Source organism: Aequorivita echinoideorum (assembly GCF_018476645.1).
Taxonomy (GTDB): Bacteria; Bacteroidota; Bacteroidia; order Flavobacteriales; family Flavobacteriaceae; genus Aequorivita; species Aequorivita echinoideorum.
Genome location: NZ_JAHCTB010000004.1, coordinates 1 through 115,343, shown reverse-complemented (window position 1 = coordinate 115,343; position 115,343 = coordinate 1). Strand labels below are relative to the sequence as shown.

The 115,343-nt window shown below is 38.6% G+C and carries 112 protein-coding genes and 1 tRNA gene (1 of these 113 running past the window's edge); 52 read left to right on the top strand and 61 right to left on the bottom strand.

Annotated features, from left to right (window positions below; genetic code table 11):
* The 7 genes from KIV10_RS09770 to KIV10_RS09740 all read right to left on the bottom strand — a co-directional run.
* Positions 1-661 carry the 5' portion of a glycosyltransferase family 2 protein gene (locus KIV10_RS09770; protein ID WP_214113331.1) on the bottom strand. It extends 332 nt beyond the left edge of the window, so only the first 661 of its 993 coding nucleotides appear in the window; its start codon is at positions 659-661; the stop codon falls past the left edge of the window.
* A 1-nt stretch (position 662) separates the two neighbouring features.
* Entirely contained in the window at positions 663-2,213 is a 1,551-nt protein-coding gene (locus tag KIV10_RS09765; protein WP_214113330.1) for a glycosyltransferase family 2 protein, read from the bottom strand.
* Positions 2,213-3,349: a glycosyltransferase family 4 protein gene (locus KIV10_RS09760; protein ID WP_214113329.1), complete on the bottom strand. Its 1,137-nt coding sequence runs from the start codon at positions 3,347-3,349 to the stop codon at positions 2,213-2,215. The genes KIV10_RS09765 and KIV10_RS09760 overlap by 1 nt, the downstream gene beginning before the upstream one ends.
* On the bottom strand, positions 3,346-4,428 hold the full coding sequence (locus KIV10_RS09755) for a glycosyltransferase family 4 protein (protein WP_246516262.1): 1,083 nt from the start codon (positions 4,426-4,428) through the stop codon (positions 3,346-3,348). Before KIV10_RS09755 ends, KIV10_RS09760 begins: the two co-directional genes overlap by 4 nt.
* Complete coding sequence (locus KIV10_RS09750; RefSeq protein ID WP_214113328.1) at positions 4,419-5,813, bottom strand: glycosyltransferase family protein; 1,395 nt, start codon at positions 5,811-5,813, stop codon at positions 4,419-4,421. Before KIV10_RS09750 ends, KIV10_RS09755 begins: the two co-directional genes overlap by 10 nt.
* Entirely contained in the window at positions 5,810-6,928 is a 1,119-nt protein-coding gene (gene neuC / locus KIV10_RS09745) for a UDP-N-acetylglucosamine 2-epimerase (RefSeq protein WP_214113327.1), read from the bottom strand. The genes KIV10_RS09750 and neuC overlap by 4 nt, the downstream gene beginning before the upstream one ends.
* Positions 6,929-7,060: 132 nt before the next feature.
* Complete coding sequence (locus KIV10_RS09740) at positions 7,061-8,110, bottom strand: N-acetylneuraminate synthase family protein (protein ID WP_246516261.1); 1,050 nt, start codon at positions 8,108-8,110, stop codon at positions 7,061-7,063.
* Between the two features lie 1,788 nt (positions 8,111-9,898).
* Here KIV10_RS09740 and KIV10_RS09735 point away from each other — a divergent pair.
* The gene (locus tag KIV10_RS09735) at positions 9,899-10,189 is read left to right on the top strand and encodes a GIY-YIG nuclease family protein (RefSeq protein WP_214113326.1); all 291 of its coding nucleotides are present in this window, start codon (positions 9,899-9,901) and stop codon (positions 10,187-10,189) included.
* Between the two features lie 619 nt (positions 10,190-10,808).
* Here KIV10_RS09735 and KIV10_RS09730 read toward each other — a convergent pair.
* The 20 genes from KIV10_RS09730 to KIV10_RS09635 all read right to left on the bottom strand — a co-directional run bounded on the left by KIV10_RS09730 (position 10,809) and on the right by KIV10_RS09635 (position 28,950).
* Positions 10,809-11,495 (bottom strand): acylneuraminate cytidylyltransferase family protein, encoded by a 687-nt coding sequence (locus KIV10_RS09730; protein ID WP_214113325.1) that lies wholly within the window; start codon positions 11,493-11,495, stop codon positions 10,809-10,811.
* On the bottom strand, positions 11,488-12,372 hold the full coding sequence (locus KIV10_RS09725; RefSeq protein ID WP_214113324.1) for a glycosyltransferase family 2 protein: 885 nt from the start codon (positions 12,370-12,372) through the stop codon (positions 11,488-11,490). Before KIV10_RS09725 ends, KIV10_RS09730 begins: the two co-directional genes overlap by 8 nt.
* The gene (locus KIV10_RS09720; protein ID WP_214113323.1) at positions 12,372-13,619 is read right to left on the bottom strand and encodes a glycosyltransferase family protein; all 1,248 of its coding nucleotides are present in this window, start codon (positions 13,617-13,619) and stop codon (positions 12,372-12,374) included. Before KIV10_RS09720 ends, KIV10_RS09725 begins: the two co-directional genes overlap by 1 nt.
* A 1-nt stretch (position 13,620) precedes the next feature.
* On the bottom strand, positions 13,621-14,601 hold the full coding sequence (locus tag KIV10_RS09715) for a glycosyltransferase family A protein (protein WP_214113322.1): 981 nt from the start codon (positions 14,599-14,601) through the stop codon (positions 13,621-13,623).
* A gap of 4 nt (positions 14,602-14,605) precedes the next feature.
* Positions 14,606-15,466: a glycosyltransferase family protein gene (locus KIV10_RS09710; protein WP_214113321.1), complete on the bottom strand. Its 861-nt coding sequence runs from the start codon at positions 15,464-15,466 to the stop codon at positions 14,606-14,608.
* Positions 15,459-16,418 carry a glycosyltransferase family 2 protein gene (locus KIV10_RS09705; RefSeq protein WP_214113320.1) on the bottom strand — a complete coding sequence of 320 codons (960 nt, stop codon included), beginning with the start codon at positions 16,416-16,418 and terminating at the stop codon, positions 15,459-15,461. Before KIV10_RS09705 ends, KIV10_RS09710 begins: the two co-directional genes overlap by 8 nt.
* A gap of 2 nt (positions 16,419-16,420) precedes the next feature.
* Positions 16,421-17,428, bottom strand: a complete 1,008-nt coding sequence (locus tag KIV10_RS09700; protein WP_214113319.1) for a glycosyltransferase family 2 protein — start codon at positions 17,426-17,428, stop codon at positions 16,421-16,423.
* The gene (locus KIV10_RS09695; RefSeq protein WP_214113318.1) at positions 17,429-18,346 is read right to left on the bottom strand and encodes a glycosyltransferase family 2 protein; all 918 of its coding nucleotides are present in this window, start codon (positions 18,344-18,346) and stop codon (positions 17,429-17,431) included. It lies immediately after the preceding gene.
* Complete coding sequence (locus KIV10_RS09690) at positions 18,325-19,284, bottom strand: glycosyltransferase family 2 protein (protein ID WP_214113317.1); 960 nt, start codon at positions 19,282-19,284, stop codon at positions 18,325-18,327. Before KIV10_RS09690 ends, KIV10_RS09695 begins: the two co-directional genes overlap by 22 nt.
* 29 nt (positions 19,285-19,313) lie before the next feature.
* Positions 19,314-20,204 (bottom strand): glycosyltransferase family 2 protein, encoded by an 891-nt coding sequence (locus KIV10_RS09685; RefSeq protein WP_214113316.1) that lies wholly within the window; start codon positions 20,202-20,204, stop codon positions 19,314-19,316.
* Positions 20,205-21,149 carry a glycosyltransferase family 2 protein gene (locus KIV10_RS09680; protein ID WP_214113315.1) on the bottom strand — a complete coding sequence of 315 codons (945 nt, stop codon included), beginning with the start codon at positions 21,147-21,149 and terminating at the stop codon, positions 20,205-20,207. It lies immediately after the preceding gene.
* 15 nt (positions 21,150-21,164) lie between these two features.
* Positions 21,165-21,551: an HU family DNA-binding protein gene (locus KIV10_RS09675; RefSeq protein WP_214113314.1), complete on the bottom strand. Its 387-nt coding sequence runs from the start codon at positions 21,549-21,551 to the stop codon at positions 21,165-21,167.
* A gap of 216 nt (positions 21,552-21,767) precedes the next feature.
* Positions 21,768-22,874, bottom strand: a complete 1,107-nt coding sequence (locus KIV10_RS09670) for a glycosyltransferase (RefSeq protein ID WP_214113313.1) — start codon at positions 22,872-22,874, stop codon at positions 21,768-21,770.
* A 5-nt stretch (positions 22,875-22,879) separates the two neighbouring features.
* Entirely contained in the window at positions 22,880-23,788 is a 909-nt protein-coding gene (locus tag KIV10_RS09665) for a glycosyltransferase family 2 protein (protein ID WP_214113312.1), read from the bottom strand.
* A gap of 5 nt (positions 23,789-23,793) precedes the next feature.
* Positions 23,794-24,483, bottom strand: a complete 690-nt coding sequence (locus tag KIV10_RS09660) for a sulfotransferase family 2 domain-containing protein (RefSeq protein ID WP_214113311.1) — start codon at positions 24,481-24,483, stop codon at positions 23,794-23,796.
* Between the two features lie 8 nt (positions 24,484-24,491).
* On the bottom strand, positions 24,492-25,370 hold the full coding sequence (locus KIV10_RS09655) for a class I SAM-dependent methyltransferase (RefSeq protein WP_214113310.1): 879 nt from the start codon (positions 25,368-25,370) through the stop codon (positions 24,492-24,494).
* Positions 25,363-26,808 carry an ABC transporter ATP-binding protein gene (locus tag KIV10_RS09650; protein WP_317194719.1) on the bottom strand — a complete coding sequence of 482 codons (1,446 nt, stop codon included), beginning with the start codon at positions 26,806-26,808 and terminating at the stop codon, positions 25,363-25,365. Before KIV10_RS09650 ends, KIV10_RS09655 begins: the two co-directional genes overlap by 8 nt.
* Positions 26,809-26,847: 39 nt before the next feature.
* Complete coding sequence (locus KIV10_RS09645) at positions 26,848-27,210, bottom strand: four helix bundle protein (RefSeq protein ID WP_214113309.1); 363 nt, start codon at positions 27,208-27,210, stop codon at positions 26,848-26,850.
* 335 nt (positions 27,211-27,545) lie between these two features.
* Positions 27,546-28,388, bottom strand: a complete 843-nt coding sequence (locus tag KIV10_RS09640; protein WP_214113308.1) for an ABC transporter permease — start codon at positions 28,386-28,388, stop codon at positions 27,546-27,548.
* Between the two features lie 424 nt (positions 28,389-28,812).
* Positions 28,813-28,950 (bottom strand): hypothetical protein, encoded by a 138-nt coding sequence (locus tag KIV10_RS09635; protein ID WP_214113307.1) that lies wholly within the window; start codon positions 28,948-28,950, stop codon positions 28,813-28,815.
* A 10-nt stretch (positions 28,951-28,960) separates the two neighbouring features.
* Between KIV10_RS09635 and KIV10_RS09630 the strand changes: the two genes are divergently transcribed.
* The gene (locus KIV10_RS09630; protein ID WP_214113306.1) at positions 28,961-30,394 is read left to right on the top strand and encodes a phage tail sheath family protein; all 1,434 of its coding nucleotides are present in this window, start codon (positions 28,961-28,963) and stop codon (positions 30,392-30,394) included.
* A 105-nt stretch (positions 30,395-30,499) separates the two neighbouring features.
* Here the strand turns inward: KIV10_RS09630 and KIV10_RS09625 are convergent, their stop codons facing one another.
* The 12 genes from KIV10_RS09625 to KIV10_RS09570 form a co-directional block, all read right to left on the bottom strand.
* Positions 30,500-31,627, bottom strand: a complete 1,128-nt coding sequence (locus KIV10_RS09625) for a DUF2891 domain-containing protein (protein WP_214113305.1) — start codon at positions 31,625-31,627, stop codon at positions 30,500-30,502.
* 97 nt (positions 31,628-31,724) lie between these two features.
* Positions 31,725-33,266 (bottom strand): YifB family Mg chelatase-like AAA ATPase, encoded by a 1,542-nt coding sequence (locus KIV10_RS09620; RefSeq protein WP_214113304.1) that lies wholly within the window; start codon positions 33,264-33,266, stop codon positions 31,725-31,727.
* A 91-nt stretch (positions 33,267-33,357) separates the two neighbouring features.
* Positions 33,358-34,929, bottom strand: coding sequence for a glucose-6-phosphate isomerase (gene pgi / locus KIV10_RS09615; protein ID WP_214113303.1), 1,572 nt, complete (start codon positions 34,927-34,929; stop codon positions 33,358-33,360).
* Positions 34,930-35,006: 77 nt separating this feature from the next.
* The gene (locus KIV10_RS09610; protein ID WP_214113302.1) at positions 35,007-35,870 is read right to left on the bottom strand and encodes a BadF/BadG/BcrA/BcrD ATPase family protein; all 864 of its coding nucleotides are present in this window, start codon (positions 35,868-35,870) and stop codon (positions 35,007-35,009) included.
* Between the two features lie 3 nt (positions 35,871-35,873).
* Positions 35,874-36,869, bottom strand: coding sequence for a type I glyceraldehyde-3-phosphate dehydrogenase (gene gap, locus KIV10_RS09605; RefSeq protein WP_214113301.1), 996 nt, complete (start codon positions 36,867-36,869; stop codon positions 35,874-35,876).
* A 48-nt stretch (positions 36,870-36,917) separates the two neighbouring features.
* A complete protein-coding gene (gene pfkA / locus KIV10_RS09600; protein WP_214113300.1) occupies positions 36,918-37,904 on the bottom strand; it encodes a 6-phosphofructokinase in 987 nt (328 codons plus the stop codon).
* Positions 37,905-38,473: 569 nt separating this feature from the next.
* Complete coding sequence (locus KIV10_RS09595; RefSeq protein WP_214113299.1) at positions 38,474-40,315, bottom strand: CocE/NonD family hydrolase; 1,842 nt, start codon at positions 40,313-40,315, stop codon at positions 38,474-38,476.
* Positions 40,315-41,640: a tRNA lysidine(34) synthetase TilS gene (gene tilS / locus KIV10_RS09590; protein WP_214113298.1), complete on the bottom strand. Its 1,326-nt coding sequence runs from the start codon at positions 41,638-41,640 to the stop codon at positions 40,315-40,317. The genes KIV10_RS09595 and tilS overlap by 1 nt, the downstream gene beginning before the upstream one ends.
* Positions 41,641-41,649: 9 nt before the next feature.
* The gene (locus KIV10_RS09585) at positions 41,650-42,354 is read right to left on the bottom strand and encodes a DUF3307 domain-containing protein (RefSeq protein WP_214113297.1); all 705 of its coding nucleotides are present in this window, start codon (positions 42,352-42,354) and stop codon (positions 41,650-41,652) included.
* Complete coding sequence (locus KIV10_RS09580) at positions 42,354-43,046, bottom strand: fumarate hydratase (RefSeq protein WP_214113296.1); 693 nt, start codon at positions 43,044-43,046, stop codon at positions 42,354-42,356. Before KIV10_RS09580 ends, KIV10_RS09585 begins: the two co-directional genes overlap by 1 nt.
* Positions 43,047-43,170: 124 nt before the next feature.
* Positions 43,171-44,475, bottom strand: a complete 1,305-nt coding sequence (pabB, locus tag KIV10_RS09575) for an aminodeoxychorismate synthase component I (RefSeq protein ID WP_214113295.1) — start codon at positions 44,473-44,475, stop codon at positions 43,171-43,173.
* A complete protein-coding gene (locus tag KIV10_RS09570; RefSeq protein ID WP_214113294.1) occupies positions 44,475-45,017 on the bottom strand; it encodes an NADPH-dependent FMN reductase in 543 nt (180 codons plus the stop codon). Before KIV10_RS09570 ends, pabB begins: the two co-directional genes overlap by 1 nt.
* 121 nt (positions 45,018-45,138) lie before the next feature.
* Here KIV10_RS09570 and KIV10_RS09565 point away from each other — a divergent pair, with 121 nt between their 5' ends.
* Positions 45,139-45,672 carry an RNA polymerase sigma factor gene (locus tag KIV10_RS09565; protein WP_214113293.1) on the top strand — a complete coding sequence of 178 codons (534 nt, stop codon included), beginning with the start codon at positions 45,139-45,141 and terminating at the stop codon, positions 45,670-45,672.
* A gap of 3 nt (positions 45,673-45,675) precedes the next feature.
* The gene (locus KIV10_RS09560) at positions 45,676-46,473 is read left to right on the top strand and encodes an anti-sigma factor (protein WP_214113292.1); all 798 of its coding nucleotides are present in this window, start codon (positions 45,676-45,678) and stop codon (positions 46,471-46,473) included.
* A gap of 226 nt (positions 46,474-46,699) precedes the next feature.
* Here the strand turns inward: KIV10_RS09560 and KIV10_RS09555 are convergent, their stop codons facing one another.
* Positions 46,700-47,338, bottom strand: coding sequence for a DUF4331 family protein (locus tag KIV10_RS09555; RefSeq protein ID WP_214113291.1), 639 nt, complete (start codon positions 47,336-47,338; stop codon positions 46,700-46,702).
* Positions 47,339-47,355: 17 nt separating this feature from the next.
* Positions 47,356-48,048, bottom strand: a complete 693-nt coding sequence (locus KIV10_RS09550) for a DUF4331 family protein (protein WP_214113290.1) — start codon at positions 48,046-48,048, stop codon at positions 47,356-47,358.
* 143 nt (positions 48,049-48,191) lie between these two features.
* Between KIV10_RS09550 and KIV10_RS09545 the strand changes: the two genes are divergently transcribed.
* The gene (locus tag KIV10_RS09545) at positions 48,192-49,391 is read left to right on the top strand and encodes an LETM1-related biofilm-associated protein (RefSeq protein WP_214113289.1); all 1,200 of its coding nucleotides are present in this window, start codon (positions 48,192-48,194) and stop codon (positions 49,389-49,391) included.
* Between the two features lie 20 nt (positions 49,392-49,411).
* Here KIV10_RS09545 and KIV10_RS09540 read toward each other — a convergent pair whose 3' ends face one another.
* The 4 genes from KIV10_RS09540 to KIV10_RS09525 form a co-directional block, all read right to left on the bottom strand.
* Entirely contained in the window at positions 49,412-50,167 is a 756-nt protein-coding gene (locus KIV10_RS09540; protein ID WP_214113288.1) for a LytR/AlgR family response regulator transcription factor, read from the bottom strand.
* A gap of 51 nt (positions 50,168-50,218) precedes the next feature.
* The gene (locus KIV10_RS09535; protein ID WP_246516260.1) at positions 50,219-50,527 is read right to left on the bottom strand and encodes a 2TM domain-containing protein; all 309 of its coding nucleotides are present in this window, start codon (positions 50,525-50,527) and stop codon (positions 50,219-50,221) included.
* Positions 50,528-50,537: 10 nt separating this feature from the next.
* The gene (locus tag KIV10_RS09530; RefSeq protein WP_214113286.1) at positions 50,538-50,846 is read right to left on the bottom strand and encodes a 2TM domain-containing protein; all 309 of its coding nucleotides are present in this window, start codon (positions 50,844-50,846) and stop codon (positions 50,538-50,540) included.
* 96 nt (positions 50,847-50,942) lie between these two features.
* On the bottom strand, positions 50,943-52,271 hold the full coding sequence (locus KIV10_RS09525) for a 2TM domain-containing protein (RefSeq protein WP_214113285.1): 1,329 nt from the start codon (positions 52,269-52,271) through the stop codon (positions 50,943-50,945).
* A 202-nt stretch (positions 52,272-52,473) separates the two neighbouring features.
* Between KIV10_RS09525 and KIV10_RS09520 the strand changes: the two genes are divergently transcribed.
* From KIV10_RS09520 to KIV10_RS09510, 3 genes are read left to right on the top strand one after another with little or no spacing between them, the layout of a single operon-like run.
* Positions 52,474-53,094 (top strand): YdeI/OmpD-associated family protein, encoded by a 621-nt coding sequence (locus tag KIV10_RS09520; RefSeq protein ID WP_246516259.1) that lies wholly within the window; start codon positions 52,474-52,476, stop codon positions 53,092-53,094.
* On the top strand, positions 53,094-54,212 hold the full coding sequence (locus KIV10_RS09515; RefSeq protein ID WP_214113284.1) for an adenylate/guanylate cyclase domain-containing protein: 1,119 nt from the start codon (positions 53,094-53,096) through the stop codon (positions 54,210-54,212). Before KIV10_RS09520 ends, KIV10_RS09515 begins: the two co-directional genes overlap by 1 nt.
* 27 nt (positions 54,213-54,239) lie before the next feature.
* On the top strand, positions 54,240-54,596 hold the full coding sequence (locus KIV10_RS09510; RefSeq protein WP_214113283.1) for a hypothetical protein: 357 nt from the start codon (positions 54,240-54,242) through the stop codon (positions 54,594-54,596).
* Between the two features lie 76 nt (positions 54,597-54,672).
* Here KIV10_RS09510 and KIV10_RS09505 read toward each other — a convergent pair whose 3' ends face one another.
* Complete coding sequence (locus tag KIV10_RS09505; RefSeq protein WP_214113282.1) at positions 54,673-55,950, bottom strand: NAD(P)/FAD-dependent oxidoreductase; 1,278 nt, start codon at positions 55,948-55,950, stop codon at positions 54,673-54,675.
* Between the two features lie 114 nt (positions 55,951-56,064).
* Here KIV10_RS09505 and KIV10_RS09500 point away from each other — a divergent pair, with 114 nt between their 5' ends.
* Positions 56,065-56,559, top strand: a complete 495-nt coding sequence (locus KIV10_RS09500) for an RNA polymerase sigma factor (protein ID WP_214113281.1) — start codon at positions 56,065-56,067, stop codon at positions 56,557-56,559.
* A 6-nt stretch (positions 56,560-56,565) separates the two neighbouring features.
* Positions 56,566-57,213, top strand: coding sequence for a hypothetical protein (locus tag KIV10_RS09495; RefSeq protein WP_214113280.1), 648 nt, complete (start codon positions 56,566-56,568; stop codon positions 57,211-57,213).
* A 9-nt stretch (positions 57,214-57,222) separates the two neighbouring features.
* Here KIV10_RS09495 and KIV10_RS09490 read toward each other — a convergent pair whose 3' ends face one another.
* Complete coding sequence (locus KIV10_RS09490) at positions 57,223-58,026, bottom strand: lysophospholipid acyltransferase family protein (RefSeq protein WP_214113279.1); 804 nt, start codon at positions 58,024-58,026, stop codon at positions 57,223-57,225.
* A gap of 67 nt (positions 58,027-58,093) precedes the next feature.
* Positions 58,094-58,735 carry an NUDIX hydrolase gene (locus KIV10_RS09485; RefSeq protein WP_214113278.1) on the bottom strand — a complete coding sequence of 214 codons (642 nt, stop codon included), beginning with the start codon at positions 58,733-58,735 and terminating at the stop codon, positions 58,094-58,096.
* A 5-nt stretch (positions 58,736-58,740) separates the two neighbouring features.
* On the opposite strand from KIV10_RS09485, the gene KIV10_RS09480 reads away from it, so the two are divergent.
* Positions 58,741-59,469, top strand: a complete 729-nt coding sequence (locus KIV10_RS09480) for a peptidylprolyl isomerase (RefSeq protein WP_214113277.1) — start codon at positions 58,741-58,743, stop codon at positions 59,467-59,469.
* A 201-nt stretch (positions 59,470-59,670) separates the two neighbouring features.
* Here the strand turns inward: KIV10_RS09480 and KIV10_RS09475 are convergent, their stop codons facing one another.
* Positions 59,671-60,294, bottom strand: a complete 624-nt coding sequence (locus KIV10_RS09475) for a trimeric intracellular cation channel family protein (protein WP_214113276.1) — start codon at positions 60,292-60,294, stop codon at positions 59,671-59,673.
* Complete coding sequence (locus KIV10_RS09470; RefSeq protein ID WP_214113275.1) at positions 60,291-61,016, bottom strand: RDD family protein; 726 nt, start codon at positions 61,014-61,016, stop codon at positions 60,291-60,293. The genes KIV10_RS09475 and KIV10_RS09470 overlap by 4 nt, the downstream gene beginning before the upstream one ends.
* Positions 61,017-61,055: 39 nt before the next feature.
* On the opposite strand from KIV10_RS09470, the gene KIV10_RS09465 reads away from it, so the two are divergent.
* The 8 genes from KIV10_RS09465 to KIV10_RS09430 all read left to right on the top strand — a co-directional run bounded on the left by KIV10_RS09465 (position 61,056) and on the right by KIV10_RS09430 (position 68,894).
* Positions 61,056-62,024 (top strand): stage II sporulation protein M, encoded by a 969-nt coding sequence (locus tag KIV10_RS09465; RefSeq protein ID WP_214113274.1) that lies wholly within the window; start codon positions 61,056-61,058, stop codon positions 62,022-62,024.
* Entirely contained in the window at positions 62,005-62,934 is a 930-nt protein-coding gene (locus tag KIV10_RS09460; protein WP_214113273.1) for a hypothetical protein, read from the top strand. The genes KIV10_RS09465 and KIV10_RS09460 overlap by 20 nt, the downstream gene beginning before the upstream one ends.
* Entirely contained in the window at positions 62,927-63,655 is a 729-nt protein-coding gene (locus KIV10_RS09455; protein WP_214113272.1) for a hypothetical protein, read from the top strand. Before KIV10_RS09460 ends, KIV10_RS09455 begins: the two co-directional genes overlap by 8 nt.
* A complete protein-coding gene (locus tag KIV10_RS09450; protein ID WP_214113271.1) occupies positions 63,645-64,832 on the top strand; it encodes a DUF4350 domain-containing protein in 1,188 nt (395 codons plus the stop codon). Before KIV10_RS09455 ends, KIV10_RS09450 begins: the two co-directional genes overlap by 11 nt.
* Before the next feature lie 3 nt (positions 64,833-64,835).
* Positions 64,836-65,828 carry an AAA family ATPase gene (locus KIV10_RS09445; protein ID WP_214113270.1) on the top strand — a complete coding sequence of 331 codons (993 nt, stop codon included), beginning with the start codon at positions 64,836-64,838 and terminating at the stop codon, positions 65,826-65,828.
* 151 nt (positions 65,829-65,979) lie between these two features.
* Complete coding sequence (locus tag KIV10_RS09440; RefSeq protein WP_214113269.1) at positions 65,980-67,314, top strand: DUF58 domain-containing protein; 1,335 nt, start codon at positions 65,980-65,982, stop codon at positions 67,312-67,314.
* 101 nt (positions 67,315-67,415) lie between these two features.
* Positions 67,416-67,844, top strand: coding sequence for a DUF2141 domain-containing protein (locus tag KIV10_RS09435; protein WP_214113268.1), 429 nt, complete (start codon positions 67,416-67,418; stop codon positions 67,842-67,844).
* A 108-nt stretch (positions 67,845-67,952) separates the two neighbouring features.
* Positions 67,953-68,894 carry a LysR family transcriptional regulator gene (locus KIV10_RS09430; protein ID WP_214113267.1) on the top strand — a complete coding sequence of 314 codons (942 nt, stop codon included), beginning with the start codon at positions 67,953-67,955 and terminating at the stop codon, positions 68,892-68,894.
* A 75-nt stretch (positions 68,895-68,969) separates the two neighbouring features.
* On the opposite strand, the gene KIV10_RS09425 is transcribed toward KIV10_RS09430, so the two are convergent.
* The 3 genes from KIV10_RS09425 to KIV10_RS09415 form a co-directional block, all read right to left on the bottom strand.
* Positions 68,970-69,167, bottom strand: coding sequence for a hypothetical protein (locus tag KIV10_RS09425; protein WP_214113266.1), 198 nt, complete (start codon positions 69,165-69,167; stop codon positions 68,970-68,972).
* A 130-nt stretch (positions 69,168-69,297) separates the two neighbouring features.
* Complete coding sequence (locus KIV10_RS09420; protein WP_214113265.1) at positions 69,298-70,098, bottom strand: TIGR00266 family protein; 801 nt, start codon at positions 70,096-70,098, stop codon at positions 69,298-69,300.
* A gap of 76 nt (positions 70,099-70,174) precedes the next feature.
* Complete coding sequence (locus KIV10_RS09415) at positions 70,175-70,630, bottom strand: DUF4442 domain-containing protein (RefSeq protein WP_214113264.1); 456 nt, start codon at positions 70,628-70,630, stop codon at positions 70,175-70,177.
* A 131-nt stretch (positions 70,631-70,761) separates the two neighbouring features.
* Between KIV10_RS09415 and KIV10_RS09410 the strand changes: the two genes are divergently transcribed.
* The 6 genes from KIV10_RS09410 (at position 70,762) to KIV10_RS09385 (ending at position 74,846) form a co-directional block, all read left to right on the top strand.
* Positions 70,762-71,262 (top strand): DUF4870 domain-containing protein, encoded by a 501-nt coding sequence (locus KIV10_RS09410; protein ID WP_214113263.1) that lies wholly within the window; start codon positions 70,762-70,764, stop codon positions 71,260-71,262.
* Positions 71,246-71,431: a hypothetical protein gene (locus KIV10_RS09405; RefSeq protein WP_214113262.1), complete on the top strand. Its 186-nt coding sequence runs from the start codon at positions 71,246-71,248 to the stop codon at positions 71,429-71,431. The genes KIV10_RS09410 and KIV10_RS09405 overlap by 17 nt, the downstream gene beginning before the upstream one ends.
* Positions 71,428-71,766, top strand: a complete 339-nt coding sequence (locus KIV10_RS09400) for a PadR family transcriptional regulator (protein ID WP_214113261.1) — start codon at positions 71,428-71,430, stop codon at positions 71,764-71,766. Before KIV10_RS09405 ends, KIV10_RS09400 begins: the two co-directional genes overlap by 4 nt.
* The gene (locus KIV10_RS09395; protein ID WP_214113260.1) at positions 71,763-73,517 is read left to right on the top strand and encodes a PspC domain-containing protein; all 1,755 of its coding nucleotides are present in this window, start codon (positions 71,763-71,765) and stop codon (positions 73,515-73,517) included. Before KIV10_RS09400 ends, KIV10_RS09395 begins: the two co-directional genes overlap by 4 nt.
* 16 nt (positions 73,518-73,533) lie before the next feature.
* Positions 73,534-74,253 (top strand): head GIN domain-containing protein, encoded by a 720-nt coding sequence (locus KIV10_RS09390; RefSeq protein WP_214113259.1) that lies wholly within the window; start codon positions 73,534-73,536, stop codon positions 74,251-74,253.
* A 143-nt stretch (positions 74,254-74,396) separates the two neighbouring features.
* Positions 74,397-74,846, top strand: a complete 450-nt coding sequence (locus tag KIV10_RS09385) for a hypothetical protein (RefSeq protein ID WP_214113258.1) — start codon at positions 74,397-74,399, stop codon at positions 74,844-74,846.
* 77 nt (positions 74,847-74,923) lie between these two features.
* On the opposite strand, the gene trxB is transcribed toward KIV10_RS09385, so the two are convergent.
* The 7 genes from trxB to KIV10_RS09350 all read right to left on the bottom strand — a co-directional run bounded on the left by trxB (position 74,924) and on the right by KIV10_RS09350 (position 79,763).
* Complete coding sequence (gene trxB, locus KIV10_RS09380) at positions 74,924-75,886, bottom strand: thioredoxin-disulfide reductase (RefSeq protein ID WP_214113257.1); 963 nt, start codon at positions 75,884-75,886, stop codon at positions 74,924-74,926.
* Between the two features lie 162 nt (positions 75,887-76,048).
* On the bottom strand, positions 76,049-76,702 hold the full coding sequence (locus KIV10_RS09375; protein ID WP_246516258.1) for a hypothetical protein: 654 nt from the start codon (positions 76,700-76,702) through the stop codon (positions 76,049-76,051).
* Complete coding sequence (locus KIV10_RS09370) at positions 76,699-77,529, bottom strand: ABC transporter permease (protein ID WP_214113256.1); 831 nt, start codon at positions 77,527-77,529, stop codon at positions 76,699-76,701. The genes KIV10_RS09375 and KIV10_RS09370 overlap by 4 nt, the downstream gene beginning before the upstream one ends.
* Positions 77,526-78,374 (bottom strand): ABC transporter ATP-binding protein, encoded by an 849-nt coding sequence (locus KIV10_RS09365; protein WP_214113255.1) that lies wholly within the window; start codon positions 78,372-78,374, stop codon positions 77,526-77,528. Before KIV10_RS09365 ends, KIV10_RS09370 begins: the two co-directional genes overlap by 4 nt.
* The gene (locus KIV10_RS09360) at positions 78,353-78,916 is read right to left on the bottom strand and encodes a hypothetical protein (protein WP_317194717.1); all 564 of its coding nucleotides are present in this window, start codon (positions 78,914-78,916) and stop codon (positions 78,353-78,355) included. Before KIV10_RS09360 ends, KIV10_RS09365 begins: the two co-directional genes overlap by 22 nt.
* Before the next feature lie 277 nt (positions 78,917-79,193).
* Positions 79,194-79,267: transfer RNA gene (locus KIV10_RS09355), tRNA-Pro, on the bottom strand.
* Between the two features lie 52 nt (positions 79,268-79,319).
* Complete coding sequence (locus tag KIV10_RS09350; protein WP_214113254.1) at positions 79,320-79,763, bottom strand: hypothetical protein; 444 nt, start codon at positions 79,761-79,763, stop codon at positions 79,320-79,322.
* A 732-nt stretch (positions 79,764-80,495) separates the two neighbouring features.
* Here KIV10_RS09350 and KIV10_RS09345 point away from each other — a divergent pair.
* The 10 genes from KIV10_RS09345 to KIV10_RS09305 all read left to right on the top strand — a co-directional run bounded on the left by KIV10_RS09345 (position 80,496) and on the right by KIV10_RS09305 (position 96,682).
* Positions 80,496-81,149, top strand: a complete 654-nt coding sequence (locus tag KIV10_RS09345; RefSeq protein WP_214113253.1) for a hypothetical protein — start codon at positions 80,496-80,498, stop codon at positions 81,147-81,149.
* A gap of 552 nt (positions 81,150-81,701) precedes the next feature.
* Positions 81,702-86,618 carry a PKD domain-containing protein gene (locus KIV10_RS09340; protein WP_214113252.1) on the top strand — a complete coding sequence of 1,639 codons (4,917 nt, stop codon included), beginning with the start codon at positions 81,702-81,704 and terminating at the stop codon, positions 86,616-86,618.
* 33 nt (positions 86,619-86,651) lie between these two features.
* Positions 86,652-88,712 (top strand): T9SS type A sorting domain-containing protein, encoded by a 2,061-nt coding sequence (locus KIV10_RS09335; protein WP_214113251.1) that lies wholly within the window; start codon positions 86,652-86,654, stop codon positions 88,710-88,712.
* A gap of 224 nt (positions 88,713-88,936) precedes the next feature.
* The gene (locus KIV10_RS09330; protein WP_214113250.1) at positions 88,937-91,003 is read left to right on the top strand and encodes a T9SS type A sorting domain-containing protein; all 2,067 of its coding nucleotides are present in this window, start codon (positions 88,937-88,939) and stop codon (positions 91,001-91,003) included.
* A gap of 535 nt (positions 91,004-91,538) precedes the next feature.
* Positions 91,539-92,708, top strand: a complete 1,170-nt coding sequence (locus tag KIV10_RS09325; protein WP_214113249.1) for a PKD domain-containing protein — start codon at positions 91,539-91,541, stop codon at positions 92,706-92,708.
* Positions 92,709-92,843: 135 nt separating this feature from the next.
* Complete coding sequence (locus tag KIV10_RS14000) at positions 92,844-92,972, top strand: hypothetical protein (RefSeq protein WP_262898426.1); 129 nt, start codon at positions 92,844-92,846, stop codon at positions 92,970-92,972.
* 44 nt (positions 92,973-93,016) lie between these two features.
* Positions 93,017-93,235, top strand: coding sequence for a hypothetical protein (locus tag KIV10_RS09320; RefSeq protein ID WP_214113248.1), 219 nt, complete (start codon positions 93,017-93,019; stop codon positions 93,233-93,235).
* 103 nt (positions 93,236-93,338) lie between these two features.
* A complete protein-coding gene (locus tag KIV10_RS09315; RefSeq protein ID WP_214113247.1) occupies positions 93,339-93,674 on the top strand; it encodes a hypothetical protein in 336 nt (111 codons plus the stop codon).
* 34 nt (positions 93,675-93,708) lie between these two features.
* Positions 93,709-96,108, top strand: a complete 2,400-nt coding sequence (locus KIV10_RS09310; RefSeq protein ID WP_214113246.1) for a TonB-dependent receptor — start codon at positions 93,709-93,711, stop codon at positions 96,106-96,108.
* A gap of 19 nt (positions 96,109-96,127) precedes the next feature.
* A complete protein-coding gene (locus KIV10_RS09305) occupies positions 96,128-96,682 on the top strand; it encodes a type 1 periplasmic binding fold superfamily protein (protein ID WP_214113245.1) in 555 nt (184 codons plus the stop codon).
* 72 nt (positions 96,683-96,754) lie between these two features.
* Here KIV10_RS09305 and KIV10_RS09300 read toward each other — a convergent pair whose 3' ends face one another.
* Complete coding sequence (locus KIV10_RS09300; protein ID WP_214113244.1) at positions 96,755-97,192, bottom strand: PepSY-like domain-containing protein; 438 nt, start codon at positions 97,190-97,192, stop codon at positions 96,755-96,757.
* A 153-nt stretch (positions 97,193-97,345) separates the two neighbouring features.
* Between KIV10_RS09300 and KIV10_RS09295 the strand changes: the two genes are divergently transcribed.
* The 17 genes from KIV10_RS09295 to KIV10_RS09215 all read left to right on the top strand — a co-directional run bounded on the left by KIV10_RS09295 (position 97,346) and on the right by KIV10_RS09215 (position 115,201).
* Entirely contained in the window at positions 97,346-98,023 is a 678-nt protein-coding gene (locus tag KIV10_RS09295; RefSeq protein WP_214113243.1) for a response regulator transcription factor, read from the top strand.
* Complete coding sequence (porY, locus tag KIV10_RS09290; RefSeq protein WP_214113242.1) at positions 98,020-99,288, top strand: sensor histidine kinase; 1,269 nt, start codon at positions 98,020-98,022, stop codon at positions 99,286-99,288. The genes KIV10_RS09295 and porY overlap by 4 nt, the downstream gene beginning before the upstream one ends.
* A gap of 40 nt (positions 99,289-99,328) precedes the next feature.
* Entirely contained in the window at positions 99,329-99,820 is a 492-nt protein-coding gene (locus KIV10_RS09285; protein ID WP_214113241.1) for a hypothetical protein, read from the top strand.
* Positions 99,820-100,698: an SdiA-regulated domain-containing protein gene (locus KIV10_RS09280; RefSeq protein WP_214113240.1), complete on the top strand. Its 879-nt coding sequence runs from the start codon at positions 99,820-99,822 to the stop codon at positions 100,696-100,698. The genes KIV10_RS09285 and KIV10_RS09280 overlap by 1 nt, the downstream gene beginning before the upstream one ends.
* Entirely contained in the window at positions 100,688-101,401 is a 714-nt protein-coding gene (locus KIV10_RS09275) for a TVP38/TMEM64 family protein (protein ID WP_214113239.1), read from the top strand. Before KIV10_RS09280 ends, KIV10_RS09275 begins: the two co-directional genes overlap by 11 nt.
* Before the next feature lie 131 nt (positions 101,402-101,532).
* A complete protein-coding gene (locus KIV10_RS09270; protein WP_214113238.1) occupies positions 101,533-103,674 on the top strand; it encodes a catalase in 2,142 nt (713 codons plus the stop codon).
* Between the two features lie 170 nt (positions 103,675-103,844).
* Complete coding sequence (locus KIV10_RS09265; RefSeq protein WP_214113237.1) at positions 103,845-104,246, top strand: VOC family protein; 402 nt, start codon at positions 103,845-103,847, stop codon at positions 104,244-104,246.
* A 218-nt stretch (positions 104,247-104,464) separates the two neighbouring features.
* The gene (locus KIV10_RS09260) at positions 104,465-105,103 is read left to right on the top strand and encodes a hypothetical protein (RefSeq protein WP_214113236.1); all 639 of its coding nucleotides are present in this window, start codon (positions 104,465-104,467) and stop codon (positions 105,101-105,103) included.
* A gap of 24 nt (positions 105,104-105,127) precedes the next feature.
* A complete protein-coding gene (locus KIV10_RS09255) occupies positions 105,128-105,586 on the top strand; it encodes a (2Fe-2S)-binding protein (RefSeq protein WP_214113235.1) in 459 nt (152 codons plus the stop codon).
* A 2-nt stretch (positions 105,587-105,588) separates the two neighbouring features.
* Complete coding sequence (locus tag KIV10_RS09250) at positions 105,589-107,841, top strand: molybdopterin cofactor-binding domain-containing protein (protein WP_214113234.1); 2,253 nt, start codon at positions 105,589-105,591, stop codon at positions 107,839-107,841.
* 76 nt (positions 107,842-107,917) lie between these two features.
* Positions 107,918-108,295 (top strand): hypothetical protein, encoded by a 378-nt coding sequence (locus KIV10_RS09245; RefSeq protein WP_214113233.1) that lies wholly within the window; start codon positions 107,918-107,920, stop codon positions 108,293-108,295.
* A 170-nt stretch (positions 108,296-108,465) separates the two neighbouring features.
* Positions 108,466-109,290 (top strand): MbnP family protein, encoded by an 825-nt coding sequence (locus tag KIV10_RS09240; protein ID WP_214113232.1) that lies wholly within the window; start codon positions 108,466-108,468, stop codon positions 109,288-109,290.
* A 54-nt stretch (positions 109,291-109,344) separates the two neighbouring features.
* Positions 109,345-110,406, top strand: a complete 1,062-nt coding sequence (locus KIV10_RS09235) for a cytochrome-c peroxidase (protein ID WP_214113231.1) — start codon at positions 109,345-109,347, stop codon at positions 110,404-110,406.
* A complete protein-coding gene (locus tag KIV10_RS09230) occupies positions 110,393-111,382 on the top strand; it encodes a transporter family protein (protein WP_246516257.1) in 990 nt (329 codons plus the stop codon). Before KIV10_RS09235 ends, KIV10_RS09230 begins: the two co-directional genes overlap by 14 nt.
* A 167-nt stretch (positions 111,383-111,549) precedes the next feature.
* Positions 111,550-112,050, top strand: coding sequence for a barstar family protein (locus KIV10_RS09225; RefSeq protein WP_214113230.1), 501 nt, complete (start codon positions 111,550-111,552; stop codon positions 112,048-112,050).
* 338 nt (positions 112,051-112,388) lie between these two features.
* Positions 112,389-113,036 carry a hypothetical protein gene (locus KIV10_RS09220; RefSeq protein WP_214113229.1) on the top strand — a complete coding sequence of 216 codons (648 nt, stop codon included), beginning with the start codon at positions 112,389-112,391 and terminating at the stop codon, positions 113,034-113,036.
* Between the two features lie 206 nt (positions 113,037-113,242).
* Complete coding sequence (locus KIV10_RS09215; RefSeq protein ID WP_214113228.1) at positions 113,243-115,201, top strand: ATP-binding protein; 1,959 nt, start codon at positions 113,243-113,245, stop codon at positions 115,199-115,201.
* Positions 115,202-115,343 lie beyond the last annotated feature (142 nt).

Sequence of the window (115,343 nt, the reverse complement as noted above, 5' to 3'; positions counted from 1 at the left end):
CCTCATAGAGGCCATATCCCTCAAAATATTCTGAAAATTTCTGTGTTTCAAAAACTTCTTTTTTATAGGAGGCCACGCCGCCCATAAATTGTTCTACCCCATATATTTTTCCGCTTGGCGGAAGAAAGCTTACGCTCCTGCCATGGCCAAAATCCGGAAAATACGCAGGTGGCCTATCGGCATCCAGCCCCAGTTTCTTCCGAAGCACAAAGCGGGAGCCGTCTTTGCGCTTCCAACCATCACAAGCAAATTCATTATGCTTGGGCTTTTCGTCAGTTTTCTCCCACAACACTTCGTTCACAATATATCCGCCCACGCCCAGCGCTTGCGGATACAGAGTGTATGTTTTCAGCAATTCCTCAAAATAGGTTTCGGTCAAAACAATATCGTCATCCAGAAAACACACAATTTCAATAGCTGCGCCAACTTGCTGTATTCCAAAATTACGCTGTTTGGTTAGTCCGCGTTGACTTTCTCCAACCTTAAAATAGCTTATATTTTTGAAGGAATTTTTCTGAATAACTTCTTCGGTGTCAGTATTTGTGGAGCCATCAACAACCAATACTTCATCTGGATACACCGTTTGCTTCTCCACGGACCGAAGCAGATTCAACAACGGTTGCGGACGCATATAGGTGCAGATGATGAGGGAGAATTTCATATCAAGCCGTTCGTTTTCCCAATTTCATTAATTGTTTCGCATAAAAAGTGGATTTTTTATACTGAAGGATTTTATAAGGCAGTTTTAAAATACGTAGTGGCAATACCCATTTGCTTCCTTTTGACAAATAACGCAGAAAATATTTCCGTTTATATTCTGCGCGTTGGGTTTTATTGAACTGTTTGTAGAATTGGTACATTAAAGTTGGGCTGGGGACGGGGCGTATGGCACCCACGGGATTATCGAGTTCCCACGGCTGTTTCTTGCGTTTTTTGCCCAGTACTTTTGCCTGACTTCCCCAAAACCGATAGCCGCCTGCGGGAGGTTTTAAGTGAAGGTTTGCCGAAAACGGATTGTGCAGCACGGTAACTCCCATTTTGGTGAGCGAAATACCAAAATCACTATCCTCGCCATAACCCCCATCATAATTAATATCATTCCCTATGAGCGCATCCACGTGTTCCCTTTTCACACAACTATTGGCATTGCTAAAACTATTGGAAGCCCCCACAAACCAACGTTCGGCTCCCAATTTTTCCAATTTTTCTGCTAAATCTTCGAGGTTTTGGTTTTCGTTATCGGCACGAATATCAAGCCCATTGCACGCTACCGCACGGTACGTTTGTAACAAGCGGAGATGGTTTTCAATAAAATTGGGGGATATGCGAATATCATCATCCCCAAAAATAATGTAATCGCCTTTGCATTTCGCAATAGCCTCATTGCGCGCACGGCAGCTCCCTTTGGTAGTTTGCCAATGAAATTGAACTTCAAAAGGATATTTTTCTGAAGTATACAAATTTTCATTCCTGCTATCCTCGGGCGTGGCATCCACTACAATAACTTGCGAAGGCAAATATGTTTGGGCTTTTAAATCTTCCAAAAGCTGGAGCGTATAATCCTGCCGAAACATAGTTGGGATTATATAACTTACCGTGGGATTTCCGGAGAGCGCTTCCAATTTTCTAGGTTGAATTTTTGGAAAAGGTTTTCTCTTCTTATACTTTTTTTGGGCAGTCAGAAAAGCATTCCATTCTGAAAAATTCCAAATCCCTTTTCTGAAAAGCATATAGTAGGAATGCGCGCTTTTGAAGTTTTTTCTATAGAAAATATAGCGATCCAAAGCCGATATTTTTACTTCTGAAACCTTTGAACTCCTAAAAAGAGTTTTTACATAAAGTGGCACCACGCCACCATTCCGCAGTGCGTTGTAGGCAAAATCGAGCGCTTGCATGGTAGGTGAATTGTAATCTTTGTCAAAACCGAAAAGTTGTTCCCAAACCCGCTTCCGAATTGCAAAATTATTGGGGGACATGCGCCAACTTACGCATTTTTCGAGATTGTCAAAATCAAAACCATACCAAAAAAACACGGCCGTTTGGTACACAATTTCAGGGAAGGCATTTTTATATCCCTCCTCAAACGAACTGTGCCAAATATCACCCTCTTCCAAAGAGAGCCGTTCCAGCATATTCAAATTCGGCTTTCCGCAATAGAGAATTATTTCGCCTTGGGAATTTTTATATTCTTGAAAGTTTGGGGTAGATTCCATTATAAAAATTTACGGTAAAAAACCTCGCTTTGCTTTGCCACCACTTCCATTGCAAATTTCTGTTCCGCCGTTTTTCGGGCAGCTTCGCCAAAGGATTTTTGCAACTGTTGATTTTTCAAAAGTTCATTTATCTTTTCGGCAAAGGATGTATGTTCTTTGGGATGAACCAGAAAACCATTTGTTCCGTCATCAATCACCTCATTTGCCCAACCAATATTTGATGCAACTATGGGTTTTTTAAGTGCCATGGCCTCAATCCACGAAACCGGAAGCGCCTCGGCAAAGGTAGGGAAAACGCAAACGGTGGCTTTTGTGATATAGTGGCCAATTTCAGAATAAGGCACCAAACCTTTATAATCAACATTGTGCAAGGCGGCTTCAGAAAATAGTGGTTGCATCAATTTCCAGGTGGAGGCACTGCCCGATTGCTTGTCGCCACTGTCCTTTCCTATCAGAATCAGCTTAGCCTCGGGATTTATTTTAATTACTTCATTGAAAATTAATGGGAGTTCCAAAGCTCCTTTTTTTCGTATCAACGTCCCGAAATAAAGGATGGAATTATTTTCAATTTCCATAGTGTTGTTGTGGAATTTTGAAATATCTATGGAATTTGGAATGATGGTTATTTTGTTTTTTAAATTAAATAACTGCTTGGTAACCTCAGCAGTAAACTGGCTGACCGAAATTATACCATTGGCTTGTTGAAGCGCACGTTTTTCAAGAAATTTATTCTTTGGTTTTACAGGCCTTTGATCCAAATGGCAAAAATAGGTATCACTGCCATTCAGCCGTATTACGAGTGGGCACTTTGGTTTAACAAATGCCGTAAATCCCGTCCAATCGGGCGCTTCAACGATTTCAATTTTATTTTCAGCATACAATGTATTAATGAGCCGCTGTACTTTACGTTGGGTGAGAAAGAGAGAGAATCCTTTGACTTTCACATTTTTAATTTGATACACCGTGATGCCGTCTTCCGTAAAAACGGTATCCGTATGCTGTTGATATACCAAAATGGAAACTTGGTGGCCAATTTTTACCAATCCTTTTGCCAGGTTAAAGATACTTGTGCCCAAGCCACCGGACTTTCCGGTATTTGGGTGAGGGTATTCTGGGGTTAGGAAGGCGATTTTCATAATACCAATTTCAAATACTCCCCCACCATCAAATCCAGCGTAAAGTTATTTTCAACCAAATGGCGTGTGTTTGTTTGGATGGATTTTTTTCCAGTAAGCAAATCCGTTAGCACGTATTTTAAGGCTTCCACATTTTTTGCAGGGAAAATATAGCCATTTTTTTCATTGGAAATTACTTCTGTATTGCCTCCCACCGCAGTGGTGACCACAGGAACGTTTGCAGCCAAGCTTTCCAAAAGCGTTAAACTGAAACACTCCATATATGTGGGATGCAATAAATAATCATAGTTGTGAAACAGCTCGTGGAGCTGGGAAGAGCTTCCCTTGAAATTGAAGTTTTCCAAAACATTCAATTCCTTCACTTGCTGTAAAAGTCTACTTTCAAAAGGGCCTTCGCCGTACACATCAATTATTAGATTTTCTTTTACCTTTTCCGAAAGCTTTGCCACCGAAGCAATCAAATCCTGTATTCCTTTGGATTCGCGTAAATGCGAGGCAACAAGAAATTTGGGACTCTCCATATTTCTTTTTTCCCTAACTTTTATAGTTTCTAACGGAATTCCATTGTAAATAACCTGGCACTTTGGGCTTATCTGCTTTCCAAAATCCCGTTTCAATTCGTTGATGGTATAGCGCGAAACTCCCACAAAAACATCCATATATTTTGAATACAGAAGTCCCTTGATTCGTTTTAAAATCTTTTTTTTGATGGGATAACCGTTCAACGGTCTTGGGTTATGGTCTACCGCTATTATTTTTGCTCCCGTATTTTGTTTGGCCTCTTTATAAAACGGGGTGCAGATTTCCAGAAAATGCGTAATTATGTGGGAATAGGCAACATCATTTTCTTGTAAATACTTCAGAAATAAACTTTCGATGGATTCATCTTCGGCTGAAATTATATTCAACTTTCCATAGTCCCCGTGATTTTCAGTATTCGGAAAAAACCAATCTACCTCCATATTTCTTTCCTTGCAATGGGCATCGAACATCCAATAAAAATAGTCCATTCCCCCTACCCGATCCCGCATCAATCGGTAGTCGCAAAGCACCGCTATTCTATTAGGATTTACGCCCATTTGCTTAAAGCTTTTGCAATCCGCTCGCTTGTTCCCTCAAGTGGCTTCCCGATTTGTTGTGCCAATAATTGCTTTCTTTCTTCGGACTGCGCTTCGGGATTTTTAAGGTATGCCTGTATGGCTTGCAGCAATTCTTCTTTATTCCTCGCAATTTTGGTCGCCTTGCTTTTAACTACATACGCTATGTGTTCGTATTTTAAAAATCGGCCGTCGTTATAAAGTCCGTTGCGCTCCGTGCCGAAAACAGGGTTGATCACAGGCTTACCGAACGCCATAAAGTCCAGGCTCATCGTAGAAAGCATATTGATACTGATATCCGAATATTCCAAAATAGCGCGCAACGTCTTTACATCATCTACGGAAGGAACGCGCTGGGACCAGTTTTCCTGATGGCCGAGCCTACTTAAATGCCAATCTGGGGAATTCCAGATTATAGAGGAATATTTTTCTGAAAGTTGTTTAAAGCGAATGGAATCCTCCGCGGGAGAGGTTCGAACCAAAAAATTAAATTCTGGAATCTCTTTATTTTTCAGGGCTTCGGCAATGGTTTCAATATAAAGTTCGTCATTTTTACTGGTTGAAATATCACCACAACTGAAGCAAACCGTTGGTAATTCAGGATTCAAATTGAATTGGTGCTGAAAATGCTCCCGAGAAGTGGCATATCTGGGCAATACGTACGGTTCAAATTGTGGTGTGCCAACCACTTCAACTGCTCCGGGCGCAACCTTATTATAAAACCGAAGCAGATCATTTTGCATCAAATCACTCCAAACCAGATACGAATCAAAATCGGCCGCCATCCTCCCTTTTGAAGCCAGATTATCCCAACTGAAAATGAAGGTCGACGTTTTTATCTTTAGCGTTTGGGCTGCATAGACCAGCGGCGCGATGTATGGCGGGCGTTGATGCGTAAAGAAAAGCTGGTCCGGTGACTCGCGGTCCAAAATTTCCATATAACCCTTTGTAACCTGATTATTTTTGAAGGTACTCTGCTGTAATTTTGTAAATAGGGAAATCCATTTTTCGCTGTGAAAAATAGAAGTAAGCCCAAACAGGAAGCGTGTGGCATAACCCCGCGATGTATTATGTTTGGATTTATTGGTATTTAAATTATCACTAATACCAAAATTGCCCTGTTTATGATTTTGAAGGTGCGCCAGTTCCTTTGCCTTTCGGAAAAACCAAGTGAAAAAACGTTCCTCAAAAACTTCAAGTTCTATAATCCTGCAATTGGTAATTCCGCTATAGACCGAAGCCGGCAAGCAAGAAAGAATGACCACCTCACTAAAATGACTCTTTGCCTCCGCCAAAAAATCGCTCAACACAAAATTGCGAAAGCCCACCCCATCCGTTATTACTATTGCGAGTTTTTTTGAATTCATAGTGTCACGAATTGCTTTTGATGGTTGATTTCCCAAAAATCATTGCGCAAGAGCGTTTGTAAAAAAAGTTTATCGCTATTTCCAATCCCAAAACTTTCAATGTCTGGTGGAAATTTTTGGTGCTCCACATTTATTGCATCAAGAATTTCATCATAAGCATATCCCACATTCATAATCTGGCTGTGCAAGGCACGATTTTCCTGCCTTGTGCCAATATTTATAGTTGGTACGCCATAATAGGGAGCCTCGCGAATTCCGGCGCTGGAATTTCCGATAATGAATTCAGCATTTTTCAAGAGTACCAAAAAATACTCAAAGCGCACGGAAGGTATAATTCTGAAATGGGTATTGGATGCTAAAGTTTTAAAATTATTGAGTATTATTTTACTTCCCAGATCATTATTGGGATAGATCACCACATACTTTTTATCACTATCTACAAGCGCTTGCGTAAAGGCTTGGATGTATTTTTCAATTTGGGAAATTTCTGTGGTTATGGGATGAAAAATAGCAATGGCGTATTGCTGAAATTCAATTTCATAGTATTTTTTTGCGGTTTCCAGCGTAGGAAGATTTTCAGAAAACATAGAATCAATATCGGGAGAGCCGATTGTGAAAATGGCATCCTTTACCTCTCCCATTTGTATGAGCCTTTTTTTCGCCAAATCATTTGCAACAAAATGAACGTGACTCATTTTGCTGGTGGCGTGCCTAATCAATTCGTCTATAGTGCCGGAAATTTCGCCGCCTTCAATATGTGCGACCAAAATATTATTCAGTGAGCCGACAAGCGCGCCCGCCAGTGTTTCTATTCTATCGCCGTGGACTACAATTAAATCGGGTTCAATTTTCTTTACGAAATCGGAAAAACCCTCAATCGTTTTGGCGAGCGTAAGTTCCATGGTGGATTCATCCGTATGATTTTTGAAGGTATGGATATTCTTGAAGCCACAACGTTCCACTTCAATTACGGTATAGCCATATTCCTCCAAAAGATGCATTCCGGTTACAAAAACATACGGCTCAAACTGCGCGTGGGATTCCAAGATACGTATGAGCGATTTAATTTTACCAAAATCAGCTCGCGTACCGGTAAGGAATACTATTTTTTTCATTATTGGTTGTTAGTTGTTGGCTGTTGGCTGTTGGCTTTTGGCTTTAGTCTTATGTCTTTCGTCTTATGTCTTATGTCTATTGTCTCATGTCTATAGTCTCATGTCTATAGTCTATAGTCTATAGTCTATTGTCTATTGTCTATTATCAACATCACTTTTTCGCAATTGTACATCTATAGCTATATCTTCTGAAGCCTTTTCACCCAATATCGAATTAAAATCCTCTGCTAATATTTCTCCTGTTCCGGGGCGTTTCACCCAGATATTTTCTTTCGTAAAAACTTCCCCTTTTTTAATGGGTGCAATGGTGCATACTGTTGCAAAGGCAAAATCGATGGTTACTTTTTCTTCGGAAGCTGCTTTTTTAGTACCACCGCGCATTTGCCAAATCTCTTTGGAACCTACAATTAATTGTTCACATTCCTTTTCATCCATACTGCAAACAATATCCGGCCCGGTGCGGTGCTTATGGTCGGTAAAATGACGTTCCAGAATAGAAGCACCCAAAGCTACGGCTCCCAAGCAAGCGTTATTGTTGAGGGTGTGGTCGCTCAATCCAAATACAAGTTTAGGAAAGGATTGGTGCATTTCCATCATCGCGCCATATCGTACCAAATGGATTGGTGTGGGATACAGGTTGGTGGTGTGCAATAAGGCAAGGGGAACATTTTTTTTATCAAAAATCCCAACCGCTTTTGAAATGCTTTCAATTGAATTCATCCCCGTACTCATAATGATGGGTTTTCCAAACGAGGCAATGTGTTCCAAAAGTGGATAATTATTGCATTCCCCGCTTCCAATCTTGTATGCGGGAACATCAAACATTTCCAATCTATTGGCGGCAGCTCTTGAAAATGGGGTGCTAATAAAAATCATTCCCGCATCTTCCACATATTTTTTTAGCGCCCATTCGTCCTCTTCGGAAAGGGCGCAACGTTTCATAATTTCGTAAATGGATTCTTTTGCGTTGCCGGGAATTACCTTTTTGGCTTCTTGGCTCATTTCATCTTCCACTATGTGGGTTTGATGTTTAATAAGCTCCACCCCAGCCCTTTTCGCAGCATCGACCATTTGTTTTGCCACGGCAAGGGAGCCCTCGTGGTTAATGCCGATTTCGGCAATTACCAAAGGCGGATGCTCTGGTCCTATTTTCCTATGGGCTATACTAAATTCTGCTGCCAAATTGATTTTTTATTTTGAAAGCCAAGTTATTTAATAATTTGATGTTTGGCAAGTTTAAAAGGTGTCGATACACTTACACCAATTGTTCAGTATTTGAGTAAGCATCTAACAATGGGAAATACAATGCTGTCACTTCAAGTAGTAACCGAAATGAAGATAGCAGTTCGGGGGCATATCGAGAAGCCTGCCCCAACGGTATCAAGATAAAAACCAAGAACCCGGTCTCGATACATCCCGAAACAAGTTCGGGACAGTCGATCAGCCATTGCGTTTTCATTTAAAAAACCACAATACCAGAAATTTTTATTAAAACAACCACTGTCAGTTCGAGTGATTTTTTAAGCGAATGCGAAAAAAATAGTATCGAGAACGGATCGGGAGTTAGGTTTTGTTATCGGAGTAGCTACTAACCAATGGTCTCGATACAAATTTTAAAAAACCGCTTCGCTTTTTTAAAAATCACTCGACCTGACATTGCGATTTAAATAACTGTCAGTTCGAGTAGCCACCGAAATGGAGATAGCGGTTTGGGGGCATATCGAGAAGCCTGTCCCAACGGTAGCAAGATAAGAACTAAAAACCCGATCTCGATACATACCGAAACAAGTTCGGGACAGTCGATCAGCCATTGCGTTTTCTTGTTAAAAAACCACAATACCAGACATTTTTGTTAAAACAACCACTGTCAATTCGAGTGATTTTTTAAGCGAATGCGAAAAAAAAATAGTATCGAGAACGGATCGGGAGTTTGTCTTTTGATCAGCGTAGCTACCAACTAAGGGTCTCGATACAATTTTTAAAAAACCGCTTCGCTTTTTTAAAAATCACTCGACCTGACATTGCGATTTAAAAAACTGTCAGTTCGAGTGATTTTTTTAAGCGAATGCGAAAAAAAAATAGTATCGAGAACGGATCGGGAGTTTGGCTTGTGATCAGCGTAGCTACCAACTAAGGGTCTCGATACAATTTTTAAAAAACCGCTCCGCTTTTTTAAAAATTACTCGACCTGACATTGCGATTTAAAAAACTGTCACTTCGAGTAGCCACCGAAATGGAGATAGTGGTTTGGGGGCATATCGAGAAGCCTGCCCCAACGGTATCAAAATAAGAACTAAAAACCCGGTCTCGATACATCCCGAAACAAGTTCGGGACAGTCGACCTGCCATCGCGTTTTCTTTTTAAAAACCACAAAATCAGACATTTTTATTAAAACAACCACTGTCAGTTCGAGTGATTTTTTTAAGCGAATGCGAAAAAAAATAGTATCGAGAACGGATCGGGAGTTAGGTTTTGTTATCGGAGTAGCTACTAACCAATGGTCTCGATACAATTTTTAAAAAATCGCTCCGCTTTTTTAAAAATCACTCGACCTGACATTGCGATTTAAAAAACTGTCAGTTCGAGTGATTTTTTAAGCGAATGCGAAAAAAATAGTATTGAGAACGGATCGGGAGTTTGTCTTTTGATCAGCGTAGCTACCAACTAATGGTCTCGATACAATTTTAAAAAGCCGCTTCGCATTTTTAAAAATCACTCGACCTGACATTGCGATTTAAAAAACTGTCAGTTCGAGTGATTTTTTGAGCGAATGCGAAAAAAAATAGTATCGAGAACGGATCGGGAGTTAGGTTTTGTTATCGGAGTAGCTACTAACCAATGGTCTCGATACAATTTTTAAAAAGCCGCTCCGCTTTTTTAAAAATCACTCGACCTGACATTGCGATTCCAAAAGATTATAAGTAACAATTTACTTTCAAAATCTAAATTCTTTTTAATAATTTTCTGCTATGAAAACCTATTACGTTTACATACTATTATGTTCAGATAAAACCTATTACATCGGCGTTACCTCAAATTTAACCCAGCGGTTGGAGGACCATCAGCATAAAAAATATCTAAACAGTTACACCTCCACAAGGTTGCCGGTGGAGCTTGCGTATTACTGCACATTTTCTGAAGTAAGCATTGCGATTACTACTGAAAAACAAATTAAAAAATGGTCACAGGCGAAAAAGAAAGCATTGATAAACGGGGAGTTTGAAAAGTTGCCCAATCTGGCTAAGAAAAAATTTAAATAATAAGGGGCTCGAACTGACGTTACGTTTCAAACAACAACTGTCAATTCGAGTGATTTTTTAAGCGAATGCGAAAAAAAAATAGTATCGAGAACGGATCGGGAGTTTGTCTTTTGATCAGCGTAGCTACCAACTAAGGGTCTCGATACAATTTTTAAAAAGCCGCTTCGCTTTTTTAAAAATCACTCGACCTGACATTAAACTTCTTTTTTAAAAATTACTCGACCTGACATTGCGATTTAAAAAACTGTCAGTTCGAGTAGCCACCGAAATGGAGATAGCGGTTCGGGGGCATATCGAGAAGCCTGCCCCAACGGTATCAAGATAAAAACCAAGAACCCGGTCTCGATACATCCCGTAACAAGTTCGGGACAGTCGATCAGCCATTGCGTTTTCTTGTTAAAAATCACAAAATCAGACATTTTTGTTAAAACAACCACTGTCAGTTCGAGTGATTTTTTTAAGCGAATGCGAAAAAAAAAGTATCGAGAACGGATCGGGAGTTTGGCTTTTGATCAGCGTAGCTACCAACTAAGGGTCTCGATACAATTTTTAAAAAACCGCTTCGCTTTTTTAAAAATACGCGGCCTGACATTGAGCTTTCTTTAAAAAACCACGCGGCCTAATATTTTTTAAAATATCTGGAATGAAAAAACTCCGCTTGCATTAAATCTTCTTCCGTATCAATATCTATGTGCGCAAACGGATGATTTATTATAAAGGGTAAATTTTTATCCCCCACTAATTTTTCATTTAATATCAATTCAGCTTTAGCAATATATAAAAGTCCGTTTTCGAAATAAAGCGGCTCCAGATCCTGGCTTCGCTGCCCAAAACTGTAATTGAACGGTTCAAAATTTCCATTGACAATCTTACCAAATTTTTGATGGTTTCTGCTTACGGCCATTGCGCTTTCATAGTTTCCATTTTCAAAATCTGAAAAACAATCCTTCAGTAAATTTTGTGGGCGAAGTGGGTTTGTAGGTTGCAGAAGAATTACATTTTCCACTTTCCCATCGATGGATTGCAATACGTGCTTCAGCGCGGTAACTGTGGGTTCAAGATCACCGCTCAATGCCTGGGGACGATCCACAACCGTTGCCCCATATTGAAGCGCTATATTTTTTATGTCGGGATCATCCGTTGATACATATACTTGATCTATGATGTCTTGGTTTTCCAAAGCATATTCAATACTGTAAGCAATCAATGGCTTACCGCCCAGCTCGCGAATATTTTTTTTCGGTAAGCGTTTGGAGCCTCCACGGGCAGGGATTATGGCGATGGATTTCTTATTCTTGTTAACCATATTTGGGGTGTGGCAATTTATTGATTTTCGCTATCGTTTTGCTAGAAACTTTTTTCCTATGCTTTATTGCCAAGGGCAATTTTGACAACAACGTAAATGTCCCTTTTAGATAAGCCCAAAAAAAGTAACTATCAATGATACCATATTTGAAAAAATTGTGGAAGAATAACTTAAGTAATTTTTTAGGAAGGAGTGTGATGGGATAATATATAATAAAATACATCCCCATATTACATAATTGTCTTTCAAAACGAAATACATTCATTCTATTGGATTTTCTTATACTTCTATCCACTCTATGATTTACACTAATTTGGGAAGTATATAAAATATCGTAACCAGAATCCAATAATTCTATAGAGACAGCACCTTCCTCGCCGTAGATATCCATCCAGTCGGGAAATCCCCCGGTTTTGTGGTACGCATCTTTTCTTATGACAAACCCACAGCCCACAAATGAATTGCACAAAAATTCCTCATTGGCACTATGTTTTTCCAGTGCAAGCGCGTCATTTTCAAAAATTCCTTTTATCTCCTCAAAAGCTAGTACTGCAACAGAAGATCGTTCCGAAAATATTCTTTTGGCCAGTTCTACAAAATTATTATTGAGAGGATGTGCATCATCATCAAACCCGAAAAGTAATTCACCTGTGGCTTCCGCATAAATATGTTTTCTTGCCGGGGATGCACCAATACTTTTTTCAGAACCATACCATTTGACCTGAGGATATTTTATTTTTAAGGATGATGAATTATCCGTACAACCATCCAAAAACACAAGTATTTCTGAAATATCTGTTATATCTTTTAAAATAGATAAAGTTTTATCTAAATCGTCCTTTCTGTTTTTTGAAACTATACAAATGGATGTATCCACTATTCAGTCTTTTCACAAATATAATCCATCTGTTTTTTTAAGAAGTGGCTTGAAAAGTAATTTTCGAGATCCTTTCTGTCTAGTTGGGTTATTTCCAATTTCCAATTGAGATAACATTTTGACAGCATTTTCTTTATTGCGTCCACATCGTCGGCCGTTGCGGCCATCTCATACGCTTGTCCTAGAAGCCTTCTCGATTCACTATTTTTAGGACCTAAATGGATTATGGGCCTATTGGCTTTAACCAAACTAGGGAACTTGGCTGGTAAAAATGGACTGGTTTCAGATGCTGCTTCCAAAATAATATTTGCAGATGCCGCTTGCTCCATCGCCAAAACCACATGGTGCGGCATATTGCCATCACTCAGGTATATTGATGGGTCAGCTCCACAAACCTTTGAAAGTTTAGGCTGGTGATAGGTAGATGGGCCAATCAACAGTAGTTGACTATTATCCCTTGCCTCCGGTATTTCCTCTCTAAACATTTTCCACGCCTTAATCAAAGGAAATGGATTGCGTTGCTTCAGTAAATTGCCAGCGTGAAGTACCGTAAACTTTTTTCTCTCAAAGAAATCAGGCAAAGTTTGATTTTCAATCTGCTCATGGGTTGGCATTTGGTGTGGCAATATTACTGCTTTATCGAGAAAAAGAGGGTTGAATTGCGCCATCCACTCCGCCAATAATTGGGAGGGATAACCCAACCATTTGGCCTTTTGGGCGACCATTAGAAAGAACTTTTCTTTCTGTTTGTGGCCTGCCTCAGTCCATTCATAAGGTGGCGGGTACCAATGGAAAGGATAGGGATCGTGGATGTATGCAAGCCACTTATGATGCCATTGTGGTAACTTTAGAAGGGTTGCGTGGGTACGGTAACTGGCCCCTTTGCTCAAGGTTATTATAAGATTATACGCTGCTGGGTTTTCATTTTTTAATGCATCTGCCATACTGTTGGCGTCATTTTTAAAGGTGAACGAAAACCCAAAGCGATTTTCTAAAGATTTTGAAATGTTTATTCCGGAAATCCTTTGGAACACGCGCTGCGCCCTACTGAAAAAATAATAAATATCTGTTTTCTTTTCTTTAATTAGAATAGTCTCAACATTAGGAATTGAAATTTCCTTTTGGGAAAAGTGGTATGCTTTTACATCGAAATTTTTGGAAAGGAAAACAATAAATGAATGATTGGCCTTGCCTGCGCTGCTATTAGCTGGGTCTATAGTTTCGGCGAGGATGAGAATTTTTAGCACACTAGAATTTTTTTATTCGTTTTAAGATTTTAAAGCAAAAACTTTTTAAATTGTAAGGGACAAGGTTTTTATTAATCTTCCAATCTACCGCAGCGAAATCCTCACTTTGCGCTTTTGGTCCGTCAATCTCCAATAATTCAATTACGTTAGTATCCAATTGTGTTCCTATATGATATGCTTTTAGGTCCACAGTGGATAATCTGTAATACCCTCTTTTATCGGCTAATGAGTCTATGAATTTATCCTCATAACCATTTTTGAACTTTATTTCTGGAAAACTTATTTCTCCCTTGAATAGCTCAGTTCGGTATGTAGCAACAAAATGTCCAGCTCCCACAATGGCAAACGTCCCTTTTTGATGAAGATAATATTGTATTTCCCGCCAATTATATAGCCTATTATGCCTATCCAGCAAAGCTTTATTTCCCATTCCGTGTAAATAGATGTCACAATCATTATCGCTCACTACTTTTCCGTACTTCAATTGTCTATTGAAAAACGTGTCAAAAAATAGACTTTTATTGTTATTTAGAGCTAAACCTTGCGATGGTAAAGGCGCTACAATGCCAGCCTTTTTAAAATTTCTGAAAATAGTAAAAATCTCTTTTTCCCAACCTTTTACAAAAAGAACATCAGCGTCTGCAATAGTTATGAACGGCTCATAACAACCACGCGCTTCTGTCAATACAGCATAGACCTTCCCTTTATTTTCTGAATATTGAATAAGTTTATCGATATGAGGGGATTTGTCTTCAATGATTTTTTTTACTTCACCACAGGAATTATTATCAATGACGGTAATAGCAGTTTTGGTTAAATCTATAGTGTCGATTAACTGTGTAAGCATTGTCTCAAAAACTGCGGGCATTTTTTTATAATAAGAATCAATCGTGTTTGGTATATAAACAGGTATAATCACACGGTGATAATACTGTGTGTTCTTTTCATTCTTAAATTTTTCTGGATTTACGCCTGTTCGCAATTTGCTATTTTTTTAACCAACAAATGATTTTTTTTATTAAACTTTTTTTTCTATTTCCCTCTAACCAATTAATTAAAGATTTTTTCCACTTTTCATTCAACCACTCATCTGTATATGATTTATAACCGCTTTCAATATATTCTAACCCCTCTTTTATGTAATCCTTATTGTATAGATGGAATGAAGGGTTTTGAGTGTTTATGTATGGTTGAAAACCCAATACTGAGGCTCTAATACAAAAATGTTTATCCTCACCCAGATATGAAACATTTTTAATCTTTTCGAAAGAAACGTCTTTAGAAAGAATTTTTCTACTAAGCAATGTACAGGCACCAGTAAAATCAACTTCAAAAGTTCCGGGATTTATCCAAGTCAATAAATTATTTAATGTAAATCCTTTAGGTACCGAATTCCAACAATTCGGAGTATAAGTAGGAGACTTATCGAAATGTGTCCAGAAGATTGATGCGCAGAAATCTTTTCCTGCATTAACTAGGTTATTTAGGGTTTGTGGATGTATTATCAGGTCTGAATCAGTCAAAAATAAGTAATCATAGTTATTCTCTAGAAAATAATTAATTGCTTTATTTTTTATTAATGTAATTCTCTTGTATAAATCCTCCTGCCACCTCTCATCTCCCGAATAATTTGGAAGCGTGGATATGTCAAAATCAAGTAATACTCTTCCATTTTTTTCATTACAAAATTTTTTCAACAAATCACTACTTAGTTGATCATCATTATCATCTATAAATGAATATATAACTTCGTAACCAGAAGTATTTAAATCATTCAGACTTTGTAAATGTAATTGCAAAATCCCAGGAGGTTTTCTCACGGAAGAGAAATGAAGAATTTTATACATAGAAATTGAAATTATGAAAGACTCTTATAATTCGAAAATATGGATTTAATACTAAAATTGTGAAGTATCGCAATTTCCAATCAAAAATTTTTTGCAACACGTAATTATTTACACCCTTCAAATTCTTGGAATTGTTTGTAATAATTGCTTTTTTTAAAAATGATTTCAGCAAAAAATACGGAGCTTTTTCTTGTTTGAGAACTAGATTTAGAAAATTTGTTTCGGAGATTCGCTTTGCTTCCTTTTTATATACGCCATTATCTTCATATAAGTTGGATGTGATAGCCTTCTCGTGCTTTCTGTACCAAAACAGAATATAGGGAACAGGAACATATCGAATCTTTTGCAACAAAAATATTCTTAGATAAAAGTCTCGCTCTTCCGTGTAGCGCAAACGCTCATCAAAACGATATCTTTTGAGCACTTCAGCTTTCCATAACGGACCTAAAGAATTAAGATTTATTTTGTTTAAATAAAATGACTTTAGCAAATTGCCAGTTTTGATATGGCAGCTTTTATCATCCGCTAAATCCAAATCAAATTCTATCATTGCAGTTTTATCAAATTTTCGATAGCAACAAATTGTCAAATCCAATTTCTTATCTACCAAAAATGGCTTAAGCTGTAATTCCAATTTCCGTGGATGCATAATATCATCATCATCAAAAAATTGAATGTATTGAGCGCCATGTTTCTCAGCTAAGTCAAGACCAAAGTTTCTATTGGCAGAAAGTCCTTTCGGGTATTTTTCAGGTTTTAAAAAATAATGGAAACGCGGATCGCCCTGGCAAAATCTCTTTACGGTAACTGCTGTATCATCAGAGGAATTATCATCGGTAATGAAACACTCAAAATTTACGTGGGTTTGGTTTTGAATAGAACGTAAGGTCTCCTCGATTAAATGGGCGCGGTTATAGGTGGCGAGGAGGATGGTTATTAAAGTATTTGACACAATTAGTTCTTAAAAAATCTTTTAAGTAATTTCAAGCTCTCAATTTTGCTATATTCTGTTGATAATAAAATTCCTGGCTGATTTCTTAATATCCAAAATAAATCTGCTATCGTAATCTTGACGTCCGAATTTTTCAATAAAATTCGAAGTTGTTTATTCAGCATATTCTCTACAGATGTTTTTTCATTAACATTAATTTTACATTGATAGACCTTTAAATCATTTATAATTATAGTATTATATTTCTTAAAATAATTGAATTTATCTAAATTATGTGCTTTTGTAAAATAAAAAAACGTAATCGGGTTCCAATTTAAACTATCACCAATTTTTTTTAAAGCGTAGATTGTTTTTTCATCAAACATCCTTTTTTCTATCTTATCCACATCTACAGTATTTGTCAGGCTGCTAATGTGCAGTCTATATTTGTAGAGATTTTCATTAAGATGATAAAAATTGGAAATTAAAGAAGCTCTCAACCAGAAATCGTAATCCTCGACGGTATGTAATTGTTCATCATATCCGCCTATTTTTTTAAAAACTTTTTTTTTATAGAGAAATGAGGCTCCAATACTATTTCCAAAAATCAAACCGGAGACAGGTCCTGCTAAATGTTCCCTTTTTTTACTACCATTCTCATATAGAACATCATAATCACTAAAAACGATATCAACTCTTTCATCAGAAAAGGGTTTTTTCATTTCTTCTAAAAAATTGGATTTAAGAATATTATCATCAGATGTCCAAGTAATATATTTACCAATTGCAGCACTATGTCCTATATTCAAACTTGCCGGGAGATTTTGATTGATTTTATTATGAATTACGGTTATTCTTGCATCTTTGTCTTTATAAAATTCAGCAATTTGACCTGATGCATCTGTCGAGCAATCATTAACTATTATCAACTCAAGATTTTTATGTGTTTGGCTTAAACAACTTTCAATAGCTTCTTCCAGATATTTTTCGCCGTTGTACACCGGAAGTATTATGGAAATAAAATCATCCATTTAATTTGTCAAATTTTTTATCTTAATCCATAAACGGAAAGATAATTGTTTGCTTCTTCTATCTTCCCTAATTTGTATTTCAAAAAAATTGGTGTGATCATTTATCAGATCTGGGAATGAATTCTTTAAATTTATAAAAAACCTACCCTTGCTCCATTCAACAAATCTGTTTGCCTTATCACCAAATCGAATTTTTAAGTTATTTTCTATCAATTTCCAGCTATAAATTGCCTTTTCAACTTTAATAATATCGTTAAAATTGCTTAGATTATTCTCAGTTGGTTTTCTATACCAAGCAATAGCGTCCTTAGCAAAAACGATTTTCTCAGTATTGGCCAAAATACGCATCATAAATTCGCCATCATCGTTTAAAGAAATGCTTTCATTCCAATATCCAGCAGATTGAATAATTTTTCTTGGAATTAAATACGAATGCGGCGGAAAATACCCTTTAGAAGTTATGAGACTATTCAAGAAATCAATCGGATTTTCAAAACTTTGGTAAGAATCTAAATTTTCGTACAAATCAAATTTTTCAGATTCAAATCTGCCCCAAAGGCAAGTAGCAATTGATCTTGAATTTTTATCCATTAGCTTAAATTGTTCTTCAATTTTGTTTTTTGAAATGACATCGTCAGCATCCAAAAATTGAACATATTTTGAGGAGGTATTTTCAAGACCTATATTCCGGCAAGTACTTGCCCCTTTTTTACGGTCTTTCGGTCTCTTAATAAAAGTAAATCTCTTATCATCACAAATAAACTGTTCAACCACAGTTGAAGTTTTATCTGTTGAACCATCATCAACTACAATACAAAACCAATTTTTATAAGTTTGATCAGAAACACTTTTTAAGGTTTCGAGTATGAAATTTTCCCTATTGTATACAGGAATAATTACGCAAACATCGGAAACCATCTTTCTAGTTTTTTATTCAATTTTCTCAATGCTCTTTTATATAATCTTTTTTTTCTAAAATATTCTTTTTCAGAAACTAATTGAATATTAAAAAAATCTTGATAGTTATACTTTAGATAAGAAAAATCCGACTTATTTAAATCTATAAAAACCCTATTCTTGGCATTTTCTATATATTTAAATTTAGACAAATCGTATTGCAATATCATCCTATTTTCAATAAGGATCCAACTATTTATTACACTAATAATTTTATCAATAGAAGAATAACTACTTACCGAAATATTGCAATTCATTCGATAATATGATGTAACATTTTCACAAAATATCACTCTACCACAATTTAATAAAATTCTATTAAAAAATTCACCATCTTGATTTGACAATAAATAAGGATTCCACAAACCGCTTTTGGATATTATATCTCTGGACACAAGATAGGAATGGGAAGCCATAAAAGTTTTGTATTCACCTAAAGCTTCCATGAATACATATCCACTCTCATAAGATTTGTAAAAAGTTTTTTTATTAATATCAACCGCATTGTCGATATCTTCCTTAAAGCGTTTCCATTTGCCAAAAACAATATCCAATGGCGAACACAAATTCAGAATAGAAATTTGTTTTTCCAGTTTATTTCGTGAAATTAAGTCATCACTATCAAGCCACTGTATATAATCTCCCTTACTCAATTCAAATCCATAATTCCTACAAGTATTTGCGCCTTTCTTTCGGTTTTTTGGGCGATGGTGGTATTGAAATCTTTGATCTTTTCTTAAATAACTTTCGACCACCGCATCCATGTTGTCAGTACTACCATCATCAACTATAATGCACTCCCAATTGGTATAGGTTTGCGCCAAAATACTATCGAGCGTTTCACCAATGAGGTGCGCCCTGTTATAGGTGGGAATTATGATTGAAACTTTTGGAAACATTTGATATCTAAAAGATAAGATACTAAATTCTATAAATTAGAATTAATTTTTTTTATTATATAATTAAAAATCTCTCTTTTAAAAAATATAGAATTTTTTAGAATAATAAATTTATAACCATTGTATCTCAATTGATTAAATATGATCTTTTTAGAATTTGATTTATATTTTGAAAGTTTTGATTCATAATGGTTGGGTATAGCCCGAAAGATAAGCTTCCAACTTCGAACAATATCGTTTGCCTTTTTCAAATTTGATAGCTTACTAATCCTACTATTTTTATGTGTACGATATTTTACATTTGTATTGTTAGCATATAATATTTTGCTGGCTGCTAAAATTACTCGCGAAAAAAACTCACCATCCTGATTGATGGTCAAACTTTCATCCCATAATCCAACTTCATATATAATATCTTTAGATATCAAAAAACTATGGCATGGGAAAAAACAATCGTATTGTCCATAGTCTTCCAATAGTTCATACCCATTGTCATAATTTTTATAAATATTTAATTCTTTGATATCAAAATCTTCTATTACTGTAAATCTTCCCCATGCACAAGTGGATATAGCAAACTCATTATTTGCAAGTTTAGCAATCTGATTTTTTATTTTATCAACCCCTATTAAATCGTCATCATCTAACCAATTAATATATTCTCCTTTGCTCAATTCAAACCCATAATTTCTACAAACGTTCGCCCCTTTCTTTCGGTTTTTTGGGCGATGGTGGTATTGAAATCTTTGATCTTTTCTTACATAACTTTCGACCACCGCATCCGTATTGTCAGTACTACCATCATCAACTATGATACACTCCCAATTGGTATAGGTTTGCGCCAAAATACTATCGAGCGTTTCAGCTATGAGGTGCGCCCTGTTATAGGTGGGAATTATGATTGAAACTAAATTTTGCATCTAATTACCTTTTAAAAAATAATAGCCTCTATTAAAAATCTTGAAGCTCAAAAAGGCCAATGTATATTTAAAAAACCACCTAACAGTAGTGAAATTTATACTTCCTAATGTAGTGAAAAGTTTAAAGTTTTTAAATGAAACCCCTTTTTCCCTAAATATGAATGGATACTTTTTTAATTGCTGCACAAGCAGAAATAATTTGGTAAACTTATTTAGGTTCATGTTTTCCATCATATCGATTCTATTATTTTCAGCTTGGTAAAGAGAATATATTGTACTACTTGAAAAATCATTTGATATGGAATTCTCAGTTTGTCGATAATTTGTTAATGACTTATTGATAAAAATTATTTTTGGATACTTAAACAATACACGAATATGAAAATCCCTATCCTGACCTTTATGTAAGTTTTCGCAAAAATGTAATTGATGTGTTTTTAGAAACTTTTGGGAATACATAGGATCAGGTAAATACCAGCTTACTTTCAGGGTAATAAAATCTTCCAATAAATATGATGTTAATTTTGTTCTGATCTCAGATTTTAAAAACTTGCCATTTTTATCAACAAAATTACTATAACCAATTACAATATCTGTTTCAACTGTAAACCTGCTAACTTTACTCTCTATATGCTCGAAAAGCATAATATCATCACTATCAAACCAATTGATGTATTCTCCCTTGCTCAATTCAAACCCATAATTTCTACAAGCATTCGCTCCCTTCTTTCGGTTTTTTGGGCGATGGTGATATTGAAATCTTTGATCGCTTCTTACATAACTTTCGATCACCGCATCCGTATTGTCAGTACTACCATCATCAACTATGATACACTCCCAATTGGTATAGGTTTGCGCTAAAATACTATCTAGCGTTTCACCAATGAGGTGCGCCCTGTTATAGGTGGGGATTATGATTGAAACTAAAGGGTTGTTTGCGTTCACAATAATGCGATATTGCTATTTCTCTTTTTCAACCTCCAGCCCTGTTTTCAGCCAGTGCTTCAGTTCTTTGGAAGGCATGTAATTTACAGAAAATTTCTTGATGCTTTTTTTGCTAAGTTTTTCAGGCATAGTTTCGGGCTGGCATTGAAAGCCTATCTTGAACCGGCCCATATCATCGAGTACTACCGTCTCGCCCTGTTCCAAATGATCGCGCATTTGTTTTACCAACATAATTAAGACACCGTACACGTCTCCCTCGGTATGCGTACTCATATTGCTAATCTCCCAGCTTAACCGTCTCAAATTCACCTCGCCTTTGCTAATGGCCTGCATGATGTATTTGCAATCGGTTTCATTATTGATGGTATCCTTACGCTTTGTAACCCTATATTTTATGGCCATACTATGCTTCTTCTTAAAAGTTTTAATTATTTGCTTAGCATTTTTGTTAGAAATAATTAGCCATTTTTAACAAACACTAAGGAAATCTAAACAAAAGTAGTACTTAATTTAAAAAAAACAAGTCCAACTTTAAAGTAAAAGTTGGACTTGTTTTTATGGGATTATGTGGATCTTTCGTTCCTTAGCTTTTTCTTATGGTTAGCATAAATATATCATTTAATTTTTATTTAAGCTACATTCATTAAGAACTTTATCCAATAACGTTATATGTCTTTCTAAACTGAAATTCTCAATTACTCTCTTCTTTCCCATTTTACCCATTTCAATTGCAAGTTTTTCATCATCTAACAGTCTGATCATATTTTTTGCCATAGCATCTACATCGTGCTCATTACAAAGCAACCCTGTTATTTCATGTAAGATCACATCAGGTATTCCGGCGTGGTAAGTTGATATTACAGGTATTCCAGCCGCACTGGCTTCCAATATTGCAAGAGGTGTTCCTTCCATATCACCATTATCCGCTGTAATGGAATGCTGAACATACGCTCTTGAACTTTGCAAATATTGCTTGAATTCCTCGGCAGTAATTATACCCGGAAAATGAATATTGTCCTCCAACCCAAACACTTTCACCAAATTTTTGCAAGTATTCAATAATTCGCCATCTCCTGCCATAATCAATTTAGCCCCAGGATAATATTTCAAAACTTTTTTAAAACTGAGAATGGAATAATAAGGTGCTTTTTTATTTGTAAACCTGCCAACACTTATAAACTGTTGGTTTTCAAATTGTGGTTTAATTTCAAAGAATTCAGGCCGTGGTCCATACACATTGTATATCAGCTTTTCTTTGGGACAATCTATGTTTAATAACATTTCACTCATTTTTTTCGAAACAGAAATAATTTTTGACGCATTCGAAAAAACGTTCTTATAATAATTTGCTTTTTCAAGAACATCAAATTCACTGGCGTCATAGCCGTGAAAATGTACTACAAAAGGTATATCCGCTTCCTTTAAAATAGATAATAAAGTATGTGCGTGCGTCCCATATTCTACCAGCGCCACATCTATTTTATTTAATTTAAAATCTCGCAAAAGCATTTGTCTTTCAAAATATCCCGAAGGTTTGCGACCAATTTTAGTTTTAAGTCTCAGGAAAAATGTTTTGTAGCGAGGTTCTCTATTGTATTTTCCTTCAAGGGTTATAGGATTTCTGCCGTAATAATAAAAAATTTTACCCTGCAAACAATTTTTATGGGCTTGGATAAATGTTTCCGAATAGGGGTTTCTGTTAGGAGAAAATATGGCAATGTTCAAGTGTTCTATTTTTTCAATTTGAAAGATACAAAATCATAAAATAATTGGATATTTTTAATCATGTTCCTAGATGGTGCGTAGAATGACTTTTTGAATAAGTGCCATTTGCTATGTATAGAAAACCATTTGTTAATCAATTCCGGTTGGCGTGTGGGGAGCTTTCTCTTATTGTCAATTTCTTGAACTATATGCAGTTCCTCTAAAATTCTTTGCCTTTGCTTCGGCAGTGAGTTGTGATTTCTACTTACATTTTCATGATTTCGAAAAAAATTAAGTACTTCCCTTGAGAAGCTGACACATGTTTTTTTGCAAATCCTTGACCAAAACAACCAATCCCCAGCCATTTTCATCTCTAAAAGTTTTTTATCAAATATATCATCACTTACCAATTCCTTTTTAAATAGAACTGCACTGGCGTTAGGTATAACATTTCTAAAATAGAGATAGTTATCAATAAAGGCAGTACCCGATATTGTGAAATCATCTTTCCAAATATTTGGTTGGAAAATGTTGGTATATTGTAATCTTTCAGAAATCATTTTATTGTTTTCATCAACATCTATACTTTGGCAGTATGTGAGACCAACTTCTTCATTTAATCTTTTAATTGATTTTTCCAGAAAATCAGGTGCGCAGTAATCATCACTTTCTGCTATCCAAACATAGTTACCCTTCGCATACTCAATTCCTTTCTTCCATTGTTTAAAAGGACCTCCAGAATTTACATTATTGATTAAAAATTGTGTTACTTTAGGGTGAACAGCATATTTTCTCAAAATCTTCTCGCTACCATCATTTGAGGCATCATCCAAAAGAATGATTTCAAAATCTTGATACGTTTGATGTAGTATGCTTTCTAGGCGCTGTTCAAGAAATTGCTTGTGGTTATAATTGGGAAGGATTATGGAAATCAAGAAATTTAATGTTTAAGCAGGGATGCCAATTTGGCTTTAAAAGATTTTTTTTTATCAAATCTATATTTCAGCAATTCCAAATCTGTCTTATATTTATTATAGACCCATAGCCTGCTTTCTTCGTTATAAAAATCTGCATAATATTTGCTTCTATTTGTGTTTTTTTGAAAATGTTTTGTCAGTGGTTCGGATAAATTTAATCTTTTATTGATTTTTCTAATAGCTAGATTTATTTTTTCAAATCTGGCTATATAATCCATTGCCATAATACCCGAGAAATCAAAAAAATCAGTTTGATTTATTAAGTGATCTCCTCTGTAATATTTGGACGAATTGTCCTTTAAAGTACTTTCGAATTCTCCTCTTTTATTTAGATACTCAAAAAAACTTCCGTTAACATTTCTATCAGTCATCATCCATAAATAATCAGAATAAGCTCTATCATAAGGGTTGCGAACAAAAGTAAATTTGTAGTATGATTTCCATATCTCTTCTGTAATTAAATCTAATTCCAATAATTGTCTACTTGTAGCATGTTGAAGGTGTATATTTCTTTTTGGGCACCATCCATACAATACATCATAATTTGGTACTCTCCAATCAAGATTTTTAGCATAAAAATAATGATTTGTAATACTTGTTCCTGCAGTTTTCGGGATATGTATAAAAATACATTTGTGTTTATGGGAGATCATTTTAAAAATTATGGTTTTTCAAAAACAAATATATCCTGAAAATAAAGACCTGGAATTTCTTTCCAATTTCCAGGATAATACTTAACTATTTTTAAACCACTATGCTCTAATAGCTTTTCCAGACCAAATTTATTTATTCCTATAGCATTTTCAGGGATATTTAGTTGCGAAGGATAAAACCAGTTGTCTGAATTATAAGCTTTAGTATCGAAAATCCAATCAGATTGTGACGTGTTGTGAAATTGACCCTTTTTATTTTTTCTGTAATCTAATGATTCATAATATAAATTGTCTAAATAAAAAAAGGTTATTAGTGCTTTTCCTCCTTTTTTTAAAACCCTAAAAATTTCTTTAAAGTAAAAAATGGCATCCTCTTCATTTAAATGCGTCCAAACTGATAATGCCGTAACTAGATTCATTTTGTCGCTTTCGATAGCCCATGGTTTATATTTCGATTCTTGATTATTTGCATACATAGCATTATTAACGTCAAAATGATGAAATCTTAATTTAGAATTTGTAAAATGACTTTTACAAAAATCTATATTGGATTTTGAAACATCTAGTCCGATATATAAACCACTATCTTCTATATAATTTTGACAAGACATAGCCAATAAACCTGTACCGCAGCCAATATCTAATATATAATTGTTACTTTTTCTATCAAGGATTTCATAAATCAAAGTTTGAAATAAACCAATTACATGCGCCCATTCAGCGTATGATATTTTGCCTCCTATTCTATATTCTTTAAATGGTATATCATTCAAGTTTACAGTCCGGAGAATATGTTTTTTATCATATTCCAAAAATTTCAAATCTAAATCTTTCTCTGAAATAGTTTTCTGTCCATTAAAAATTTTGGAAAAATTAAATTTATACATTAGAAATAAATTTGAAATTAGATTTTAAAAAGAATGGTGGCGAAACATCAATGTCATGCAAAATTTGAAATTTGAGCAAATCATTTATTCTCATTATTGGGTCTCTTCGTTCTGATTTGTAAATATTTAGACCTACATTGTACATCCCTTTAGATAGTTGAAAATTATGATGCAATACATTAAATTCAATATATGTATCTTTTTTATCAAGTAAATATTGTTCCTTATTAGAATCAAAAATTGCCACAGGTCTTTGCTCTTTATCAAAAATTAGCACGTGGAAAGATGGAACTATTTGAAGATTATTTATTTTAAATTTTAGGTATAATTGGAAATCATCTCCCCAATGTAAGTGTGGAATATTATTAAGGTTTTTAGCTCCAAGAAGTTTGGCCTTAACTAATTCTAAATTCCCATCATCAAAAACTACATTACTATTATTATTTGAAAATCTAGTATAATATTGATCAATCGCCTTTCCCACTTCATCCCCTTGAAATTTTGCAACTCCCCTATCCATCAAAATAATTTTATTGCAAATACGTGAAACCATAGGCATATTATGGCTAACGAATACGATTGCAGTATTCGGTAAGATGGTATCTATCCGTTTAAAACATTTCAGCACGAAACCCAAATCACCCACCGCCAAGACCTCATCGATAATAAGCACGTCCGGTTCCATTTGGGCAGCTACCGCAAAACCCAGGCGCACGCGCATCCCGCTGCTGTAATTTTTTACGGGCATATCAATGAATTCTTCCAATTCGGCAAAGGCAATTATTTCGTCCACCTTGGCATCAATCTCCTTGCGTGTAAAACCCAGCACCGCACCGTTGTTATAAATATTTTCCCTGCCGCTCAATATAGGGTTAAAGCCCGCACCCAGCTCGATCAGCGCACCTACCTTACCCCGTATGGTTACCTTTCCCGCATCCGGGTTTATGAGTCCGTTCAATATTTTCAATAATGTGGATTTGCCCGCGCCATTGTGGCCAATGAGCCCCAGGCACTCCCCACGGCGCAGTTCAAAATTGATGTCCTTTACCGCCCAGAATTCCTTGGGCCGCAGTTCGCGCTCCGCCTTATTGCCCGCAATCCCGGAAACCAAATCCTTCACTCCATACCAAAGACTGGTCTTAAGGTCCTTACAGAACTTTTTGGAGAGGTTTTCGACTTTTATTAAAACTTGGTTGTCGGTTGTGGGTTGTGGGTTGTCAGTTGTCGGTTGTGGGTTGTCGGTTGTGGGTTGTCGGTTGTGGGTTGTCAGTTCTTGGTTCTTGGTTCTCGGTTCTTGGTTCTCGGTTATCGGTTCTTGGTTTTGGGTTGTAGGTTGTGGGTTGTCCGCATTACTTTGAACGTTCTGGGATGTCCGGTTTTGATTGTCCTCTTTGAATTGTGGATTTTGTATTGTTTTATGTTGATTTTCCTTGGGCACGGGGTTATATGTTGTGGATTGTAGGTTCTCGGTTGTGGGTTATAATTTCCAGTTATTTTCTACGTACGTTATAAAAGAATGAATTTTACCTCCCAATGCATCGTAATTTTCTATTAATGAAGAAACGGAAATATTGGGATATAAATTTTGTATCATTTGCAATTGGGAAAGGCATTCTAACAATGATGCGTGGGCATATATCAAAAACTTAATGAAATCCTGTTTGTACTTTCGTCTCCCATAACCCTCAACAATATTGTCTTTAACACTTTTTGAAGAACGTCTTAGCTGACTTCCCATTTCGTAAAGCTCAAATTTCGGCAATAATAATGAAACCTTATGAACATCAAGCGCATATTGAAAAGCCAAATTATAGATATCTAAATCTTTATAGGATTTCATTTTCAAATATAAGGAAGCTTAAATTTACTAAAAAACAAATTGCAGAGAACAAAAGACGAAAGACGAAAGACGAAAGGATGAAAGGACGAAAGGACGAAAGACAAAAGACGTAAGACTTAAGACGTAAGACGTAAGACGAAAGGAAAACTGAGAACAGAAAACCGAGAACAGACAACCGAAAACAGACAACCGAGAACATAAAACCGAAAACCGACAACCGACAACCGAGAACAGATAACCCAGAACAGATAACCGAAAACTGACAACCGAGAACAGACAACCGAGAACAGACAACCGAGAACAGACAACCGAGAACGGACAACCGAGAACAAACCTCAACCCATCCGCTCAACCAGTACCGGAATTGAAATTCTATAAAACACCAGTCCCAAAAAACACAAAGGGATGCAGGTGGCCAATAATACTAACATATAGACCAAATACTCCGGTGCCAAACCGGTTAAGGTATCTCGCGCCGTAAGTATAAATGGGGTAAAGGGGTTAAGCTCCATTACGGTTTTCATAATTCCAGATTCGGGGATGGCGTACACTACCGGCGTGGCATACATTACAAACGAAAGTCCCATCGAGATTATTTTTGAAACGTCACTATACAGCATGGCCAGCGGGGTAATAAACAGCCCCAAGGTTGTTCCAAAAAGCACCGCCCCAAGCATTACAAATGGAAAAAGCAATTGGCTCCAGTGGAATCCCACACCATACAAAAATATAAAAGCCAAAAGTAGTATGATTTTCACGCTGCTATTGAAAAGCATTTTATAGATTCCCGAAACAATAAGTGCTTCCTTGGGAAAGTTTATTTTTGAAATAATTCCCCCAGCTCCCTTGGTGCTCGCTGTAGGCGCATTTAAGGATTCCGTGATTATGGACCATAAAAGGGTACCGCTAAAAGCGTAAACAGGATATGGGATACCGGTATCGGTAATTTGGATGGTACCGGATTTATTCAAGAATATCCAAACAGCCGCCGTGGCTAGGGGCGTAAGAAAGGCCCAGATAATCCCCAAATAACTTTGCCTGTATTGCGCTTTGATATCGCGGGTAGCCAATTGCCTAGCCAAGAAGCGCGACCTGTACATATCGCCCAAGCTTTCCTTGACCAATTTCCCAAGTTTGAGATTATTTTCCTTTTGATAAATTTTTGTCTCTAAAGACATATAGCTCTGAAGAAGTTTGGGGATTTCCTGCGATTGCTAAGATACATTTTTTATAATTATGAATTTTGAATGATGAATTTTTGATTGATTAATAATTAGTGATGAGTAATGAGTAATGAGTTATGAGTTATGAGTTATGAGTTATGAGTTATGAGTAATAACTGATCATCGTATATTGATCATTGTATATTGATCATTGTTTATTGATCATTGTTTATTGATCATTGTTAATTGTTAATTGAAATGAATCTAATTGACGCCATGTTATCCAAACGTTTTTTTGTTTGGTGAGCTCCAACACGAATACGATACACTTATGTCACAGCCACCCCCAAAATTCGGAAAATCACAAGCAATCAAGAAAACAAAAAAATATTATTTCCTAAAAAAGCTAACCAACTGTTGTTCAATTATTTGAAATAATCTAAATTTGGTTTATGACAAGTAAGTCCATCCATTCCTCATACCCAACCAAATTTCCATCTGTCAAAACCGAAATAACATCATATAGTTTTAATGACTGTGAAAATGGTATTATTTCAATTTCAGAAATAAATGTCAACTAAAAAATTATGGCAAAAAAGTACAAAACACCTGGTGTCTATGTGGAGGAAATAACAAACTTCCCACCGTCTGTAGCCCAAGTGGAAACAGCAATTCCCGCATTTATTGGCTATACGGAATATGCCGAAAAAAATGGGAAAAGTCTTTTGAATATTTCCACACGCATAAGCACGATGCTGGAGTACGAAACCTATTTCGGAAAAGCGCCCAATGAAGATGCAATCGCGGTAAGCATTGAAGATAGTGTTAGCATCGGTTCGCCCATACAATTGCTGAATCAAAAAATATCAGTTTCCATTCCCACCACAAGTCCTTATGTAATGTATTACGCCATACGGATGTATTTTGACAATGGTGGCGGGCCTTGCTATATCAATTCCGCAGGAAATTATGATACCGGTAGCGTGACTCAAGCCGCATTGGTAACAGGATTGAATAAGCTTGAAAAATATGATGAGCCAACGTTGTATATTTTTCCCGATGCGTTGTCCATATCTACTGCGGACAGCTATTATTCGCTCATCAACAAAGCATTGATCCAATGTCAAAAATTAAAAGATAGGTTTGTATTGATTGATACATTTGATAACTCCAGCAACGCTTTGCGCACTGCAACTTCTTTGGGAAATGAAGTTTCACTTTTAAAATATGGAGCAGCCTATCACCCATTTTTGAGAACAACCTATAGTTTCTCCTACAGTGAGGCCGAAGTTGTCATTTCGCATTCGGTTACAGATCAGACTAATACTACTTCAGACGGCGCGTATGAGGGCAAAAACCTCTCCGAATTGGCGGACATTACGAATGCCGATTTCAATTTAACTCTTTACGATAAAATTAAATCTGCAATAGAGCAACACTATGTAGTACTTCCTCCAAGTAGCGCAATGGCTGGAATTTACGCACGCGTGGATAAGTTGCGGGGCGTTTGGAAAGCACCGGCAAATGAATCTGTAAGCTCTTGCATTGAACCAACGGAAATAATTACCAACGAAGACCAACAGGACTTAAATGTACACAGCAGCGGAAAATCCATAAACGCCATACGGGCTTTTACCGGTAAGGGCGTCCTAGTTTGGGGTGCGCGCACATTGGCCGGAAATGACAACGAGTGGCGATATGTTTCCGTTCGTAGGTTTTTCAATATGGTTGAGGAATCTGTGAAAAAAGCTACGGTGCAATTTGTTTTCGAACCCAATGATGCGAACACTTGGGCAAAAATCAGGGCCATGATTGAAAATTTTTTGACTCTTCAATGGCGGGCTGGAGCACTTACTGGGGCAAAACCGGATCAAGCATTTTATGTTAGGGTCGGATTGGGCGAAACTATAACTGCTGAAGATATTTTGAATAGAATATTGAACGTGGAAATTGGTATGGCCGTAGTGAGACCAGCAGAATTTATTGTTTTGAAATTTTCACATAAAATACAGGAGTCTTAATTCTGAAAAAAAGATAACTATCAATTGAATTTATAACCATTCAACTTAAATATTGATAGAATTGCTTTTGAAGAACAAGCTTATTTTCGTGAAACGGTAAAAAAATTATTCTTCGGTATTTTTTATAGTCTCCAATGCATAGATAGCAAAACTTCCAAGCCAATGGCCACCTTCATAGGTATCGCCCACAAGATTGGGATAGGAGTATGCAAGATGTTCATTAGCAACATTCTGTAGATGCTTATATTTGGGATATTGTTTTGCCAAGCCGTAAAAAACCCACGCTCGGCTAAAGTTCAGCCCATCCAGATGCACCAGTTTACCATCAGTTCTATCGCTTACCTCGCCTACTTGTAATTTGTAATTTTCATTGGCCAATTCTGGTAAAAATTGGTCCATCCAACTTACAAATGCCTCTGGTGAAAGAATGCGCCGCATAATATCCACTTCCTCCAAACACGGCGAAAGAAAATCGTAGCCGCTCGGCTCCCAATTCATCGGGCAATTTTTATCGTTCATATAATAATCCTTTGCCCGTTTATGTATGAGTTGCTGCAATTCAACATCGTTAAAAGTTTCGGCATAATCATATGCAAACGTAAGTCCGAATGCCGTATTTGCGTGCTCCCCAACTCTTATTGGGTAATTTAATTTTGGCAGAAATTCCTTATAGCGCATTACAATAAAATCTGATAACGGCTTTAAGTTTTGCTCCATTTTTCGTGCTTGGGGATCTTCCCAATTGTGAAGCGCTTCCGAGAGTTTTAACAGCCACGCCCAACCATACGTCCTTTCAAAACTTTTATTGATATCTTTTTTATAAAACGCAAGCTCTATTGCCACATTTTCTGCTGTAATTTTTTCTTTCAAAATTGCCCTGGCCTCCCCTGCCCGTTCCATTTCTGGAAATTTTTGAAGCAATGTAACTATAGACCAGTAGCCGTGAACGGCGCTATGCCAGTCAAAACAGCCATAGAAAATAGGATGCACCGTTTTGGGTTCTACTAAATCTTCCGCGCTCTCAAGCGTTTCTCCGGGTTTATATGGATAGGCTGTATTTACACAATGCAGCGGTAAATCAATAAGTTTATTTGCTTCGGAAATGGTATAGATTGGATCCGGATATGCTTTTATTTCATTTGAAATTTCAGAAGACTTTTCAAATTGGTTTTTTTCATTCTTACAACCCTGAAAACAAAAAATAGCAATTACAAATATGAAAAGATGTTTCATAGAAAATTTTCTTTAAAGGTATTGAAAATTAGAAGTCCACTTACTTTATTTATTCCTTTAAAAGTTTTGAAAATAGCTGGCCAAAATAATCATTTCTTTATCCAAACCATCCATCACGGTCCAGACTTCTATATTGAATAGCTTCTGAAATGTGATTTCCCGTAATTCTTTCTGAAGCCTCCAAATCTGCAATGGTTCGTGCAACTTTTAAAATTCTATCGTAAGCCCGTGCGGAGAGGTTAAGCCGTTCCATTGCCGTTTTCAATAATGTAAGTGATGCCTCGTCAAGTTTACAGAATTCGCGAATTTGCTTAACACCCATTTGGGCATTATAATGTATGTTATCAAACTCCCTAAAACGTTCACTTTGAATTTTTCGAGCATTGGTAACCCGCTCACGAATAACGGTGCTTGGTTCGCCGCGACGTTCCTCGCTCAGCTTGTCGAAGGGAACAGGTGTAACTTCAATGTGGATATCAATACGGTCCAAAAGTGGCCCAGAAATCTTGCTCAAATAGCGTTGCATTTCTGCTGGTGAACTCATCACCGGCGCATCCGGATCGTTAAAATAGCCGCCGGGACTAGGGTTCATACTTGCAACAAGCATAAAACTGGAAGGGTAAGTCACTGTAAATTTTGCCCGCGAAATAGTAACATCCCGATCTTCCAGCGGTTGACGCATTACTTCGAGAACGCCGCGTTTGAATTCAGGCAATTCGTCAAGGAAAAGAACACCGTTATGTGCAAGGGATATTTCCCCCGGTTGCGGATATTGCCCACCGCCCACAAGTGCCACGTCTGAAATGGTATGATGCGGACTTCGAAAAGGTCTTGCGGTCATAATCCCTCCCTTTTCTATCGTTCTGCCAGCTACACTGTGAATTTTAGTTGTCTCCAGACTTTCCTGAAGCGTCATTGGCGGAAGTATGCTGGGCAAGCGTTTGGCAAGCATGGTTTTTCCGGAGCCTGGTGGACCAATCAATATAATATTGTGTCCGCCGGCAGCGGCAATTTCCATACATCGTTTTATGGATTCCTGACCTTTTACATCGGCAAAATCAAATTCCGGGTTATCAAGATTGTTGTAAAATTCGGCCTGCATATCTACCTGCACCTGCTGTAACGGAATATCTTCGTTGAAAAAATCAATTACCTCGCTTATGTTTTCAATTCCATAAACTTCAATACCGTCAACTATTGCGGCTTCCTTGGCGTTTTGCTTCGGAAGAATAAATCCTTTAAAACCTTCGTCCTTCGCTTTTATAGCAATAGGCAGCGCCCCACGAATGGGCTGTAGCTTTCCGTCAAGCGAAAGTTCACCCATAATTATATAATCCGAGAGTGGATTTTTTTCCTCAATCTGTTCCGTGGCTACCAAAATCCCCATAGCCAATGTCAAATCGTACGCCGAACCTTCTTTCCGAAGATCCGCGGGAGACATATTGAGAATCAGTTTTTTACCTGGAATTTTATACCCATTATTTTGAAGAGCGGCCGCAATTCTGTAATTACTCTCGCGAATGGCATTATCAGGCAAACCAACTAAATGGTAGCCGATGCCACTATCTACATTGACTTCTACCGTTATGGTGGTAGCCTCTACCCCAAAAACAGCACTGCCGTAAACTTTTGTTAGCATATTATGATGATTTCAAAAATGGGGAGAATGAACGATGAAGATACTAAAATTATCTTATGAAATGTGAGATATAATTATTAGCGGGTAAAAATTATTCCTTGAAATAGAAAACCTGATTTATGAGATTTCGGGTAGAAGTATTTTCTGATTTTGATGGATTTCTACTTTCAATTTCCAAAAGTGTTTGCTTTGCCAATTTTTTTCCAAGTTCCACGCCCCATTGGTCATAACTGAAAATATTCCAAATTACGCCCTGCACGAAAATTTTGTGCTCGTAAAGCGCAATCAAACTTCCCAGATTTTCTGGTGTCAATTTTTTTATTAAAATTGTATTGGTAGGTTTATTACCTTCAAATTTTTTGAAGTTATTTTCGACTTCAGTGTCAAAAGTTCCCATTAAAAGGGCTTCCGTTTGGGCAAAACAGTTTGCCAAAAGTTTATTTTGATGATCACTATTGCCGTGCAGTGATTCGGCAAATACAATAAAATCTGCTGGAATCAATTTTTTGCCTTGGTGGATCAGTTGAAAAAAAGCGTGCTGCGCATTGGTACCCGTGCTTCCCCAAACAATGGTGCCCGTTTGGTATTCCACGTTGCTGCCATTGCGGTCTACACTTTTGCCATTGCTCTCCATAATAGCCTGTTGCAAATACGGTACTAGCTTGGTCAGATACTGAGAATACGGGATAACGGCTTCACTTTCTGCTTTAAAAAAATTGTTGTACCAAATTGAAAGTAAGGCAAGTACCACTGGAATATTTGTTTTAAACTCTGAATTTTTAAAATGAACATCCATTTTATTTGCTCCCTTCAAAAGCAATTCAAAATTAGGATAGCCAATGGCACAGCAAGTAGAAAGCCCCACGGCACTCCATAATGAAAATCGACCGCCAACCCAATCCCACATTGGGAAAATATTTTCTTCGGAAATTCCAAAATCCGTTACAGCTTTTAAATTGGTAGAAACCGCAACAAAATGTTTTTCAATATCCTTTTCAGTTGCGGTATTTAGAAACCACTTGCGCACAGTTTGTGCATTTGTGAGGGTTTCTTGCGTAGTGAAAGTTTTGGAAACAATGATAAAAAGCGTTGTTTCAGGATTTATTTTTTTTAAAATTTCCTTTACGTGATCGCCGTCAACATTTGAAATATAATGCGTATTCAAATGATTTTTATAAAACTGAAGCGCTTCGGTAACCATATCAGGACCCAAATCACTACCGCCAATACCAATGTTTACAACATCTGTAATCGCTTTCCCGGTATAACCTACGTGGGTTCCATTAATGATTTCCGAAGAAAATAGGTTCATCTTTTGAAGTGCTTCGGTTACTTCCGGCTTTTCATTTTTGAAATCACGCAAAGCGGTGTGCAAAACCTCCCTATTTTCGGTTTCGTTTATTTTCTCACCGTTGAATTGCGCTTCAATTGCTTCCTTCAGTTTTACTTCATCTGCCAAGTTTAAAAGCAAATCCAGGGTTTTTGAAGCAATTCTATTTTTTGAAAAATCAATGTAAAAATCTTCCCAAGCCAATGAAAATCGATTGGCACGTTCTTTATCTTCGGCAAAAAGCTGTTGCATCTTCACATCTTTCAATTCTAAAAAATGATGCTGCAACGCTTGCCAAGCCTCCGTTTTCGTTGGGTCAATTTTTGGGAACATTATTTTGATTTATGATTTTAAAGTGGAAAATTCAAAATTTATAAAGTTGCTATGTTATATGTTTTTTGAATTTCCTTTTACAGTTTGTTATTTGAAATTTGTACTTTATAATAATTGATTAGTCCATCTATGGGCCTTCGTACAATATTGCCCAACTGGAGTCGGTACGGCTTCATCGCATCCCGAATTATATCTTCCGAAAAATGTGCAATGGAACCAATAAAATGAATTGGTACATGCTGCGCTTCCTTAAAACTGAGAATTCTATGCTCAATAAAATTGGTCATCCCCTCGCTTATAAGTTTATAAAAATAACCGTTCACCTCTTCTGAAGTGAAAATGAATTCAGCAAAAGACGCCAAATAGGTGTTGGGATTGGGTTTTTTATAAAGATTCATTTTGATGCTATCTGGATCCAGATTAAATCGCTGTTCAAAACTAGCGACCAATTGTGATGGCATTTTTCCATAGAAATAATCACGGATCAATCTTTTTCCGAAATAATTTCCGCTGGCTTCATCCATCAAAATAAATCCCAAGGATGGAACTGGAGCATGGATTTCTTTTCCATCAAAATAACAACTATTGCTGCCGGTTCCAATAATACAGACGATGCCAGGTTCTGTAGTTGCTGCGTAAACTGCCGCCTCCAAATCTTCCTGAACCAAAACCTTTGCGTTGGGAAAAATTTCTGCAATAACATTCGTCAAAATTTGTCGGGGTGTTTTGGTACCTGTTCCAGCGCCATAAAAGTCCACTTGATCAATTTTTTCAAATATGGATTGTAAATCTTCATTTTCGCGAACGCGTTCATAAAGATCATCCTGCGGAACAACAGACGGATTCAGGCCGCGCGTTCTGGTTTTTAGTATAACTTCACCGTGTGAATCCATCAGGACCCAATCGCATTTTGTGGATCCACCGTCTGCAATTAAAATCATATTTTAAAGAGTTGCAACGTGAGCGGCCAAATCTACCAATTTTGAGGAATAACCATACTCGTTATCATACCAAGCCACTAACTTAAAGAAATTATCGTTAAGCGCAATGCCAGCTCCCGCATCGAAATTGCAAGTATGTGCATTTGAAATAAAATCCTGCGAAACCACATCATCTTCGGTGTAGCTTACAATACCCTTATAATCACCTGCGGCCGCACTTTTGAAAAGCTTTTTGATATCTTCATAAGAGGCTGGCTTCTCGGTTCTCACGGTTAAATCCACTACCGAAACATCAGCCGTTGGTACGCGAAAGGCCATACCCGTAAGTTTGTTATCCAATTCCGGAATAACTTTGCCCACCGCCTTTGCAGCACCGGTTGAAGCCGGGATAATATTTAACAATGCGCTTCTTCCACTCCTAAAATCCTTACGCGAGGGTCCGTCAACCGTGAGTTGGGTTGCTGTTGTTGCGTGGACGGTAGTCATCAATCCTTCCACTATTCCCAAATTGTCATTGATAATTTTTGCGAGCGGTGCAAGACAATTTGTGGTGCACGAAGCATTGGAAACTATAGTATCTGTAGCTTTCACCTTATCGTGGTTTACGCCCATTACGAACATAGGTGCTGTTTTTGATGGCGCTGAGATAACCACTTTTTTTGCTCCCGCTTTCATGTGTGCCGAAGAAGTATCAATATCGGTAAAAATTCCTGTGGAATCTATAATGATGCTTGCCTTCGCCTCATCCCATTTTAAGTTTTCGGGATTTTTTTCTGAAGTGACCCTTATTTTCCTTCCATTTACAATTAAATGGCCATTTTCAACCTCCACCGTTCCGTCGAATTTCCCGTGAACGGAATCATATTTCAATAAATATGCAAGATGTTCTACATCCAGCAAATCATTAATTGCTACCACCTCTATATCTTTTCGCTGTGAAGCTATTCGGAAAGCAATTCTTCCTATTCGGCCAAAGCCGTTTATTCCCAATGTTGTCATATTTTTTTCTGGATTTTATTCAGTTTCGGAAAATTCAAAAATTGAATATTATATTGAAATAATATCAGCAACTCGAATTAATTCCAAATCAATTTTGTGTTTCGTTTTTACTGTATTTTTAAATAGAACCGAAGTAATTTTGTTGTGGACAATGCCAATCATTACATCGCTTTCACCATTTATGAGCGCATCTACGGCACCCACTCCTAACCTGCTGGCCAAGACCCTGTCATAACAACTGGGAGATCCGCCACGCTGAATGTGGCCAAGTACAGTAACACGAACTTCATATGCTGTGAGGTTATTTTCTATATATTCTGCAAGCTCAAAAATATTTTTCCCAATTTGATCGCCTTCCGAGACAACAATAATGCTCGAAGTTTTCCCGGATAGTTTGCTTTTTCTAAGTGATTCCACGAGTCTATCCTTACCCATATCCTGTTCAGGAATTAAAATTTCCTCAGCTCCTGCGCCTATTCCGGCATTAAGGGCAATGTCTCCGGCATCGCGACCCATGACTTCCACTAAAAATAATCTGTTGTGAGAATTTGCCGTATCCCGAATTTTGTCAATAGCCTCAACCACAGTGTTCAGCGCGGTGTCGTAACCAATAGTGTAGTCAGTTCCATTTATGTCATTATCTATGGTACCCGGCAATCCTACAATTGGAAAATCAAATTCTTCGTTGAAAACGGAGGCGCCCGCAAAAGTTCCGTCACCGCCTATAACAACTAAGGCATCAATGTTAGCTTCCTTGAGATTTTTGTATGCCAATTTTCGACCGTCTGCAGTTCGGAATTTTTGGGAACGTGCCGATTTTAAAAAAGTGCCACCACGATTGATAATATTTTTTACGGATCGTGCATCCAGCGGTTTGAAATCCGCCTCCATGAGACCTTCATAGCCTCGAAAAATACCCACGCAATCCAATTTATGAAAAGCACACGAACGCACAACGGCACGGATGGCAGCGTTCATTCCCGGAGCATCACCGCCACTGGTAAGTACTCCAATTTTTTTAATTTTTTCGCTCATTGTTGTAAAGCTACTACATTATTGGAGTTTGTACAATCAGTTATAATTACTATAACGTTTTCGGTTTATATTTTAATGAAAAATGTGCAGAAAAAATATATTAAATGTTTGAATACGTATGTAACTTACCTCTAAAATTATCAATTATAAATTGTCCATTTATCCTGTTCCTACTCAAAAATATTTTAGTTTGAATAAGAATTGGGATGAGATTTACTTCTATTATACTACAAGAAAGTTGATTCAAATAATTCAAAACTAAGTATTTGATTATTAAATTTATGTAGAAAATCTCCGTGAAGGTCTTTGTTTACTATATGTTATAGGATATGACGGCATGGATAGAAAAAAATTGATCCGTAACTAAAAAATACGTGCATGTACGTATAGTATAGGTGCAATTAGCATGCTATATTTGAAACATAGAATTAGTGGATAGTGTACTGCAGACTATTTTTTGTGGGGATAGAAAATAATCTCAGTGCAATTTTAAAGTTTACTAAGTTAGGTTTGTTAATAATTTCCCGGCCAATGGCCGGGAAATTTATTTTTTGGCCTTCCCTAATCTATTACTTCAGCACTGTAAATTCAATGGAAGAATCGTTATAAACCCTGTGGGTTTGTTTTTTGAAATCTTCCTCTTTGGCTTCAAAAATATTCGGAACAAAGGTTTGTGGATTTAAATCGATCAAAGGAAACCATGTACTCTGTATCTGTAGCTGAATTTTATGTCCTGCTTTAAATGTATGGTTAATGTCCTGAAGCTTTATATTTACATCGGTTTTTTCATTGGGAACAAAAGCTTCCGGATTGCTGAAGCTATTCCTGAAACGCCCGCGCAAGATCTCACTGCGCACCATCATGTGGTAATTTCCCATTTTTAAATATTCTTGGGTTTCAGGAAAATCTTCGGCATCATTCGGCAATACATCTATCACCTTTACTACCCAATCTGCATCTGTGCCCGTAGTTGAAACATTCAGCTTTGCCAAAATTTCTCCAGCCATTGTAATGTCCTTTTCTAAAATCGGGGTTTCGAATACCAACACATCTGTACGGCGTGCCGCAAAACGTTGGTCATCCGTCATATATTTTCTGGGTGTGAAAACCATTTTTATATCCTCAGAATATGGAACTGGCTTTTTGGGATCACTAACAAATTCTTCAAAAGTTGTGGTATTACTTGCGCTCTCAGCAAGCTTTTGATTGCTTTGCAGAAAATAGGTTTTCTTTTCAGTCTGCTCTGGTGGCCACTGTTCAAAAGATTTCCATTCTTTTGTTCCGGTGTCAAAAACATAGGCTTCCGGTAAACCGCTATTTCCTTTCCCATTATTTTTTAGAAAATGATTGAAGAATTTAGTTTCCACGTTTTTTTGATAATTCAAAGAAATATTGTCCCCAAAATACACATTGCCAATGGCCTGCCTAACTTTGGTTCTTGACCAATCACCGTGGCTCCACGGTCCAAAAACCAAAGTGTTGTAATTGTTGCTTCGTTTTTCAATATTTTTATATGTTTCAAACGGACCATACAGATCTTCTGCATCAAATAGCCCACCAACGACCATTACCGCTGGTTTAATGTTTTCCAAATGCTGAATTATGCCTCGGCTTTCCCAGAATTCATCATAATTGGGATGTTTTTTCAATTGTTGCCAAAAAACATTGTCCTCTTTGTAATATTTATCCAGATTTGACAAAGGCCCAGCATCCAAAAAAAACTGATATTGATCCTTTGATCCCAACTCCGGAAATTGATACCAATCTTCCTTCACAGGTTTTGTTTTTTCATAACCAAATAAGGCTGTTGCGCGCCAATAGCTCAATAAATATGCGCCATTGTGGTGAAAATCATCAAAAAAGAAATCGCCTATGCAGGCCTGTGGCGAAACAGCTTTCAATGCCGGATGAGAATCCAGCAACGAATATGTAGCGTAAAATCCTGGGTAACTTATGCCCCAAATGCCCACATTTCCATTATTATTCTTTACATTTTTTACCAGCCATTCAATAGAATCATACGTATCGCTTGCTTCATCAACCTGCTTTCCCTTTTTGTTGGGAATGTACGCACGCATATTATCATAAACGCCTTCACTTGCCCAACGACCGCGTACATCTTGGTACACGACAATATTTCCCTCTTTCATTAAAAATTCATTGGGACCAATTTTTGACCGAAATTGATCTTCGCCATAAGGCTGGCAGCTGTAGGGTGTTCTCTGGAAAAGTATGGGATATTTCTTTGAAGTATCCTTCGGCGCATAGATTACGGTAAACAATTTTATTCCGTCGCGCATAGTAATCGTGGTTTCTGTTTTTGTGTAATTTTCCTTTACAAAATTTTCATCCTGCGCAGTCGCTAGATTGAAAATCAATAAAAACGCGAAAACCAATTTTATTTGTCTCATTATTTTTTCTCTTTAAAATAAGTTATTTTGAATATTTCTGAAGTGGTTTCCGTCACCTTAAAACGTTCGTCCATCCTGTGGCCAATTACCCAAATAACTTGATTGTTGCTGGTAAGAAGCCAAATTTTATCCTTTTGTGACAAAGATAGCTTTTCATCTTTGAAGAATTTGCTCAATTTCTTTTTTCCCTTCATCCCGAAAGGTTGAAACTGGTCTCCTTCCTGCCATTTTCTTAGCTTTAATGGAAATTTTAGTTTATGAAAATCAAAATGTGCAATGTTCTTTTCAGTCTCACCAATATACTTTTCAGTTTCAAATTTTAGGCGAATGGGCTCACTGATTTCGGGTGTTTCTTTTGAAATTTCAAATTCAGAAAAATTTTCTTCGGAAGAAATCTCAGAAAGGAATAATAGGTCTCTGTTTTTTAAAAGTTGGTGCGTTTCAGAAAAGACCCGTTTCCCGGTTTGCGCTTCCAATAGATTATAAACATCTTCCCAAGCTGTAAATCCAAAACCGGATAAAAGCTCAAAAAGAATAGCGCGCGGATGTGGCAATTCCTGTAATTTTTCAATATTTATGCTGTAACCATCGGCAGTTTCGGCAATAATAAGTTTATAGACAAGCGCCATATAATCCTCAACCAAATGCTGTGATGCGCGCAAATTCTGCCGTGATTTCTGAAAGTTGCGCAATAATGAATTTGCCGCTTCCTTGTATTGAGGAATAACATCCAGCCTTAATTTGTTTCGCAGATAATCCGGTTTCGCATTGCTACTATCCTCTCGCCAGGAAATTTTATTTTCTTTGGCATATTCAAAAATTTCTTCCCTTGAGACATTTAAAAAAGGTCGAATGATTTTCTCATTTTGAAAGGGAATTCCCGTAAGACCTTGAAGGCCGCTACCTCGCGAAAGATTTATCAGAAATGTTTCCAAGTCGTCATCCAAATGGTGGGCAGTCAATACATAATCATATCCAAAATTTTTCAAAATTTCTCCAAACCAATGATAGCGAAGGTCGCGCGCTGCCATTTGTGTTGAAACTTTATTTTCCGCTGCGTATTTTTTTGTTTCAAACGTTTCGGCAAAAACTGGGATTTCCATTTTTTTTGCCAGCCCTACTGTAAACATTTCATCCCCGTCACTTTCTTTTCCGCGAAGCGAAAAATTACAATGTGCCAAGGCAATTTGAAATTCCAAACTTTTCATCAAATATGCCAAAACCGTACTATCGAGTCCGCCGCTACAGGCAATCAGCAGTTTTTTTTCTTTCAGAAATGGAAAGTTTTCGTCAATATTTCTTTTCAAAATAGCTTGTAGTTCCACAATTACATTTTAGAAGAGATTAATGATTATCCCGGTGATTACGGCAATTCCGAAACTGAGCATTGTGCCAATTAGTACATATTCGGTTTTGAGGGTTTCATTATTACCGTAACGTAAAATGGATTTTGCAGCTATGAGAAATCCAACGGCGGAGTACTGGGAAACAATGATGAATGTAAGTGTTAATATACGTTCCAACATACCAATTACCTTACCGGCATTTGGCATCTCATTATCACTGCTCACCATAATATTTGTGCTAGAAAAAACTTCCTTTATAAAAATATTGGCCGGTTTTAAGCAAACCAAATAGGCAGTAATAATCAATAAATATTTAAAATTAAATGAAATATGTACAGTAGGGTTTATTCCCTGAAATTTATCGAAAAAGAATGCAACGATGAACAAAACCAGTAGATGCAGGGCTTGATCTATAAAGAATGCATATTTTCCGAGCAGATTACTGTTGCACAGATTTTTTTTGAAACCATCAATTATAAAATGTGTCGCGCCAATAATTGCTGCGCCCCACAAAAAATCAAATTGAAGTGAAAACAACCAAGATAGCCCAAAACACAACAAAGCGTGCCAGTACAAGAAATTGCTTTTGAAACCTATGGAATTTTTATTCTGTGCAAGTTTATCTGTTTGAAAAAAATAATCCAAGCACAAATGGGCCAAAAACTGAAGCAATAAAAATGTTTTAAAGTCCATCAATTTGCGTTGGAGATTACGTGATTAAAATAGCGCACTGCTTCATCCAGCGCGTTCCAGCCAACGCTCGTGGAATGCTGATTGACTGCAGATTGCCCGATCCCGAGTTTTTTTGCGATCTGTTCCTCTTGATAATCCATTAATTTAAGGTAGACCACCTCGCATTGACGGGAAGTTGCCTTGGTCATCAAAACATCGATCAGTGCAAGGATAGGTTGAAAATTTCTATTGAAATCATCATAATTTGAAGTGAAGAACAATGTGTTTTTTATTACAATCCGCTCTTTATTATACGTTGAGCTTCCGCTGATTTCGCGTCCGGAAAGGTAAATGGCTTCCCCATCAATAATTCCTTCCTCGGCATTGAAACGGCTCAATTCGCCATAGCCAATTGCCAGCCTTATTCCGTGGATTTTGAATTGCTTTGCGCGCTTTTTTTCTTTTTGGTACGTTTTAATTTCCAGCGGAATTGCCTTAATATAGCTTTTTATCGCCAAGGCAACCCGTAGGCCTTCTTCCGCTTTTGGCACCACGCATTCAATATAATCGCCCTTAATAATTCGGCCATAAATATTGAAGCTATTTTTTAACTCTGTCAATAATTCCTCCAATTTTTCTTCCACGAAAATACGATCCGCACTGCTCAAGCTCGTTGAGGAAATAATATCACCAGAAATAACGGAATATTTCATTTATCCTTTTTTTTCAAATATATCACTTTATTGGTATTTAAACTAATAAAATTATTATATAAGCTAAAATGCTAATAAAATATATTTATAAGCAATAAAACTAATAAATATGATTTATTAGTTTTTAATCAAAAGATGCGCCCAGAACTTTCATCATTGCATTCGCTTTTAAAAGACATTCCTGATATTCATTTTCGGCAATAGAAGAAGCGGTAATGGCACCACCAACAGAGAAACTAATATACTTTTTATTTGAATTATACAGGATACTTCGTATAACCACATTGAAATCAAAATCTGCTTCTGGGCTGAAATAGCCGATGGCTCCACTGTAAAGTCCACGTTTGGAATCTTCTAACTCCTCAATTATCTGCATCGCAGAAATCTTTGGAGCACCGGTCATACTCCCCATAGGAAATGTGTTTCTCAAAATTTCGACAGAATTGATTTGCGGTGAAATGGTACACGAAATGGTAGAAATCATTTGGTGTACCTGTTCAAAAGTATACACTTTACAAAGTTCATCCACGTTAACGCTTCCTTTTTCGGCAAAGCGGGAAAGGTCGTTACGCACCAGATCTGTAATCATAATGTTCTCGCTGCGTTCTTTCGGGTCTTCTGCCAGATTTTTAGCCGTCAAGGCATCTTCGGTATTTGTTTTATGGCGTTTTGCCGTTCCTTTTATAGGCTGGGAGATTACATTTTTCCCTTCCTTTTTAAGGTAACGCTCGGGCGATGCCGAAAGAGCAAAATAGTGATCGAGTTTCAAAAATGCAGCAAATGGCGCTTTGGAAATTTCATTGAAATGGAAGAATATCGCAAAAGGATCTATTGATGCAAATTCCGAAAAAAACTCTTGGCACAGATTGGCTTCATAAATATCGCCACGATTTATGTGTTGAAGCATTTGGTTTACTTTCTTCAAATAAGTTTTCTTCGTTGTGCGCTCGCAAATTTTAAACTGATTTTTTTCAGAAGTTGAAATTTCTGGAATTTCTGTAAGAAGAATTTCCTGCCAATCGGAGTCCATTTTATCTGCAACAACGTTTAAATATAGCAATTCCACGGAATCGTGGGTAAATAGAAAAATTTTTTTCGGCTGAAAAAAATAAAGATCTGGAAAATCCAATCCATCAAAATTATTTGATGAAAGTTTTTCAACGTCATTTTTCAAATCATATGTAAGGTAACCAAAAATCCAATCGGTAGTAATGCTTTGATACTCTTTCAATTTATCGAAAGCTCCAAATTGATCGGTTTTTACCGAAGTAAATGCATCAACGGCCAAAATTGCTTCGTACCGGGAATATTTGTGCACGTGTGCGTTGCTATCCAGCCAAATAATTTCATTGTATTGTTGTGCCCAAGCAAGTAGTTTTTTTTTCAGAGTGTCGTCCAAAGAAAGGAAATGGATTTTCGAAGCACGCATTACTGTTCAATTTGGTGTAGGAAATTTTGGAGTACATCCATAAATCCCAGTAACAGCAATTCATTTGAAATGCTTTGTTTTTCTTCTGAAAAATTTTCTGAAAAGGAAGGGAAGCTGAAACTTTCAACTACCTCACCTCCAAAACGTGCGAAACTATTCTTTGTGTATTCAAGTGCTGATGCTCCTCCACGTTTACCGTTTGAAGTACTCATTAAAAGAATTTTCTTTCCTTCCAAAAATTTGCGATCCAAGCGGGAGAGCCAATCAAGCACATTTTTGAAAAATGCGGAGACCATACTATTGTGCTCATTGACCGAGATAATGAGTGCATCTGCCTCTTTTATCTTGTTCATCAACATTTTTAGATTTATGGAATACCCTTTTTCCCTCTCTATATCTTCACTAAAAACGGGAAGTTCAAAATCTATAAGTTTTATGCTATTGATGGTATACCCAGCCACTTGCGATGCCGCAAAATTTATGAGTTTTTGATTGATCGATCTGCTACTATTACTACCGCTGAATACTAGAATGTTTTTCATTTTTCAAAGTTATTGAAAAGAAAAAATTCCTGCGCTTTCAAATTGAAAATAAAAAGATTGCTTTTGCAAAGATTTATAATTGATTAAAATCATTAAATTTACCTTCAACAAAAAAACTCTTATGGAACAACCCAACGCTTTGATCCTGGAAATGCAAGCGGGCAACGAAAAAGCATTTTCAAAAATTTATTCCATGTACAGCGAGGCTATTTATGGAATAATTTACAGCATCGTACTCGATGAAAGCGCGGCCGAGGAAGTGCTTCAAGATGTCTTCGTAAAAATTTGGAATAATTCTGCATCCTACAACATAAATAAAGGCCGATTTTTTACTTGGATTTTAAATATAGCACGCAATAGCGCTATTGATGAAACGCGTTCAAAATCATTTAAAAATTCTAGAAAAAACCTAAGCACGTCCAATTTCGTAGATATCATATCATCGTCAGATAGCTTGAATACGAAAACAAATTCAATAGGTATCAAAAAATTTGTGGAAGCCTTAAAACCCAAATGCATAAAAATTCTAGACCTTTTATATTTTAAAGGTTTTACACAGGCTGAAGCATCAAAAACTCTTGATATCCCTTTAGGAACTTTAAAAACAAGAAACCGAAATTGCATCAACGAATTGCGTGCAATGGTTTTAGGATAAAATATGACAGCAGCAGAGCTTATAGAATCAGGCAAGCTTGAAATGTACCTTTGCGGTGCGTTACCAGCGGAAGAAATTGCTGAAGTGGAAGAAGCAATAGAAACTTACCCGGAAGTAAAAAAAGAAACTGAAAGAATTGAGGAATCGCTTATAGAACTTGCAGAAAAAGTTGCTCCAACACTTTCTGCAATGGTGTGGAGCTATATTCTCAATTCCATTAACAAAGTAAAAACCCTTGGAGATTCTGAAAGCAAATCTACCAATTGGGGTGCAATCACTGGTTGGGCAGCCGCTATCTTGTGCATAGGTGGAATTATGTGGATGCTAAACCAAAACAATAATCTAAATAAAAGTGTTGAACTTACCAATATTGAAAATTCTGAGCTAAAGGAAAATCTAAATGAAGCTGAAACTTCACTAGCCGCAAATGAGGAAGTTTTGGAAATTTTGAGGTCAAGGGAATATCAAACCTTTACATTGCCGGGCAACCAAGCTGTTGCTCCTGATGCCTTCGCAAAAGTATATTTAAACAACAATGACGGTATTGCGTATATAGATGTAAAAGGGTTACCCGAAGCGCCGCGTGGCAAGGTATACCAGGTTTGGTCGCTTGTAATGGAGCCATTGACACCAAGCAGTATGGGATTGGTCGAGGCACAAAATGAAGTGGCTAGCGGCATTTATAAGTTTACCGATTTTCCAAAAGCGGAAGCTTTTGGGATAACATTAGAGCCAGAAGGTGGTAGCGAAACCCCCACCCTAACCCAACTCTACATTTTAGGACAAGTTAAAACACTATAAATTATAATTCCCAGTTTTTAAAAACCCGCACGTAATACTGCGGGCTTTTTTATACAATAAAAAACGCCCACTCTCGTGGGCGCTTCAACTAACAAAAAAACTCTGAAAAACCGGTGTTGTCCGGTCTATGAACATCTATCACGACTGATAGATAACCAACCTCAATTACATTTACGAAATAACTGAATGTTTGGTTTTCAGAATAGTAATTTTTTTTCTGAAAATTTTATTCTTGAAATGGTTCAGCTAAATAAGGAAATGATGGGCTGAACGGTTTGTCATTAGCAGGAACATTATCACTTGTAAATTCTGGATTTTCAGTACCATCCGCACCGCCAAAAATAAATAACAATGTGGCATCTACTACATCATCTTCTAAAGAACGCCCTGTCAAAATATTGGTTCCATCATAATAGCTGGTTTCCCCAGTTTCAGCTAACCAAAGCACATCTGTGGATAGAAAAGTGGCAAATTCCTCAGGATTATATGCCAAAACATTGGTAGTATAATCTGGATTTATATCCATTAATAATTTTGACTGAAATCTATCTTTATAGAAAAATCCCATTTGTGACGGAACCGTTGTATTGAAATCATCCCGGAATCCATCGCTCCCGAAAATTGAATTTATTTCGGGTCTTCCTGCTTGATCTTCCTGCACGAATATTCCGCTCAAATCCAAAAATTCTCCGCAAGGCTCGCAGGCCGGTCCACCGCAATCGATTCCCTCTTCTTGGGCATTTTGAATCCCATCGGAGCAGGTTTCCTGGAAAATCACGTTTCCATTTTCATCGTCGTCACATTGAACTAAAAAGACTGAAATCAATACTGCTGCAAAAAGAAATTTATATCTATTGTTTTTCATTTTTATTTCTTCTAAAATTATCTTCTCCTTTTTGTTTCAACCCAAACATTATATATTGGTCTATCTGGAGCAAACGGATTTACACCAACTGTTCCGCTGGGCAATAATGATTTTGGGAATTCTACCACAATGCTTAACACATTGAGACCGGCGTATCTATCAGTGCCGGGATTATCAAATCCTTCAGAATCTTCATTGTTTATAACTTCATTGAATTGATTCAAATCAAAAAAATAGGGGTCGTCCCGTGGGCCTGCAAAAAATTTTTTGCCATTGACTTCAGCAATTTGAACATCCGTCACAGAGCTTATCAAAACACTGTCCCGGGCAATGGAACTTAAAAGTTGGCTTCGGTTTTGATCCTGTACCGGCGCAGCGGGACCAAAAAAGTACATATAATCCCCGCTCGGTATTGCTTGTATTACAAAATCTTCAAGTAAGTCATTGTCAACATCTATATTGAATTCTGTCAAAACATTTTCATCAAAAATAGCTTGCTCCGTGGTTCTTCCGGGTGATAAAATTCCCTGAAGGTTTGCAACGAAAACAAAATTATTGGGGTCTGGAGATTGAAATGCATAAAAATCCGCAATATCTGATGATGTTCCAGAAACTCCGGGGCCATCAAGATGGTCAGCGGAAATAAAAAACACCGAAATCGCTGCGATTGCAAGCGCCGCAACGGTGCCAAAAAGTTTTGGTCTTTTCATAGTATTCAATTTCATATTTTATAATTTTACCCTCAAATTTTAGGATACTTGGAAAACGTACATATTACTAAAAAAGTGTCTGTAAATTTTTGCGAAGGTAACGTTCTCCCTTTGAAAGTCGTAAAAATAATGATAATTAAATTATGAACCCTTCTGCGCCAGACTGGATCCAAAAATTTCTGAATAGGTTCGATAAAGTTGTGCTTATTGAAAATTTTGGAACTGAGGCAGAATTCTATCAAGACCTTAAAAGAATCGGGTTTGTTTATGGACTTTCCGAAGCCGCACTTCCGCAGGAAAGCTTGAGCAATCTTAAACTAACGCGGGAGGAATTTACAAAAGTGAATCTTTTTCACTGCTTGTTATTTCAATATTTTCAGGCGCACAATGAAAATTCTTTTGATGATGCCGTAAAAACAATTCTATCCTTCTATAAACAATTGGAAAAGGGAAAAACAGGCTTTTTTCAGAAATTGTCGCTAACCCAAAGTCCATCAAACAATCTTGAAAATATTCTGGCGGCGCGGTTACAGGAAGCGAATACCTTACTAAAGAAAAACACCATTTCACTATTAACGTACGCACTTCTTTTTCTGGATGTGCTTACCTTTCGATATTGGTTGCGGAAACCGGATTCAGCGAAGGAATATTATAAGGAAATTGAAAAAGCTGTGCTAACTGCTTGCTTTTTTACACTAAAATCAAAATTCAAAAAAAACAAGTACGATAAATTGTTGATTGATCTTTTTGAATCTTCTTCGGAATATTGGAATGCTTATACCGAAAGTAATGATATTGCTTTTTTGAAATCCCTGAATTATATAGGTGCCGACGCAATTTTGGAAAAAAAATACATTCAGGATTTGTGCTGTCTTACTATTTGGGAAGATTTAAAATTGGACGAAAACGAATATCAGTTCTTGAAAAAATTAAACGACACGCTTGAAATTCCAGAAATTTCGCTTCAGGAAAGTTTGCTTCAGTTGAAGCATTTTTCAGAAAAGCATACTGAAAAACTGCATCTTTTTGAATATTCGCATCCCGTAAAACAATTTTATAAGCAGTCATCCGCCACCGTAAAATTATTGATTATCCGGAACAAGGATAGATTGGCAAGAGAGCTTGAGGAAAGTGGCGAACTTGTAATATTACTGCGGCAATCTACCAAACGTGATCTTACTACAGCTGAAAAAAGTAAGGTAAAGGAACAACTTTTGGATATTTGCAAGAGCATTCCCAGCCTCACTATTTTCCTGTTACCTGGCGGGAGCGTGCTTTTGCCCTTGCTTGTAAAATTTATCCCAAAACTTTTGCCATCCAGTTTTCACGATAATAGAATTTAATACATAAAATAAATTCTGAATTACTCTAGCCAAAGTTTAAAATCCTTCACTTTTTCACGCGCCACGATAACTTCCTGCCCACTAAAACTATTGAGTTTCAACTGAAGTCGGGAATTGGTGTAGGAAATAATATCCTTTATGGCATCAATATTTATAAAGAATTTACGGCTAATCCTGAAAAACTTTTCCGGAGAAAGTTCGGTTTCCAGCTGTTCCAAGGTTGTTTCGAGCAGATAATCACGGCCATCGACAGTGTGGGCGTAGGTTCCTTTATTTTCAGAATAAAAACATTCAATTTCATCTGCTGAGATTATTTTTATGTGCTGGCCTATTTTTGTTGTAAATCGTTTTTTATACTCGCGTTCCACCGGATTGACGAGTAATTTTTTGATATCCTCAAAATTGAATTGTACAGCTTGTGCCTGCGGTTTTAGACTTCGATATTTTTTTACGGCGGCAGTTAATTCATCCTCATCAATTGGTTTCAGCAAATAATCAATACTATTCAATTTAAACGCCTGCAGCGCATATTCATCAAATGCTGTTGTGAAAATTATGGGACTTTTAATAGATACTTTTTCAAAAATTTCAAAGGATAACCCGTCACTCAATTGAATATCCAGAAAAATTAAATCTGGGTGCGCGTTTTCTGTAAACCATTGCACGGATTCCTCAACGCTGTGAAGCATTTGGTTAACGGCAACATCAAGTTTTTCAAGCATTCGTTGCAAATGTCGAGCAGATGGTTTTTCGTCTTCAATAATTATTACATTCATTTTGTGGCGCGTTCAGGTTTTGAATTTTATTTTTTCTGAAATGATTTATATCTAAAAATTATCCTTTTCCAAAAATTCCCGGATTTTTCGATCTTCCCAGCGTTTCAGAAAATTGTTTTTTGAATTTAGAAAAAATAAAACGTAAAGTCCGTGAGATACCAATCCAAATCCCCAGAAAAAGGCCGTGATATAATTGGTCCAATGAAATAAATCAACTGCTTTTGAATTAAAAACATTGGCAGAAACAAGGATTATGGCGAGATTAACAACAATATAAACTGCCAAATGGTTGTAAAAACCTTTCAATGCCTCCAGTTTCTTTCTAGCCTCTAAATAGGCTTTATTTTTGGGATAGTCCATAGTTTCCATATTAAAATCGTGTTGGATTATTTCGGTTTTCCTCTTCCTGCATATATTTTTGAAGTTTGCGCTCCTCCCAATCCCTTCCGAAAAATGGAGTCCATTCAAAAACTTTTAAGGCTTTAAAAACAATGCCAATTCCCCAACCAAAAGCCGCCCACAAAAACCAAGGATAACGCCACTCATTTGTATAATAATTAAGGGCTGCCAGCGCCGCAATGAAAATGATGTAAAACATCAAGCTACTGTAAAATTTATTAATTTCGGCAACGCGTTGCTTCGCTTTAAAATATTTGCTGTCCTTTGTATTTGGTTCCATAATTTTGGTTTTTAATTATACTTTAAAAGTACTATCAATTTTTTTGGAAGGAAATAAAAACCTACCCAACCGTTGATAAACGGGGCTGAATTGTAACTATTCCTCCTTGTCCATCAATTCGCGAATCTTGCGCTCTTCCCAATTTTTTCCGAAGAATGGATTGTAGTTGAAAGTTTCAGATGCGTGGCTGGCTACGCCCATTCCCCAACCCAAAATCGGGAAAATTGCCCACGGAAATCCCGCAGAAGAGAGAAAATTCAAATAAATGAAACCGGGGACACAAAGCAAATACACGCCAAAATGGATGTAAAAGCCTTTCAGTTGTTCTACCCATTTTTTGGCGAGCTTGTATCTCTTTTCAGAAATAAATTCAGTTGTTGTGTTCATAAATTGTATATTTTCGGTTAATATTGGAATACTTACTATAAATTCTTTTTCATTTTTGTGAATTGAAACGGGACGCTGCGTCAACAGTTTATAACGATCGTGAATGTTGCGAAGCCCAACCCCCGTACTTTCCCTCAAAACCTGTTTGGGTTGCACATTGTTGGCCACGACCAGATTGCCATTTTCTTCCCTAATAGTTATGTGAAGTTTCTTTGAAGGCATCACCTGATTGTGCTTTACCGCATTTTCAAGCAAGAGCTGAAGCGAAAGCGGTACCACTTTGGCTTGCGGATCTATCAAAATTTCGGGAGCCTCAAAAACGATGCTGTCCTCGAAACGAACCGCTAAAAGAGACATATATAATTTCGCAAAATTCAATTCTTCTTCAAGCGTCACCAATTCCTTATTTTTCTGTTCCAAAACATAACGGTAAACTTTGGATAGTGAAGTAGTAAAACGTGTGGCTGCCCGCGGATTTTCCTCAATCAAGCTTGTCAAAACATTTAAACTATTGAAAAGAAAATGAGGATCCAACTGATTTTTAAGCGCATCAAATTTTGCGGAAGCCGTTCCTGCTATTATTTTTTGCTCCGTAACACGTTTTTCCTGTTTGTTTCGGTAGTAATAGACGGCATAAAAAATAGAGGTGACAACAATTGAAATTATAAACGAAATGTAATAGAAGCGGATATTTTCGTAGGTAATGAATTCAGTAAAAGTCCTTCCCTTTATAGCTAATTCGGTGAAGATTCGTAATAAAAATAAACTTAAAACGGTAATGATGATTCCGCCAACAAGTCCCTTCACAAGATTTTTGACCTTAAAAACGGAGTTCGGAAATTGCTTCAATAAAAAACCGAAATAATGCGCATTCACCAAATACAACACTACGGAATATAATTGGTTGTAGAGAAAAGCAATAAGCAATTGCTTGCCACTCGAGTAGGTATATCCATTGATATATTCAAGAACACTAATAATTATAAATACCAGCGTGCCTATAAAAAATGCTTTTCCGATATCTTTTATAAATTTCATTTGTGGTTTTATTGGGATGAAAATAGATTGATTTTACAACTAGAAAATTCTTTCTGATTTCTATTTTTAAATTTCACATTTCAAAATTGCACTACAATCTAAAAAATTCAAAAGAGAATTTACCGAACTGTAAAAAATAAGTTCTGAACCGTAATGAAGCATTTCAATTAATAATTTTTATTGCAATGTAAAACTATCAAAAATGGTATCTTCGAAACAAAAAGCCATGACCGATTCCGATAAAGTGGATGCCTTTCTTGAAAAGCAAACGCAATGGAAAACCAAGCTAACGCAACTGCGCGAAATATTCAAAAAAACCGAACTCAAGGAAGAAGTGAAATGGGGCAAGCCCACATATACCTATAAAGGGAAAATGGTCGCGGCCATTTCAGATTTCAAAAACCACATAGCGCTCTGGTTTCATCAAGGCGTTTTTTTACAGGATAAAAAGGAAAAATTGGTGAATGCGCAAGAAGGTGTGACAAAAGCGTTGCGGCAGTGGCGCTTTACAAAAGAGGATGAAATTGATGAAAATTTGGTCGCAGAATATATTAATGAAGCAATTGAAAATACCAAAGCCGGCAAAGAATTGAAAAAAACGGCGAAAAAGCCAATTGAAATACCTCAGCTTTTACGGGAGGCGCTTGAAAAAGATAAATTGCTCCAAAAAAATTTCCAGGCCTTAGCTCCCAGTTGCCGCCGCGAATATTCAGAATATATTGCGGAAGCAAAACAGGAAAGCACCAAAATACGACGATTGGCAAAAATACTTCCGCTTATAATGGAGAAAAAAGGTCTTCACGATAAATATAAAAAAGCGTAATGGCCATAAAACCTAATTTTGAACGATACAACAGCCGGCAAATCTGGTTTTATGCCAGAAGGGCCTTTTGGATTTTGGTTGCGTGGACAATTATTAGCAACATCATGTTCTTTTACGAGTTTATCACGCTTAAAAGCAACGGCGTGCTTAGTTCGGCTTATGATTTTCATTCGGCTTTTACCGCAAATCTTATAGTTGCCATTTCTGCCGGAATTATCGGCGGCATTTTCACCGTAAATTTAATGGAACGGTGGCTTCGGCGATTGGTTTTTTGGAAAGCCCTTATTTATTTGATTCTGGCATACACTGCCACGGCATTGCTTGTGGGTACTATTGGTGCACTTTACTTGAATAGTGAAGAAATAGGACTCCCCTATTACAGCTGGGAAGTTTTATCGCAAGTTCCCGTGTTTTTCGCTACATGGCTTTTCATAAAAAATTATTTCATTTGGTTGTTGATTGTACTAATCACCTTAATTGTTTTAATGGTGAATGATAAATATGGCCCCGGTGTATTTCCTGATTATTTGAGGGGAAAATATTTTAGGCCAAAGCACGAACGCCGCATTTTTATGTTTGCCGATATTAAAAATGCCACTGGAATAGCCGAGAGTTTGGGCGAAGAAAAATATTTCAATTTTTTGAAGGATTTTTTTAGGCACATAGCACCCGCCATCGTGCAAACACACGCTGAAGTTTACCAATATGTAGGCGATGAAGTGGTGGTATCCTGGAAAATGAAATGGGGCCTGAAGCGTGGAAATGCCATTCAATGTTTTTACAGCATGAAACAAATTATTGCGTACAAAGCACCAAAATATTTAAAAAAATATGGTGTGGTTCCAAATTTCAAAGTGGGATACCATTTTGGGACCGTGATGGTTGGAGAAATAGGGCAAATAAAGCGTGACATCGCTTTTTCAGGGGATGTGCTGAATACTACCTCAAGGATTCAAAGTATGTGCAATGAACTTGGTGTTGAAATTTTGGCTTCAAAGGAATTTGCCGATATAGCATACAAACTTCCAAAGGGTGTGACCAAAAAAGATTTGGGAAAGGAAAAACTACGGGGAAAAAGCGAAGAAATTAGTTTAGTCACATATTTGAGGAATGATTAGTGATTCAAGATTTTAAATTTTTTACTTATGAAAACAGATAATTACACTAAAATTATTTTAACAGTAATAGCCATTTGTCTTACCATAAATGTAGTGAAGGAATTCAATGTAATTCCCTCAGCCTACGCAACGGTTCCAGAACCTGCGAACGCTATACCAAAGGGATATAAACTAGTGCCTGCAACAGATGTGCTTGATGTTCGGTTAGTTGATATTAATACGTACGATGAATTGAACGTGAACCTAAAAAAGGTGAGCACGTATGATGAAGTACGCGTGAATTTAAAGAAAATTGAAACTACGGATGAATTGGACGTAAATCTTGACGAAATTGGCGGTGGCTGGGTTTCCAACGGTGGACCAGTTCCGGTTAAGGTTCAATAGTTGAATTATTCGTATAATCTTTTAGTCTTAACTGTCTTGTTACCCTTTTGTCATTTAATTATCAGGTCAACTAAAACTAAATTCCCTTTTTAAACGGCCTGATAATCAATCGTGCGGCACGATCATAATTGATATAACTATATGTCCAATTAAAGAATGTAATGACCCGGTTTCTAAAACCAACCAAAAACCAAAGGTGTACAAACATCCATAAAAACCAAGCCACGGCGCCTCCAAAGTGTAGTTTCTTAATATCTACGACAGCTTTATTTCTACCTACCGTTGCCATCGTACCTTTATCAAAATATTCAAAAGGCTCCATTTTTTTGTTTGAAAACATTCGTTTAAAGTTCTCACCCAAATTTTTACCTTGCTGAATAGCCGGTTGCGCCACCTGTGGGTGCCCTTTCGGGTATGCATCGCTTTCCATTAAGGCAATATCGCCTAGCGCATAAATAGCATCAAAACCTATAATTCGATTAAATTTATCAACCTTATAACGATTTGCTTTTTCAACCAAAGCCTTCCCATCTATACCTTTTACCAATGCTCCCGTAACGCCCGCTGCCCAAATAAATGTTGCGGTTTCAAACTTTTTGCCATCCTTTGTGGTTACCGTCTTGCCATCATAATCTTTAATAAAGGTTTTTAAATGGACTTGTACGCCCAGGTTTTCAAGATATTTCTGTGCCTTTTTTGAAACCGTTTCGCTCATGGGCGGCAGCACTCTATCCAATCCTTCAATTATGTGGACATTCATTTCATCCTCATCGAGTTCAGGGTAATCATTTTCTAAAATTCCTTTTCGGAATTCTGCCAAAGCACCCGCAAGCTCCACCCCTGTGGGTCCAGCACCGGCAATCACAAAATTGAGCAGCCTTTTGCGTTCCGTTTCATCATCCGTAATATCAGCCTTTTCAATATTCTGAAGCATTAAACTTCGAATATTTAAAGCCTGCGGAACGGTTTTCATTGGCATACAATTATTTTCAATATTTTCATTTCCAAAATAATTGGTACGCGTTCCGGTAGCGATTACCAGATAGTCATAAGTTAGATTTCCTATAGATGTAACAATCTCCTTGTGTTCCGCATCAATTCTATTGACTTCTGCCAATCTAAAATGAAAATCCGTATGCTTTCTGAAAATTTTCCGAAGTGGATATGCAATGGAATCCGCCTCCAGCCCGGCCGTTGAAACCTGATACAGCAATGGCTGAAATGTGTGGTAGTTATGGCGATCAAACAATACAATCTGCGCCTTTAGTTTTTTAAGTTTTTTTATGAAGTTGATGCCTGCAAAACCACCGCCAATTACAATAATTCGCGGATTTTTGGTGTTGGGAATGTTCATGGGTTTTAATTGTAGATTACAAAATTACAGTATGTGGATGGGTCTTTGTTTATTTTTTTGAATTTTGTAACAAAGTATTTTTTTAAACACTAATAGAAAGCCAACAAACAACCATTGAACAAAGAGCTGGAACATAGTTTTGTAACCCAACTGCAAGAGAACCAAAACATTGTGCATAAAATCTGCCGTTTATATACTAACGATTCAGATTCCCACAATGATCTTTTTCAGGAAATTACCATTCAATTATGGAAAGCCTTTCCCAAGTTTAGGGGAGATTCAAAATTTAGTACGTGGATGTACCGTGTGGCACTGAATACCGCTATTACACTCTATAGAAAATCAAAACGTACCATAAACACCCAGGATTATGAAGGCGTAAGTTTCAAAATAGCTTCGGAACCGTATGACGATACCGAAGAAAAACAATTGAAATTAATGTACAGTGCCGTAAAAGATTTGAATGACATTGATAAGGCTTTGGTTTTTCTCTATTTGGAAGATAAAAATTATCGGGAAATTTCAGAAACACTAGGTATAACCGAAGTAAACGCACGCGTGAAAATGAATAGGATCAAGGAAAAATTACGAACTGTTTTAAATCCGTAACCCACTATGGATGAATTAGATATATTAAAGAAAAAATGGCAGCAGCAAGAGGAAACGCTCCCGCAGCTTTCCTATAAGGACATTTACAAAATGATTCTGAAAAAGTCTTCTTCCATCGTGAAGTGGATTTTCTACATAAGCATAGCCGAAATTGTGCTGTGGACTGTTCTATCTTTCTTTGTACCGGAATCAAGCAAACAAATCAATGAAAAAATGGGATTGGATGGCGTGTTTTTGGCATTCAATATTATCAATTATTTGATCTTTATAGGTTTTATCATTCTATTTTACAGAAATTACATCAAAATCAAGGTCACGGATTCTATTAAAGAATTGATGCAAAATATTATAAAGACCCGCAAAACGGTAAAATATTTTGTGATATATAGCGTAAGTACTTCTGCGCTTTTATTGATTGGGACAAATATCTATTACTATTTCAATCAACATCAACTTTTTACTTTAATCGATAAATACCTTCAGCAAAACCCGAATATGACTGAAGAAGAATTTCTTCAGATATTCTTTATAATACAAGTTGTTTTGGGATTGATTGTAATAGGAATTATGCTGCTTTTCTACAGGATTGTGTATGGAATTTTACTGAGAAGATTGCACAACAATTACAAGGAACTGGAAAAAATCGAAATGTAAGTTCAAAAATCAATAGCGCCACTGACGCTCTTTGTTCAATTCCTCTTCGTTTTGAATTTCAGCTGCGGGAATCACTTTTAAAAATGACGGATGCTGTTCAATGGCAAATTCCAGTTTTTCCACAATTTGTTCCATGGTCTCGTTTTCATAATCAATTTGCAATGGGGGCTTAATCTCCATAGACTGCAGAATACCGCGTTTTTTAATGCGTATTCCCTTTTTATCGAATGATCTTCTGAAACCGTCAATAACGATAGGAACAACAACGGGTTTGTTCTTTTTGATGATATGCGCCGTGCCGCGTCTTATAGGTTTCCAAGGTTTTGTAGTTCCCTGTGGAAACGTAATTACCCATCCATCATCCAGAGCTTTTGAAATATTGCTTACATCGCTCATCCTCACCTGTTTATTTACATCTTTGCCTTTTTCCCGCCAAGTGCGCTCAATACTCACCGAACCGGCGTATGCTAGGATTTTGGGAAGCAATCCGGCTTTCATTGTTTCTTTTGCGGCAACGAAGTAAATATTCAACTTGGGCTGCCACAGATAGCCCACATTTTTAATACTATCTTCCCTCCCACTCAAACTGGCGTTGAACACGTGCAGCATGGCCGCAACATCAGCAAAATAAGTTTGATGATTGCTTACGAATAATACATTTTTCTCTGGCAGCACTTTAATTATTTCGCTACCGTGGATCTGTAAATCGTTAAAGCCTTTAAAGCGTCGGTGCGTTAAAAGTCCGGCAATGCGTATTAACCACAGTTTTAAAAAAAGATAATGTCCAAATGGATTTTTTTTGAATAGGCTCATGTATTAATAGTCATAATTCAACTTTTTCAAAACAATTGCGAAGAAACAAATATACTAAAATCTGCAATTAGAGTAGCAATTTCAGTAATTCCCGCACTTCGTTGAGCATCATTGCCGTAGCACCCCAAACTATATGGTCATTGAGTTTGAAGGCCGGCACTTCTATGTTTTTGGCATAGCTAGTAGTCAAGGTTTGCGTGGTAATATTTGCATCTTCCATAAAATCTGCCAAATCTACTTCAATCAAAGCTTCAACTTCGTCTTCCTGTGGGATAAATTGGGGTGTTTCCATGGTTATTCCCAAAAATGGTTGCACAAAAAAATTACTGGGCGGAATATAAATTTCGGTCAGTTTTTTTAATATTGAAATTGCTTTTCGACTTATTCCAACTTCTTCCTCAGTTTCGCGCAGCGCCGTCTCTGCAAGGTTTTCATCTTCATCCTCCACTTTGCCACCCGGGAAACCTACCTGTGCGGAGTGTACGCCTTTATACGTTTTACGAAGAATTAATATCAAGCGGGTCTGTCCATCTTCCGAAGGATAAAATAATGCCATAACCGCGGCACGCTTGGCAGTATTTTGCTTCTCGGCAGCCCTTTTTAATTCTTCCAAACGCTCAATGGGCGCCATTTTAAAGTGAACCTCTTCCCCGGGAAGTTCCAATTTTGTTACTTTTACAATTCTTTTTTCAAATTCGCGAAAATCCATTAATTATGAGGCAAGGGTTAATTTATTTATGTGCGTGCATTCTTTTCTTCGGAAGTTGTGAAGATACTAAAAAGCGCCCCGAAACTACGGTTGAAACCAAATCTGAAATAAAAAAAGATGTGGAAGATGAAATTGAAACTGATGAAAATTCCGAAAAAATAAACGAAACTGAAAATTTTCCTGAAATAACCAATGACAATGTCGTTTCATTTTTAACCGAATACGGTGAAAAAAATCCCGAAACCAACGTTTTGATTGAAACCCGTTTCGGAAATATTGAATTGGAACTTTTTACCAATACGCCACTTCACCGTGCCAATTTCATTTATTTGGTAAAACAGAATTATTTCAACGAAACATTTTTCCACCGCGTGGTACCAAACTTTATCATTCAGGCCGGCAACAGTGACCTTGTTTCAACCCCGCGAAAACGTGCAAAATTGGGAGCAGATTATTTGCTTCCCGCCGAAATAATTCCCGGTAGAATCCATCAATACGGCACGATTAGCGGTGCCAAGGAATACCGTGAAAATCCTGATAAAAAAACCGCTCCGTATGAATTTTTCATCTTTTTGGGCCCGCAAACTTCCACCAGCCATCTCAATGGAAATTACACCGTTTTCGGAAAAGTAAGTAAGGGAATGGATGTGGTAAAGAAAATTTCAAAAGTAAAAACCGATGATGGCGATTGGCCACTTCAAAATATATATATTACCGCAAAGGTTTTGAAATAGAGAGCCCCAATTTTAAAATGGCAAATTTCAATTTCAAAAAATTAAAAATTATATGGAGCCACTTTTTAATAAAAACTCCAAAAGGATAACAGGATTGGGGTTGGCTTTGATACTTTTTAGTATTCTTTTTATAAAGGTTATTTTCTTCTAAACCTATAAACAATTAAATTTTTAAACTCTTAAGTGCATAAACTCTCAAATTCACGGACCCTCCAGCTCATCCTTCCTATAAATACTGGGCAACGAAAGTTTAAAATACACCGCGCACAAACGGACCGTTATCACAATTGATCCCGAAATAATCAAAATAATATCTTCCGTCAAATTCGTTTTCAGTAAAAAAAGATAAGCCGTGGCCCCAAGAATACAGGCTGTTGCGTAAATTTCCTTTCTAAAAATAATGGGGATTTCATTACAGAGTATATCCCTAATTACTCCGCCAAAACACGCCGTCATCGTTCCCAGCGCGGCACAAATTACCGGTGGAAAATCTGCGGCCAATCCTTTTTCAACGCCCACAATTGTATAAAGTGCTATCCCAATGGTATCAAACAGAAACAGTGATCGCCGAATATAACCCAATCTTTTTCTGAAAATTACAGCAAAAATCGCTGCACCAAAAATTACATAAACATACGTGAGATTTCGCATCCACGCTACGGGTGCATTTATCAAAATATCGCGCAATGTGCCACCGCCTACTGCGGTCACAAAGGCAATTATTAAAATACCAAAAGGATCCAACCGTTTGTGAAGCGCTGTGAGCACACCAGAAATTGCGAAGGCGATCGTCCCTAAAACGTCAATGGCTAAAATTAAATTCACATGTTTTGGGTAAAATGGTTATAATCCCGCAAAACGGTATCAATGTATTGAACGTCGTACAAATCTGATGAAGTGCCTAAAAGAGTTTCCACTTTCTTCCGAAGCATATGCAACGTTTTAAAATCATTCGTTTTTCTGGCTATTAAATACGTTTCTTTTATCAGCCGCACATCCTTATCTGTCAATGTGGTAACCGTGTTGAATTTGGGCTGGTAGTCTTCGGCTATTTCTTCCAAAATTGTATGGTTGATGCTCACTTTATTTTTCGTGGAAATTACTACAGTTCCCGCAGCGTGATCGCCCACCCGTTGTCCTCTTTCAGAAAAAATAATGGAAAGCAAACCAATTGACCCCAGAAAAATCCAAATATCAACCAAGCGGAGCATCCATAAAATCAAATAATCGCTCCAGCGTGCTGGGCTGCCGTCCATTTTCACCACTCGGGTTTTCATTGCCATCTTGCCAACCGTTCTTCCATTGAAAAGTATGTGCATATACAGTGAATAAAACATGACGGGCAACAATAGCAATTGCTGAATGCCGAAAACCGTCCAATTATCGCTAAAGGCCACGTTCATTGCCGCGGTGGCAAGTTCCACAATATAGAAGTATATTGAAAAAAGAAAAACATCAATCAAAAAAGCAAGAATGCGCTCGCCAACACTTACTATTTTGTAGTCCAGATTTACGTTTTGTGTAGTATTGATTGCTAAGTTTGCCATGTAAATGCAAGTCTTTATATTTATCGAAATTTTTGGAACATGCGGGAAGCAGCATTCGTGAAGCAAAATAAGGAAAAATGGATTGCTTTTGAAAAGGCAATTACATTAAATTCCGAAATAAGTCCGGACCACCTCGCAGACCACTATATACAGCTTACCAACGATCTGGCGTACGCCCAAACGTACTATCCCGAAAGCAAGACGCTTCAGTATCTAAATTCCTTGGCCTCGCAAACGCACCAGAAAATTTACAAGAATAGAAAGGAAACCAAAAACCGAATTGTAAGTTTTTGGAAATACGAATTCCCCACTTTCTTTTATAGATACCAAAAAACCTTATTTTTTGCTTTTTTGATTTTTGCTGTTGCAACCGCAGTCGGTTCCATTTCAGCGTTGAATGATGATTCGTTTGTTCGGTTGATTATGGGTGATGAATATGTAAACAAAACGTTGAACAACATTGACAAAGGCGATCCCACCGCCATTTACAAGAGCGGAAGCGAAATAGGTACTTTTTTGGGCATCACTATAAATAACATACGCGTGGCGTTTTTGGCATTTGCGTTTGGTGTTATCACCTCGGTGGGCACGGCGTATATTCTATTTAGCAATGGCGTGATGCTGGGTGCATTTTTTACGTTTTTTTACAACCGCGATCTCCTTTTCGTGGCTTCAAAAAATATTTGGTTGCACGGCGCTATCGAGATTTCAGTGATTGTGGTTGCAGGCTGCGCAGGATTGGTGATGGGTAACAGTATTCTTTTCCCTAAAACCTATTCACGGCGTGTTTCGTTTTTAAAAGGCGCCAAGGACGGACTTAAAATTGTAGTAAGTACAATTCCATTTTTTATTATTGCCGGTTTTATTGAAGGCTTCATAACGCGTTACAGTAATATGCCCACATGGTTGGCTATGAGTATTATTTTTAGTTCTTTCGCATTAATTATTTTCTATTACATTATTTATCCTATTACCCTTAACAAAAGACATGCTCCACAAAAAAATTGAGTTGAAACAGCGCCGCGACGTTGGCGATATGATTTCTACCTATTTCGAATTTTTCAAAAAGAATTTTAAGCCCTTCCTTAATATTTTTATCAGTTACAACGGACTTTTTATTCTTGGATTTTTAGGCGTAAGCTACCTTTTGGTCACTGGATTTGTGGGAACGTTCGCCGAAACCTCAAATAATTTCAGTATAGCTAATGATATTTCTTCGTCTCAAATGTATTTGGTCGCGGGCTTTATTGGACTTTTCATTTTAATAATTATCACTGCCGTACTTAATTACAGTTTGGCCGCTGTATACGTCATTCAATATCAAAATGGCGAAAAAAGCACCGTGGATAAAAAACAGGTGCTGCAAATGGTGAAGGCTAATTTGGGCAAGATTGTCCTTTTCATCGTAATTATGATTGTGGCATATATAGTTTTAATGGTTGTAGGTATTATTGTCTCCATTATTCCTGTTCTGGGAACGTTTGCCTATTATTTAATGATACTGGCTTTTACCGCGTGGGCGGGGCTTTCGTTTATGGCAATGATTGATAAAAATCTGGATGTAACCGATTCTTTCAGCGAAGGGATGACCTTGCTAAAGGCATTTTTCTGGAAAAGTATTTTGACCAATTTGGTCATCGGTCTCTTATTGGGAATCCTAATGATGGTTGTTTTAATGATTCCCGGTATCCTCATTGGCATCTATGCTTTCCATTCGCTGGATTCCGGTGTGGATTTGGTAAATTCGCCCGTTGCCAACGTTATTTGGACACTCGCTTTGGCATTGCTATTAGTACTGTACACACTCAATCAATCCATGGCGCAATTTGTAAACGGAATTCTTTATTATTCCATTCACGAGGAAAACTATAATGAATTGACCCGCAAACGTATTGATGAAATTGGCGCTGGTGAATAGATTTCTTTTTATAACATTTATATTTCTTTTGAAATTAAACACCGTAATGGCCGCGGTGCATGACAGCCTTTCCGTTAAAATTGATAGCAGCGCAGTTGAACAAAAAAGTTTTTCCAAAGATTTTTCGAAAAAATATTCCGGCAGCGAATACGATTATGACAGTATGGAAGGCGAAGCCGAAAATTTTATAGGCCGCGCTATATCTTGGTTCTTCAATAAAATGGGCGAATTTTTTGGGTTTACGCTTTCGCCGGGAATGTACCAAATCATTGAAATTTTGGTTTACGCCATCCTCATTATTTTTGCCACTTATATTATTGTGAAATTGCTTGTGGGCGACAGCGCTTCGTCGTTTTTCAGCAGAAAAAGTGCTGAAATGGCGCCACTTAATATCGAAGAAGAACACATTGAAAATATAGATTTGGATGCCTATATCAACAACGCCTTGAAAGAGGAAAATTATCGTTTGGCCATTAGGTATATGTATTTGAAATCGCTTAAAATGCTCTCGCTCAATAATATAATCCATTGGCATTTTGAAAAAACCAACAATGACTATTACCGTGAAATTGAAGATGGGGAGTTAAAATCAAATTTCAAAAAAATCTCTTATCTATACGATAACATTTGGTATGGTGAATTTGCGCTGGATAAAATCGGTTTCCAAAACGCCCGTAAGGATTTTGAACGTTTAAACCAAAAGATGAAATATGCTGGATAAACGTTCAAAAAGGGTGCTTTGGGTTTTTGGTATCGCGTTGCTTACCATCGTAATTACAGAGCTTGTGCGACCAAAGCCCATAGACTGGCGCACGAGCTATACTTCATTTGATAAAATTCCCTTTGGAGGTTTTGTTCTTTTTGAAGAATTAAATTCCCTTTTTAAAAATGCCGAAATTTCTAAAATTGATGAAGATCCCTACGAATTTTTGGTGAAAAATGAATATGAGGCCAATTCAGCTTATGTTTTCATTAATGATAATATATCATTTGATGAGCGCCAACTGGAAGAAATCCTGAAATACACCGAAGCTGGGAACACGGTTTTTATTTCTTCCCGTTCCGTTGGCTATGTGCTCCGCGATAGCTTAGGAATTTCAACATACACCAATTATAACATCCTTGAGAATGAAATAAAACCTACTTTTTTCAATTCCCGCTTGCAAATGGATTCGTTGCCAAAGTATAAAAAAGGAGTCTTCAAATCGGTTTTTGAAGATATTGATACATTGAATACCAAAGCATTGGGTTTTTATGCTTCGGAAGAAAAAAAGTTGGATGAGCTTAATTTCATCGAAGTAAATTATGGGAAAGGTAAATTTCTGCTGCACAATTTACCGGAGGCCTTTTCAAATTATTATTTGCTTAAAAACAATGGCCAATACGCTGCAAATGTGCTTTCATACATTGCTTCAGATAAAATCTATTGGGATGAATATTTAAAAACCGGCCGAAAAGTGGTGACCTCGCCCATGCGTTTTGTGCTGGATCAGGCACCGCTCACTTGGGCGTACTATGTGTTGGCTGGCGGGCTTTTGATTTTTATGCTTTTCAAAGGAAAACGTGAACAGCGCATTGTGGAAGTAATAACTCCGCTCGAGAATACTTCAGTGGAATTTACAAAGACCGTTGGCGATCTTTATTTTCAGCATAAGGATTACAGCAACATTATTTCAAAAAAAATCACATATTTCCTTGAAACCATCCGCTCCCGATATTATTTGAATACCAATGAAATCTCGGAGGAATTCATAAATAAATTGGCCACAAAAAGCGGTAATTCAATTGAAAAGACACAAAAATTATTCAATTTAATACGAATTTTAAAAGGCAGATCGGTTCATTCTGAAGCAGATTTGTTGGAACTGAACAAAAAAATAGAAGACTTTAGGTTATAAATTATGGAAGAAATACAAAACGACCCCCTGGAATTCAATTCAAGAATTGATTTGAAAAACCTGCAAGAAGCTGTAAATGCAATTAAAATCGAATTGGGTAAAGTAATTGTAGGTCAGCACGATATGCTTGAGATGTTGCTCATTTCAATACTTACGGACGGGCATTCCTTGATTGAAGGTGTTCCGGGAGTCGCCAAAACTTTGACCGCTAAGTTGCTCGCCAAAACCCTGGCCGTGGATTTCAGTAGAATCCAGTTTACACCAGATTTGATGCCGAGCGATATTTTGGGAACATCAATTTTCAATGTTAAAAACAGTGAGTTTGAATTCAAAAAAGGACCTGTTTTCTCAAACATCGTTTTAATTGACGAGATAAACCGGGCACCGGCAAAAACGCAGGCCGCACTCTTTGAAATTATGGAAGAACGCCAAGTAACAATGGACGGTACGGAATATAAAATGGAACCGCCATTTTTGGTTTTCGCAACGCAAAATCCTGTTGAACAGGAAGGTACCTATGCGCTGCCCGAAGCGCAACTCGACCGTTTTCTCTTCAAAATTAATGTTCCCTACCCCAGCCTTGAAGAGGAAATTAGCATTTTGGAGAATGCGCACAATCGCAAGGATGCGCTAATGCTAGACAATGTGAAACAAGTGCTTGATGCCAAACAAATTGCAGAATACCAGCACACCATCAAGCAGATAATAATTGAGTCAAATCTGATGAAATATATTGCCGCAATCGTGGACAATACCAGATCAAACGCCAACCTATTTTTAGGTGCCTCGCCCCGCGCCTCGCTTGCCATCATGAACGCTTCAAAGGCGCTCGCGGCTATGAACGGTAGGGATTTTGTAACGCCAGATGACATCAAAAAAATTGCGCCCTCTGTTCTAAGACACCGGATTATGCTCACGCCAGAACGAGAAATGGAAGGAACAACGGCAGATAAAGTGGTGCAACAGATTCTGGAAACCATCGAGATACCCAGATAATTGATGGTTGATGGTTGATGGTTGATGGTTGATGGTTGATGGTTGATGGTTGATGGTTGATGGTTGATGGTTGATGGTTGATGGTTGATGAAAATTAAAGTTTTTATGTTACCCTGGGCAGTCAAAAGTTTTAAAATTGAAATAAAAAAGTTTGAAAAAATTTCTCAAAAGTTTATATCTAACTAAACGGTTTTTTGCCGTGCTTTTTACGATTGTTGGGTTTTTTGTGCTTTCATATTTTTTCCAGGAATTGTTTGGAGCCGTCAAACTGCTTTTTTACATTTTCATCGCACTTTTTATTTTCGATATTTTGCTTTTGTACCGTAACAAAACGGGAATACAAGCCTCGCGTATTTTACCCGATAAGCTTTCAAATGGAGATGAAAACGCTATAGAAATACGGATCGTAAATAGATTCAAATTTAAGGTTTCGCTGAAAATTATTGATGAATTGCCGGTGCAGTGGCAACTTCGGGATTTTAAGATTGAAGCGATTCTAAATACTTCCGAAGAAAAGAAATTTACATATCACGTGCGCCCCACAGAACGTGGGGAATATCATTTTGGTAATTTAAATGTCTTTTCTTCTTCAATTCTAGGCCTTGTTTCACGCAGGCAGCAATTTTCAGCGGAAGCAATTGTGCCCAATTATCCGTCTTTTCTTCAGCTTAAAAAATATGATTTTCTGGCTTTTTCAAACCAATTGAAACTTTTTGGTCTTAAAAAAATTAGAAGAATTGGCCACACGATGGAATTCGAACAAATAAAGGATTATACCACAGGTGACGACGTGCGAAACCTTAACTGGAAAGCTACCGCAAAGCGAAACAGCCTAATGGTAAATCAATTTCAGGATGAAAAATCGCAACCTGTCTATTCGGTCATCGATAAAGGCCGAGTCATGAAAATGCCTTTCAACAATCTGAGTTTGCTGGATTATGCCATTAACGCTACACTGGTAATTTCAAATATTGTTCTAAGAAAACACGATAAGGCCGGTATGTTTACCTTTTCCAGAAAAGTAATGGACAGGGTGGTTGCACAGCGTAGAAAGGCACAAATGCACCTGATTCTGGAAACACTCTACAATGTGGAAACGGACTTTGCCGAGAGTGATTTTTCCCGTCTTTACGTTGATGTAAAAAGACATATAAAACAACGTAGTTTGTTGTTGTTGTATACCAACTTTGAAACAATGGACGCGCTCCACAGGCAGCTACCCTACTTGCAGGCTATCAACAAAACGCATTTGCTGGTGGTCATCTTTTTTGAAAATACCGAATTGAAGTCATTTATGTCAAAAAAAGCCACGACCACGCATCAAGTGTTTGAAAAAACCATTGCTGAAAAATTTATATTTGAAAAGAAATTAATTGTAAACGAGCTTCATAAATACGGCATACAGACAATATTGACCGCCCCGGAAAATTTGACAGTAAATACCATAAATAAGTATCTGGAAATTAAGGCGAGAGGTTTGTTATAACATTTCATCTGCGAAATTCTACAATTGGGAAAATGTTTTTAGAGTAACTGGAACAATTTTTAAAAATTTGTCTCAGAAATAAAAACCTTAAAAACTAAATTATGAAAACAATCATCACAAGCATCGTACTCGCAATCACATTAGGAATTTTCCCAACTGAAAAAACCATCGCCCAAACGGAAGGTGGCACCACAATTACGGTCACCGTACCGGTTTCAGTTTCTGAAGGAACTATTCTTGCCACGCTACAAACTGAAGAAACCTTTATGCAAAAAGGTATTCAGAGCAAAATGGGAACAATTGAAAACGGCAAGGCGGTAATGACTTTTACCGGAGTGCAGCCCGGGACTTACGCCATTCTTCTTTTCCACGATAAGAATAACAATAATCAAATGGATTTTGAAATTAATGGAATGCCCAAAGAACCTTACGGTGTTTCCAATAATGCTATGTCCTACGGTCCTCCTGCTTGGAATGAAGCTAAATTTGAAGTGAAAAATGAACCCATTGAAATGGAGATAAGAATGTAGGCTTACGCTAAAAAAAATAAAAAACCCGATGCTCGAGCATCGGGTTTTTTATTTTTATACCATAAACTTTATTTATATTATGTTATTTTTGTATAAATTTTTTCTACTATGACCATTACACAATTACGCTATATTCTTGCCGTAGCCGAACATCAAAGTTTTACAAAAGCTGCAGACCAAATTTTTGTTACCCAGCCTACGCTTAGTATGCAGATCCAAAAATTGGAGGAGGAATTGGATATTTTAATTTTTAACCGTTCCAAAAAGCCGGTTCAATTAACCGCAATCGGAGAAAAATTGATAAATCAAGCTAGAAATATTGTTGTGGAAAGTGAGCGATTACAGGATGTTGTTGATATTGAAAAGGGGTTTATTGGCGGGGTTTTCAAATTGGGAATAATCCCCACCGTTATGCCTACGCTTCTGCCAATGTTTTTAAGGAATTTTTCAAACAAATACCCGAAAGTAAGGTTAAAGATTGAAGAATTGAATACGGATGAAATTATCACTAAGATAAACGACGGATATCTGGATGCCGCTATCGCCGCAACACCTTTAAAACACACTAAAATAAAGGAAAGGCCGCTATATTATGAACCATTTGTAGGGTATATACCAGAAAACCACCGGCTCTCGTCAAAGATGAAACTGGAGGTTCCAGATTTGGATATAGATGACATTTTACTTTTGGAAGATGGGCATTGTTTCCGTGATGGAATTATCAATTTATGCAAAACTTCAAAGGCTGCTGGAGAGGATAAATTCCAACTGGAAAGCGGTAGTTTTGAAACGCTAATCAAATTGTCCAATGAAGGGTTGGGCATGACACTTCTACCCTATTTACACACGCTAGATATTTCAGAAAAACTTCAGAAGAATATTAAATACTTTTCAGAGCCATCCCCGGCGCGAGAGGTAAGCCTAATATACAGCGTAAATGAACTTAAATTGCAGGTAATTAATGCTTTGTACGAGGTAATTTCTGGAGTAATCCGTGGCGCAATCGCCTTTCATAACGTAAAAATTATAAGTCCTGTAAAAAAGAAGTGATTTCGAGAAATTAAAATTCTTCGATATCTATGCTTCTAAAATAAAAATCCCTCTGTGGATCAGAGGGATTTTTGTTTATGGATTTAAATAAACTAAACAATGATTTAATTGTGGGTTTTGTTTTATAAGCGAATCTACCCAGATTTTAAGCTCCTCTATTTCGTAAGGTAATAATCTGGTCAACGCTTTTTTTAACTCTTTGCAAAACAGATTTGCGTCAAAGCTTACTTTTGCAAGCACAGCTTTTGTGTAATCAAACATTGCTCTTGCCATAGCTAATTGAGGTTTTAAATAAATTAGAGTAAAGTAGCTTTATGCAATAGGCAAATATTTTAATTTAAAACTGTTTTAAATATACTCATTATTTATGGATTTTTATATTTTCACAACATATTCTAATGTGTTAAAATCGATTGTCACCATCAAGCAGGCTGCCCAAACCGCCCAATATACTTCCTTCTCCCTTATCCTTTCCGCCACCTTGCGGTGCGGCCATCCAAACACGCTTTGCCAATCGGCTAAAAGGCAAGGATTGCACATAGACTTTTCCAGGACCTGTTAAAGTTGCAAAGAACAATCCCTCACCACCAAAAATCGTATTCTTTATTCCACCCACAAATTCTATGTCATAATCCACTGTATGCTCAAAGCCTATAATACATCCCGTATCCACCTTGAGACGCTCCCCTGCTCCAAGATGCTTCACGGCGGTGGTTCCACCAGCGTGCACAAATGCCATCCCATCTCCCTCTAGTTTTTGCATGATAAAACCTTCTCCGCCAAAAAGGCCGCGACCCAATCTTCTGGAAAATTCCACGCCAATGGACACACCTTTCGCCGCGCATAAAAACGCATCTTTTTGGCAAATAAATTTCCCGTTGAAATTCAATAAATCCAAAGCCATTATTTTGCCGGGGTATGGAGAAGCGAAACTTACTTTCTTCTTGCCCGGAACCGTATTGTAAAATGCAGTCATAAACAAACTTTCACCTGTAAGCAACCGTTTTCCGGCACCGAAAATCTTGCCCATCACGCTATTGTCCTGTGCGGAGCCATCACCAAAAATGGTTTCCATTTTTATTCCGTTTTCCATCATCATAAAACTGCCTGCCTCGGCAATTACGCCCTCTTGCGGGTCCAACTCTATCTCCACATATTGCATTTCCTCACCATAAATGGTATAATCTATTTCGTGTGCATTCATAGTAATTTTAGATTTTGTTATTTTAATTGGTTGTAGATAGGATTTTTTTGTTACAAATTTTCAAAGGAATATATTCTCAGTCCTTCACTTTTACAGTCCATTCAAATTCAAAAATGGAAACTTGATCCCCAGAAGAATCTCTTCCTACAGCTTTCATCCAGCACGTTTCCCCTTCCCCTGTTGCTACGGCTTTTTCAATTGCTTCCCTGATCAAAAGTCCATCGTTGCACGTAAAGTGAATTCGCCCTTTCGCCTTTTTTGAAAAGCTTGCTCTATTATTCGCTACCAGCATCGAAATCTTTCTATCACTCTGCTGAATAGCGGCCATTACCATAGCCCCGGTACTAAGTTCTGCCGCCATACCCTGCACCGCCCAAAATATTGAATTAAATGGATTTTGGTTTATCCAGCGATGTTTGACCGTTGTTATACACGTTTTTTCTGAAATGGATTTTACCCGGACTCCCGTTAGATACGCTGAGGGCAGTTTGAAAAAAAGAAAGGTGTTGATTTTACTGGGATTGAGTTTCATCGATTTGCTTTTCACGAAGATATTCAATAATTCAACTACAATCAAAAAGTTAAAAAAAAGTTAATATTTTGTACTATGCGTAACATAATACTGTCTTTAGGACATATATTTGCATAAGAAAATAACAAGCTATGTACACTACATTATCAGAAACCGAGAAAAATACAAGCGCTTTCATTCACTTGTCTACATTTTTGAAATACTTTTTTCCCTTCGCAAATTTCTTTGCGCCATTATTGATTTGGACTTTCAATAAAGAAAAGGCTTTTGTGGATGAGCACGGTAGGCAAGCCATCAATTTTCAGTTGAGTATTTTAATTTATACTCTATCCATAGGGCTATTGTGTGTTCCGTTCTTCATCATTTTTGCGACAGATTTCGTCTCGTTGATGGAAACCATAAATAGTACTTCAACCCATATCTCACTTCAGAATTTTAAAAACCTTTCAGGATATTTAATTCTTTTCGGTTTGGCAATTCTATTGCTTCTGGCACTATTCATATTTGAACTCTACGCTGTAGTAAATGCAACCATGCATGCCGCAAAAGGTTCAGTTTATAAGTATCCGTTGAGCATTCCTTTTATAAAAACGAACTATTTAACACAACCAGAAAATGAGCACCATAGTTAATTACATACTGGCATTAATTCTTCAGTTTTTGAGCGTGGTAACACCAGTAAAAACTGAAGCAAAATTGCACTTCGCACCTAATCAATGCGAAGAAGTTGTAACAACCATTGCAAGTTTGCCAACCATCAAAAACGAACAGGATTTACGAACAATTAATTACACAAAATGAAAATTGAAAACACAAAAGCGCAGATGCGGAAGGGAGTTCTGGAATTCTGTATACTTTCTGTCCTAAAGGACGGCGAGGCATATACATCAGACATTCTGGAAACCTTGAAGGACGCAAAAATGCTGGTGGTGGAAGGAACCATTTACCCGTTGCTTACCCGCCTTAAAAATGCAGGTTTGCTTTCCTACCGTTGGGAGGAATCCACAAGTGGGCCGCCACGAAAGTATTATGAACTTACAGATACCGGAAAGGTATTTTTAACCGAATTGAACGAGACTTGGGCAGAATTGCAACAGGCCGTAAACAAAGTAACCAGCGAAAAAAACACAAAATGAACAAAACAGTAAACATAAATTTGGCGGGCACTTCCTTTCATATAGATGAAGATGCCTTTGGGAAACTTTCACGCTACCTGGACGCCATTAAGAGATCGCTAAAAGGTGCTGATGGAAGTGAAGAGATTATGCAGGATATTGAAACCCGTATTGCAGAACTTTTTTCTGAAAAACTTGAAAATTCCACACAAGTGGTCACATTGAAGATTCTGGATGAAGTAATCGCGGTAATGGGCCAACCCGAGGATTATGAGGTGGACGATGAAATTTTTGAAGATACGCCCCCTACCGGAAATTCCTATGCCAAATCTCGTGGCAACGCAACGCACAAACAGTTATTCCGGGATATTGACAACAAATATATTTCTGGGGTTTCCTCTGGCTTGGGGCATTATTTTGGCATCGACGCTATTTGGATACGTTTGCTTTGGGTGCTATTGATAGTAGCTGGTTTCGGCTCACCCGTTGTAGTTTATATTCTTCTTTGGATCTTGGTTCCGCCGGCGATTACCACTTCAGATAAACTGAAGATGACCGGCGAGCCCATCAATATTTCAAATATTGAAAAAAAATTCAAGGAGGGTTTTGACAATGTGGCGGATAAGTTCAAAAATGCGGATTATGATAAATATGGTCGCCGCGTAAAAAAAGAAGCCGGTGGTTTTTTTGATAGCTTGGGTACTTTAATAGTTACACTGTTTCGGGTATTTGTGAAGTTTTTGGGCGTGCTCATTATCTTGGTTTCGCTCTTGACGCTCATCAGTTTGGTAATCGGATTTTTTACCTTTGGTTCCATTGACTTTTGGGGAAATAACGAAATTACCGAAACCATCGCAATGATAGATACCACCAATTTCCCCATGTGGCTCATTGCCCTACTCTTTTTCTTTGCAATTGGAATCCCATTTTTTGTCCTGTTCATCCTCGGCTTAAAATTGTTGATAAGCAACCTAAAACCTATGGGTACCACTGTCAAAATCTCGCTCATAGTTCTTTGGGCACTGTCCGTAATTGGGTTGGCAATTCTTGGTATAAAACAGGCCACGGAACAGGCGTACGATGGAAACTTTATTGAGGAAACTTCCATTCCCGTACGTACGGGCGACACCTTAAAAGTGGAAATGCGTTCAGATAAACAGTACGGTTACAATATGCGCCGCGACAATGGTTTGGAAATTAAAATAAATTCTGAAAAAGAGCGAATTATTTTCTCCAATGATATTTTGGTCGAAGTTAAATCCACAAAAGATTCCATTGGTAAAATGGTGATTGAAAAAATGGCGCAGGGCAATAACTCCCTGGATGCAAGGGAACGTGCCGAGGCTATTGAATACAAATTCAATCTTGCGAATGGAACCTTGACCTTGGACGGATTTTTTATCACCGAAACCAAAAACAAATATCGCGACCAGCAGATTGAAATCACACTGTATCTGCCAGAAGGCGCGGTATTGAATGCGGATGAAACCATCTCTTCCTATTATTTGGATCGTTCGCCTTATGACAGCCGCGTGGAATGGAACAATGATTCGCACTACTTCCGCATTCTGAAAAATGAAAATGAATGTTTGGATTGCGAGGAAGAAATGGAAACTTGGGAAGAAGGGGATTCGCTTCAAAAAACGGATTCAATAAAATATGAATCGCCCAAAGATGAAAATAATTGGGAAAGGGAAGTAAGGGAAGATTTCAGAAATTCAAAAACTTCAAATTCAAAAAGAAAAGTAACAACCACAATAACAATTGATTAACCTAAAACCAATCTTTATGAAAACAATATTTAAAATTTCAGCAATTGCAGCAACCTTCTTATTTATAAGTTGCAATTTCAATGTCTCTTTTGGCGAGGATGGTAACGGAAATGTTGTCACCGAAGAAAGAACGGTCAGTGAAAATTTCACGGAAATTCGCGGAAGCGAAGGATTGAACGTAGAAATTACACAGGGAGATGAAAATAAAATCACTGTGGAAGCAGATGAAAATCTTTTGCAATACATTGAAACTGAAGTTGAAAGCGGTAAACTAAAAATCGGCACCTCAGAAAACATCGGCCGCGCAACCGCAAAAAATGTTTATGTAACATTTAAGCAAGTAAATACACTTGAAGCCAGCAGTGGCGCGGAGCTAATTTCAAAAAATGTGGTGAAAAGTGAAAATCTTTCATTGAACAGCAGCAGTGGCGCAAATCTAGACGTTGAGATTTTCGCAAAAAAATCAACGGCAAAATCAAGTAGTGGCTCCCAACTTTTGCTTCGCGGAAAATCCTCAGCGTTGGTTGCCGATGCTTCAAGCGGAAGCAAACTGGATGCAAAACAGCTTTTGGTTATCGATTGCGATGCGGAAGCCTCCAGCGGTGCAACGGTTACCGTTAACGTAAAGGAACGATTGGAAACACGCGCCAGTAGCGGTGGGGAAATTAATTATTATGGAAATCCAAGTGCGGTCAATTCAGATAAAAGCCGGTCAGGCAGTGTGAATAAAATGTAAAGCTATCGATTGCATGGCACATCCTTTACTGGCAAAACCTAATAGAAGCTAAACTTTTGTTAGGTTTTTTTCATTTTAAACAATTATTAACGTGGGTCATTTAAGTGAATTGTTACCTTTTCAAAAACAAAAAACTAAATGATATGAAAAAGCTACTCTTAATTTTATCTCTTGCCGTGATGTTTTCTTGCAGTTCAGATGATGATTCTGGCGACGTGATCAATGATGAATTTGATACTATTGTCAATATTTTACCTCAAGGACAATGGCGCGTTAGCTATTTTGCGAACGACGGTGGCGACCAAACTTCTTCTTTTGAAAGTTTTGTTTTCAATTTTAATGCGGATGGAACCGTTACTGCCGTGAATGATTTGTTCAGCGAAGAAGGAACGTGGCGCTATGAAAGCAGCGCAAACAATAGTGATGATGATAATGATGAGGAACTAGTGCTTCAGTTTACACAAACAACCCCTTTCAGCGAAATTTCAGAAGATTATGACATTGTATCTATAAGTACTACTACCATTGAACTTTCTGATGATAAGGACAGCACAAGCGCCAGCACGGAGCTACTTACCTTCACGAAGATTTAAAAGATTCATTTTAAAGCCAATAAAAAACCCTTTCAAAATTGCTTGAAAGGGTTTTTATTTTAAATCTTTTTACCGCTCTACGCCTCCACCTCGGTCTCTATCGTAGCAAGGTAGCGTTCAGCATCGAGGGCGGCCATACATCCGGTTCCTGCTGCGGTTATCGCTTGGCGATATTCCTTATCCTGTACATCGCCGCTGGCAAAAACACCAGGCTTATTCGTTTTTGTGGTTTTTCCTTTGGTTATTAAATAGCCGGTTTCATCCATATCCAACTGGCCCTTAAAGATTTCGGTATTGGGCTTGTGGCCTATTGCGATAAAAAGACCAGTGATGGCAATTTCTTCTTTTTCACCTGTTTCATTGTTCACTATCCGCAAACCTTCCACTACTTGGTCACCTAAGACTTCATCAACTTCACTGTTGTAGCGCACTTCCAGATTTTTGGTATTGTTTACCCTATGCTGCATGGCTTTGCTCGCCTTCATATAATCTTTTCGTACAAGCATTGTAACTTTATTGCAGATATTTGCAAGGTATGTTGCCTCCTCGGCCGCTGTATCTCCAGCGCCCACTATGGCCACATCCTGATTTTTATAGAAGAAACCATCACACACCGCACAGGCAGAAACCCCGCCACCGCGCAAGCGCTGTTCACTGGGGAGTCCCAAATACTTGGCAGTAGCCCCGGTTGAAATAATCACCGTCTCGGCCTCCAGTTTTGTAGAATTGTCCACTGTAATTTTGTGCGTTCCGCCAATCTCGTCACTGAATTCTACATTGGTCACCATCCCAATTCTCACTTGAGTTCCAAAACGTTCAGCCTGCTGTTGTAATTGCACCATCATCGTGGGGCCGTCGATTCCCTCGGGGTATCCGGGAAAATTATCAACTTCGGTAGTTGTGGTAAGCTGCCCGCCAGGTTCCATACCAGTGTACATTACGGGTTTCATATCTGCACGTGCAGCATAAATTGCGGCCGTGTAACCCGCAGGTCCGGAGCCTATAATGAGGCATTTTATTCTTTCCATTGTTTCGCTCATGATATAATTCTTCAAGAAAATTTTCGAATTGTAAAAATAATAACTTTCAAAGGAACGAAACTCTAAAAGTTATGAAGATTTGTTATTCCTTAATTACTATTTGCTATTTCAAAAAACAAAAATTCTGAAATCAATCAGATATAAAATTTATTTCTAATGCTATCACTTAACAATTTTATATTCTGAAATAGCCATCAATATTTTCCCGGTTTTTACTTCCGCATCACGCAGCTGCTTTCTATCAATTTTGGTATCGCTTCCCATAAAATTCAGTGGGATTTTAAGTTTTTCTATAGCAAAGGAAACTTCAACATGGCTCGGCAAAATATCCTGTACCGTTTTATATTTCATCTGAAGATCATAGGATCCATCTTTTTTTGAAATGATATTGGAAGCCAAAATCCGTTTGTTCTTTACATCCAAATACAGCGTGGCAAGCGCGAGTGAAGACTTGGCATCATCGGGAATTATTTTCAGCACCTTTACCTTTTTTCCATTCAAAACCTCGGTGCCTCTATTTACGGTTATAAACGGATATTTAAAAATTTCGTTGAGTGAAAAATCCAGTCCCCGCTTTGGTAGCATCACAAAATCCTCACTCGAAAAAGCCATCTCCTCCCCTTTTTTATACGTTACGGAAGCATTTTTGGTGGGCATCTGTATAAAAGGCACATCAAGATCCAGCCTTAATTGCGCTGAAAATTGCGAAATGCTATCCATCCGCTTTTTGATATATAGCAAATCATCATCAACAGTTTGTCCAATGGCTGTTTGCATCATTAATGCCACTATGGTGTATAAAATTCCTTTAATCATCCTATATCCTTTTTATTGAAAAAATAGCAACCCAGCGCAGCGAATAAAATGGTATAAACCGCAAGCAATAGGTTGTTTGTTATAATTTGTGTCCAATCCAATTCGTATTGAAAAAATTGTTGCCAAGAGTTTATGAGCTTCGGAAATAAAAACGCTTCAACAGCTCCCAATCCAAAATCCGCTTTTAAAAGAAGGGAACATAATATCAAGAAAAATGCAGAGGCAATCCAAGTTTTTGCGGGTTCTTTCAGCAATATTCCGAGCGTGATACTTACCGTACTATAAAATAGCATACTCAATGCGCCGGAACAAAAGGCAAAACAGATTCGTTTGAAAGCCTCTCCACTTTCAAAAAAATTGAGCGTGTCCAGATAGACCACCAAATCGCCATCCCCAAAAATGGAATAGGCCAAGCCAAAGGTGCTCAGCATTAACACCATCAGCACAAAAACGGTAAATATGACCCCCGCCAGATATTTTGCAATGATTAAGCGCACCTTACTTATTGCCTGCAATAAATTGGTTTGGAGTGTCCCATTTTTATATTCCTCGGTGATCATCGCGGAGGTGATTATCATCAGGATCAATGGCACATTGAACCATAGCGAATTGAGTACTAAGTACAAAATAAGATTTCCGTTGAGCAGATTTCCTTCAAAATAAAAGGATTGCCGAAGGTTGTCTAATAATAGTTCCAAAACCGTTGCCCCTTGCAGATAGGCACTTATCAAAATAATAATTTCTATGAGCAACACAGCCCCCAGGGCATACCAAGTCTTTCCCTGTTTCCAAAGTTTGAAGAGTTCGCATTGTAAGAGTGCTATCATAAATCGTTCTTCAAAAGTTGTTCAAGGGTTATATTGGGAACACACGCTGTTACTTGAAAACCCTCTTCCAGCAACTCCTTTAACAAAATGGGCATCTCCCCGCTTACGCAATTTACCGTGACGTTATTTTTTTCAAAATGGATTGCATATTTTTTTACTACGGAGGAATTTGAAATGTTTTCAGCGGTAAGCGTATAGATTGAAACCAAATTATTAATAAGCTGAAAAGTTGGTCCGTGGTTTACAATCGCTCCGTTGTCAATTATATAAAGATAATCGCAACATTTGTGAAGCTCTGCCATTAAATGTGAAGAAATAAAAATGGCTATACCCTGTGAGGCAAATTTCTTGATGAGGGTTATTAGCGAAGCCACCCCGATAGGATCGAGACCTGAAAAAGGCTCATCCAATATCAATATTTCCGGATCGTTCAATAGTGCAATAGCAATGCCCAGCCGCTGTTTCATGCCCATTGAAAAGTTTTGGACAGGATCTTTTCGGTCAAGTGGCAGGCCCACCATCCGCAGGTAGTTTTCCAGTGAATTTCTATCGGAGGGCGCATTCTGCATGGAAGCGAAGATCTTCAGATTATCATAAGCATTCAAGTAGGAATATAGCCCGGGATGTTCGATGACAGCGCCAATGGGTTTTTTTCTATTGGAATTGATTTCAACTTTTCCTTCATCTGCCGTTACTAAATTGCAAAGAATTTTGAAAAGTGTAGATTTTCCTGCACCATTCTTTCCCAACAGTCCGCTGATGCTACCAGCCTTCAAAGAAATGGAAACGGAATCCAAAGCCTTGCCCGAACTGTAGATTTTAGTCAGTCCCTTGGCATGTAACATTCTGAAAGTTTGTTTTGGTATTGTTTAAAATCGAATTTTGGCTCGTAGTATTTTTCCAAAAAGGTACGCGACCAAAAGTATTTTTTAAATAGAAACAGGGGATCCCGAAGCATAAATTGGGGAATAAAATTGTACCAACGTATCCCCATTTTGTAATAATATCTTTTTAAGCTATCCTCCATTCCCAATTCTTTCGCTGCGGCTATTACCGCCATTCGTTGGCATTTGCTTCCACTATAGTGTTTTGCAATTTTTGGCGTAAAACCGTGTTGAAAAAGATGGTCCTTGATGCGTTTATAATTCTGAAACCGTGACCAACCGTCCATCAACACTAAGAAAATATGTACAAAGGAAAAAAGAAGGCACCATACCCAAAAGAGAATTATTTCAACGGGAGCATGCTGATAGGCATCGTATAGACCATAATAATAGTAAACCGTCTCAACTATAAAAAGCAATAGGGCACTGTACAACAATTTGTTGACATTCCAGTAAGAAACTAAAGTTCTCGGTTGTTTTGGGATGTGCTGCAGGTGCTCCACGGATTGCTCTAATATGATTTCAAAGTAGCAAATTTATTTTTATTTTGGGGTTATCTGTCCTATTTCAAATTAATATGTGGTAAGAATGCTACTGAACTTAGCTAAAGTTGCTGTTCTTTATTTAAAATGATTACATAATTGAAGTGGACATCCCAGAATTTCTTTCAAAATTTGTTTGAGCTATACGACCGGCCTCGTAATGATGCATCAACTTTTTGAAAACCAGTGAAGCGTAAACCAACAAAAAAAGACATCCGAAGATGTCTTTTATGTTATGTCGGGATGACAGGATTTGAACCTGCGACCCCACGCCCCCCAGACGTGTACGCTACCAGGCTGCGCTACATCCCGAAATAGGAATGGCAAAAATAATCAAAATCCCAAAGCCTGCAAGAATAATATACTAATCATTGAAATAATCAGCATTTTCGCGTACCCATAGCTGGTACTGTTCAAATTGTTCATCTCGGAGCATTTCTTTCATAATTCTATCTTGGATTTCTATGCGTTCAAAAGTAGTGATAGGCTGAACATCTGGATTGCTGTTTCGCATGTCAATTTCAGAGTTCCATTGCTCTTGAAAATTAGCAATTTGTTCCTCATCCATTTTTATATCAGTAAACATTTTATGCATCATCTCTGCCTGCATTTCTTCTCGCATTGCCTGTGCCTCATCGTTATTATTTTTTTCAAGCATGGCTTCCCTGGATTCAATAGCTGCGTTGTTTCTTGATTGGTTTGACGTATTGGATTGCTTATTGCTTCTTCCACGATCTTTTGATTGAACTTCTGTAGGTGTGCTTTGTGTTCCACCGCAGGCCATTAGAGTTGCCATGAAGCCTATCATTATTAAGTTTTTCATGATCAGTTGTTTTTGTTTTTTTCGCTAAGTTACAAATAGGGTAAATATTCTGTATTAGCTTTAAGAAAACATTGTAGTAAGTTTATTGGTCATCCAGATTGTTCGGTTTTCAGTTATGTTCAGATTTATGCTTCAAAGCAAAGAGTATTTTATCCGTCTTTATGCCTACAAGCCCGGCCATACACTAAATTAGATGGTAACTAGTGATTAACAGTGATCAATGAACGATTATCTAAGCCGCAAATTTATGAGATTGCGCTCGCAATGACGGAAAAATGGATTCGTCTGGAAAGAGGCTCATTAATGAGGGTGGTTGATGGTTATCAGTTATCTGTTGTGGGTTAGTTGTTGCCTGTTCTCTGTTGTCTGTTGTCTGTTGTCTGTTATCAACATTCTTTACTTGCCCCGTTTCTTGAAAAACGCTCGAAATGACAGGGCATTCCCAATTGTTCGTTTTCAATAATTTAGGGTGGTTGGCGATTATCTGTTTTCTGTTTGAGGTTCTCCATTGGCCATTCAGCTTTAGAGCTATGGCCGGGTTCTTTGATTGTGACAGTATCTATATAGCATCGTGAGAGTATCCTAGGAGTTGAGTCGGCATGGAATCGCCATGAGGTCGGCTTAATGTCGGCTTAGCGTCGGCATGGAGTCAGCTTAGAGTGTTTGTTTGTTCTGACAATAGTTTCTATCTTTATTAAAAACTAAATAGTGTGTACTATGGGAGGATTCAACTACGAAAATAATAAAAATAATCCCAGAATTTACAAGCACAGTGATGAATTATCACTTTGTAGCAAGTTTGTAAAAGAATTTAAAATTGCTCTTTATCCAATATTACAGTTTGTAAATGATGGGACTCTGCATCAACGCTTGATGGCATTGTTTATGAAAATTAAAAGTTTGGACAGCGGTGGGGCGACAGAACATAGGCTAGTGGGAAAAGGCCTTAAAACCTTAAAAGGCAAACAACTTTTAAGGGAATTTGTATTTACCCCAAAAGTGGGTATCCGTCAACAATTTGGGAATCCACTGATTCATGATGCAGATTTTTCGCTGGAGTGGAAAGCTCTTGCTCCAAGTAAGGCAAAATTTCCCAAGGGCGCTACGCATTTTGACCTCCAATACATTTTAGTGGTTTACAATGTGCAGGAAAATAGTTTTGTTACTTACGATAGCGCACCTTTACGATTCTCGAAAAGAGATGTAATCCAGCATGTTCACATACATCTGGAATCCGCAATAAGGCGGGAAGAGTATTGTTTTTATTTGCCCCTTATCAGCATCCGATTTATGGAGGTTTTGGGGAAAGAGGAATATCCTTCTTTAGGTAAGGACGGAGTTGGAGTTGAGGTATTGGGGGTTTTTGGTTGATGATTTTCAGTTGTCGGTTGTCGGTTGTCAGTTGTCGGTTGTCGGTTGTGGGTTCTTTTTTTAGTTCTTGGTTGTAAGTTATTGGTTGTCTGATGGCTTTTGGCCTTTGCTTTTGGCTGTTAGCCTTTGGCTTTTAGCTGATGGCTGTTGGCTTTTGATTAAATTGGGATCATCAGGGTCTTGATATGCTTCGACAAGCTCAACACAGCCCTTTTTAGTAGTTGCTGTCTCTTCGTGAAAAGCACTCCGGTTCTCGATATGCTTCGACAAGCTCAACACATGCTTTTTTAATAGTTGATTTCGCTTCGTGAAAAACACTTCGGTTCTCGATATGCTTCGACAAGCTCAGCACAGGCTTTTTTAATAGTTGATTTCGCTTCGTGAAAACACTTCGGTTCTCGATACATTTTTCACTTGCTCCGCTTCGTGAAAAACACTCGAACTGACATGATTGGGGTTGGATTAGGGCGTTAACAAATATTTATGATATTTAATTATATTTCATATATTACAAAAAATTTTCAACTATTATCAACACTAGCCAATCAAACAATGAAAATTAACAATTACCATTCATTCTCCTTACAACCTTTTATTAGGTTTTTGGCAATAGGCTTATTTTTTCTCTTTTCAATAACCGGCATAGCCCAAGCCCCTACCGGACTTTATTGGGACATTGCCGTGGGGTGTGAGGATGCTACGGATGTAGGCTTTAATGTAGAGGGACCCCAAGAGTGCATTAAAGTATGTGAAGGCAGTACGGTTACCTATACGTTGACCGGCGACCCTACCCCTTGGATTGATGTACAATGGTATGTGGTGGGCGGAACCATACAAAACTCCTCTGCTAGCGATGTTACCATAGCATGGGGGAACGGACTTTATGGAGAAATCACCGTACGTGTGGAAACCAATGAAGAAATTTTTACACGTAGAGTATGTGTGGAATTAATACCCAAGCCAATTGTAGATTTTACGGTGTACCCCAACGGACCCAGACCCACTGTAATTAATGTATGTAAGGATGAGGTGGTGTACTTTGAAAATCTAACCACCAACGATGGGAATTCACAAATAATTTTTCACAGTTGGTATTTTTCTGACGATGATACCACAGTAGAAACCTTTGAACCTTCCCACATTTTTACGCAAAATGGTGTCTATTATGTAATCCTTACCGTTACAAATGACTGTAATTGTAGTTCCTCAGAAAAAATTGAAGTACACGTAGGGGATGAAGGGATGCAAATAAGTTGCAATAGCATAGCCTGTGAAAACGAAGTGGAAACCTACACTGTTACAAATTTGGAAGGAGAATCTGTTGAATGTTTTGATTATCAATGGATAGCAGACGGTGGTACGATTATTTATGACACTGTGAACGAGGTACAGGTACAATGGGACCGCGTAGACCAAGATGGTTTTGGATATTTGACCTATAATCCATTCTCCTGCGATGTAACCTGCCAAGAACCCGTAACCATAAAAGTACCCGTTATAAAGGATGATGTACTTATTTCCGGTCCCACTACCCTTTGTGAGGGAGCGCAAGCGCGATATGCCATACCCCAATGGCCCTCTACGGAAGTTGAATGGCAAATAACACCTTCAGCAGGAATCGACATAATACCGAGTGACCAACCCAATGAAATTGTGCTTGAGGGAATTACCGGAGGAAATTATATACTGGAAGCCATATATACAAATACTTTAAAAGGCTGTGGGGGCGTTGCCTTTAAAGAGCTGACAATAGAGAACGATATAAAGATTTTAGGCAATACCACTACCTGCATAAATGAAAGTGAAAACTTTTATACCACTACTTCCGGAATACAGTATGATTGGATCATTGATGGGCCCACTGGCGCCAGCTCTTATTCTGGAAGCACAATAAATGCCATTTTTACCGAACCGGGCCTTTATACTATCTATATAGGAGATATTGATTGTATAACACCTTTTACCGTATATGTAAAGCCACCAGCAGAATCGCCCATTGCCATTGACGGCCCACTGGAAGTATGTTTTGGTATGCCCATAGCCTATAGTGCCGTACCAGAGCCGCCCGGCACCCATCAAGCAGTCTGGAATATAGCGCCAGGTTCTGGGGTATTCAGCAGTACCAATACCGATGAGGCCATTGGGGATGAGGTTTCCGTAATCTGGAACCCAAACTATACAGGCACCTATCAATTAAGGCTCTTTTTTGAAAATGAGGGATGCGTAAGCCAAGATGTAATAGTAATAAACCCCACAGGGCTACAAATAGACTATGATTTTGCGGGGCCTCAAAATGTATGTTCCAGTAGTTATGCCAGTTATACCGTAGATTATCTGGAGGGTGACAAATACGAATGGAAAATACTTACGCCAGATTTGGGAAGTATAGCCGAAAACCCACAAAACCATGAAGTTGAGGTATTGTGGAACAATGTAGCTACCACCACCACTGCCCTACTGGAACTTTCCATAGAAAAATGTGGTGCAAAGACCATCAAACAGTTTCCAGTGGTCATCGAGCCTAGCGTACCCATAAGCATCAACGCGCCCAATACCGTGTGCCGGGACGAGGTTGTTAATTTCAGTATTAATGGCCTGACCTCTTGGAACACCATCACATGGAATTTTGGGGATGGCGGTACCGCCACTGGTCCGAATACATCCCATATTTACGATAATTTAAGCCCCATTGGCACCAATTATATAGTACAGGTAACGGTAACAGAACCCAATGGTTGCCTAAACAATGCTATTGCAACTTTTAGTTTACAAGTGCAGCCTGCACCGTTGGCACACTTAACGCCCGCACTCAACCACAACTATTGCAGTGCTGGAGCATTGGCAACAGATCCACCTACCCTAAACCTAATATTGGACAGCAATTATGCCACCGCTATAGCAATTGAATGGTTTTATAACGGATCCTCGATTTCCCCAGCCCTACCCCCTATGACTACCTCCTATACCGCTACCCAGTTTGGGCAATATTATGCCGTGGTTGAAAGTGCCAATGGCTGTACGGATACCACGAATATAGTCTACGTAAGGGAGGAGAATTGCAATATTGATGATGATTGTATGGTAAACGAACTACCACCCACCATAAATACTCCCTTAGCCAATACCGGATGTAACGCCTATACCGCTACTGCTGTAAATAATTCTGGTACTACCCCCTTATCCTACCACTGGCAAGTGGACGGAAACCAACTTACGGGACAAACCGCCACTACTGCAAACTTTACGGTGAGTGGAGTAGGAATACATAGGATATATTATAGTGAAGTCTATGCAACAATAGACATATACGGAAACCCTTGTAGCGATGCCGTTGTAGCTGTGGAAGAATTCATTGTCCCCTATGAAGCAAACCTAGACTACAGTATTATATGCAATACTGCCGGGAATGGCTATAATGTAACCATTTATGAAGCCTCCGATTATTTTCCCACCACCCCCATACAAAGCCTTACCTATTTTGTGGATGGGGTAAACGTAGGGAGCGGTACGCCCCAAGGCTTACCACAAATAACAGTACCCAACTTAACGCCCGGGAACCATACCCTGGGGCTGGATATCTCTGGTTCTGGGTACGCCGCTTGCTCCACGAGCCTAACCATAACCTTGCCCGATTTTCCCACCGCCACTATCGTTGCGCCGTTGCAGGCCTGCGCAGGGGAGCCAGTGCCCTTTGCGGCTACCGTTAATGACCCCAACCTTATCTATGAATGGGATTTTGACGATGGAGCATTAAATTCCTTACTAAATCCTATACGCAACTTCTCTGTAGGGCAAAAGGATGTTATATTAACAGTAACCAACGCCCTTGGCTGCAGTACCACAGTAAGCCATGCCATTACTATTGACGCCCCCAATATGGATGGTTCTTTGGACCTCAGCCCACCTAGTGCGTGTGCGGGGAATCCAATAACCATTACATATAGTCCACCGCTTGGTCAATCAAGTAATGTGACAACACATATATGGAAACGGGAAGTCAATGGTGTAATAGTCAGTATGCAACAAACTCCAGTAACAGTAAATAACATAACCGTCACCCAACCCGGTATTTATATACTGGATGGGGTGGATAACAATGGTTGTGTACAGTACGGCATCAGCCGAATTTCAGTAGCATTTTTGGAAACGCCGGATGCCGTAATAAATGGACCCCTTGAAGTGTGTGCCGAAACACCCTTCCAGTTGCACGCCAATCCTGTTTTTGAAAACAACTACCAATACAGTTGGGAACTGGACGGGCAACCCTTGCCCCAATGGGATGATATAGCGGTAATAGACCAGACCCTTATCACTCCCGGAAATTATACCTATGACTTGACAGTAACCACACTTGCAGGCTGCAGTGCTACCACCAGCTATGATATTACGGTGAACCCATTGCCCGATGCCCCTGAGGTAAGCATTGCCATTTTGGAATGCGAGCCCTATACCGTAGAATTAGATGCAAGAGCCAATGAACCGGGCATCTATTTATGGAGCGATGGGCAAACGGGGAATATTATTCAAGTAACCCATGGAGGTCCTTACCGAGTAACCTTTATAAACGACCAAGGGTGCAGCAGCAGTAAAGAAATAGATGTACCCCAAAATCCGGAGGCCTATATCTGGGCCTATCCTCAAGGCTGTTATGAAGTATGCGAACAAAATGTAAGTGATTATTATGTTACGGGGCCCATTATTCCTTTTACTTGGGAATGGCAAGTGGATAGCAACAACATCAATTCAGGGATGGGGATTATGCCAAACCAATTTTGGAGTGGGGATGGCCTATACCAATTGCAATTGGATAATGGTTATTGCAATACCTTGAGCCAAGGGTTTTCTTGGGAACTCGCCGAACGTTGCCAGGATTGCGACATTATACTACGTGTATTGAACCTACAGCCCATGATAGATGGGTTTGGAAACTGTTATTATACCCTTACCCTGGATATAAGCAACCATAGCTCCATTTCATATACCATCAATAATTTAACCAATAGCGGGGTGATGGTTCCGGGAGGTGGATACTTACCCCCAGGGGTAACCGTGGCTAATATGGAATTTTATCCCCCAGCTGGTTTTGCTGGCGGAATGGTATCTTTTGCCCTAACTTCTACTGGACCGGATCAAGGGATTACCTGCCTTAATGATTTTTCCATCAATTTTCCAGCTTGCCCTACCGGATCCCATAGACCAACGAATGGTGAAGAAACGGAAACCGGAGGAGCGCAAAAATATACGGTAGCACCCAACCCCACCACCGGCGTGGTACAGCTTAGCCATACTGCCGAAGCTATTCAGGGAACCAATGCTATAGTGTATATTTATGATCTCTATGGAAGGGAAATAAAAAGGGAGCGCTTGAACTTAAATAGCGCAAGCACCCCACTGGATCTGTCTCCTTTTGCCAATGGCACCTACCTGCTGGTACTACGGGAGGAAACACGTACGGTCTTTTACCAATGAATTATTTTAAATAAATAATAAATACATATACCCATGAAAACAAGACTAAACCTATTTATAGTGCTGCTATCATTGCCCTTCTTGGCACTTGCGCAGCAACCGTGGCAGTGGGCCAAGCGCGGCGGCAGTGCATCGACCCAGCAGAACGGCACCGCCTTTAGGGAGGAGGTGGTGGACATGGCCACAGACCCCAACGGCAACGTATATATGGTGTCCAACATTGGCGGGGACAACCTGGAAGTGGACGGCGCCACGCTGGACTTCCACTTCCCGTCCGATTTTTTTGGCAACGTGCGGAGGGACGCCACCGGCGGGCTGTTGATGAGCTATGACTGCGAGGGCAACTTCCGCTGGAGCAAGCTGGTGAGCGGCAGCCTGGATGGGCGCATCGTAGCCTTGGAAACCGATACCCTTGGCCATGTATATATTACGGCGGGAGTGTTTCCCGCCACCAAGGACGGCTTTGGCAACGAGCACCGTGCCCGTTTTGATACCGATACCATCGTCCCCTATTCCGCCAACGAACGGAAATACAAACAGCAAATATATATGGTTCGCTATGATACCCTGGGAAATATGGAAAGATTCCATACCTTCCAGCCCGACAGCATTACACTGACCGAGGCATCCAGGACCATCCTTGTTCCCGATATGGCCGTGGATCCAAATGGAACCCAGCATCTACTTATCCACGCCTATGACGATGCGAGGAGCGGAAACTCCTATTTTCCCATAGTGGAAAACGATACCCTCCCCGTGGGGGATTACATCATAAAATATGACGTGCAGGGCAATTATCTTGGCAATATCAAACTGGACATGGAACTGGAGATAGACTACGGAGGGTCCAACCTCAAGATAAACCACGACCCCGTGCGCAAGGCTTACTATATGTCCGGTTACAACAGCACCCCATACACCGGCACCTACCAGGACAGCCTTTGGGTAGGCGGGCAACTGGTGGACAGCCCGCTGTTCGTGGCCAAGTTCGACAGCCTGGGCAACAGCACCTGGCTGAAGCAGGGAAGTCCAGGTATAGTGCAATCCAATAGGTTTGACAGCAAGCCACAGATTGACCACCAAGGAAATATCTATCTGGCAGGGATATTTAACCAAACCAATAGCCAACAGACAACATTCAATGGGTTTACGCCCCAGGTCCCGACCAATAGAAGTTTTCCGGTCATCGTCAAGATGGATGCCGACGGCAACCTGATTTATGGTGTCAACGCATCGAGTACCAGTTCTGAATCCCCGACCCCCTCCCTAAGCTTGGCGGGTGACAGGATATCCTTTACGGGCAGCCACGGCGGCATCACCTGGGGCGGCTTTTCCTTTCCTTTTGACCCCAACAGCGGCTACGATGCCTATCTCGCGCGCTTTGACGCCCGCACGGGCGCCATCCTAAGCATGGACAGCATCGCCAGCAACCGAGGCTTCGCCGAGTACCCCACCGCCATTGCCACCGACAGGCGCGGCAACACCTATGTGGGCGGAAGGTTCCAGGGCAGGATGTTCGCCGGCGGCGATACCCTGACCAACGTGCACTACGGCGTGGGCACCGACTACTTCCTGGTGAAGGCCGGGGCGGACAACTGCGGCTGCGCCCTGCCACAGGGGGCATACGCGTACACCGGCACCGGCGGGACGGTGGACTTTGCCTATACCGGCACGATGGACTACGATACCCTGGAATGGGGCTTCGACGACGGCACGGTGCTTACCAGCACCGCAAATACCATTGCCCACACATTTACCGAGGCGCGCGAGCACTGGGTGTGCGTGACCGCATACAACGCCTGCGGCCACGACACCTGGTGCAGCCTGATAGATCCCTTTAGTCTTGCAACGGGCGCGCTGGAAAAAGGCAGCTTTAGCCTCTACCCCAACCCGGTGGGCGGGGCCCTGAACATAGATGCCCAAGAGCCGATGGACTACGTGCTGTACGACCTTGGCGGGAAGCGGCTGATGGAGGGCGGCCTAGGGCGCGGCGCAAACGTGCTGGACACCTCCACCCTGCAAAGCGGCTTCTATATGCTGCGCCTGAAGAACGGTGCCGGGGCGGTGGCCACCGTGAAGGTGGTGCGGGAGTGAGGGTTGTCGGTTGTTGGTTGTCAGTTCTCAGTTTTAAGTTTTAAGTTTTAAGTTGTGGAATGTGTGATTTGTAATGCGTAATGCGTAATGTGTAATGTGTAATGTGTAATGTGTAATGTGTAATTTACTATGTTTTATTGATATTGCTAATCATCATTATTAATTATTCATTGCTGATTGCTAATTGTTAATTGTTAATTGTTGATTGAATATTGTTATTGCTTATGAAAACAAAATTAAGCCTATTTATAGTATTGCTATCATTGCCCTTCTTGACCCTTGCCCAACAGCCCTGGCAGTGGGCCAAGCGCGGCGGCAGCGCATCGACCCAACAGAACGGCACCGCCTTTAGGGAGGAGGTAGTGGACATGGCCACAGACCCCAACGGCAACGTATATATGGTGTCCAACATTGGCGGGGACAACCTAAGCGTGGACGGCACCACGCTGGACTTCCACTTCCCGGGCGACAATTTTGGCAACGTGCGGCGGGACGCCACCGGCGGGCTGCTGATGAGCTACGACTGCGAGGGCAACTTCCGCTGGAGCAAGCTGGTGAGCGGCAGCCTGGATGGGCGCATCCTGGGAGTGGAGACCGATACCCTGGGCCATGTATATATTACGGCGGGAGTATTTCCGGCCACCAAGGATGTCTTTGGAACCGAGTACCGGGCCCGTTTTGACACCGATACCATCATCCCGTATTCCGCCAACGAACGGAAATACAAGCAAAGGGCCTATCTCGTAAAATACGATACCCTGGGAACGATGAAAAACCTTAGGACCTATCAGCAGGACAGCATACATATAATGGAGACTTCCTGGACAACAAATTTGTTCGACTTTATGGTAGACCCCAATGGCGACCAGCACCTCTATATACAGGCAAGGAACTACACGGCCCAGGGGACTGACTATTTTCCCGTGGCGGAGGGGGACACGCTTTCCCCCGGGGACTATATCCTGAGGTATGACGCACAGGACAATTATCTGGGCAATATCAAGCTGGACATGGAACTGGAGAACGATTTCGGGGGGGGCTTCGCGCCCAAGATAAACCACGACCCCGTGCGCAAATCCTACTATATGTCTGGGTACAACACGACTCCAAGAGGTAGTTATGAGGACAGCCTGTGGATAGGCGGGCAACTGGTGAACAGCCACCTGTTCGTTGCCAAGTTCGACAGCCTGGGGAACAGTACGTGGCTGAAGCAGGGAAATGCAGGTATTTCCCCAATATCCAATAGGTTTGATGAGAAGCCCCAAATAGACAGCCAAGGTAATATCTATCTGGCAGGCATCTTTGATAACAGCCCTACTTATCCAAGTGTAATTTTTAACGGCTATACTGGGCATGGGCTTAATTATAGTACTTTTCCCGTCCTGTTAAAAATGGACAGTTACGGGAATTTGATTACCGGCACGCACGCCGTTGCGGACAACAGTGTTTCCCTAAAGCAATCCATAGCGCTCAACGGCAATATCATTGAATTTGCTAATAGCCATGCCGGCATTACTTGGGGCGGCTTTTCCTTTCCCCTTGACCCCAACAGCGGCTACGATGCCTACCTCGCGCGCTTTGACGCCCGCACGGGCGCCATCATCAGCATGGACAGCATCGCCAGCAACCGAGGCTTCGCCGAGTACCCCACCGCCATTGCCACCGACAGGCGCGGCAATACCTACATTGGCGGGGAGTTCCAGGGCAGGATGTTCGCCGGCGGCGATACCCTGACCAACGTGCACTACGGGGTTGGCACCGACTACTTCCTGGTAAAGGCCGGGGCGGACAACTGCGGCTGCGCCCTGCCAGAGGCGGCCTACGCGCACACCGGCACCGGCGGGACGGTGGACTTTGCCTATACCGGTACGATGGACTACGATACCCTTGAATGGGGCTTTGACGACGGGACGGTGCAGACCACCACCACAAACACTATTAACCACACCTTTACCGAGGCACGGGAACACTGGGTGTGCGTGACCGCATACAACGCCTGCGGCCACGACACCTGGTGCAGCCTGATAGACCCCTTTGGTCTTGCAACGGACGTGCTGGAAAAAGGCAGCTTCAGCCTCTACCCCAACCCGGTGGGCGGGGCCCTGAACATAGATGCCCAAGAGCCGATGGACTACGTGCTCTACGACCTGGGCGGGAAGCGGCTGATGGAGGGCCGCCTGCAACAGGGCAACAATACCCTCGACACCTCCGCCCTGCAAAGCGGCTTCTATATGCTGCGCCTGAAGAACGGTGCCGGGGCGGTGGCCACCGTGAAGGTGGTGCGGGAATGAGGGTTGTTGGTTGTGGGTTGTCGGTTCTCGGTTTTCAGTTTTAAGTTTTAAGTTGTGGAATGGGTGATGTGTGATGTGTGATGTGTGATGTGTGATTTAATATGTTTTATTGATATTGCTAATCAATCATTATTAATTATTCATTGCTGGTTGTTGATTGTTGATTGTTGATTTATGATGTACGATGTACGATTGGTGATTGGAGGCACGATTTTTTCTGTTTATTGTTGATTGCTAATTGTCTATTATTGATTTAGGATGCACGATTTACGATGTACGATTGGTGATTGGAGGCACGATTTTTTCTGTTTATTGTTGATTGCTAATTGTCTATTATTGATTTATGATGTACGATATACGATGTACGATTGGTGATTGGAGGCACGATTTTTTCTGTTTATTGTTGATTGCTAAATGCTAATTGTTCATTGCTAATTGTTCATTGCTAATTGCTAATTGCTAATTGTTGATTGTTGATTGTTGATTGTTGATTGATTATAAGATGTTTTATTTGAACATATAGATTTCAGCCTTTATGCTTTTTAAGGTGGGGGCTATGGATTCGGCGAAATTTGCTAGTGAAAAAAATGAATTACGGTACACCATTGTTGGCGCAACCGAGGTTTGTTTGGGCACTCAGCTTACTTATAAAATCCATCCGGTACCAAAAAGCGATGAATCGGTTAATTGGACAATCAGTAATGGCATATTTCCGGAGATGATGGCCTTTACGGCAACTGGTAATAAAGTAAATGTAATTTGGACAAATATCCAAAGACAGAAAAATCCAATATTCGAGATTACGGCAACTATTGAGAACAGAAAAAGCAAAACCAATAACATTTCACTGAAAGTAAAAGAAATAGATATAAGCCCTATAATTTCCGGCTCATTAGAAGTCTTTTCCAATACCTTCCAACAATACAGCATCAATTATTCTGAAGGGGAAAAATATGAGTGGAAAATTATTCCGCCCCACGCTGGAAGCATTGTCAATTATCCGCAAGGCCATCAAGTAGAGATTCTTTGGCATAACGTAACTGAAAAAGCCGAAGCTGAAATACATGTAAGGATTCAAAAATGTAGTAGGAGATTTTATACTGCTACATCTATTTTAATAACCAATGAGAATTCGTCTACTTTGGAAAAGAAGGAATTTGATTTGGGTGATAGTTGTGAATTTGAAATTCCGTCACTAGAAATTATTGCAAAAAAGAAAAACTGCTCAGGCAGCGCGGTTCAATTTTCCGTTGAGCCCCCCCATCCTTCATATACTTATTATTGGGATTTTAATGATAGAGCCACTAGCACGTTGCCCAATCCCGTTAGAAATTTTGATGCATCCGTAAGTAGATCTTCAACTGTTGAGCTAACTATTACCAATGCAAATGGATGTACATTAAAAAAGCAGGTGTTTATTGAAAATTATGATTTTGAAATGAACGGGCAATTGTCCCTAAGTTCACCATTGCCAAAAATGGGAGAAACAGTTCAATTGCTATATACACCCTTTGGAATGGGGGCTGCTCCCGAATTATTTATTTGGCATCATTACCAACAAGGTAAATTAGTAAAAACATTTACCACAACACAAAGTTATTCATCAACCAATGAACCCGGACTCTATGTTTTAGATGGTAAAGACCAGAATGGATGTATACAATATTATATAGATAGCATAGAGGTAGTCTTTGTAAAAGAATAATTAAAACTATATACTTTGGAGTTTTCCTAATTCTTGTAAAGTATATTTTAACATACTTGTGTTAAACATTGCTACCTTGTAGTTTTATTTTTAAATTTTGGAATAGCTTTAAATGAAATTTAAAATCCAAGATATATGAAAAGCGATAAAAAGAAAAATCAAGAAGACCTGAATCCCGTAGTGAAAAACGAAAAGGATATTCAGAAGGCAGGATATGGTGGTAGGGATATACCTAATAGAAATAGTAAAAATGAAGAGGAATAAATTCTTCTTTTTCATCTAAATTAAAAACTTTAAAGTCTTACGCTATGAATAAGAACAAAGATAAAAAAGCACCGATGCTCGACCCCAAAAAAGAAAATGAGCAAAAAATAGAGGAACAGGATTATACCGGGGAACCTAATTCAAAACCAAATGATTCCGAACCCGAAAAAGAGAATCCAGATAAAGTCCCTGAAAGCAATGATCCCGCAGGATATGGAGAATCAGGAAATACTAAAGAAGCTCCATACAAAAGGAATAATTAACTTTTGAATTGTAAGCAGGTTTGAAATATAATCGCCATCCTTAACAAAATCTTATGAAGCCATTTTCATAAGAAACCTTTACTTTTGCGGTTGCTTTTACAAAATGGAAAACAAAAACTGGTTTGGGAAAAATATAACTGCGCTCTTGCTGGCAATAGCTTTATTGCTGCCTGCTGCCGTTCAGTTTGCCCACGCGTTTGATGAACATAAGCACGAAGTATGCAGTGACCAGACTACGCATCTCCACGAAACCATTTCCAAATGTGGCATTTGCGATTTCCATTTAGCAACGTACAATTACACAATTTCAGAATATCCCGATTTCATAATGGCAGTTTTGCCTTCTGAAAAAAATCAATCGCTATATTCTGAACTATTCTACATTTTTACCATAACCAATACCCAACTTCGGGCACCCCCTTTTTTCTTAGTTAAGTAAACTTTTTCCGTTTTATTTTATAACTAAGAATTTTATGCATTTTCAAGCATTATTGATATTGCTTTTATGCAGTATTACTGCTATTTCACAAAATTGCGACAATACCCTTTCCGGCTCCGTAGTTGATCAACATGATGGCTCAGTTTTAGTGGGTGCAACTCTCATTATTGCTGGCACGGAACAAGCTACCATTACCGATTTTGACGGTAATTTTTCCATTGGTAATTTGTGTGATGGTACCTATTCCGTTCAAGTTTCGCACCCCAATTGTTTGACGCAGGGTTATACCTTCAAAATTTCTGGCAATACTGAAAAAATCTTCCGTTTGGAACATCATTTGGAAGAGCTCAACCAGGTTTTGGTGGAGGGGAATTCTATTGTTGATAAATCCAAAACCTTGGCGGAAAAAAAGATGGCAACCCAAGAATTGGAGCGGTATAGCAATGCTTCCCTTGGGGATGCCCTCAATAGTTTGAGTGGGGTTTCGTCACTAAATACTGGGAACACTGTTGTAAAACCACTAATCAATGGACTTCACAGTAGCCGCGTGGTTATCATCAACAATGGTGTGCGGATGGAAGATCAGGAATGGGGCGCGGAACATGCGCCCAATATCGATATCAATTCTGTTGGAAATCTTACGGTTATAAAAGGTGCGGGTGCTTTACAGTACGGTGGCGATGCCGTGGGCGGTGTAATTGTTGCCGAAGCCGCGAAAGCTCCCATAATAGATAGTCTTTATGGCAAATCTTTATTTACGGCGGTGAGCAACGGGCGTGGTACGTCGTTCACATCACAGCTTACAAAAACATATCGTTCTGGTTGGTTTGGTATGGTTCAGGGCACGTTGAAACGTTTTGGAGATTTTGAAGCACCCGATTACATACTCAGCAATACGGGTGCTTTTGAAAGAAATGCTTCCGTGAACATCGGCTTAAATCGTTTCGATTATGGGTTTGAAGCATACTATTCCATTTTCAATAATGAAATAGGAATTCTTCGCGCTTCCCACTTGGGTGGAGCTCTGGATCAAATTCGCGCCATCGGCAGTGATAGACCGCTCGTTATTAACGATTTCACCTATTCCATTGATGCGCCAAAGCAGGATGTGATGCACCAATTGGCACGTTTGAAGGCTTTTAAAAGAATTGACGGTTTGGGAAAATTAAGTCTACAGTATGATTTTCAGCAGAACAATAGGTTAGAATTTGACATCCGCCGTGGGGACGATAGGAATAAGGCATCCTTGGATTTGCAGTTGAGCACGCACACTGTTTTACTTGATTTGGATTCGCGTTTTTCTGAAACCTCCCGTTTTAAAACTGGAGCTATGGCGGGCTACCAAAAGAATTTTGCCAATCCGGACACGGGTGTAAGGCGGTTAATTCCAGATTATGAAAAATACGATCTCGGCGCTTACGCAATTATTGATAAGAATGTAACCGATAATCTGTTGCTTGAAGCTGGGGCCCGCTTTGACTATACTTTTATGGATGTTTTTAAATTTTATAGAACATCATTTTGGGAAAGCCGAAATTACGATGAATTGTTTCCGCAATTGGTTGTAGAGGATTTGGGAAGTCAAATTCTTACCAATCCGCAATTGGATTTTTACAACGCTTCGGCCACTGCGGGTGCCAGCTATTCGTTTAATGATTCCTATTCATTGCTGTTCAATTATTCATTGGCATCCCGGGCGCCAAATCCTTCAGAGCTTTTCAGCGAAGGATTGCACCATTCTGCCTCACGAATAGAGCTTGGTGATCTTCGGTTTAATTCTGAAATAGGACACAAATTCGCGCTTACTTTTCAGAAGGAAAGTGCCATTTTCAGTTTTTCCATAAATCCTTACATCAACTCTATAAAGGATTTTATTGTAATTGAGCCCACGAGCATACAGCAGACAGTTCGCGGTAATTTTCAGGTGTGGGAATATAGGCAGACCAATGCCCAATTGCTGGGAGTGGATGTGGATGCGCGGTATGCTTTCGCAAAAAACCTATCCTTCAACCACCAGTTTTCATTGGTTAAAGGATATGACCGAGCGCGCGATGAGCCGCTCATAAATATGCCACCGGTAAATACCAAAAATGGAATTACCTATCAAAATCCACAATGGAAAAATCTTCGAATAAATTTGCAGAGTCAATACGTATTTGAGCAAAATGAATTCCCAGATACCAATTTTGAAGTTTTTATACCCGAAACCCAAACCACAGAAATTGTTGATGTAAGCACCCCGCCAGATGCCTACCATCTTTTGAATTTTGACTCGAGCATTGACTTTAAAGTGAATCAGAAATCAACATTGACGGTTGGTTTTGGAGTGACCAATTTATTGGACACATCGTACCGAAATTACCTAAATCGATTACGCTATTACGCGGACGATTTGGGCAGAAATTTTTTATTAAATCTTAAAATCAATTATTAATTATTTAAATCAATTCAAAATGAAAAAAATGAAATTTTTAGCAACCGCACTTTTCGCAACTGTACTTTTTGCTTCGTGCTCTAGCGATGATGATGCTCCCGTAGAAGTAAATGAAGAAGAGGTAATAACAACCATGACTGTTACGCTTAACCCAACAACACAGGGAACTCCCGTAATTTTGCGCACGCAGGACTTGGACGGTGATGGGCCCAATCCTCCCATTGTAACAGTTTCTGGAAACCTTGCTGCGAATGCAAGCTATTCTGGACAGATTGTTTTATTGAATGAAACAGAGGATCCGGCAGAAAATATAACACTCGAGGTTATAGAAGAAGCCGAAGAACACCAGTTTTTCTATACCACATCCGCTGGATTAAATGTAACAACGGCATATTTGGATTTTGATGTGGATGGAAATCCGTTGGGAACTGAGTTCACACTAACTACCGGCGAGGCAAGCTCTGGCACAATTACATTTACCCTACGCCACGAACCTACCAAGCCAAACAGCGGGTTGAGCGATGCTGGCGGTGAAACGGATGTTACCGCGACTTTTGAAGTTACTGTAGAGTAGTTTTAAAATCTTCACATAAAAAAAGCCATCTTCAGTTACAAGAAGATGGCTTTTTCATTTGATACATTTTATTTAATCCATTCGCTCATTCAGTACTTTCGCATTATCATCAAAGTTGATATGCATCTCCTTTCCGTTTTTTTCTAACTCCACTTCATAACTAGTCAAATTGTTTTGCCAAATTTTTTCAATTTCATCCACTCTGTAGGATGCATATTTTGATTTTATGGCATTACGAACTGCTTGAGGCAATTCATTTTCAGCAATATCCTGTTCTTTTCTGATAACGTTACCAGCATCACTATACCAAACTTCGGTATCAATTTGATTCAAATCAAATTCCACCTTATAATTTTCCATGTCTCGCTCCCACTCCACAGCCGTGGCATTGGCATATTCTTTATTAAAGCTCACTTTTACGTTTGTATGTACGGCATCCATGGCAATATCTTGTGCCAGAGCAATATTGGTCATTAAAAATAATGCGGATAAAATTTTTACATTTTTCATAATATTTCTTTTAAAGTTTAAGGCAAAGAAAAAGCACAAATCTGTAAACAATTTGGAATTAAAAAATTTCAAAAACTTCATATTAAAGAAAAGCCGAAAAATCCAAAATCATTCCAGCAATGCACCGTATTTTTATATGAAATAAAAGCCGAAATGAAAATTCTTATAGTAGAAGATGAACCGCAAATGCTGGAAAATATGAGGCAGACGCTGAAAGCTGAAGCGTATTTAATTGAAAGTGCCACAACTTTTCACGAGGCAAATGATCGTATCGGAATTTATGATTATGATTGTATTTTGCTGGATATTGGCCTCCCGGACGGCAACGGCCTCGAACTTCTCAAAACCATTAAGGCAAAGGGACTGGAAGATGGAGTAATTATAGTTTCAGCAAAAGATTCCCTGGATGATAAGCTCATGGGGCTCAATCTTGGTGCTGATGATTACCTGCCGAAGCCTTTCCACATGGCAGAACTACGGGCACGCGTAAAGGCCATATTGCGAAGGCGCAATTTTGAGGGACAAAATACCATCGAAATTGAAAACGTGCGCCTCAATATACCGGATCGAATTCTTTTTATAAATGATAATGCAGTAGAACTGAACAGAAAAGAATACGATGTGCTGCTTTATTTTCTTTCAAATAAAGATAGATTGGTAAATAAAACCGCACTTGCGGAACACGTTTGGGGCGATAACATAGACCAAACGGACAGTTTCGATTTTATTTATTCCCAAATAAAGAATCTTCGGAAAAAACTGGATAGCTACGGAGCAAAAATTCAAATAAAAGCCGTGTATGGAATTGGGTATAAACTTCAGAAAAAATGAAGCTTCTCAACTACACCACAACCTATTTTTCCGGGATTCTCCTCGTGTTAATTTCCATTTGGGCCGTGGTTTTCTATTTCGCCATGTTCGATGAAATTTATGATAGTATTGATGATGGCCTGGATAATAGGAAAATGGTATTGATTGAACGCGCCAGCAAGGATATTGAGTTGCTTCAAAAACCGCAGCTGGATGAATATTTGTACACCATTGAAAAAGTGAATTTTGAAAAATACCAAAATTTTAAGGATACCTATCGTGACACGATGATGTATATGCTGAACGAGGATGATTTTGAGCCAGTTCGTGTTTTGGAAAGTGTTTTCAGAAACAATGATGATTATTATAAAATAAAGGTAGTTACGAGCATGGTTGAAGAGGACGACCAGATTGAAAACCTACTTATCTATACCATAATACTTTATTTTTCATTGATAATCAGTATTTTAATACTCAATAATTTTTTTCTATTAAAAGTCTGGAAGCCCTTTTACCACCTTATTTCACAACTCAAAAATTTTAGTCTTGACAGCAATGAGCCTATCAATTACAAAAAAACAAATATTGAGGAGTTTGTACTTCTAAATAAGAATGTGGAAAAATTGCTTACCAAAACCCGCGAGACCTACTCCGCACAACGCCAATTCATTGAAAATGCAAGTCACGAGTTGCAAACCCCGCTGGCCATTGCAATTAATAAATTGGAATTATTGTTTGAGGAAAATAACTTGACCGAAAATCAAGCTTTTCAATTGCAGCAAGCACTAGAAAATCTGGAGCGACTGAAACGGCTCAACCGCTCGTTGTTGCTTATTTCAAAAATAGAAAATGACCAGTTCCAGCAGCTTTCAAATGTAAATATCAATCAGTTGATTCAAGAGATTATTTCAAATTTTTCTGAAATGGCCTCCCATAAAAATATAACCTTCGGATTTTCATCTTCTGAAAACGTATCGCTTTACATGAATCCGGACTTGGCTCATTTTCTTTTTTCGAATCTCATAAAAAATGCCATTACGCACGGTATCTCAACTAGTGAAATAACCATAAACCTTACCGAAGAATTTTTCAAAATAAACAACTATTCTTCTAGCGCACCATTGAACGGTGAACAGATTTTCAAACGATTCCACAAAAATAGTATGGATGCGACCTCAATCGGTCTTGGACTCGCCATTTCGAATTCTATAGCAAGGAAGTACGGGTTTGCTTTGATTTATTATTTTCGGGAAGGACAGCATTCCTTTGCGTTAAAATTCCATTAAAAATTCAGTATTTACGGGCTTTTCCCAATTCTTTACAGATTTGAAAGGCATCTTTGGTCATATTCAAAATGATATGACACGCATACTCTTTATATTTCTATTCTTCACTTCTTCCCTACTACTGATGTTTACAGGCGGTTGCAAAAATACTATTACTCCTATTGCCATTCCCTCCGTAGTGAAAAATACTTTCAAAAGCAATTTTCCCGATGCCGTTTCAATGGAATGGGAAATGCGCAATAGCATTTTTGAGGTTGATTTTGAAGTTGACGGTGTCGATTATGCAGCACGCCTTGACAACACTGGGAAATTATTGGCATATAAATATGATTTATCCATAAAATCACTGCCCCAATCCCTCACAGATAAACTTTCCCTAACACATTCTATAAGCGATTGGGATGATGCCGAAGTAGTTGTGGAAAACTCCAAAAGTTTCTATCAACTGGAAATCGAAAATTTTTTTACCAATGACAAATTGATTTTGGACAACAAGGGGAATTTGGTCGAAACTTTAAAATACTGGAACTAATGAAACTAAAAAACAACGAAAACAGAATTGCATTTATAATCGTGGCTAGCGCGTTGCTGGTAGTAAGTCTTATGTGGTTCGCCTTTGAAAATCCAAGCATAAATCCAAAACTTTTAAAAGAAAATTATACGATTGTACAAAAATGGGAAATGCCGAAAGAATTGGTTGAAATTTCTGGGATTGCCTGGATTTCAGAAAATAAAATCGCAGCCGTCGAGGATGAAGATGGAATTATTTTTATTTATGACCTAAAAACATCACAGGTCGAAAGAACAATTAATTTTGGAAGTGCCGGCGATTATGAAGGTATCGCGGTAATGGAAAACACTGCCTACGTTTTAAGAAGTGACGGAGAAATTTTTGAAATCAATAATTATTTGGATTCTAATTTCAATGTGACTAGGCATAACACAATTTTTTCAGGAATAAATAATATGGAGTCCCTTACCCCAGACATTGCAAACAATAGATTACTGATTGCTGCAAAAGATAGGGACTTAAAGGATGACGGCAAAAAAAGCATTTACGCATTTAATATTGGAACCAAAAAAGTTTCCAAAGACCCATTTATAAGATTTTCTATGGAGGACGCTATATTTAAAAAAAATAAAGAAGAAAAAAAGAAAAAATCAATTCGTCCGTCTGATATTTGTATACATCCAAAAAATGACAACATATATATTTTGGAAGGAAAAAACCCCAGTCTCTTGATCTTGGACAACGATGGAAAACCACTTCAATTTGAACATTTATCAAAGGAAACTTTTCCACAACCGGAAGGTATCATTTTTTCACCGAATGGGGATTTATTTATAGCCAGTGAGGGCAAAAATGGGCCTGGAACCATTCAGCAAGTGAAACTGGAAAATGAAAAATAAATATGGAAATAGCGGCAATCCAACTTCAAAAAAAAGTAAGCTACCGCTATTTTTTTCATTATTTATTATAGTTGTATTAATTCTGCTCTATTTTTTAGAACCCACTTTTCAAGATTTTTGCCAACAAGCTTGGCAAATCCTTACCAGTAATGACGAAGAAAAAATTAATAATTGGGTTACCGGATTGGGATGGTGGGGGCCACTTGTTCTTATAGCCGCAATGGTGGTGCAGATGTTTCTTATAGTTATACCTTCAATTCTGTTAATTGTTGTGTCCGTTTTGGCTTATGGTCCCATTTTGGGAAGTATTATATCTGTTACCGCAGTAGTGTTGGCTTCAACCATTGGTTATTTTATTGGTAGGTATATAGGCCCTTGGTTTGCCGCACAAATTTTGGGCAAAAAAAAGGAAAGGACTATTTCGCGCTTTTTGGATGATTACGGTTTTTGGGCCGTTGTAATAACACGTATTAATCCCTTTCTCTCAAACGATGCCATCAGTTTTGTGGCTGGTATCCTTAAAATGGATTATTTTAAGTTTATATCCGCCACGCTCGCGGGAATTGCACCGCTAATATTATTTTTGGCCATAATGGGTGAAAATTTTCAAACACTTAAAACTGGCCTACTGATAGTTTCAGTTATAAGTTTATTTATTTTTGGAATTTATTTATGGATAAAAAAGAGACATAAATTAAAATGACTTAACTCATTAAGAAAAATCTTCATGATTATTCATTTTATGAATTCTCGGAAATTGGCTTCACTTTATCGTTTTTCTTTAACAAATCTTGTAATTTTAGAAAAAACAAAATTTCATAAAGAAAAAAAACGATGAAACAGAAAAAGAACGCCACAGAAAAACCAACCAAAAAAATTGAGCAACTGGAAAAAAACAGTTGGCAAGTAGAAGGTTCCACGATGAAGACCAATCAAGGATTAAAAGTGAACGACACCAATAATTCCTTAAAAGCCGGAGAGCGCGGTGCCACGCTGCTCGAGGATTTTTTGCTTCGCGAAAAAATTTCCCATTTTGACCACGAACGTATTCCAGAACGTATTGTACATGCGCGCGGTAGCGGGGCTCACGGATATTTTGAACTTTACAAACCCATTCCCGAGTACACCAAAGCTGGAATTTTCAATGACACCAAGAGGCGCACCCCGGTTTTTGTAAGATTTTCAACAGTAGCGGGTTCCAAAGGTTCACCGGATCTTGCGCGGGACGTACGCGGTTTTGCAACTAAATTTTATACCGAGGAAGGCACTTGGGATTTGGTAGGCAACAATATGCCTATCTTTTTCATTCAAGATGCGATGAAATTTCCAGACCTCATCCATTCGGTAAAGCCAGAACCCAATAATGAGATTCCGCAGGCAGCCTCTGCCCACGATACTTTTTACGATTTTGTTTCGCATACCACCGAAACGCTTCACAACCACATTTGGGCGATGAGCGACCGCGCCATACCGCGTAGTTTGCGGATGATGGAAGGTTTTGGAATCCATACATTCCGTTTCATCAATAAAGAAGGCGAATCGCATTTTGTGAAATTCCACTGGAAACCGAAATTGGGCGTACATTCGGTAACTTGGGATGAGGCCGTGAAAATAAACGGTGCTGATGCAGATTTCCACCGTCGCGATCTTTGGGAGGCAATTGAAGCGGGACATTTCCCGGAATGGGAATTGGGCGTGCAATTAATTCCGCAGAAAGATGAGCATAAATATGATTTTGATTTGCTGGATCCAACTAAATTGATTCCCGAGGAAATGGTTCGGGTTAAAATCGTTGGAAAAATGACCCTCAATAGAAATCCTGAAAATTTCTTCGCCGAAACCGAACAGGTTGCCTTTTTGCCTGGACATATAGTTCCCGGAATCGATTTTACCAATGACCCGCTGTTGCAAGGAAGGCTTTTTTCTTATAGAGACACGCAACTTTCGCGCTTGGGAAGTCCCAATTTCCATCAAATTCCTATCAACAGGCCCGTTACTGAAGGGCATAACAACCAGCGCGACGGTCATATGCAAATGGATATTCCGAAAGGACAAACGGCTTATTTCCCCAACACGTTGAGTGGCGGATGCCCACATCTATCGAAAATGGCCGAAGGTGGTTTCACACATTACGAAGAGCGCATTGACGCCCGTAAAATACGTAACCGAAGCGAAAGTTTTAACGATCATTTTTCGCAACCGGCACTTTTCTATAGAAGTCTCAGCAATTGGGAGCAGGAACACGTGGCAGGAGCGTACACTTTTGAATTGGGCAAATGCACCCAGCAACCTATTAAGGAGCGGATGCTTTGGATAATCAGTCAGATAGACATCGATCTTGCCAAAAAAGTTGCAAAAGGTCTGGGAATGAAAATTCCAAAGAATATTGAAAGACCAATCAACCAAGCCATCGGTGCGGATGCTGATGTGAAAAAGCACCAACCCGGCGCCAAGAAGAATTATCTGGATAAATCGCCAGCCTTGAGCCAAGCCGAAACCAAATTTGACAGCATCGCTACCAGACAGATAGCTGTATTGGCGGGGGACGGATTCAGTATGAAAAATTTCAAAAAAATGAAATCTGTTCTGGAAAAAGAAGGCGCTATGCTAAAAATTGTTGCACCTATGGGAGGAACCATAAAATGTGATGAGAATATGGAGCACAAGGTAGATGCCGCCATTATGACAACCGAAAGTGTACTTTTTGATGCGGTGTACATTCCTGGAGGGAAAAAATCCATTAAAGCTTTGGGTGAAAATTCCAAATATTTAAAATTTGTAAACGAAGCATTTAAACATTGCAAAGCCATTGCGGTTGATGGCGAAGGCGAGGAATTTTTGAAGAAAACCTATGCGGCGAAGCATACCGATGATAAAGCAGTTTTTGTAAATGAAGAAGCTGCTGCTTTTAAGGAAGCCATTCAGCAACATAGAAATTGGGACAGAATGGAAATCGCCGAGCAAGTGCCAGCATAAAACCAACCTCATTTTTTTCCGAAGAAACCGAAATGTATCAACTATATATTTCGGTTTTTTTTGTTTTCAATGGACTTCAATTTTGGCTTTTCTGTTAAACTAAATAAAAAAAGTTTTCACCGTAAAACGCAATCTTTAACTTTAACATTCATTCAAAAAAACAAATTATTATGAGAATTGAACCATACCTATCATTTAGAGGCAATTGCCAAGAAGCATTCAGCTATTATCAAGATCTTTTTGGTGGTGAAATAAAAAATAAGGAAACATACGAAGGAAAAGATGTGGATATTCCTGAAAGTTTCAGAAAAAAATGGCAGCACGCAGAACTTCACGGAAAGGGTTTTGTAATCCTTGGTTACGATGCTGCTCCAGATACACCACTTACTGATGGAACAAATATGCAACTGGGCGTGGATATGGACAGTGAGGAAGAAGCGAAAAATGTGTTTGAAGATCTTTCAAAAGGTGGAAAAGTGCACGCAAGATTCCAGAAGACTTCTTGGGGAGCGCATTACGGAAGATGTACGGACCAATATGGCATCAACTGGATGATCAATTATAAAAAATAATTTCTGAGCAATAACTTCAGAAATTTTGTAGTGTTGCAATGTGAATGCTTTAATTTAAGTAGTATTCGTATTGCAACACTTTCATTTTTAAGGCAAATTCAGAAAACATTATTGCGAATATTAGGCTTTAAAATCATTTAACCTTAATGAAAATACAATTTTCAAAGAATCTATAATTTCAGATTTATTGGTTATCTTGTAAAACAAAATCAATGCTGATGGACTTTAGAACTACCTCTTTAAAATTTCGCAAACATTCAGTCATATTTTTATTTTCCGCAGCGTTGTTTTCGGCTTTCGTGCTTGCGTGCAAGGCAAAAACTGGTTCAAACGGGGAGTATACTTCACTGCCAGAAGCAAAAAAGCAGGATAGCCTTGCTTCTATCGCTGCATTTAAGGATGTTTATTCCGTACTGATGCACCCAAGATGTATGAATTGTCACCCCATTGGCGATATTCCATTACAGGGCGATGACAGCCATCTGCACAATATGTTGCCACAACGTGGGCCTGACGGAAAAGGAATTGCCTCGATGAAGTGTGCCAATTGCCACGCACCGAAAGGCGTACCCGGGGACCACACCCCTCCGGGAAATCCAAAATGGCACTTACCCCCTGCAGATATGAAAATGGTTTTTCAAGGCAAATCTGCTCGCGAATTGGCACTTCAATTGGTAAATCCAGAGCTTAACGGACACAAAGATATGCAGGCATTACGAGAGCACGCGGAAGATACGCTTGTAAAAAGCGGATGGAATATGGGCGGAGACCGTGAGTTGCCACCGCTCTCCTATGAAGAATTTAAAAAAGTTTGGTACACTTGGATAGACAACGGCGCATACGCCCCGTCCAATTAATATCTATTCACAAAAAAAAATAGTATGGCACTATATACAATCAATGTCAACGGCAAAAACCATCAAGTAGATGTGGATTCAGATACTCCGGTTCTTTGGGTTTTAAGGGATAACCTTCGTTTGCTCGGCACAAAGTACGGATGCGGAATTGCGCACTGTGGGGTTTGTACCATCCATATGGATGGAGAAGCCATCCGCTCTTGCGCCTACCCAATAAGTTCTGTTGAAAATAAAAAAATTGTAACGATTGAGGGCCTTTCAGAAAATGGTGACCATCCCGTCCAAAAGGCTTGGATTGAGCACGATGTACCGCAGTGCGGATATTGCCAAGCAGGACAAATTATGAGCGCAGCTTCACTTTTGGCGCAAAATCCCAATCCTTCAGATGAGGAAATACGCCGCGCAATGAATGGAAATTTGTGCCGATGCGCAACCTACACCCGAATCAATAAAGCAATAAAAACCGCTTCAAAAGAAATGTAACCATGACAAAGATTAAAACACATTTAAACAGACGCTCCTTCCTGAAACTCTCAGCAGCGGGAGGTGCAGGATTGATGTTACAGTTCAGCTGGTTTTCAAGTTTAGCTTCCGAAAATCCAACAATTGAGGAAGCATTTGATTTAAACGGATATATTAAAATCGCCACAGATGGCACCGTTACCATAGCATCACCCAACCCAGAAGTTGGGCAAAATGTAAAAACATCCATGCCTATGATTGTTGCTGAAGAACTGGACGTGGACTGGAAAAATGTGAAAGTAGTTCAAGCCCCGTTGAATACGGCAATTTTTACCAGACAATTGGCAGGCGGAAGCAGATCTATAAATGAAAGTTGGAATGCCTTGCGGATGGCCGGAGCCACGGCGAGACACATGCTCGTACAGGCTGCAGCAAAATCTTGGGGCGTTCCCGCTTCAGAAATAAAAGTAAATGCCGGAACACTTACGCACAATGCCAATGGTAAAACAGCAACATTTGGTGAAATGGCCTCGGCAGCTTCAAATATTGAAGTTCCCAAAGAAGTAGATGTAAAAGATATTAAGGATTTCAAAATAATCAGGAAGTCGCATTTAAATGTTGATGGGCCTTCAATAACTACTGGAAAACCTGTTTTTGGTCTGGATGTTTATGGTGAAAATATGGTTTATGCTTCAATTGTACATCCTCCGGCATTTGGTATGAAATTGGAATCTTATGATGCTTCAGAGGCACTTTCAATGAAAGGTGTGGATTCGGTTTTCACCATTGACGTTTACCCAGACGATTATGAGCGCAACCGTTTTGACATTTCAGCATTTCCGCAATTGATTGTAATTACTGGTGATTCTACGTGGCGAATTATGAAGGCGAAAAAAACTATCAAAGCTAATTGGGTGCCTTTCAGTGCCTATACCGTGAAGATGGAGGGCAATTCCAATGGTGAAAAAGTTCCCTCGGGAACTGAAAATACCGAAGCACATTATACTGAAATGATCAAAAAAAGTAAGGAAAATGCAAAGCAAGTTAGAAAGGACGGCAATCCCGAGAAAGCATTTTCTGAAGCCGCTAAAGTCATTGAGCGGTCGTACACCGCTCCCTATTTGGCACACAGTCCGCTGGAGCCGCTCAATTTTTATGCGAATGTTACAGCAGATAAAGCAGAATTGATTGGCCCCATACAAACGCCCGAGTTCATGGAAAAATCCGTTGCGAAGCGTTTGGGAATGAACTTAGATCAAATTGATATTCAAATGACGCGCATAGGTGGTGGTTTTGGAAGAAAACTCTTTGGGCATTATTTAGTGGAGGCCGCCCTTATTTCCCAGAAACTGAAAAAGCCAGTAAAGCTTATCTATACCCGCGAGGATGATATGACCTTTGGCGCCTATCGTCCCACATACCAAGCCACCTTTCGGGCGGCTTTGGATAAGGATAACAATATGGTTGCATTTCACGTAAAAACCGGCGGAATACCTGAGAGTCCGCTCTTCGCAAATAGATTTCCGGCGGGAGCCGTGCCGAATTATTTGGCGGAATCTTGGACAATTGATAGCAACATTACCACGGCTGCTTTCCGCGCCCCGCGTTCCAATTTTATGGGCGCTGTGGAACAGGCATTTCTTGATGAAGTGGCCGAATTGGCCGGAAAAGACCCTATTGATTTCAGATTGGAATTGTTCGACAATGCCATCAAAAAACCTGTAGGCAATAAAAACGATTACGAAGCCAAACGCTATGCCGGGGTTTTAAAATTAATTAAGGAAAAATCGAATTGGGGAACTTCCAAAAATGGCCTGAGTCGTGGCGTAGCAGCATATTTTTGTCACGATAGCTATGTGGCGAATGTTGTGGATCTAAAAATGGTTGATGGCAAACCCATTATTGAAAAAGTGCATTGCGCCGTAGACTGCGGAATTGTAGTAAATCCTGTAGCGGCCGCAAATATGGTTGAAGGCGGAAGCGTTGACGGCATTGGTCACGCACTTTACAGTATGCTGTCATTAAAAGGTGGTGTTCCGCAGCAACGTAATTATAACGATTATCACCTTATCAGAAATAATGACGCGCCGCACGATGTAGAAGTCCATTTTGTGGAAAGTGACGTACACCCCACCGGATTGGGAGAGCCACCATTTGCCCCCGCAATTGGGGCACTCGCAAATGCACTTTATAAGGAAACAGGCAAACGTTATTATCACCAGCCGTTTATGATGGATATTGAATCCAAATACTTGCAAAGTGAAGCAAACGTTTAGAATCTCCAGCTGAATTTTTAACAATAAACACTGTAAAATCCTTCTCTCTTTAAATTGCAGGGAGTATCTTTGCGCCGTGAAAACAGTGGCTTTTTCGTTGGCATTATTTCTATTTCTAAAACCTGTTCTTCCGGTTTTGGAATACGCCGTTTTTTATGATTACATAAAAGAAGTCCTTTGTGTGAATAAGGATAAGGTGGAAATGCAATGTAACGGAAAATGCTTCCTTAAAAAAGAGCTTGCCAAGTCTTCCGAAGGTTCTGAAAACGGAAAAAAGAAGGATGGACAGCGATTCTCTTTTGAAAATACCGTTGTTTTCTTTCAGGATATAAAACATACCATTTATTTCGGAACGGATTTTTCCAACCAAAGACTTCTTCAGAATTACCATTATAGCAATCTCTATTCGCATTTGGTAATTTCGCCTATTTTCCATCCCCCCGCTACCGTATAATTTTTTTTATAATTCCTGGCAATTCAAAATTTGATTTGTCCTTTTCTGAATGTGATAGTCAGCATTATCATAACCATTCGGTATGCTTTTCATTCAGGAAAAAGAAGTTTCTGCACTTAGCACGAAACCACATATTCACATATACTATTTTAAAATTATACATCTTAAAAATGAAAAAAACTTTTAGAAATATATTGATTGCCTCGCTTTTCAGCGGATTGCTAGTATCGTGCAGCAACGACGACGATACGCAACAAGAAACGATTGAAGGATTTGGCGATGCCGAATTGTTCTTTGACAACGGAATGGCTGGCGATGCACTTATTTTGGGCGGAAGCAAGACCAACTCAAACAATGAGACTTTAACCGTTAATAGACTCAATTACATTATTAGTAATGTAGTTCTCATTGAAGAAGATGGAACTGAATATGTTTACCCAAAAAACGAATCATATTTTATCATTAGCCAGGAAGGCGACATGCACACCGTGCATTTGGAAAATATTCCGGCAGGAGATTATACCCAAGTGCGTTTTGGGATAGGTGTTGATGAACTCCGTTATCTGGAAGGCGAAACCGCCCAACAGGAATTTTGGGATTACGCTGCCGCCAATAATATGACTTGGACGTGGAGCACGGGCTACAGATTTATTAATTTTGAAGGTACTTTTACTTCAGAAAATAACAGCGAGCCGCTTCAGTTTCAAGTGCACCAAGGAAGCAATTCCGCAACGGACAACTATCGTGAAGTAACATTGAATTTGCCCACCACCGCAAGAGTGCGCGTAGATGAAATGCCGAACATCCACATTATTGCTGATGCAAATACCATTGTTGATGGAACCAATAAAATCGTTCTATCCGAAAACCTGAATACCGCAGGGACAAACGCCAGCATTATGGGTGGAGAGAATTTGATATTGATTGCTGAAAACACCCAGCAAATGTTTACCGTAGATCACGTACATAACGGTGGTGGATCACACCAACACTAAAAATTTTAAATCAGCCCAGGCAAGTCTTGGGCTGATTTTTTAAAATTGATATGTATGAAAAAACTACAGCAACTTTTTATCGCTGCCACGGCCGCCATGTTTCTGTTTGCCTCCTGTAGCAAAGATGATGGGTATTCGGGAATTCCGGAAGATAGGCCTTTCAATTTTGAAATTCCATCAAACTTTCCAGCGATGGCACAGGATATTGGTAATAATATGCCCACTGAAAATGGGGTTGCGCTAGGCAGAAAATTGTTTTACGAAAACAAACTTTCGCGGGACAATACTATTTCCTGTTCCTTTTGCCACGAACAGGCCTACGCATTTACGCACCACGGCCACGACTTAAGCCACGGAATTGACAATTTGTTGGGGATTCGTAATGCGCCCGCTGTTCAAAATATGACTTTTCAAAGTGAGTATTTTTATGACGGGGCTTCAAATGGGATCCAACTGCTTTCCATAGTTCCCATCCACAATCCTGTGGAAATGGACGAAAGTTTGCCGAGCATTGCGGCAAAATTGGCTGAAGATGATGCTTACGTCCAATTATTTCAGTCGGCGTTTGATGATGGGGAAATTAGTTCCTCCAATATGCTGAATGCCCTTGCGCAGTTTATGACGGTTATGATTTCGGCAGATTCAAAATATGATAAATATGTGCGCAATGAGCCCGATGGAAATATGACGCAACAGGAATTGGACGGACTTTCCCTTTTTCAAAATAAATGCTCGGTATGCCACGCCACCGATTTGTTTACCGATAGTAAATTTCGGAACAATGGCCTACCCCCCAACCCAAACCTAAACGATTTGGGTCGGCACGTGGTTACAGGTTTTGAAAATGACAAATACAAATTTAAAGTGCCTAGCCTGCGAAACGTGGCGCTCACAAAACCATATATGCACGACGGCCGCTTTGGGAGCTTGGAATCTGTTTTGGATTTCTATTCCAGTGGTGTGCAGGAAACCCAAAATCTGGATCCCATTCTTCAGCAGAACAACACGCTGGGAATACCGCTTTCCGAAGAAGAAAAACAGGCGCTTATCGCCTTCCTAAAAACATTGACCGATGAAACCTTCATCACAAATCCGCTGTTCTATGAACAGACCTAACTTTCTTAAAATGCACAAATACCTTTTCATAATTTTGTTGTTGACCATTCAAATTGGTTTTTCAAATAAAATCAAAAATCCCATAGACCCCTACCCCAATTTTCAGCAATACAGTTTCAAGAATTTCGACTTTGAGGATTGCGATGCCTGTGGATGTTCCGCGAATGGTGGCAGTATGGGCTTTAGCTCTATGATAGACCAGAACTTTGTTGGGCTGCGTTATATGTACCAAAGCTACCAAAGTCGCGATGGGGTTTTTAATAATTCGCCATGGGTGGACGAGAATTTTAATACCCTCCAAGCCTGGGGCCGCGTGCCGCTTACCGATAGAGTTGAAGTAATGGCGCTGGTGCCCTACCATTTCAACAATAGGGAAAATATGGTCGGCACCCAAAACATCGACGGCCTTGGGGATATTACCGTGATGGGATTTTACACACTTTTAAAACCGAAAATGGATACCTTGCCCACACAGCACAAAGTGCAGGTGGGCGTGGGAATAAAGGCACCCACGGGAAGGTATGATAGCGAGAACAACGGAAGTGTTAACCCCAGTTTTCAATTGGGGACCGGGAGTTGGGACTATACCGTGGCGGGCGAATATATTGTGAAGCGCAAGAATTTGGGTTTTAACGCGATGGCGAATTACATTCTAAAAACCGAAAACGACAAAAATTACAAGTTTGGCAACCAGTTTAATTACGGCGGTACGGTCTTTTACTCGCTGGGCTCCGAAAAATTTACGGTGGTGCCACAGGCTGGTCTAGCCGGGGAGCTGTATGCAGCCAATGAGGATTTTAATGAAGACGTGCCACTTACGGAGGGCGATATCTTTTTTGGAAAAGTGGGCGTGGAAATGGGAATCAACCGGTTTTCATTGGGGCTAAACGCGATGCTCCCCATTACCCAAAACCTTACAGGCGGCCGGGTGGAGGCCAATTATAGGATTGGGATTAACCTCAATTACGGGTTGTAGGTTTTACAAATGCGGAAATGGGGAGTGTTTTTAAGTGATTGATTTGTTTATATTTGGGAATAACTTAAAACAATGCGGTGTACAAGTGCGGTGTATACGTGCCTTTTATGTTGTATATGCGCAAGTTGTGCTTCATTATGACAAAACGCTCGGAATTGAATTAATAAATGGAAATAAACGAAGAGAAAATAGAAAAGGACATTGAGATTCTGAAAGACGGACCAATTTGCAAGTACTTCAAAAACGGAATTCTTGACGAAGATTTGAATTGGTTTAATAACAATAATTTCGAGATTATTGAAATGAATTGTCGGAATTGGAATCGGAAAAATGCACATCAGAATCTAAAAATTGCTCTGAATTTTCCAGATTATTACGGAGAGAACCTAGATGCATTTGCTGATTGTTTAACTGATATGTATGATGAAAAATACAAAGGACTGGTTTTGGTTTTTAGACGATATGACAATTTTGTAGAGGAGGACGGCAGATTAGCAGAAGCGATTCTCGACATTATAGCAAAAGAATCACGGGTTTGGCTTTTGACTGGACGAAAATTAATCGGATTTATACAATCGGACAATCCTGACTTGAATTTTCCTGAACTTGGTGGAACAAGCCCAAGTTGGAATAGTGCGGAATGGTTTGATGCCGACAGAAAAAAATAACGAAAGCACAACACCGGCTATAGTTCATTGCTTCTGACTTTGCCTACGGCCAGTTCGCACTTCGTGCTCGTGTCCTCGCGGAAAGTCCTCGTAAATTTGCTATCTTCGGTTCACGGCGGAAAATCCTCGCGGATTTTCACGCAACGAAACCATAGCCAAACCTTTGTACACAATTATGAAAAACCAATCACACTACAAAATATGAGTTTATTAGAATCAATATTCGAAGCTTTAGCAAAAACCTCTCGCGGAAAAAACAAATTTCACATTTTCAAAGGAAAATCGGGAACCTATATGAAATACGGAAGCGACTCAAGCGGAAGAAAAGGCAGAACTATATGGTGGAAAAAAAAGTGATTAAGTCATTCTCAAAAATATCACTTTTGATGTTTCTTTTTTGTTTCATAACTGCTTGTAATGATAATGATACTTATCAAGAGCAACTAAATGAAATCAATCAAGATTATAAGGATAATAGAAAAGAAATAATTACAGATATCGTAGTTGAGCGTATTGAACATAAATCTAAATCTGAAAAATCAGTTGAAGAACTGAACGAGTTAGAAAAAGATTATGAGGAAAAAATAAAAGAGCTAAATGATTTATTTAAAGGTCAAGAAATCATTGCACCTTTTAAAATAGAGAAAACGACAGATGTTGAATTAGCTGGTTACGCAATGCAGGTAGAGCTTAACATTAAAAATAGAACAATATTTAATATGATTGTGAATAAAGTCTCTGGATGGGTTTTTGAAGTTTTAATTTTAGCTTTGTTTGTAATTATATTGGGTTTTTTCGTGAATTATAGTCAACCTTTTGAACTAATCAGCGTCCTTCTATCTCATCGGATAATTATTATTATATTTTTTGCAATTGGAATATTTTTCAGCCCAGCGGAATATTTTGGCTTAATCGCTTCTGATTTGGAAAATGAAACTGAAAAAATTATCGATATGAACTTTCAAAAAAGTAAGAACAATAGTTAAAACTTGAATAGAAAGCCTAATCAGTTGCTTAAACGAAATTAAGGTACATTTGGAAAGTCGCTAAATTTTTAAATTTGACGATTTCCAATAAAAATAAATAGTAAAATTTAAAAATCTGGCTTGTGGCTCAACCGAAAATAATCGCTAATTTGCACGCTACGAGCCATATACAAGACCGTTGTGTGTAAGCTGAAAAAAAAGAACATATGCCAAAACAAATAGATATTGGAGTTGAAATAGACCACATTGATTCTTTGACAAGAGCCAATGGAAAGACAGCTATTTCAGAACTAATTTGGAACTCATTAGATGCTGACGCTTCTGAAATCAATATCGAATTTGAAAAAACCAAATTAGGAGGCATTAATTATTTGCTCATAAAAGACAATGGTCACGGCTTGAACTACCAAAAAGCACAAGATGTATTCGGTAAACTTGGAGGTTCAGAGAAAAAATTAAACCGAATAAGTCCTAATGGACGACATTATCACGGAAAAGAAGGAAAAGGAAGGTATAAATCATTAGCACTCGGAGATTTAGTAGAATTCACGAGTAGATACAAAAACGGTGAATCTTTCAAAGAATACACAATAACGCTTGACAGAAATCACCTATCGTATTCCGATTTTAGCGATTTAAAAACATTACCAAAAGGTGACTATTCAACAGGTTTCCAAGTTAGGATTGACAATGTCAATCAAGAAAATACTTCTCAAGCTATTGATATAAGTTCTAGGAAAGAACTTGAACAGAAATTTGCTTCTTACTGGATTAATTATCCAGACTTTTCAATTATCATCAATGGTCAGAAACTAGAATTCTCTTCTTTGATAAAACACAGCGAAGAACAAGATATACTAGTAAATGATGGAGAATTTGATTATCGATTTAAAATTAAAATTATAGAATGGAGTTTCGATATCAAAAAGCAAACATACTTGTGCAACACAAAAGGAATTCCTTTTCAAGAAACCAATTTAGGAATAAGGACAACTCTACCTATTTCAATTTTTATCCAATCAAATTACATAGAGAAATTGCATAGAGAAAATAGACTTGCTCTAGACAGCTTGGACGAAATCTTAAATAGTGTAATTAAGGATTCTAAAAAAATTGCACGAGATTATGTTCGGAGAAGACTTCATCAATACTCTGGAAAATTCATAAATGAACTAAAAGCAAAAGGTTTATATCCTTATAAGGACAAGCCAGACACAATAGTTGAAGAAAGTAAAAGACAGGTTTTTGATATAGTTGCACTACAAGTCAACGAATATCTTCCAGATTTTGAAACACAAGATGATAAAAGTAAAAAGTTAACCTTATCACTTATTAAAGAATCTTTAGAAAATGATACAACATCATTACAAAGAATCTTGACGGAAGTTATCGAATTACCAGAAGAAAAAAGAAATGACTTATTCGAAATTTTAGATGAAACTTCATTATCGAATATCATCGATGCAATGACAGAAATCAAAAATAGATTGAATTTGCTCAATGGAATTGAACAGTTAATTTATGATACAGATTTAAACAAGCAAGTAAAGGAGAGAAAACATCTTCATAAAATTGTAGTCAATGAGACTTGGATTTTTGGAGATAAATATACCTATGGTGCTGACGATGTAACTTTGAAAAATGTTTTAAAAGCTTATTTAAAAGATTCCATAGGACGTGATGATTTTCAAGAGGTTGTGGATTCGGAAGACAATGATGAATTGAGAACTATTCCAGATGTTTGTCTATGGCAACAATTCAGTATGGGAAGTGCTGGAAAAGAAAATCTTATCATCGAACTTAAAAAACCGAATAAAGATGCTGGCTTTACTGAAAAAAGTCAGATTGAATCATATGCCACCAAAGTTTCCAACGACCCAAGATTTCCGAAAGACAAAACGAGATGGAAATTTTTGTTAGTGACAAAGGATATAAAACCCGAAATAGAACCGTTGCTTAATCAGAAAAATAGAAGATATGGACACGTTTCGGAAGGTGACAATTTTGATGTTTACGTATTGCCTTGGGGACATATTCTTTCGGAGGCAAGAACACGACACGAATTTATTAGAGATAAACTGAATTTAAACTTAAAAGATAACGAACAAGGGCTTGATTATTTAAAAAATAAGTACAAAGAGTATTTACCAGAAGAATTTAAATAAAAAAAGCCTACGCACAACAAAGATCTGAGTTAAAAAACAAATCTTTTTAGTCCAATTTAGATACAAATTCCGCATCATAGGGCAAACCACTTTTTGCAATTGCAAATGCCTGTTTCAACAATTTATTTGCCACAGCTATAAG

Coding starts and splice junctions, on each gene's coding strand:
- KIV10_RS09685 (WP_214113316.1), bottom strand. CDS start 20,204: ATGCAAAATTTAGTTTCAATCATAATTCCCACCTATAACAGGGCGCAC.
- KIV10_RS09545 (WP_214113289.1), top strand. CDS start 48,192: ATGAACCCTTCTGCGCCAGACTGGATCCAAAAATTTCTGAATAGGTTC.
- KIV10_RS09415 (WP_214113264.1), bottom strand. CDS start 70,630: ATGAAACTCAATCCCAGTAAAATCAACACCTTTCTTTTTTTCAAACTG.
- KIV10_RS09275 (WP_214113239.1), top strand. CDS start 100,688: ATGAAAAATAAATATGGAAATAGCGGCAATCCAACTTCAAAAAAAAGT.
- KIV10_RS09235 (WP_214113231.1), top strand. CDS start 109,345: ATGAAAAAACTACAGCAACTTTTTATCGCTGCCACGGCCGCCATGTTT.
- KIV10_RS09315 (WP_214113247.1), top strand. CDS start 93,339: ATGGAAAACAAAAACTGGTTTGGGAAAAATATAACTGCGCTCTTGCTG.
- KIV10_RS09760 (WP_214113329.1), bottom strand. CDS start 3,349: ATGAAAATCGCCTTCCTAACCCCAGAATACCCTCACCCAAATACCGGA.
- neuC (WP_214113327.1), bottom strand. CDS start 6,928: ATGAAAAAAATAGTATTCCTTACCGGTACGCGAGCTGATTTTGGTAAA.
- porY (WP_214113242.1), top strand. CDS start 98,020: ATGAAGCTTCTCAACTACACCACAACCTATTTTTCCGGGATTCTCCTC.
- KIV10_RS09480 (WP_214113277.1), top strand. CDS start 58,741: ATGAGGCAAGGGTTAATTTATTTATGTGCGTGCATTCTTTTCTTCGGA.
- KIV10_RS09350 (WP_214113254.1), bottom strand. CDS start 79,763: ATGATAGGCTTCATGGCAACTCTAATGGCCTGCGGTGGAACACAAAGC.
- KIV10_RS09335 (WP_214113251.1), top strand. CDS start 86,652: ATGAAAACAAGACTAAACCTATTTATAGTGCTGCTATCATTGCCCTTC.
- KIV10_RS09390 (WP_214113259.1), top strand. CDS start 73,534: ATGAAAACAATATTTAAAATTTCAGCAATTGCAGCAACCTTCTTATTT.
- KIV10_RS09320 (WP_214113248.1), top strand. CDS start 93,017: ATGAATAAGAACAAAGATAAAAAAGCACCGATGCTCGACCCCAAAAAA.
- KIV10_RS09640 (WP_214113308.1), bottom strand. CDS start 28,388: ATGTCTTTAGAGACAAAAATTTATCAAAAGGAAAATAATCTCAAACTT.
- KIV10_RS09365 (WP_214113255.1), bottom strand. CDS start 78,374: ATGTTACATGCCAAGGGACTGACTAAAATCTACAGTTCGGGCAAGGCT.
- KIV10_RS09695 (WP_214113318.1), bottom strand. CDS start 18,346: ATGGTTTCCGATGTTTGCGTAATTATTCCTGTATACAATAGGGAAAAT.
- KIV10_RS09645 (WP_214113309.1), bottom strand. CDS start 27,210: ATGAAATCCTATAAAGATTTAGATATCTATAATTTGGCTTTTCAATAT.
- KIV10_RS09340 (WP_214113252.1), top strand. CDS start 81,702: ATGAAAATTAACAATTACCATTCATTCTCCTTACAACCTTTTATTAGG.
- KIV10_RS09405 (WP_214113262.1), top strand. CDS start 71,246: ATGAGCACCATAGTTAATTACATACTGGCATTAATTCTTCAGTTTTTG.
- KIV10_RS09565 (WP_214113293.1), top strand. CDS start 45,139: ATGGAACAACCCAACGCTTTGATCCTGGAAATGCAAGCGGGCAACGAA.
- KIV10_RS09525 (WP_214113285.1), bottom strand. CDS start 52,271: ATGAAATTTATAAAAGATATCGGAAAAGCATTTTTTATAGGCACGCTG.
- KIV10_RS09260 (WP_214113236.1), top strand. CDS start 104,465: ATGGACTTTAGAACTACCTCTTTAAAATTTCGCAAACATTCAGTCATA.
- KIV10_RS09510 (WP_214113283.1), top strand. CDS start 54,240: ATGAAAACAGATAATTACACTAAAATTATTTTAACAGTAATAGCCATT.
- KIV10_RS09215 (WP_214113228.1), top strand. CDS start 113,243: ATGCCAAAACAAATAGATATTGGAGTTGAAATAGACCACATTGATTCT.
- KIV10_RS09265 (WP_214113237.1), top strand. CDS start 103,845: ATGAGAATTGAACCATACCTATCATTTAGAGGCAATTGCCAAGAAGCA.
- KIV10_RS09280 (WP_214113240.1), top strand. CDS start 99,820: ATGAAACTAAAAAACAACGAAAACAGAATTGCATTTATAATCGTGGCT.
- KIV10_RS09555 (WP_214113291.1), bottom strand. CDS start 47,338: ATGAAAAACAATAGATATAAATTTCTTTTTGCAGCAGTATTGATTTCA.
- KIV10_RS09690 (WP_214113317.1), bottom strand. CDS start 19,284: ATGTTTCCAAAAGTTTCAATCATAATTCCCACCTATAACAGGGCGCAC.
- KIV10_RS09675 (WP_214113314.1), bottom strand. CDS start 21,551: ATGGCCATAAAATATAGGGTTACAAAGCGTAAGGATACCATCAATAAT.
- KIV10_RS09325 (WP_214113249.1), top strand. CDS start 91,539: ATGCTTTTTAAGGTGGGGGCTATGGATTCGGCGAAATTTGCTAGTGAA.
- KIV10_RS09620 (WP_214113304.1), bottom strand. CDS start 33,266: ATGCTAACAAAAGTTTACGGCAGTGCTGTTTTTGGGGTAGAGGCTACC.
- KIV10_RS09450 (WP_214113271.1), top strand. CDS start 63,645: ATGCTGGATAAACGTTCAAAAAGGGTGCTTTGGGTTTTTGGTATCGCG.
- KIV10_RS09710 (WP_214113321.1), bottom strand. CDS start 15,466: ATGTATAAAATTCTTCATTTCTCTTCCGTGAGAAAACCTCCTGGGATT.
- KIV10_RS09255 (WP_214113235.1), top strand. CDS start 105,128: ATGGCACTATATACAATCAATGTCAACGGCAAAAACCATCAAGTAGAT.
- KIV10_RS09385 (WP_214113258.1), top strand. CDS start 74,397: ATGAAAAAGCTACTCTTAATTTTATCTCTTGCCGTGATGTTTTCTTGC.
- KIV10_RS09375 (WP_246516258.1), bottom strand. CDS start 76,702: ATGATTAAAGGAATTTTATACACCATAGTGGCATTAATGATGCAAACA.
- KIV10_RS09270 (WP_214113238.1), top strand. CDS start 101,533: ATGAAACAGAAAAAGAACGCCACAGAAAAACCAACCAAAAAAATTGAG.
- KIV10_RS09425 (WP_214113266.1), bottom strand. CDS start 69,167: ATGGCAAGAGCAATGTTTGATTACACAAAAGCTGTGCTTGCAAAAGTA.
- pgi (WP_214113303.1), bottom strand. CDS start 34,929: ATGTTCCCAAAAATTGACCCAACGAAAACGGAGGCTTGGCAAGCGTTG.
- KIV10_RS09485 (WP_214113278.1), bottom strand. CDS start 58,735: ATGGATTTTCGCGAATTTGAAAAAAGAATTGTAAAAGTAACAAAATTG.
- KIV10_RS09250 (WP_214113234.1), top strand. CDS start 105,589: ATGACAAAGATTAAAACACATTTAAACAGACGCTCCTTCCTGAAACTC.
- KIV10_RS09655 (WP_214113310.1), bottom strand. CDS start 25,370: ATGTATAAATTTAATTTTTCCAAAATTTTTAATGGACAGAAAACTATT.
- KIV10_RS09595 (WP_214113299.1), bottom strand. CDS start 40,315: ATGAGACAAATAAAATTGGTTTTCGCGTTTTTATTGATTTTCAATCTA.
- gap (WP_214113301.1), bottom strand. CDS start 36,869: ATGACAACATTGGGAATAAACGGCTTTGGCCGAATAGGAAGAATTGCT.
- KIV10_RS09585 (WP_214113297.1), bottom strand. CDS start 42,354: ATGGACTTTAAAACATTTTTATTGCTTCAGTTTTTGGCCCATTTGTGC.
- KIV10_RS09630 (WP_214113306.1), top strand. CDS start 28,961: ATGGCAAAAAAGTACAAAACACCTGGTGTCTATGTGGAGGAAATAACA.
- KIV10_RS09495 (WP_214113280.1), top strand. CDS start 56,566: ATGGATGAATTAGATATATTAAAGAAAAAATGGCAGCAGCAAGAGGAA.
- KIV10_RS09400 (WP_214113261.1), top strand. CDS start 71,428: ATGAAAATTGAAAACACAAAAGCGCAGATGCGGAAGGGAGTTCTGGAA.
- KIV10_RS09460 (WP_214113273.1), top strand. CDS start 62,005: ATGCTCCACAAAAAAATTGAGTTGAAACAGCGCCGCGACGTTGGCGAT.
- KIV10_RS09370 (WP_214113256.1), bottom strand. CDS start 77,529: ATGATAGCACTCTTACAATGCGAACTCTTCAAACTTTGGAAACAGGGA.
- KIV10_RS09435 (WP_214113268.1), top strand. CDS start 67,416: ATGAAAACAATCATCACAAGCATCGTACTCGCAATCACATTAGGAATT.
- KIV10_RS09735 (WP_214113326.1), top strand. CDS start 9,899: ATGAAAACCTATTACGTTTACATACTATTATGTTCAGATAAAACCTAT.
- pfkA (WP_214113300.1), bottom strand. CDS start 37,904: ATGAGCGAAAAAATTAAAAAAATTGGAGTACTTACCAGTGGCGGTGAT.
- KIV10_RS09445 (WP_214113270.1), top strand. CDS start 64,836: ATGGAAGAAATACAAAACGACCCCCTGGAATTCAATTCAAGAATTGAT.
- KIV10_RS09330 (WP_214113250.1), top strand. CDS start 88,937: ATGAAAACAAAATTAAGCCTATTTATAGTATTGCTATCATTGCCCTTC.
- KIV10_RS09530 (WP_214113286.1), bottom strand. CDS start 50,846: ATGGAACCAAATACAAAGGACAGCAAATATTTTAAAGCGAAGCAACGC.
- KIV10_RS09240 (WP_214113232.1), top strand. CDS start 108,466: ATGAAAAAAACTTTTAGAAATATATTGATTGCCTCGCTTTTCAGCGGA.
- KIV10_RS09570 (WP_214113294.1), bottom strand. CDS start 45,017: ATGAAAAACATTCTAGTATTCAGCGGTAGTAATAGTAGCAGATCGATC.
- KIV10_RS09410 (WP_214113263.1), top strand. CDS start 70,762: ATGTACACTACATTATCAGAAACCGAGAAAAATACAAGCGCTTTCATT.
- KIV10_RS09700 (WP_214113319.1), bottom strand. CDS start 17,428: ATGGATGATTTTATTTCCATAATACTTCCGGTGTACAACGGCGAAAAA.
- KIV10_RS09430 (WP_214113267.1), top strand. CDS start 67,953: ATGACCATTACACAATTACGCTATATTCTTGCCGTAGCCGAACATCAA.
- KIV10_RS09520 (WP_246516259.1), top strand. CDS start 52,474: ATGGTATCTTCGAAACAAAAAGCCATGACCGATTCCGATAAAGTGGAT.
- pabB (WP_214113295.1), bottom strand. CDS start 44,475: ATGCGTGCTTCGAAAATCCATTTCCTTTCTTTGGACGACACTCTGAAA.
- KIV10_RS09755 (WP_246516262.1), bottom strand. CDS start 4,428: ATGGGCGTAAATCCTAATAGAATAGCGGTGCTTTGCGACTACCGATTG.
- KIV10_RS09750 (WP_214113328.1), bottom strand. CDS start 5,813: ATGAATTCAAAAAAACTCGCAATAGTAATAACGGATGGGGTGGGCTTT.
- KIV10_RS09310 (WP_214113246.1), top strand. CDS start 93,709: ATGCATTTTCAAGCATTATTGATATTGCTTTTATGCAGTATTACTGCT.
- KIV10_RS09225 (WP_214113230.1), top strand. CDS start 111,550: ATGGAAATAAACGAAGAGAAAATAGAAAAGGACATTGAGATTCTGAAA.
- KIV10_RS09470 (WP_214113275.1), bottom strand. CDS start 61,016: ATGGCAAACTTAGCAATCAATACTACACAAAACGTAAATCTGGACTAC.
- KIV10_RS09230 (WP_246516257.1), top strand. CDS start 110,393: ATGAACAGACCTAACTTTCTTAAAATGCACAAATACCTTTTCATAATT.
- KIV10_RS09580 (WP_214113296.1), bottom strand. CDS start 43,046: ATGAAATATTCCGTTATTTCTGGTGATATTATTTCCTCAACGAGCTTG.
- KIV10_RS09730 (WP_214113325.1), bottom strand. CDS start 11,495: ATGGTTAACAAGAATAAGAAATCCATCGCCATAATCCCTGCCCGTGGA.
- KIV10_RS09345 (WP_214113253.1), top strand. CDS start 80,496: ATGGGAGGATTCAACTACGAAAATAATAAAAATAATCCCAGAATTTAC.
- KIV10_RS09540 (WP_214113288.1), bottom strand. CDS start 50,167: ATGAATGTAATAATTATTGAAGACGAAAAACCATCTGCTCGACATTTG.
- KIV10_RS09420 (WP_214113265.1), bottom strand. CDS start 70,098: ATGAATGCACACGAAATAGATTATACCATTTATGGTGAGGAAATGCAA.
- KIV10_RS09305 (WP_214113245.1), top strand. CDS start 96,128: ATGAAAAAAATGAAATTTTTAGCAACCGCACTTTTCGCAACTGTACTT.
- KIV10_RS09465 (WP_214113274.1), top strand. CDS start 61,056: ATGCGGGAAGCAGCATTCGTGAAGCAAAATAAGGAAAAATGGATTGCT.
- KIV10_RS09610 (WP_214113302.1), bottom strand. CDS start 35,870: ATGATTTTAATTGCAGACGGTGGATCCACAAAATGCGATTGGGTCCTG.
- KIV10_RS09505 (WP_214113282.1), bottom strand. CDS start 55,950: ATGAACATTCCCAACACCAAAAATCCGCGAATTATTGTAATTGGCGGT.
- KIV10_RS09660 (WP_214113311.1), bottom strand. CDS start 24,483: ATGATCTCCCATAAACACAAATGTATTTTTATACATATCCCGAAAACT.
- KIV10_RS09220 (WP_214113229.1), top strand. CDS start 112,389: ATGGTGGAAAAAAAAGTGATTAAGTCATTCTCAAAAATATCACTTTTG.
- KIV10_RS09295 (WP_214113243.1), top strand. CDS start 97,346: ATGAAAATTCTTATAGTAGAAGATGAACCGCAAATGCTGGAAAATATG.
- KIV10_RS09625 (WP_214113305.1), bottom strand. CDS start 31,627: ATGAAACATCTTTTCATATTTGTAATTGCTATTTTTTGTTTTCAGGGT.
- KIV10_RS09535 (WP_246516260.1), bottom strand. CDS start 50,527: ATGGACTATCCCAAAAATAAAGCCTATTTAGAGGCTAGAAAGAAACTG.
- KIV10_RS09515 (WP_214113284.1), top strand. CDS start 53,094: ATGGCCATAAAACCTAATTTTGAACGATACAACAGCCGGCAAATCTGG.
- KIV10_RS09560 (WP_214113292.1), top strand. CDS start 45,676: ATGACAGCAGCAGAGCTTATAGAATCAGGCAAGCTTGAAATGTACCTT.
- KIV10_RS09550 (WP_214113290.1), bottom strand. CDS start 48,048: ATGAAAAGACCAAAACTTTTTGGCACCGTTGCGGCGCTTGCAATCGCA.
- KIV10_RS09300 (WP_214113244.1), bottom strand. CDS start 97,192: ATGAAAAATGTAAAAATTTTATCCGCATTATTTTTAATGACCAATATT.
- KIV10_RS09490 (WP_214113279.1), bottom strand. CDS start 58,026: ATGAGCCTATTCAAAAAAAATCCATTTGGACATTATCTTTTTTTAAAA.
- KIV10_RS09395 (WP_214113260.1), top strand. CDS start 71,763: ATGAACAAAACAGTAAACATAAATTTGGCGGGCACTTCCTTTCATATA.
- trxB (WP_214113257.1), bottom strand. CDS start 75,886: ATGAGCGAAACAATGGAAAGAATAAAATGCCTCATTATAGGCTCCGGA.
- KIV10_RS14000 (WP_262898426.1), top strand. CDS start 92,844: ATGAAAAGCGATAAAAAGAAAAATCAAGAAGACCTGAATCCCGTAGTG.
- KIV10_RS09765 (WP_214113330.1), bottom strand. CDS start 2,213: ATGGAATCTACCCCAAACTTTCAAGAATATAAAAATTCCCAAGGCGAA.